100 protein-coding genes and 1 pseudogene (2 of these 101 cut by a window edge) are annotated in these 115,343 nt (G+C 33.3%); 53 read left to right on the forward strand and 48 right to left on the reverse strand.

Annotated elements, in window-relative coordinates; genetic code table 11:
* The 4 genes in view from OF897_RS00525 to OF897_RS00540 are tightly spaced (at most 38 nt apart) and all read right to left on the reverse strand, a layout consistent with a single transcriptional unit that may run on beyond the window.
* Positions 1–55: the beginning of an LptF/LptG family permease gene (locus OF897_RS00525; RefSeq protein ID WP_267263738.1), read on the reverse strand. Its footprint begins 1,058 nt before the window's first position; 55 of the gene's 1,113 nt are visible here — the first part of the coding sequence; it begins with the start codon at positions 53–55; the stop codon falls past the left edge of the window.
* A 16-nt stretch (positions 56–71) separates the two neighbouring features.
* The gene (tgt, locus tag OF897_RS00530) at positions 72–1,202 is read right to left on the reverse strand and encodes a tRNA guanosine(34) transglycosylase Tgt (RefSeq protein WP_267263739.1); all 1,131 of its coding nucleotides are present in this window, start codon (positions 1,200–1,202) and stop codon (positions 72–74) included.
* A gap of 38 nt (positions 1,203–1,240) precedes the next feature.
* A complete protein-coding gene (locus OF897_RS00535; protein ID WP_267263740.1) occupies positions 1,241–1,633 on the reverse strand; it encodes a DUF4296 domain-containing protein in 393 nt (130 codons plus the stop codon).
* Positions 1,630–2,346: a polyprenol monophosphomannose synthase gene (locus OF897_RS00540; RefSeq protein ID WP_267263741.1), complete on the reverse strand. Its 717-nt coding sequence runs from the start codon at positions 2,344–2,346 to the stop codon at positions 1,630–1,632. Before OF897_RS00540 ends, OF897_RS00535 begins: the two co-directional genes overlap by 4 nt.
* A 75-nt stretch (positions 2,347–2,421) precedes the next feature.
* Here OF897_RS00540 and OF897_RS00545 point away from each other — a divergent pair, with 75 nt between their 5' ends.
* The 4 genes from OF897_RS00545 to OF897_RS00560 all read left to right on the forward strand — a co-directional run bounded on the left by OF897_RS00545 (position 2,422) and on the right by OF897_RS00560 (position 6,376).
* Entirely contained in the window at positions 2,422–3,090 is a 669-nt protein-coding gene (locus tag OF897_RS00545; protein WP_267263742.1) for a DUF4271 domain-containing protein, read from the forward strand.
* Positions 3,091–3,102: 12 nt separating this feature from the next.
* Complete coding sequence (locus tag OF897_RS00550) at positions 3,103–3,843, forward strand: uroporphyrinogen-III synthase (RefSeq protein WP_267264210.1); 741 nt, start codon at positions 3,103–3,105, stop codon at positions 3,841–3,843.
* Between the two features lie 91 nt (positions 3,844–3,934).
* On the forward strand, positions 3,935–5,980 hold the full coding sequence (locus OF897_RS00555) for a S9 family peptidase (RefSeq protein WP_267263743.1): 2,046 nt from the start codon (positions 3,935–3,937) through the stop codon (positions 5,978–5,980).
* A 54-nt stretch (positions 5,981–6,034) separates the two neighbouring features.
* Positions 6,035–6,376, forward strand: coding sequence for a hypothetical protein (locus OF897_RS00560; RefSeq protein ID WP_267263744.1), 342 nt, complete (start codon positions 6,035–6,037; stop codon positions 6,374–6,376).
* A 108-nt stretch (positions 6,377–6,484) separates the two neighbouring features.
* Here OF897_RS00560 and OF897_RS00565 read toward each other — a convergent pair whose 3' ends face one another.
* Positions 6,485–6,988, reverse strand: a complete 504-nt coding sequence (locus tag OF897_RS00565; RefSeq protein ID WP_267263745.1) for an SRPBCC family protein — start codon at positions 6,986–6,988, stop codon at positions 6,485–6,487.
* Between the two features lie 181 nt (positions 6,989–7,169).
* Between OF897_RS00565 and OF897_RS00570 the strand changes: the two genes are divergently transcribed.
* The 10 genes from OF897_RS00570 to fabF all read left to right on the forward strand — a co-directional run bounded on the left by OF897_RS00570 (position 7,170) and on the right by fabF (position 17,445).
* Entirely contained in the window at positions 7,170–8,717 is a 1,548-nt protein-coding gene (locus tag OF897_RS00570) for a sensor histidine kinase (RefSeq protein WP_267263746.1), read from the forward strand.
* A 35-nt stretch (positions 8,718–8,752) separates the two neighbouring features.
* Positions 8,753–9,439, forward strand: coding sequence for a response regulator transcription factor (locus OF897_RS00575; RefSeq protein WP_074230805.1), 687 nt, complete (start codon positions 8,753–8,755; stop codon positions 9,437–9,439).
* A gap of 79 nt (positions 9,440–9,518) precedes the next feature.
* On the forward strand, positions 9,519–10,139 hold the full coding sequence (locus OF897_RS00580) for a hypothetical protein (protein ID WP_267263747.1): 621 nt from the start codon (positions 9,519–9,521) through the stop codon (positions 10,137–10,139).
* 22 nt (positions 10,140–10,161) lie between these two features.
* Positions 10,162–10,530 carry a hypothetical protein gene (locus tag OF897_RS00585; RefSeq protein ID WP_267263748.1) on the forward strand — a complete coding sequence of 123 codons (369 nt, stop codon included), beginning with the start codon at positions 10,162–10,164 and terminating at the stop codon, positions 10,528–10,530.
* A 105-nt stretch (positions 10,531–10,635) separates the two neighbouring features.
* Positions 10,636–13,317: a TonB-dependent receptor domain-containing protein gene (locus OF897_RS00590; protein ID WP_267263749.1), complete on the forward strand. Its 2,682-nt coding sequence runs from the start codon at positions 10,636–10,638 to the stop codon at positions 13,315–13,317.
* Between the two features lie 143 nt (positions 13,318–13,460).
* A complete protein-coding gene (locus OF897_RS00595) occupies positions 13,461–14,327 on the forward strand; it encodes a helix-turn-helix domain-containing protein (protein ID WP_267263750.1) in 867 nt (288 codons plus the stop codon).
* An 86-nt stretch (positions 14,328–14,413) separates the two neighbouring features.
* Positions 14,414–14,833, forward strand: a complete 420-nt coding sequence (locus OF897_RS00600; RefSeq protein ID WP_267263751.1) for an OsmC family protein — start codon at positions 14,414–14,416, stop codon at positions 14,831–14,833.
* Between the two features lie 261 nt (positions 14,834–15,094).
* Positions 15,095–15,700: a TetR/AcrR family transcriptional regulator gene (locus OF897_RS00605; RefSeq protein WP_267263752.1), complete on the forward strand. Its 606-nt coding sequence runs from the start codon at positions 15,095–15,097 to the stop codon at positions 15,698–15,700.
* 5 nt (positions 15,701–15,705) lie between these two features.
* The gene (locus tag OF897_RS00610) at positions 15,706–16,131 is read left to right on the forward strand and encodes a PaaI family thioesterase (protein ID WP_267263753.1); all 426 of its coding nucleotides are present in this window, start codon (positions 15,706–15,708) and stop codon (positions 16,129–16,131) included.
* Positions 16,132–16,203: 72 nt separating this feature from the next.
* A complete protein-coding gene (gene fabF, locus OF897_RS00615) occupies positions 16,204–17,445 on the forward strand; it encodes a beta-ketoacyl-ACP synthase II (RefSeq protein ID WP_267263754.1) in 1,242 nt (413 codons plus the stop codon).
* A gap of 82 nt (positions 17,446–17,527) precedes the next feature.
* Here fabF and OF897_RS00620 read toward each other — a convergent pair whose 3' ends face one another.
* Together OF897_RS00620 and msrB are read right to left on the reverse strand one after the other, a co-directional pair.
* A complete protein-coding gene (locus OF897_RS00620) occupies positions 17,528–18,289 on the reverse strand; it encodes a murein L,D-transpeptidase catalytic domain family protein (RefSeq protein ID WP_267263755.1) in 762 nt (253 codons plus the stop codon).
* Between the two features lie 111 nt (positions 18,290–18,400).
* Positions 18,401–18,744 (reverse strand): annotated as a pseudogene (gene msrB / locus OF897_RS00625) (peptide-methionine (R)-S-oxide reductase MsrB).
* A gap of 314 nt (positions 18,745–19,058) precedes the next feature.
* Between msrB and OF897_RS00630 the strand changes: the two are divergent.
* Positions 19,059–20,303 (forward strand): DUF445 domain-containing protein, encoded by a 1,245-nt coding sequence (locus tag OF897_RS00630; protein ID WP_267263756.1) that lies wholly within the window; start codon positions 19,059–19,061, stop codon positions 20,301–20,303.
* Between the two features lie 139 nt (positions 20,304–20,442).
* On the opposite strand, the gene OF897_RS00635 is transcribed toward OF897_RS00630, so the two are convergent.
* The 3 genes from OF897_RS00635 to OF897_RS00645 all read right to left on the reverse strand — a co-directional run bounded on the left by OF897_RS00635 (position 20,443) and on the right by OF897_RS00645 (position 22,650).
* Complete coding sequence (locus OF897_RS00635) at positions 20,443–21,480, reverse strand: quinone-dependent dihydroorotate dehydrogenase (protein WP_267263757.1); 1,038 nt, start codon at positions 21,478–21,480, stop codon at positions 20,443–20,445.
* 243 nt (positions 21,481–21,723) lie between these two features.
* Complete coding sequence (locus OF897_RS00640) at positions 21,724–22,419, reverse strand: pseudouridine synthase (RefSeq protein WP_267263758.1); 696 nt, start codon at positions 22,417–22,419, stop codon at positions 21,724–21,726.
* A gap of 36 nt (positions 22,420–22,455) precedes the next feature.
* Positions 22,456–22,650, reverse strand: a complete 195-nt coding sequence (locus OF897_RS00645) for a DUF4177 domain-containing protein (RefSeq protein ID WP_229983269.1) — start codon at positions 22,648–22,650, stop codon at positions 22,456–22,458.
* Positions 22,651–22,903: 253 nt separating this feature from the next.
* Here OF897_RS00645 and OF897_RS00650 point away from each other — a divergent pair, with 253 nt between their 5' ends.
* Together OF897_RS00650 and OF897_RS00655 are read left to right on the forward strand one after the other, a co-directional pair.
* On the forward strand, positions 22,904–24,799 hold the full coding sequence (locus OF897_RS00650) for a glycine--tRNA ligase (protein ID WP_267263759.1): 1,896 nt from the start codon (positions 22,904–22,906) through the stop codon (positions 24,797–24,799).
* A gap of 207 nt (positions 24,800–25,006) precedes the next feature.
* Complete coding sequence (locus tag OF897_RS00655) at positions 25,007–26,536, forward strand: hypothetical protein (RefSeq protein WP_267263760.1); 1,530 nt, start codon at positions 25,007–25,009, stop codon at positions 26,534–26,536.
* A gap of 85 nt (positions 26,537–26,621) precedes the next feature.
* Here OF897_RS00655 and OF897_RS00660 read toward each other — a convergent pair whose 3' ends face one another.
* Positions 26,622–27,920 carry a M48 family metalloprotease gene (locus OF897_RS00660; RefSeq protein WP_267263761.1) on the reverse strand — a complete coding sequence of 433 codons (1,299 nt, stop codon included), beginning with the start codon at positions 27,918–27,920 and terminating at the stop codon, positions 26,622–26,624.
* A 93-nt stretch (positions 27,921–28,013) separates the two neighbouring features.
* Between OF897_RS00660 and OF897_RS00665 the strand changes: the two genes are divergently transcribed.
* Together OF897_RS00665 and OF897_RS00670 are read left to right on the forward strand one after the other, a co-directional pair.
* Positions 28,014–29,147 carry a serine hydrolase domain-containing protein gene (locus OF897_RS00665; RefSeq protein WP_267263762.1) on the forward strand — a complete coding sequence of 378 codons (1,134 nt, stop codon included), beginning with the start codon at positions 28,014–28,016 and terminating at the stop codon, positions 29,145–29,147.
* A 181-nt stretch (positions 29,148–29,328) separates the two neighbouring features.
* Positions 29,329–29,943, forward strand: a complete 615-nt coding sequence (locus tag OF897_RS00670; protein ID WP_267263763.1) for a YdeI/OmpD-associated family protein — start codon at positions 29,329–29,331, stop codon at positions 29,941–29,943.
* 74 nt (positions 29,944–30,017) lie between these two features.
* Here the strand turns inward: OF897_RS00670 and OF897_RS00675 are convergent, their stop codons facing one another.
* Positions 30,018–31,295, reverse strand: coding sequence for a Y-family DNA polymerase (locus OF897_RS00675; RefSeq protein WP_267263764.1), 1,278 nt, complete (start codon positions 31,293–31,295; stop codon positions 30,018–30,020).
* Between the two features lie 265 nt (positions 31,296–31,560).
* Here OF897_RS00675 and OF897_RS00680 point away from each other — a divergent pair, with 265 nt between their 5' ends.
* From OF897_RS00680 to OF897_RS00735, 12 genes are all read left to right on the forward strand, one after another.
* Positions 31,561–32,061 (forward strand): M15 family metallopeptidase, encoded by a 501-nt coding sequence (locus tag OF897_RS00680; protein WP_267263765.1) that lies wholly within the window; start codon positions 31,561–31,563, stop codon positions 32,059–32,061.
* A gap of 85 nt (positions 32,062–32,146) precedes the next feature.
* Positions 32,147–33,184 (forward strand): patatin-like phospholipase family protein, encoded by a 1,038-nt coding sequence (locus OF897_RS00685; protein ID WP_267263766.1) that lies wholly within the window; start codon positions 32,147–32,149, stop codon positions 33,182–33,184.
* A gap of 421 nt (positions 33,185–33,605) precedes the next feature.
* The gene (locus tag OF897_RS00690; RefSeq protein WP_267263767.1) at positions 33,606–33,773 is read left to right on the forward strand and encodes a hypothetical protein; all 168 of its coding nucleotides are present in this window, start codon (positions 33,606–33,608) and stop codon (positions 33,771–33,773) included.
* 302 nt (positions 33,774–34,075) lie between these two features.
* Positions 34,076–37,198 carry a hypothetical protein gene (locus tag OF897_RS00695; protein WP_267263768.1) on the forward strand — a complete coding sequence of 1,041 codons (3,123 nt, stop codon included), beginning with the start codon at positions 34,076–34,078 and terminating at the stop codon, positions 37,196–37,198.
* Between the two features lie 191 nt (positions 37,199–37,389).
* Positions 37,390–41,523, forward strand: a complete 4,134-nt coding sequence (locus OF897_RS00700) for a hypothetical protein (RefSeq protein ID WP_267263769.1) — start codon at positions 37,390–37,392, stop codon at positions 41,521–41,523.
* A gap of 137 nt (positions 41,524–41,660) precedes the next feature.
* A complete protein-coding gene (locus tag OF897_RS00705; protein ID WP_267263770.1) occupies positions 41,661–44,450 on the forward strand; it encodes a hypothetical protein in 2,790 nt (929 codons plus the stop codon).
* A gap of 5 nt (positions 44,451–44,455) precedes the next feature.
* Positions 44,456–44,956, forward strand: coding sequence for a hypothetical protein (locus tag OF897_RS00710; RefSeq protein WP_267263771.1), 501 nt, complete (start codon positions 44,456–44,458; stop codon positions 44,954–44,956).
* A 639-nt stretch (positions 44,957–45,595) separates the two neighbouring features.
* Positions 45,596–46,516: a helix-turn-helix transcriptional regulator gene (locus tag OF897_RS00715; protein ID WP_267263772.1), complete on the forward strand. Its 921-nt coding sequence runs from the start codon at positions 45,596–45,598 to the stop codon at positions 46,514–46,516.
* Between the two features lie 127 nt (positions 46,517–46,643).
* Positions 46,644–47,189: an energy transducer TonB gene (locus OF897_RS00720; RefSeq protein WP_267263773.1), complete on the forward strand. Its 546-nt coding sequence runs from the start codon at positions 46,644–46,646 to the stop codon at positions 47,187–47,189.
* A 131-nt stretch (positions 47,190–47,320) separates the two neighbouring features.
* Positions 47,321–47,872, forward strand: coding sequence for a hypothetical protein (locus tag OF897_RS00725; RefSeq protein ID WP_267263774.1), 552 nt, complete (start codon positions 47,321–47,323; stop codon positions 47,870–47,872).
* A gap of 19 nt (positions 47,873–47,891) precedes the next feature.
* Positions 47,892–48,488, forward strand: a complete 597-nt coding sequence (locus tag OF897_RS00730; RefSeq protein ID WP_267263775.1) for a DUF3575 domain-containing protein — start codon at positions 47,892–47,894, stop codon at positions 48,486–48,488.
* Between the two features lie 56 nt (positions 48,489–48,544).
* Positions 48,545–48,976: a nucleoside deaminase gene (locus OF897_RS00735; protein ID WP_267263776.1), complete on the forward strand. Its 432-nt coding sequence runs from the start codon at positions 48,545–48,547 to the stop codon at positions 48,974–48,976.
* 69 nt (positions 48,977–49,045) lie between these two features.
* On the opposite strand, the gene OF897_RS00740 is transcribed toward OF897_RS00735, so the two are convergent.
* On the reverse strand, positions 49,046–49,804 hold the full coding sequence (locus OF897_RS00740; protein WP_267263777.1) for a type III pantothenate kinase: 759 nt from the start codon (positions 49,802–49,804) through the stop codon (positions 49,046–49,048).
* A gap of 162 nt (positions 49,805–49,966) precedes the next feature.
* On the opposite strand from OF897_RS00740, the gene OF897_RS00745 reads away from it, so the two are divergent.
* Both OF897_RS00745 and OF897_RS00750 read left to right on the forward strand, forming a co-directional pair.
* Positions 49,967–50,569, forward strand: coding sequence for a hypothetical protein (locus tag OF897_RS00745; protein ID WP_267263778.1), 603 nt, complete (start codon positions 49,967–49,969; stop codon positions 50,567–50,569).
* Positions 50,570–50,586: 17 nt separating this feature from the next.
* Positions 50,587–51,420 (forward strand): M23 family metallopeptidase, encoded by an 834-nt coding sequence (locus OF897_RS00750; protein WP_267263779.1) that lies wholly within the window; start codon positions 50,587–50,589, stop codon positions 51,418–51,420.
* 119 nt (positions 51,421–51,539) lie between these two features.
* Here the strand turns inward: OF897_RS00750 and prfA are convergent, their stop codons facing one another.
* Both prfA and OF897_RS00760 read right to left on the reverse strand, forming a co-directional pair.
* Positions 51,540–52,625, reverse strand: a complete 1,086-nt coding sequence (gene prfA / locus OF897_RS00755; RefSeq protein WP_267263780.1) for a peptide chain release factor 1 — start codon at positions 52,623–52,625, stop codon at positions 51,540–51,542.
* 100 nt (positions 52,626–52,725) lie between these two features.
* Positions 52,726–53,490 (reverse strand): hypothetical protein, encoded by a 765-nt coding sequence (locus OF897_RS00760; protein WP_267263781.1) that lies wholly within the window; start codon positions 53,488–53,490, stop codon positions 52,726–52,728.
* A 62-nt stretch (positions 53,491–53,552) separates the two neighbouring features.
* Between OF897_RS00760 and OF897_RS00765 the strand changes: the two genes are divergently transcribed.
* Positions 53,553–54,548 carry a hypothetical protein gene (locus OF897_RS00765; RefSeq protein WP_267263782.1) on the forward strand — a complete coding sequence of 332 codons (996 nt, stop codon included), beginning with the start codon at positions 53,553–53,555 and terminating at the stop codon, positions 54,546–54,548.
* A gap of 76 nt (positions 54,549–54,624) precedes the next feature.
* Here OF897_RS00765 and OF897_RS00770 read toward each other — a convergent pair whose 3' ends face one another.
* The 3 genes from OF897_RS00770 to OF897_RS00780 all read right to left on the reverse strand — a co-directional run bounded on the left by OF897_RS00770 (position 54,625) and on the right by OF897_RS00780 (position 58,995).
* Positions 54,625–56,706: a T9SS type A sorting domain-containing protein gene (locus OF897_RS00770; protein ID WP_267263783.1), complete on the reverse strand. Its 2,082-nt coding sequence runs from the start codon at positions 56,704–56,706 to the stop codon at positions 54,625–54,627.
* Positions 56,707–56,909: 203 nt separating this feature from the next.
* Positions 56,910–57,335, reverse strand: a complete 426-nt coding sequence (locus OF897_RS00775; RefSeq protein WP_267263784.1) for a T9SS type A sorting domain-containing protein — start codon at positions 57,333–57,335, stop codon at positions 56,910–56,912.
* The gene (locus tag OF897_RS00780; RefSeq protein ID WP_267263785.1) at positions 57,322–58,995 is read right to left on the reverse strand and encodes an NHL repeat-containing protein; all 1,674 of its coding nucleotides are present in this window, start codon (positions 58,993–58,995) and stop codon (positions 57,322–57,324) included. The genes OF897_RS00775 and OF897_RS00780 overlap by 14 nt, the downstream gene beginning before the upstream one ends.
* Before the next feature lie 126 nt (positions 58,996–59,121).
* Between OF897_RS00780 and OF897_RS00785 the strand changes: the two genes are divergently transcribed.
* Positions 59,122–60,012: a helix-turn-helix domain-containing protein gene (locus OF897_RS00785; protein WP_267263786.1), complete on the forward strand. Its 891-nt coding sequence runs from the start codon at positions 59,122–59,124 to the stop codon at positions 60,010–60,012.
* A gap of 99 nt (positions 60,013–60,111) precedes the next feature.
* Here the strand turns inward: OF897_RS00785 and OF897_RS00790 are convergent, their stop codons facing one another.
* The gene (locus OF897_RS00790) at positions 60,112–60,402 is read right to left on the reverse strand and encodes a hypothetical protein (protein ID WP_267263787.1); all 291 of its coding nucleotides are present in this window, start codon (positions 60,400–60,402) and stop codon (positions 60,112–60,114) included.
* A gap of 179 nt (positions 60,403–60,581) precedes the next feature.
* A complete protein-coding gene (locus OF897_RS00795) occupies positions 60,582–62,189 on the reverse strand; it encodes a fumarate hydratase (RefSeq protein ID WP_267263788.1) in 1,608 nt (535 codons plus the stop codon).
* 206 nt (positions 62,190–62,395) lie between these two features.
* On the opposite strand from OF897_RS00795, the gene fumC reads away from it, so the two are divergent.
* Complete coding sequence (gene fumC, locus OF897_RS00800) at positions 62,396–63,790, forward strand: class II fumarate hydratase (protein ID WP_267263789.1); 1,395 nt, start codon at positions 62,396–62,398, stop codon at positions 63,788–63,790.
* Positions 63,791–63,919: 129 nt separating this feature from the next.
* Here the strand turns inward: fumC and OF897_RS00805 are convergent, their stop codons facing one another.
* The 7 genes from OF897_RS00805 to OF897_RS00835 form a co-directional block, all read right to left on the reverse strand.
* The gene (locus tag OF897_RS00805) at positions 63,920–64,948 is read right to left on the reverse strand and encodes a S41 family peptidase (RefSeq protein WP_267263790.1); all 1,029 of its coding nucleotides are present in this window, start codon (positions 64,946–64,948) and stop codon (positions 63,920–63,922) included.
* A gap of 26 nt (positions 64,949–64,974) precedes the next feature.
* Positions 64,975–66,012, reverse strand: coding sequence for an outer membrane beta-barrel protein (locus tag OF897_RS00810; RefSeq protein WP_267263791.1), 1,038 nt, complete (start codon positions 66,010–66,012; stop codon positions 64,975–64,977).
* A gap of 28 nt (positions 66,013–66,040) precedes the next feature.
* Positions 66,041–66,655, reverse strand: a complete 615-nt coding sequence (locus tag OF897_RS00815; RefSeq protein ID WP_267263792.1) for a hypothetical protein — start codon at positions 66,653–66,655, stop codon at positions 66,041–66,043.
* The gene (locus tag OF897_RS00820) at positions 66,642–67,202 is read right to left on the reverse strand and encodes an RNA polymerase sigma factor (protein WP_267263793.1); all 561 of its coding nucleotides are present in this window, start codon (positions 67,200–67,202) and stop codon (positions 66,642–66,644) included. Before OF897_RS00820 ends, OF897_RS00815 begins: the two co-directional genes overlap by 14 nt.
* Before the next feature lie 224 nt (positions 67,203–67,426).
* Positions 67,427–68,173 (reverse strand): ABC transporter ATP-binding protein, encoded by a 747-nt coding sequence (locus OF897_RS00825; RefSeq protein WP_267263794.1) that lies wholly within the window; start codon positions 68,171–68,173, stop codon positions 67,427–67,429.
* A gap of 116 nt (positions 68,174–68,289) precedes the next feature.
* The gene (locus tag OF897_RS00830) at positions 68,290–69,753 is read right to left on the reverse strand and encodes a DUF5687 family protein (RefSeq protein WP_267263795.1); all 1,464 of its coding nucleotides are present in this window, start codon (positions 69,751–69,753) and stop codon (positions 68,290–68,292) included.
* Positions 69,754–69,862: 109 nt separating this feature from the next.
* Positions 69,863–70,366, reverse strand: a complete 504-nt coding sequence (locus tag OF897_RS00835; RefSeq protein ID WP_267263796.1) for a hypothetical protein — start codon at positions 70,364–70,366, stop codon at positions 69,863–69,865.
* Between the two features lie 253 nt (positions 70,367–70,619).
* Between OF897_RS00835 and OF897_RS00840 the strand changes: the two genes are divergently transcribed.
* Complete coding sequence (locus tag OF897_RS00840; RefSeq protein WP_267263797.1) at positions 70,620–71,006, forward strand: HU family DNA-binding protein; 387 nt, start codon at positions 70,620–70,622, stop codon at positions 71,004–71,006.
* A 261-nt stretch (positions 71,007–71,267) separates the two neighbouring features.
* On the opposite strand, the gene OF897_RS00845 is transcribed toward OF897_RS00840, so the two are convergent.
* The 3 genes from OF897_RS00845 to OF897_RS00855 are packed head-to-tail and all read right to left on the reverse strand — an operon-like array spanning position 71,268 to position 74,838.
* On the reverse strand, positions 71,268–72,701 hold the full coding sequence (locus OF897_RS00845) for a DUF6794 domain-containing protein (RefSeq protein WP_267263798.1): 1,434 nt from the start codon (positions 72,699–72,701) through the stop codon (positions 71,268–71,270).
* 41 nt (positions 72,702–72,742) lie between these two features.
* Positions 72,743–73,306: a DUF6705 family protein gene (locus OF897_RS00850; RefSeq protein WP_267263799.1), complete on the reverse strand. Its 564-nt coding sequence runs from the start codon at positions 73,304–73,306 to the stop codon at positions 72,743–72,745.
* A 17-nt stretch (positions 73,307–73,323) separates the two neighbouring features.
* Entirely contained in the window at positions 73,324–74,838 is a 1,515-nt protein-coding gene (locus OF897_RS00855) for a hypothetical protein (RefSeq protein WP_267263800.1), read from the reverse strand.
* Between the two features lie 149 nt (positions 74,839–74,987).
* Between OF897_RS00855 and OF897_RS00860 the strand changes: the two genes are divergently transcribed.
* Positions 74,988–75,377, forward strand: coding sequence for a helix-turn-helix domain-containing protein (locus tag OF897_RS00860; RefSeq protein WP_267263801.1), 390 nt, complete (start codon positions 74,988–74,990; stop codon positions 75,375–75,377).
* Between the two features lie 205 nt (positions 75,378–75,582).
* Here OF897_RS00860 and OF897_RS00865 read toward each other — a convergent pair whose 3' ends face one another.
* The 4 genes from OF897_RS00865 to OF897_RS00880 form a co-directional block, all read right to left on the reverse strand.
* Positions 75,583–77,424 carry a M1 family metallopeptidase gene (locus OF897_RS00865; protein ID WP_267263802.1) on the reverse strand — a complete coding sequence of 614 codons (1,842 nt, stop codon included), beginning with the start codon at positions 77,422–77,424 and terminating at the stop codon, positions 75,583–75,585.
* Positions 77,425–77,674: 250 nt separating this feature from the next.
* A complete protein-coding gene (locus OF897_RS00870) occupies positions 77,675–78,148 on the reverse strand; it encodes a DUF1572 domain-containing protein (protein WP_267263803.1) in 474 nt (157 codons plus the stop codon).
* Positions 78,149–78,362: 214 nt separating this feature from the next.
* Entirely contained in the window at positions 78,363–80,054 is a 1,692-nt protein-coding gene (locus OF897_RS00875; RefSeq protein ID WP_267263804.1) for a DUF6909 family protein, read from the reverse strand.
* 277 nt (positions 80,055–80,331) lie between these two features.
* Positions 80,332–82,836: a toxin-antitoxin system YwqK family antitoxin gene (locus OF897_RS00880; RefSeq protein WP_267263805.1), complete on the reverse strand. Its 2,505-nt coding sequence runs from the start codon at positions 82,834–82,836 to the stop codon at positions 80,332–80,334.
* A gap of 207 nt (positions 82,837–83,043) precedes the next feature.
* Here OF897_RS00880 and OF897_RS00885 point away from each other — a divergent pair, with 207 nt between their 5' ends.
* The 3 genes from OF897_RS00885 (at position 83,044) to OF897_RS00895 (ending at position 86,962) form a co-directional block, all read left to right on the forward strand.
* A complete protein-coding gene (locus OF897_RS00885) occupies positions 83,044–85,239 on the forward strand; it encodes a glutamine synthetase III family protein (protein ID WP_267263806.1) in 2,196 nt (731 codons plus the stop codon).
* Positions 85,240–85,742: 503 nt separating this feature from the next.
* A complete protein-coding gene (locus OF897_RS00890; protein WP_267263807.1) occupies positions 85,743–86,432 on the forward strand; it encodes a C40 family peptidase in 690 nt (229 codons plus the stop codon).
* Between the two features lie 173 nt (positions 86,433–86,605).
* Positions 86,606–86,962 (forward strand): hypothetical protein, encoded by a 357-nt coding sequence (locus tag OF897_RS00895; protein WP_267263808.1) that lies wholly within the window; start codon positions 86,606–86,608, stop codon positions 86,960–86,962.
* Positions 86,963–86,987: 25 nt separating this feature from the next.
* On the opposite strand, the gene OF897_RS00900 is transcribed toward OF897_RS00895, so the two are convergent.
* The 6 genes from OF897_RS00900 to OF897_RS00925 all read right to left on the reverse strand — a co-directional run bounded on the left by OF897_RS00900 (position 86,988) and on the right by OF897_RS00925 (position 93,374).
* Positions 86,988–87,569 carry a pentapeptide repeat-containing protein gene (locus OF897_RS00900; protein WP_267263809.1) on the reverse strand — a complete coding sequence of 194 codons (582 nt, stop codon included), beginning with the start codon at positions 87,567–87,569 and terminating at the stop codon, positions 86,988–86,990.
* Between the two features lie 129 nt (positions 87,570–87,698).
* The gene (rodA, locus tag OF897_RS00905; protein WP_267263810.1) at positions 87,699–88,946 is read right to left on the reverse strand and encodes a rod shape-determining protein RodA; all 1,248 of its coding nucleotides are present in this window, start codon (positions 88,944–88,946) and stop codon (positions 87,699–87,701) included.
* Positions 88,943–90,970, reverse strand: coding sequence for a peptidoglycan D,D-transpeptidase FtsI family protein (locus OF897_RS00910; RefSeq protein ID WP_267263811.1), 2,028 nt, complete (start codon positions 90,968–90,970; stop codon positions 88,943–88,945). The genes rodA and OF897_RS00910 overlap by 4 nt, the downstream gene beginning before the upstream one ends.
* A complete protein-coding gene (locus tag OF897_RS00915) occupies positions 90,967–91,473 on the reverse strand; it encodes a rod shape-determining protein MreD (protein ID WP_267263812.1) in 507 nt (168 codons plus the stop codon). The genes OF897_RS00910 and OF897_RS00915 overlap by 4 nt, the downstream gene beginning before the upstream one ends.
* Positions 91,466–92,320, reverse strand: coding sequence for a rod shape-determining protein MreC (mreC, locus tag OF897_RS00920; RefSeq protein ID WP_267263813.1), 855 nt, complete (start codon positions 92,318–92,320; stop codon positions 91,466–91,468). The genes OF897_RS00915 and mreC overlap by 8 nt, the downstream gene beginning before the upstream one ends.
* A gap of 28 nt (positions 92,321–92,348) precedes the next feature.
* Complete coding sequence (locus tag OF897_RS00925; protein ID WP_267263814.1) at positions 92,349–93,374, reverse strand: rod shape-determining protein; 1,026 nt, start codon at positions 93,372–93,374, stop codon at positions 92,349–92,351.
* Between the two features lie 238 nt (positions 93,375–93,612).
* On the opposite strand from OF897_RS00925, the gene hemA reads away from it, so the two are divergent.
* The 6 genes from hemA (at position 93,613) to hemE (ending at position 99,154) form a co-directional block, all read left to right on the forward strand.
* Positions 93,613–94,887 (forward strand): glutamyl-tRNA reductase, encoded by a 1,275-nt coding sequence (gene hemA, locus OF897_RS00930; RefSeq protein WP_267263815.1) that lies wholly within the window; start codon positions 93,613–93,615, stop codon positions 94,885–94,887.
* Entirely contained in the window at positions 94,874–95,782 is a 909-nt protein-coding gene (hemC, locus tag OF897_RS00935; protein WP_267263816.1) for a hydroxymethylbilane synthase, read from the forward strand. Before hemA ends, hemC begins: the two co-directional genes overlap by 14 nt.
* A gap of 210 nt (positions 95,783–95,992) precedes the next feature.
* Positions 95,993–96,574 carry a DUF1287 domain-containing protein gene (locus OF897_RS00940; protein WP_267263817.1) on the forward strand — a complete coding sequence of 194 codons (582 nt, stop codon included), beginning with the start codon at positions 95,993–95,995 and terminating at the stop codon, positions 96,572–96,574.
* A gap of 6 nt (positions 96,575–96,580) precedes the next feature.
* Positions 96,581–97,243, forward strand: a complete 663-nt coding sequence (locus tag OF897_RS00945; RefSeq protein ID WP_267263818.1) for a peptidoglycan recognition protein family protein — start codon at positions 96,581–96,583, stop codon at positions 97,241–97,243.
* Between the two features lie 148 nt (positions 97,244–97,391).
* Positions 97,392–98,078 carry a uroporphyrinogen-III synthase gene (locus OF897_RS00950; protein ID WP_267263819.1) on the forward strand — a complete coding sequence of 229 codons (687 nt, stop codon included), beginning with the start codon at positions 97,392–97,394 and terminating at the stop codon, positions 98,076–98,078.
* 38 nt (positions 98,079–98,116) lie between these two features.
* Positions 98,117–99,154 (forward strand): uroporphyrinogen decarboxylase, encoded by a 1,038-nt coding sequence (gene hemE / locus OF897_RS00955; protein ID WP_267263820.1) that lies wholly within the window; start codon positions 98,117–98,119, stop codon positions 99,152–99,154.
* Between the two features lie 88 nt (positions 99,155–99,242).
* On the opposite strand, the gene OF897_RS00960 is transcribed toward hemE, so the two are convergent.
* The 7 genes from OF897_RS00960 to OF897_RS00990 form a co-directional block, all read right to left on the reverse strand.
* Positions 99,243–99,875, reverse strand: coding sequence for an NAD(P)H-dependent oxidoreductase (locus tag OF897_RS00960; RefSeq protein ID WP_267263821.1), 633 nt, complete (start codon positions 99,873–99,875; stop codon positions 99,243–99,245).
* Between the two features lie 152 nt (positions 99,876–100,027).
* Complete coding sequence (locus tag OF897_RS00965) at positions 100,028–101,146, reverse strand: aspartyl protease family protein (RefSeq protein ID WP_267263822.1); 1,119 nt, start codon at positions 101,144–101,146, stop codon at positions 100,028–100,030.
* A gap of 43 nt (positions 101,147–101,189) precedes the next feature.
* Entirely contained in the window at positions 101,190–102,410 is a 1,221-nt protein-coding gene (locus OF897_RS00970) for a cysteine desulfurase (RefSeq protein ID WP_267263823.1), read from the reverse strand.
* A 161-nt stretch (positions 102,411–102,571) separates the two neighbouring features.
* Complete coding sequence (locus OF897_RS00975) at positions 102,572–103,210, reverse strand: 50S ribosomal protein L25/general stress protein Ctc (RefSeq protein WP_267263824.1); 639 nt, start codon at positions 103,208–103,210, stop codon at positions 102,572–102,574.
* A 56-nt stretch (positions 103,211–103,266) separates the two neighbouring features.
* Positions 103,267–104,205 (reverse strand): ribose-phosphate pyrophosphokinase, encoded by a 939-nt coding sequence (locus OF897_RS00980; protein ID WP_267263825.1) that lies wholly within the window; start codon positions 104,203–104,205, stop codon positions 103,267–103,269.
* Positions 104,206–104,288: 83 nt separating this feature from the next.
* Complete coding sequence (locus OF897_RS00985) at positions 104,289–105,725, reverse strand: SGNH/GDSL hydrolase family protein (RefSeq protein WP_267263826.1); 1,437 nt, start codon at positions 105,723–105,725, stop codon at positions 104,289–104,291.
* 9 nt (positions 105,726–105,734) lie between these two features.
* Positions 105,735–106,973 carry an OmpP1/FadL family transporter gene (locus OF897_RS00990; protein WP_267263827.1) on the reverse strand — a complete coding sequence of 413 codons (1,239 nt, stop codon included), beginning with the start codon at positions 106,971–106,973 and terminating at the stop codon, positions 105,735–105,737.
* Between the two features lie 276 nt (positions 106,974–107,249).
* Here OF897_RS00990 and OF897_RS00995 point away from each other — a divergent pair, with 276 nt between their 5' ends.
* The 5 genes from OF897_RS00995 to OF897_RS01015 all read left to right on the forward strand — a co-directional run bounded on the left by OF897_RS00995 (position 107,250) and on the right by OF897_RS01015 (position 114,500).
* Positions 107,250–108,701, forward strand: a complete 1,452-nt coding sequence (locus tag OF897_RS00995; RefSeq protein ID WP_267263828.1) for a PSP1 domain-containing protein — start codon at positions 107,250–107,252, stop codon at positions 108,699–108,701.
* Complete coding sequence (locus OF897_RS01000; protein ID WP_267263829.1) at positions 108,694–109,155, forward strand: gliding motility lipoprotein GldH; 462 nt, start codon at positions 108,694–108,696, stop codon at positions 109,153–109,155. Before OF897_RS00995 ends, OF897_RS01000 begins: the two co-directional genes overlap by 8 nt.
* A 6-nt stretch (positions 109,156–109,161) precedes the next feature.
* Positions 109,162–111,543 carry a penicillin-binding protein 1A gene (locus tag OF897_RS01005; RefSeq protein ID WP_267263830.1) on the forward strand — a complete coding sequence of 794 codons (2,382 nt, stop codon included), beginning with the start codon at positions 109,162–109,164 and terminating at the stop codon, positions 111,541–111,543.
* 76 nt (positions 111,544–111,619) lie between these two features.
* The gene (locus OF897_RS01010) at positions 111,620–113,161 is read left to right on the forward strand and encodes a protein adenylyltransferase SelO (RefSeq protein WP_267263831.1); all 1,542 of its coding nucleotides are present in this window, start codon (positions 111,620–111,622) and stop codon (positions 113,159–113,161) included.
* Positions 113,162–113,225: 64 nt separating this feature from the next.
* Positions 113,226–114,500, forward strand: coding sequence for a DUF6080 domain-containing protein (locus OF897_RS01015; protein WP_267263832.1), 1,275 nt, complete (start codon positions 113,226–113,228; stop codon positions 114,498–114,500).
* Positions 114,501–114,551: 51 nt separating this feature from the next.
* Here OF897_RS01015 and OF897_RS01020 read toward each other — a convergent pair whose 3' ends face one another.
* On the reverse strand, positions 114,552–115,088 hold the full coding sequence (locus OF897_RS01020) for an SPOR domain-containing protein (RefSeq protein WP_267263833.1): 537 nt from the start codon (positions 115,086–115,088) through the stop codon (positions 114,552–114,554).
* A 184-nt stretch (positions 115,089–115,272) separates the two neighbouring features.
* Here OF897_RS01020 and OF897_RS01025 point away from each other — a divergent pair, with 184 nt between their 5' ends.
* On the forward strand, positions 115,273–115,343 hold the beginning of the coding sequence (locus tag OF897_RS01025; protein ID WP_267263834.1) for a c-type cytochrome. It continues 1,288 nt past the right edge of the window; 71 of the gene's 1,359 nt are visible here — the first part of the coding sequence; its start codon is at positions 115,273–115,275; its stop codon lies beyond the right edge, outside the window.

Here is a 115,343-nt window from a genome sequence, read left to right on the forward strand (position 1 = left end):
AACTAAAAGTTCCAAGGTATTTTTTTACGATATATCCGTCTATTATTTTAAGCATTTTCTCTTAAATATTTTTAAAGTCTTTGTCTTAATACAGGAATTACAGAATCTTTCCACTGATAAAAATCTCCAGCTAAGATATGTTCTCTCGCCACCTTTACCAAATCTAAATAAAATGCAAGATTGTGAATTGATGCAATCTGTTTAGCTAAATATTCTTTAGACACAAACAAATGACGCACATACGCTTTTGAATATTCCTGATCTACAAAACTTGTCCCAAACTCGTCTAATGGAGAAAAATCTTTCTTCCATTTTTCGTTTTTCATATTAATTACGCCTTGCCAAGTGAAAAGCATTCCGTTTCTGGCATTTCTTGTAGGCATCACACAATCCATCATATCAATTCCCAAACCGATAGATTCTAAAATATTCCACGGAGTTCCCACTCCCATTAAATATCTTGGTTTGTCTTTAGGTAAAATATCAGTTACCTCATCGGTAATTCTGTACAGTTCATCTTCAGGCTCACCTACAGAAAGTCCGCCAATTGCATTCCCTTCTGCTCCGGCTTCAGCAATAACTTCTGCCGAAATTTTTCTTAGATCCGAATACGTTGAACCTTGAACAATAGGGAAAAATCTTTGTTTATAGCCGTATAATTCGGGATTTTGTTCATTCCAATCCATGCATCTTTTTAGCCAACGATGCGTCATGTCCATCGATTTTTTCACCTGATTGTAATGCGCAGGATAAGCTACACATTCGTCAAATGCCATAAAAATATCAGCTCCAATTTGCCTCTGAATTTCCATAGATTTTTCCGGAGTAAATAAATGAACACTTCCGTCGATATGAGATTTGAATTTCACACCTTCTTCAGACATTTTTCTTGTTCCTGAAAGCGAGAACACCTGAAAACCTCCTGAATCGGTAAGAATTGGAAGATCCCAATTCATAAATTTATGTAAACCTCCTGCAGCTTCCATCACTTCCATTCCTGGACGAAGATAAAGGTGATACGTATTTCCCAAAATAATCTGAGCTTTTATATCGTCTTTTATTTCTCTCTGATGAACGGTTTTTACACTTGCAACAGTTCCTACAGGCATAAAGATTGGCGTCTGAACAGTTCCGTGATCGGTGTTCAAAACTCCCGCTCTTGCTTTACCTTCTGAGGTTTTTTCTATATTAAAAAAATTCATTCTTATACATTTTAACTTCTCTAAAAAATTAAGAAATATTAGTTTTTCTCTCGTTTTTCTAATCTTTCTAATTTTGGCAATTCTTCAGGTTGCACTTGAGGAGTACCTTTTATTTTTTTTTCAGACTTTGGATCTTTTTCTATGATGATTTTTTGAGCATCATCAACAATCCCTGTCATCTTCTGTTTTACAATATAATATTTGTAGCTTGCCACAAAATCTTCAGTTTTTACATTGTGAGATTTTAGGATAAATCTTGTTCCGCTTTCTAAATTCGTGTTTGGATACGAAAATATTACCTGATCATTAATTGCCAAATCTGCAATAATTTCAGACATCTTGGTTTTATCGATAATATTGTTTGGCTTGTCGATATATTCATTGCACGAAAACATGCACAGTAAAACGAAAACGAAGATCAGTTTTTTCATAATCTGTTGATGATTGATTTCCATTTTAAATTTAAAACACCAAAAACCGCTTCATGAATAATTCCGCCGTTCATTTTACTTTCTCCCAAAATTCTGTTGGTAAAAATAATAGGAACTTCTACAATTTTAAAACCTTTTTTAAAAGCTCTGAATTTCATTTCAATCTGAAAACCATATCCTTTCAATTTTACATTATCTAAACCTATCTGTTCTAAAGTTTTTCTTGAAAAACAAACAAAACCAGCAGTGGTATCATGAATTGGAATCCCCAAAATAAATCTCACGTATTTTGAAGCAAAATAAGAAAGCAAAACTCTTCCCATTGGCCAATTTACAACGTTTACTCCTTTAGAATAACGCGAACCAACTGCCATATCTGCATTTTTGCAAGCTTCGAAAAGTTTCGGTAAATCTTTTGGATCATGAGAAAAATCGGCATCCATCTCAAAAATGTAGTCATAATTGTTTTGAAGTGCCCACTTAAAACCATGAATATACGCTTTCCCAAGACCATCTTTAATATGTCTTATGGAAAGATGTAAAGTATGAGGAAACTTTTTTTGAAGTTCTTTTACAATATCTGCAGTTTTGTCTGGCGAAGTATCGTCTACAACCAAGATATGAAAACCTTCTTCCAATGCAAAAACAGCGGAAATTATATTTTCTATATTTTCCTTTTCGTTATAGGTTGGAATGATGACAAGTTTTTTCATTTCAGTTTGCAAAGATAGTTTATTTAAGTTTTTTATTTTATACAAAATAATCTATAATTTTGCAAAAAATTTCCTTTGCCATTATTACAAACTTTCAAAAACGAAGTAAGAATACCCGAAAATAATGATTGGGTGGTTTTTATTCTTATCGGTTGTCTTTTTTTATACATTTTCATGATGAATATCGTGGAACGCGAAGCCAACCTTAAAGATTTTCTTCTTCAGAAATATTACGATGCGAGCAATAACCTTCCGAGTTGGATTATTACTTCGGTTGTAACCACTTTAAGTTTAAGTATTCTTGTTTCGCAATACGTCCCGATTTTACCAAAATATGTTGCCGATTTTCAACCTTTCGGATATCAACTGAATAAAATTGGCTATACTTTAATTATTATTTCACTATTTTATTTCATCAGAACAGCATTAGGATTTTTATTTTATCAATCCATTGGCGACGGAAAAAAATGGACTATTTTTTATTTCACCTCCACAAAATTCCACTTTATCTTTTCGATTTTGCTAATTATTTTGTGTGTAACCCATTACTATTTCCCGATAGACAGAAATAGCGCATTTATTTATTATTTGAGTTTTTTCTCTTTTGTATTCATTTTCAAGGTGTTTTTCTATTTGTTTCACAGAAACAACATCTTACCACAAAAATGGTATTATAAATTTTTGTATATTTGCACCCTCCAAATTGCACCGCTGTTGATGCTTTGGAAGTTATTATTTATTTAATAAAAGTACATGATGAGAATAAAGTCAATATTGGTTTCTCAACCAGCACCTAGTGAGTCTTCTCCATATTTGGAAATAGCGAAGAAGGAAAAAATAAAAATTGACTTCCGTCCCTTTATCCACGTCGAAGGAGTAGACAATAAAGAACTTAGAACACAGAAAATTGATCTTACGCAATATACAGGTATTATTTTTACCAGTAAAAATGCTATTGACCACTATTTCAGACTTGCCGAAGAAATGAGGTTTGCCGTTCCAGACACAATGAGATACATTTGTCAGTCTGAAGCGATTGCAAACTACCTTCAGAAGCATATTGTATATAGAAAAAGAAAAATCAGTTTTGGCGAAAAAAACTTTGCCGATCTTTTACCTCTTTTCAAAAAGTTCCCTTCTGAAAAATATTTATTGCCATCTTCAGACGTTTTAAGCCCAGATATTGTAAAAACAATGGAGTCTTCTAACGTAGTCTGGACAAGAGCAATCATGTACAGAACCGTTTGCAGTGATTTGACAGATATCAACATTGCAGATTACGATATGTTGATCTTCTTCAGCCCGCAAGGAATTAAATCTCTACAGCAAAATTTCCCAGATTTTAAACAGGAAGAAACAAAAATCGGAGTTTTCGGACCTACAACTTCAGCTGCAGCAGAAGAAGCTGGATTAAAAGTAGATCTAATGGCTCCCACAAAAGAAACACCTTCAATGACAATGGCATTGGAAAAATTCATTAAAGCTCTTCATAAATAGACTTTAATGATATCTATAAAATCAGCCGTCTTTCCGCAAAACAGGAAAGATGGTTTTTTTTTAATTAAATTTGAACAAGAATTAACATTAGATGGAAGCTCCAAAGGCAAAAAAAATAGAAAAAGTACTCGAAATTCACGGTGACAGAAGAACAGACCATTATTTTTGGATGAATGAGAGAGAAAATCCAGAGGTAATCAAATATCTTGAAGAAGAAAATGCTTATGCAGACGAAATCATGAAAGATACGGAGCAGTTTCAGGAAGAACTTTACGAGGAAATGAAAGCCCGATATAAAAAAGACGACGAGTCTTTGCCTTATTTTTTCAATGAATATTGGTACATCGTACGCTATGAAGAAGGAAAAGAATATCCGATTTTCTGCAGAAAATATAAAACGCTGGAAAATGGAGAAGAAATAATTCTGGATGTAAACATTCTTGCGGAAGGAGAAGAATTTTTTGAAGTGGCAAATGTTGCAGTGAGCCCGAATAATGAATTGGCTTCATTTTCTTCGGATAATGTTGGAAGAAGAATTTATACTTTAAATTTTAAAAATTTAAAAACAGGAGAAATTCATTCAGATAAAATAGAAAACACAACCGGAAAAGCAGTTTGGGCAAATGATAACGAGCATATTTTCTACATCAGAAAAGATGAAAGCTTAAGAGCTTACAAAGTTTACAGACACAAACTGGGAACCGACACTTCAGAAGATGTTTTAATGTTCCATGAAAAAGATGAAACTTTCGATGTGAATGTTTTCAAGACAAAGTCTATGGAATATATTTTCATGGCGAGTTCAAGTACAATTTCAGATGAACACCATTTTATTCCGGCAAATAATGTTTTTGCTGATTGGAAGGTGATTCAGCCAAGAATTGATGATCTGGAATATTCTGTGGAACATTATGAAGATGAGTTCTACATCATTACCAACGCAGACGATGCAACCAATTTTAAGATTGTAAAAGCAAAAATCGAAAATTGCGGAATGGAAAACTGGGTAGACGTAATTCCACACCGTGAAGCAGTTTTATTGGAAGGTTTTGAAATTTTCAGGAATTATCTGATTCTTGAAGAAAGAGAAGAAGGTTTGCTTCAAATAAAAATCATCGACGAAAAAAATCACGAATCGTATTATTTACCTTTTTCAGATCCTACTTATACCGCTTATATCGGAACCAATTTAGAATTTGACACTGAGGTTTTGCGTTACGGTTACACTTCTTTAACTCAGCCAAACTCTACTTATGAATACAATTTAAAGGATAAAACCACCAAACTTTTAAAGCAACAGGAAGTTTTAGGAGGAAAATTTAATCCTGAAAATTATATTTCTGAAAGAATTTGGGCAGACTCAAGAGACGGAGAAGTAAAAATTCCAATTTCCCTGGTTTATCATAAAGACACAAAGAAAACAGTAGAAACTCCTGTTCTTTTATATGGTTATGGAAGTTACGGACATACCGTTGATGCGAGTTTTTCTAATGTGAGATTGTCAATTTTAGATCGCGGATTTATTTATGCAATTGCTCATATTCGTGGTGGAGAATATTTAGGAAGAGAATGGTATGAAGACGGAAAAATGCTATTTAAGAAAAATACTTTCTTCGATTTTATTGATGCCGGAAAATATTTAGTAAAAGAAAATTATACTTCTTCAAAACATTTGTACGCAATGGGCGGAAGCGCAGGTGGATTGTTGGTTGGAGCCGTAATGAACTATGAACCGGCTTTATTCAACGGAGTTGTAGCACAAGTTCCTTTTGTGGATGTAGTTTCCACAATGTTGGATGAAACGATTCCTTTAACAACCGGGGAATATGACGAATGGGGAAATCCGAATGACGAAGAATATTATCATTACATGAAAGAATATTCGCCTTACGACAATGTTGAAGCAAAAAATTATCCGCATTTATTAATTACAACAGGCTTCCACGATTCTCAGGTGCAATATTGGGAACCCGCAAAATGGACTGCAAAATTGAGAGAGCTAAAAACGGATAGCAATATTTTAATTTTCAAAACAGATATGAGTTCCGGACACGGTGGAGCAAGCGGAAGATTTGAATCTTTAAAGGAAGACGCTCTAGAATATGCGTTTTTGATGAAACTTGAAAATAAAATTTAATTAAAATCAACGTAAAACTTTGATTTAACCACAATAAAAACAAATTCTTAAAATATGACAGAAGCAGAATTATGGGCTAAGGTTGAAGAATTTTTTGAAACCAATTTCGACACAGAAAAACATCCGCAAATAGACACTATTTTATTTTTAATTGGTGTACAGGAACTCGGAAGCGGACAACAAAAATATACGAAAGATGATAAACTGAATATTCTTCACATCGCAGTTTGTAGATTGTTGGAACCTTTCGGATATTTTAAATTCACTCATTATGACGATGACGGGTATCCTCATTTTGATGAGATGGAAAAACTTCCTGAATTAAAACCAAACGAGCAACAGCTTTTAATGAAAAAAGCGATTATTCAGTATTTTCAGGATGAGGAATTAATTTGAAAATTCCTCAATTATAAAAAATGGAGAGTAATTTTACTTTCCATTTTTGTTTTTAAGCATTGTCGCTTCGAGTAGATTTTAAAAAATTATATCGAGAAGTTTTTAAATCTAATTTAAACTTTTCAAATTATCCAAAATCTCTTCCAGCTGATTTAAACCCATTTTAAAACCTTCTTCAAAACCCATTTCTAACTGTTTTTTCATATCATCTTCAGATTGAAAATGCATATTCACAGAAACTTTCGTTCCTTCTTCCACACCGGTAAAACCAATCAGCCATTGAGTTTGTGGAAAATTTTTATCAACATTTCCGTTTTCGTCGCAAAATGCATCAATTCCGTCAAAACTTCTATGCTCATTAATTTCTCCATACTTTACCATTGAAAATATTTTTTCTCCTTCAGGTCCGTTCATCGAATACAACCAAACTCCTCCTTCTTCAAAATTTAAATTTTCAGTCTCGCATTTCCAAGGTTTTGGCGCCCACCATAAATCGAGCAGTTCGGGTTTTGTAAAATATTCCCACACTTTTAATACTTCGGCATTGTAAATTTTCATTACGTAAATACTTTTAGAATCAAAATCCTGATTAAAAATAATTTCTGAGTTCATAATACGATTAGTTTTAGTTAGTAAATATCACAAGTTTCATTAAGAAATCTGTTCTGAATTTATAATAAAATGTTAAAAAGCTTCGTTTTAAGAAAAAATACACAATATTTTGGCGCATTTTTTGTTCACTAAGTCTTAAAATGTTTAATTTTAACACTCACAATTTTAATTACCATATGCAATGAATAACAAATTCATCCCGATAATCTCGGTTTTCATGACAATTTCACTTATTGTATTTGTCACGCTGCAGTTTTATTGGCTTAAAGGTTATTATGTAGCTTTGGAACAGGAATTCTCCAACAAAGTCTATTCCGCTTTAGAAAATACTTCAAAAAACATTGCTGAACTTGAAGTTGAAAAACTTTTCAATGAAAACTATCCAAATTTTCGAGATGATGTAAAAGCAAATAAAGACAAACCATCTCTTACAACGATTCAGCAGACTCAAGATTCTGGAACTCAAAAATCGATTGTTTACTATCGAAATCTCACGGAAACTATAAAGTTGCCAATTTCCAGACAAGGTGATTCTCTCAGACTTACTACGATGTACACCGATGATGCTGCTTATAAAGTAAAAAAAGATACAACTAAACGAGAAATACTTACTTCGGAGCTGAATCAAGATATTAGAAATGGGGATTATAGTTTAAAAGAATTTGTTGAAGTCTACGGGAATAATTTACCTATTAATAAAAGAGTTGATCCTACAGTTTTAGATTCTGTAATTACAAAAGAATTAAGAATGAAAGGCATTACCTCTGATTTTGGCTATGGTATTTCAGATAAAAATAACAAACTGACCAATATCGTCAATAAAGTTTTTAAAGAGAAAAAGGATACTAATTCTTATTCTTACCCATTATTTACGGATAATAAAGATCGAACTTTATATACTTTGGCGTTGGTTTTTCCTAAAAAAGAATATTCTTTGGCGATGAACAATTGGCCGATGCTTTTGGGAACTTTCCTTTCATTATTGACGATTTTGGGAATCTATATCATTTCCATTAATTATATGATGAGGCAGAAAAAACTCGCAGAAGTAAAAACTGATTTCATCAACAATATGTCACACGAATTTAAAACGCCTTTGGCAACAATTTCAGTAGCGACAGATTCATTGGCAAATGATAAAATTGCAACCAATCCTGATAAGGTTAAATATTATTCAAACCTCATCAAACAGGAAAACCTGAGGATGAAAAAGCAGGTTGAAAACGTTCTGAACATGTCTAAATTAGAGCGAAACGAGGTTGAATTATTCTTGAAAGAAACAAACGTAAGAGAATTAATAAAGAGAACAACAGAATCATTCAACTTGATTGTTCAGCAGCGAAACGGAACATTGATTCAAGAATTTAAAGCAGATAAGTATAATTTTAAAATTGATGAATTTCATATTTCAAATATGTTGGTGAACCTTTTGGATAATGCCAATAAATATTCTCCTGAAGCACCTGAAATAAGTATAAAAACCCATAACGAAGGAAACTGGTACGTTTTGGAAATTGCAGATAAAGGAATGGGAATGGAAACTCACAATAAAACCAAAATTTTCGAGAAATTTTTCCGCGAAGAAACCGGAAATATTCACAATGTAAAAGGGCAAGGTTTGGGACTTTCTTACGTTAAAAAAATCGTAGAACTTCATAAAGGACAAATCATTGTAGATTCTGAAAAAGATCAGGGAAGTAAATTCATCATTAAACTTCCGATGGCATAGAAATAATTTTTAAACAAATAATAAAATATAAACATATGAGCAACAGAATATTATTAGTAGAAGACGACCAGAGTTTCGGCGCAGTACTAAAAGATTATCTTACCATAAACAACTTTGAGGTTACACTTGCTGTAGATGGAGAACAGGGATTGAAAGAATTTACAGAAAGCGAATTCGATATCTGTATCTTCGATGTAATGATGCCAAAAAAAGACGGATTTTCTTTAGCAGAAGACGTAAAAAAAATCGACAAAAACACACCAATCATTTTCTTGACAGCAAGAAATATGAGAGAAGACATTCTAAAAGGTTACCAATTGGGAGCAGATGATTATATCACAAAACCATTTGATACGGAATTACTTCTATACAAAATAAAGGCAATTCTTCAGAGAAGTTCTACGTTGGAAAACGAAGAGCAGGAGCAATTCAAAATCAGCAATATTTTCTTTGACTCTATGTTGAGACAATTGAGAGTTGGCGATAATGAATACAAGCTTTCTCCAAAAGAAAATGAGCTTTTAAAATTACTTTGTCTTCACAGAAACGACTTTATGCCGAGAGATTTAGCATTAAGAAAAATCTGGAAAAAAGAAAACTACTTTACGGCAAGAAGTATGGACGTATATATTGCTAAACTTCGTAAACTTTTGAAAGACGACGAAGGTTTAGAAATCATCAATGTTCACGGAGAAGGTTTCAGACTGTTGGTTAAGAACTAAACGAACGTTAAAATAAATTTAAATTAGCAAAACAATCCAAAATGTTTTGCTAATTTTGTTTTTTATGAAGAAATTTATTATGAAAAATTTACTTTTTGGTCTTTTAGCAACTTCTCTAGTTGCTGTTTCATGTAAAAAAGACGAAAAACCAACATATTTAAAAGACGACGCCGGAACTCAACCGAACGTTGCAATGAATACTCCAAAACCGTCATTGATAGATCAGGCGGGAATTAAAACTTCAAATGTTCAAAACGGTTCCACGATGGTTACTGCTCCCGGAATGAATCCCCCACATGGACAACCCGGTCATAAATGTGAAATTCCTGTCGGACAACCGTTAAATGGCTCTGCTCCTGCAGCACAGCCAGCAACTCAAAATATTCAGGTTAACGGAAATAATACGGTTCAAATCGATCCAAGCGCAATGAATAAAGGGAACGCAACTCCAGTAAAAACGGCTCCCGGAATGAATCCTCCACACGGAGAACCAGGTCACAGATGTGACATTGCTGTAGGTCAACCTTTAAGCAGCAAACCTGGAGCTCCTCCTTCAACTCAAAATATGCCTGTACAAGCTCCGCAACCAGTTCCTGTTTCTCAACCTGCAGTTGCCAATACTGGTCCGAAACCAAAACTTAATCCTGCTCATGGAGAACCATGGCATGACTGTGCAAAACAAGTTGGTGCTGCACTTTAAATATTTTTCATAAATTTGCACTGTGAAACCAATACAGCTTTTATTAATTATCTTTTGCTTAGGAATTTTTCTGATTCCTAAAGATAATTTCTACGCTCAGGTTTCACAGGAAAACTGCTGTAAAACAGAATCGAAAACAAAATCTTGTTGCGATAAAAATCAAAACAACCATCACGATTCTAAAAACAGCAAACAAGACCACAAATCCTGTACTGATGACTGCTGCTCTAGCTGTGCAGTATGTTTTAGTTTTATTGAAAACAATTTCGCAAAAAACACTTTTTGGGAGTTTTCCACTTTTAAAACTTTTTCTAAAATTCAGGTACAATATTCTAATCCTTACATTTCAAACGGTTTAAAAGAGATTTGGCAACCGCCAAAATTAGGTTAATTAAAAAATGTAACGATGTAACTGTTTACCAATCTATCAATGGGTTGTTACTTTATTACATTGTTCAAGTGTTACATTAATTCAATTAATCTAAATTTTAAACAAATGAAATTATATATTACCAAGTTAATTCTTGGAGCATTATTCTTATTATCAACATTTATATCAGCACAAAATCTTTCTAAAAACCAGTTTCAGGTAAAAGGAAACTGCGAGATGTGCAAAGAAAGAATTGAAACTACAGCTATAAAAGCAGGAGCGAAATCAGCAAGATATTCCATCGATTCTCAAACACTAACTTTAGAAACTGCAGGAAACATTTCTCCCGAAAACATCCTAAAAAAAGTTGCTGAAGCCGGTCATGATAATGAAAAATTCAAAGCATCTACCGAAACTTACGAAAAGCTTCCAGGATGTTGTCATTACGAAAGAGATTTACAACCAACAATTACAACTGAAAAACATGATAATCATTCAAAAAACGAGAATGAATTTTATGTAAAAGGAAACTGTGGTTCTTGTAAAGCACGTATTGAAAAAGCTGCGAAAGATTCCGGAGCAGATTTCGCAGAATGGGATACAGAAAAACAAACAGTGACTTTAAAATTTGATCCTGTAAAAACTTCAGCAGATAAAATTTTAAAGAAAATTGCAGATGTTGGTCACGACAACGAAAAATTCAAATCAACCAATGCAGTCTACAAAAATCTCCCCGACTGTTGTTTGTATGACAGAGAAATTCCGTTTGGAGAAGCGAATCCGAAAGTTCATTTTGAAGAAGGAGCAAAACATGACGACGATAAAGATGCAGAAGATCACTCACAACACAGAAATTCAGAAAAAAACATTGAGCAAGTCAATATTTTAGGCTCAAAAGCGGCGACTTCAATCAATAAAAAAGAAGCTGGATTGGTTTTTAATATTGATAAAAAAGAATTACTAAAAGCAGCTTGTTGTAATCTATCTGAAAGTTTCGAAACAAATGCAACAGTTGATGTTTCTTTCAGCAATGCAGTTACGGGAACCAAACAGCTTAAAATGCTTGGTTTAGACCAAAAATATACAAGTTTAACAAGAGAACTTTTACCCGAAATCAGAGGTTTGGCTTCTGCGTATGGTTTGAATTTTATTCCCGGAAGATGGATTGAAAGTATTCAGCTAACAAAAGGTGGAAGTACGGTAACAAACGGCTACGAAAGTATTACCGGACAAATCAATACTGAATTTCTGAAAAATGCGGAAAAACCGGAAACATCTTTAAATCTTTTCGCCGATTTTAATGGAAGAGCTGAAGCCAATATTACAAGTGTTTCACCAATCAACGAAAAGTGGTCTCAAACATTTCTACTTCACGGAAACGGAACTTTTGGCGACACAGACATGAACGATGACAGTTTTCTTGACCGTCCGAAAGGAACTCAGTTAAACGCAGCTTACTTATTGAATTTTAACGATTTAGAAAAGTCAGGTTTTGGTTCACATTTCGGAATTAACTTTATTAAAGACGAAAGAACGGCAGGACAAATCGGTTTCGACAAGAAAATTTCTCAGGACAAACAACCACTTTACGGGGTGGGAATCGATATTTCAAGATTTCAGGTTTGGAATAAAACAGGTTATGTTTTTGCTGGAAAACCATATCAGAGTTTAGGTTGGATGAATCAATATACTTTTCATCAACAGGATAGTTTTTTTGGATTGAGAAATTATTCGGGGAAGCAACAAACGTACTATTCAAATTTGGTTTTCGAAAGTATTTTGGGAAATACCAATCATAAATACAAAGCCGGAGCGAGTTTTATGTATGACGGTTATGACGAAACTTATTTAACCAACAATTTTAAGAGAAATGAAATTGTTCCCGGAGTTTTTGCTGAATATACTTTAACGGGTTTGAAATATACTTTGGTTGCAGGAGCAAGAGCCGATTTTCATAATTTGGCAGGAACTCAATTTACTCCAAGACTGAATTTTAAATATGATTTTACACCACAAACAATTTTGAGACTTTCTGCGGGAAGAGGTTTCAGAACTGCGAATGTTTTTGCGGAAAGTCAGCAATATTTTGCCTCGAACAGAAATATTCAGATTTTGCAAAATGGCGGAGATATTTATGGCTTAAAACCAGAAATTGCCTGGAATTACGGAGCTAGTTTGCAACAGGAATTCAAACTTTTCGGAAGAAAATCTACAATTATGGCAGATTTTTTCAGAACTGATTTCCAGGATCAGGTTTTAGTAGATTTGGATCGTTCACCTCAACAGTTAACTTTCTATAATTTAGATGGAAAATCTTTTGCAAACTCTTTCCAGACCCAGTTTGACTTTACGCCTTTCAAAAATTTTGATGTGAGATTGGCTTACAAATATTATGATGTTCAGGCTGATTATTTGGATGGAAGAAGAGAAGTTCCGTTTATGGCGAAACACAGAGGTTTTGTGAATTTGGCTTACTCAACCAACAAAAATAATAATGGTGGATTTTGGAGTTTTGATACGACAATGAATGTGGTTGGGAAACAAAGACTTCCAAACAACTCAACAAATCCTGCAGAATTTCAGTTGCCGATGTATTCTGAATCTTATGCAGTTTTGAATGCACAGATTTCAAGAAATTTTAATAAAAAACTGAGAGCTTATTTAGGCGGAGAAAATTTAACTTCTTACTATCAGAAAAATGCAATTATGGATTTTAGAAATCCTTTTGGGAATTATTTTGATGGTGGAATGGTATATGCTCCGATTATGAAGGCTAATTTCTATGTCGGCTTGGATGTAACATTCTAAGGTTGAGACTAAGATTTAGGTTAAGTTTGATTTTTTTATAATTTTTGAATTATACCCTTTTCAAATTAAAAATTAAGCATGGTTTCAATAATTTAATATGATGAAATCATGCTTTTTTGTATCTTTAAATTCAAAGTAAATGAATGTCACAACCGCTTATTTTCGAAGACAATTATAAGAAACTGGGTTTAGAAAACTTTTCAGAAAACAATCTGGAGACAATTAACGGAAATAAATTCCGCTATGACATCAAGGTGTTTTTCATACCGGCTGGTTATGAACTTTCTGTAGATTTCAATCATTTTAAAACAACAAAACCCACTTTATTCTTTCTGACAAATCAGCATTTAAAAATTGAGAAAGGAAAAGAAGAAGGTATTCTCCTGTATTATAACCGTGATTTTTACTGCATTCAGATTCATGACAAAGAAGTTGCGTGTGACGGATTGCTTTTCCATAATGTTTTTGAAATTCCTTTTGTAGAACTTGATGAAAATGAAAATTCTATCATTAAAAACTTATATCAAAGTATAGAGGATGAGCTCGAATTTAAAGATTCTTCCGCCGAAGAAATGATTAGAACCTATGTAAAACAAATCATCATTCGAGCAACCAGAAAATGGAAAAAACAAAATCTTGATAATGATGTAATAAAAATTCCGAGCAGTGAATTGGATATTTTCAGAGATTTCAGCAGACATTTGGAAATTCATTTCAGAGAAAAACACAATGTTTCTGATTACGCAGATTTTCTTCATCTCGCTCCGAAAACTTTAACCCATAAATTCAAACATTTAAATCTTGAATCTCCGAATCAGTTTATTATCAACAGAATTTTATTGGAAGCCAAAAGACTTTTATTTTATACAGATAAGCCCGTAAAAGAAATTGCCTATGATTTGGGTTATGAAGATCCGGCTTACTTCAACAGACTTTTTACAAATAAAATTGGAAGCACACCTGCAAATTTCAAGAAAACTTATATTTCGGGAAAAAAGTACAATATTTAAGTCTCTTTATCTATTTATTTGGAATAATATCTGATATATCTTTGTCTCATCAAAATAACAATAATAACAACAAAAATCAAAACATTATGAAACGTAACGCAACAGCCGTTTGGAACGGAACAGTAAAAGAAGGAAAAGGTCACATCACTACTCAAAGTACAACATTGAATCAAACTCAATATTCTTTCAGCAGCCGTTTTGAAGAAGGAGTAGGAACAAATCCTGAAGAATTATTAGCAGCAGCTCATGCAGGATGTTTTACAATGAAACTAAGCGCAGAATTGACTCAAGCTGGTTTTACACCGGAAGAACTGACTACAAAATCTGTAATCACTTTAGACCCAAGTGTAGGAAAAATTACAAAATCTGAATTGACTTTAACTGCAAAAATTCCAGGAATTTCAGAAGAGGATTTTCAAAAGTATGCTAAAATCGCAGAAGAAGGTTGTCCTGTAAGTGCAGCTTTCAACTTTGAGATTACTTTGAATGCTACTTTGGCTAACTAGTAAATAATTTAAACCATTAAGATTTAATTTAAGAAGTTAAGAATATTAAGTTCTTTTGCCGTAAATAAATTTTAATGAACCAATTTTCATCAATAGGAACGGGCTTAAGCCCGTTTTTCTGTATAAAAAATCGATTGGCTTTAGCCAAAACTTTTCAAAATGAATTGTTTTAAACTCAATTGATTCTGTACATCAATTAAATTTCAAAATAAATATACCGATTGGTATATTTTATATATCTTTGTGTCAGAATTTGATAAAATGTCAAAAGCAGAAAAGACAAAACAATTTATTATCGAGAAAACAGCGACTTTGTTTAATACCAAAGGTTACATTTCTACATCTTTATCTGACATTACCGAAGCTACAGGTTTAACGAAAGGAAGCATCTACGCAAACTTTGAAAATAAAGATCAGCTTGCTCTTGAAGTGTACAAATACAACTCTGGTTTATTGGGAAAAAGTATGTCTAAATCGCTTGGAGATGAATTTCCGACCACAATAGACAAATTAAATGCTTTTGTGAATTTTTACCGTAAAAACTGGCAATTGGTTTTCGAAACTGGAGGTTGTCCTTTGATGAATGCGTCAACCGAAGCCGACGACAAATTTCCCACTTTAAAAAAACAAGTGACAGAATCTTTTAAAGGGTGGATAAAAAATATCACGGAAGTGATTGTTCAAGGACAGAAAAAAGGTGAAATTTATAAAGACTTAAATCCCAATGAATTCGGATCATTATTCATCATGCTCGTCGAAGGTGGTATTTTGCTTTCGAAAACTACCGGCGATGAAAAATACCTCAACCTTGCTTTAGACAGAATACTATTAATTATTGATAAAGAATTAAAACAAAATATCTCATAATTATTATGGATAAATTACAAATACTTAAAACTTTTATCGGAAAAGAATTCACCAAATCACCTTCTCCTTTTATGAAATGGCTAAATCCAGTTGTAATTTCCGCAGAAGAAGGTCAGATTGAATTTCAATATACTGTAAGAGAAGAGTGGCTGAATCCGATGGGAAATCTTCATGGCGGAGTTACGGCAGCAATTATTGATGACGTTATTGGTGCAACAATGTTTTCTTTAAACGAAAAAACCTTCATAGTAACCGTAAATAATAGCATCGATTATTTTTCAACTGCAAAAGAAAATGATAATATTGTAGCCGAAACGAAAATTATCAAAAGAGGAAAGCAATTTGTGAATGCACAGTGCGAAATCTGGAACGCAGATAAAACAAGACTCATTGCAAGAGGAACCTCAAATTTATTTAAAATTAATAACTAGTATGAATCATTGCTTGCAAAATTTTATAATAACTTTTTGTAATTCAATGATAAATAAATTCAACATTTATATATGAAAAGAGTTGTCATTACAGGATTGGGCGCAGTAACGCCTTTGGGAAACAATGTCGAAGAATTCTGGCAAAACAGCATCAATGGAGTGAGCGGAGCCAACAAAATCACTCATTTTAATACCGAAAAATTTAAATTGAATTTCGCCTGTGAAGTTAAAAACTTTGATCCTAAAGTTTATCTAAATCACAATGAAATAAAGAGAAGCGATTTGTTTTCTCAATATGCAATGTATTCATCTGCAGAAGCTTTACAAGATTCAGGATTGGAGCTTGATAAGATGGATCCTTTTGATACAGGTGTAATTTGGGGAACCGGACAAGGCGGAATGTGGACTTTCGAAAGTGAAGTAATGAATTTTGCAGCAAACGACGAAAATCCAAGATTTAATCCGTTTTTCGTTCCTAAATTTATTGCAAACATGGCTTCAGGAATGATTTCAATGAAGTTTGGGCTTCAGGGAATTAATTACACAACGATTTCTGCTTGTGCAACGGGAAATACCGCTTTGATGGATGCTTTTAATTATATTCGTTTAGGAAAAGCAAAAGTGATTGTTAGCGGTGGTTCAGAAGCTGCAATTACTCCGGCTTCTGTTGGAGGATTTTCTGTAATGAAAGCAATGTCTACAAGAAACGATGATTTTGCAACGGCAAGTCGACCTTATGATGCAGATCGAGATGGTTTTGTAATGGGAGAAGGAGCCGGAGCTTTGGTTTTGGAAGAATACGAACATGCAAAAGCAAGAGGTGCAAAAATCTACGCAGAACTAGCAGGAGCAGCAATGACAGCAGATGCTTATCACATGACTGCACCTCATCCCGATGGAGTTGGAGCTATAAAAGCAATGCAATTGGCATTAAATGAAGCTGGAGCAAATGTAGAGGATATTGATTATATAAATCCGCACGCAACATCTACTCCACTTGGAGATTTGGTCGAATTAAAAGGAATCGGCAAGTTATTTAAAGGAAGTAAAAATTTGGATTTGAGTGCTACAAAATCAATGACAGGTCATTTATTAGGAGCAGCCGGAGCAGCAGAAGCAATTCTTTCTATTAAAGCTATTGAAAAAGGAATTATTCCACCAACGATTAACCTTCACAATATTGACGAAAACATTCCGAAAGATGTGAATATTATTTTTGGAGAAGCAAAAGAGAAAAACATCAATTTTGCTTTAAGTAATGCATTTGGTTTTGGAGGGCACAATGCGACTTTGGTGTTTAAGAAGTTTTCTTAAATTTTACACTTACGCAGATATTTCAGATAACGCAGATTTTTAATTAAATAAAAAAGCAGTCAAAATATTGACTGCTTTTGTTTTATGCTTCTCTCAACCATTCCGATGATGAAAGATAGTTCTGATCGGGATAGTAAATAAAGAGACAGTTTTTTCCTTTTATTGTATTGATGATGGGTTCTGTCAAGTTTCTTGGAATTGCAGGACAGCCCCAACTTCTTCCGATTCTTTTGTGAGCTGCAGCAAATTCTTCACTTACATAATCTGCTCCATGCATTACGACAGCTCGCTTATATGCTGCATCGTTGAAGCCTTTATCCATACCCAAAAGTTTTAAAGAATATCCGTTATCACCATTGTAAGTAGATTCTGTTATGTAAAAACCCATACTGCTTTGAAGTGAACTTTCGGTATTAGAAAAATTTGTAGCAAATTCTTCACCTGTATTTTTTCCGTGAGCAACCAAAGAATTGAAAAGTACTTTTTTCTCATTCATATCGATTACCCAAAGTCTTTTTGTGTTGGATGACATTGAGAAATCACAGACCGTTAATAAATGTGCGCTTTCGTCTAATTTCCCAGCTTTTTTAAGATTAGCAAAACCTAAAATTGCCTTAGAAAAAACATCAAAGTTTAGCTTGTTATCACTTTCAAATAATATAGAATTGTAAAGTTCTTCTGAGGAACTCATTTCATTTGTGCTTTTTTCAGATTTAATTTCAACTGCAGTTTCTATTTTTTTTGTGTTTAATATTTCGCTTGCTACTCCAACCTTTTCAGGAGAAAGATAAAACGAAGTTGTTACCATGTACACAATGCCTAATAAGCTATAAAATCCTTTCATTAAATATTATGTTAAATTAAAATTGCGGGTACAAATTTATAAAATCATAATTATCAATCAGTTAAATCTAAAAAAGTTTAACGCAATTTAAGAAACTTTAACTCACCCATTTTACTTTTCAGAATCTGGTACAAACTCCAAACTTATAGAATTCATGCAGTATCGAGTGCCTGTTGGAGCCGGTCCGTCATTAAAAACATGACCCAAATGAGAATCACAACGCTTGCAAACAACTTCAATTCTTTCCATTCCGTGAGAAGAATCCCGGTTATATCCTACTCCATTTTTATCGGCTTCAAAAAAACTTGGCCAGCCACAACTGCTCGTAAATTTTGATTAGAACGGAAAAGATGATTTCCACAAACCGCACAGTAATATTCTCCTAATTCATCAAACTCATTGTAAGTTCCGGTAAAAGGTCTTTCTGTAGCCGCTTCTCTCGCAATTGCATACAAATCGGGAGATAGAATTTTGAACCATTCATCATTGGAAATATTAAGTTTTGCAGTATCGGTTCTTGAGTAATATGGATTGTTTTTTGCTTCGTTTTGCATAAGATTATTTTAAATTAACATTTTAATTTAGTCACAAAATATTTAAATACAATAGATTAGCAAGTTAAATTTTCAATATATAAAAGAGTATACTAGTTTTTGAAAACCTTTGATTTTCTTCTTATATATATTTTAGATCTAACTTAAAATTTCAAATACATCTTTGTGACTTTTGTGGTAAAAGAATTACAACCAAATTTAGTAAATTTGAGAATATGAATGACGAAAACAAACGAAAACAGCTCAGAAAATATAAAACGTTCGCTACAGGACTTTTTGTTTTAATGGCTTTAGTTTTTATTATAACTACAATTTTACAGAAAACTCACGATTCTCATTGGATTGGTTATGTCCGCGCATTTTCCGAAGCGGCAATGGTCGGAGCTTTGGCAGATTGGTTTGCTGTGACTGCACTTTTCCGTCATCCACTTGGTTTACCAATTCCACATACAAATCTGATTGAAAACAGTAAGCAAAAACTGGGTGATAATCTGGGGAATTTTGTTGTGTCTAATTTTCTTTCGCCTGAAAATATTCGTCCCTACATTCAAAAACTAAAAATCTCTGGTTTTGTCGGAGAATGGCTTGGAAAGGATAAGAATCAAGAGGCTTTAATTAAAAATCTCTCAGACATTATTTTAGATATTTTAAATAAACTTGATGATTCTGAAGTCAGTCTATTTATCAGCAAAAAAGTATCGGAAATGACAGACAATATTAAGTTGAATGCCATTCTCGGAAACGGAATTATCTATCTTTTAGACAAAAACGACCATCAGAAAATTATTACCAATCTTTCAAAACAGATCAAAGATTATATTGTTGAAAATGATGACATGATTCAGGAAAGGGTAAAAAAAGGCAGCTATACTTTTATTCCGTCGTTCGTTGATAATAAAATTGCCGACAAAATCTCAAACGGACTTGCCGATTTTTTTAAAGAAGTGGAAGAAAATCCAAATCATGAAATTCGGGATTTAATTACGAGGAAAATCTATGAATTTTCAAATGATTTAAAAGAAGATCCGAAATGGAATGATGAATTTAAAACCATAAAAAATGATCTTTTAAAGAACGATAAATTAGCAGAATATTCAACCGACATCTGGACTTCTATTAAAAAAACATTGATGGAAGAACTTCAAAATGATGATTCTACTTTAAAAAATTATCTTTCGAAAAACCTGAGTGAATTTTCTCAAAATTTAAAAACCGATGAAAATCTTCAGAATAAAATCGACAATTGGGTGAGAGTTACGGCTTACAAATATATTTTACGAAATACACATCAAGCTTCGACTTTAATCAGCTCAACCGTTGGAAATTGGCAGGGAAAAGAATTAAGTCAAAAACTGGAGCTGGAAGTAGGAAAAGATTTACAATTCATACGCGTTAACGGAACTTTGGTTGGAGGTTTGGTCGGATTGATTATTTATACGATATCTCATTTTTTCCTTTAAAAACTAAAATATATCACGCAGATTCAGCAAATTTTGAAGATAAAGTTCTTAATAAATCTGCTTTATCCGTTATATCTGCGAGATAACAAAAAAGCAAAACCTCATCGATTTTGCTTTCATACTTTTTTAATATTTTAATTTATCTAGAAATTCTACTCGCTCTCGTCAAAATTTCCTGATTAATATCGTTAATCAATTGTGGTCCTTCGTAGATAAATCCTGTATACAACTGAACCAAAGTTGCTCCAGCATCCAGTTTTTCAATTGCGTCTTTAGCAGAATGAATTCCACCAACTCCAATAATTGGGAACGCTCTGTTACTTTTATCGGAAAGATATTTAATCATTTTTGTACTTCTTTCACGAATTGGTTTCCCACTTAAACCACCGTTTCCGATTTGTTCTAAAACTTCTGGAGACGTTTTTAAACCTTCTCTATTGACAGATGTATTTGAAACTACAATTCCGTCAATTTTTGTATCTGCAATAAGTTCAATAATTTCGTCTAATTGCTGGTTGTTTAAATCCGGAGCAATTTTTAAAAGTATTGGTTTTTGAGTGGGCTTTTTCTGATTGATTTCTTTAACTGCTGTAATTAATTCTCTCAAGTATTCTACATCTTCCAGTTTTGCATGGCTTCCTACATTCGGGCAACTCACATTCAGTACAAAATAATCTACATAAGGATGAAGCCCTTCGAAACAATCTAAGTAATCCTGAGTGTAATTTTCAGGCGTTGTGTTGGTGTTTTTTCCGATGTTTCCGCCGATGATGATTTTTCCTTTGTTGCCTTTCAGCTTTTGTATTGCTTCTTCAAGACCATCGTTATTGAAACCCATTCTGTTGATGATTCCGCCGTCTTCGAGCAAACGGAAAAGTCTTTTCTTAGGATTTCCGGCTTGAGCTTTTGGCGTCACGGTTCCAATTTCTACAAATCCGAAACCTAAATCGCCTAATTCGTTGAACAAAACCGCATTCTTATCAAAACCTGCAGCCAAACCAACCGGATTTTTGAATTTTAATCCGAAAACTTCTCTTTCAAGACGTTTATCTACTATTGGTTTTGGAAGAAATAATTTTGTGAGAAACCCAAAATTTTTAAGCATTGAAAAAGTAAAATGGTGTACTTCTTCAGGATCAAATTTGAAAAGAATCGGACGAATGAGCGATTTATACATTGAAAAAAAGTTTTACAAAAATAATCATTTTAAAATTAACGGATTATTGATGTGGGATAGTTTATTTAAATGAAGATTATTTATTTGAAATTAATTTTAAAAACACAAATTTCACAAATGTTTTTCGCAAACAGACACAAAGTTTGTCATTCTGGAGGAATCTAAACCTCAAAACATTTCAATGAAGTCTCTTTAATAATTCGCCGAGATCCTTTCAGGATGACAAACTGAGCGTGTAATTTTTTAAGAATACGCACTTAAATCGAGTTTCAAAATATCCCCTACTCTTTTGAAATCTTGGTCAATGGTTGCATTTAAGGTGATTTTTTCATTGGAAAGAGGATGATTAAAAATCAATTGATGCGCATGAAGCGTCATTTTGTTGATACCAAATGTTTGAAGCCATAACTTATTTTGTTTATTGCAACCATGCTTGCGACAGCCCAAAATCGGATGCAAAATATGTTTAAAATGCTTTCTCAACTGATGAAATCTTCCCGTTTCAGGAATTGCTTCTACTAAACAATATCTCGAAGTTTGATGCTTTAAAAATGGCAAATCTATTTCCGAAGCTTGTAAACGACGATAATAAGTTACAGCATTTTGCTTTACTTCATTTTCATTCACTAAGTCGTAATCGATGGTTTCTTCTTCTTTCGCCCAGCCACGGAGAATGGCGATGTATTTCTTCTCAACCTTTTTCTCTTCAAACTGAGTGCTCATGAGTCGCAAAGTGTCTTTATCTAAAGTAAACAACAAAACGCCCGAAGTTTTTCGGTCAAGTCGATGTACCGGATACACTTTTTGTCCAATCTGATTTCTCAATTCCTGAATTGCATATGTATCTGCTTCTCCAGAATAGAAAGATTTATGAACCAATAATCCGCTAGGTTTATTGATGGCAATAAGATGTTCGTCACGATAAAGAATTTCTAACATGAGGCAAAAGTAGGAAAACTATACTACAAGACCGAACTATTGTTCGCGCTTAAAAGTGTAGTGAAAGATATAGGTTCCCATGTATTCTCTGCTTTCCACACTTACCAATTCCCAACCTTCATTACCATATTGGTTTAATGTTTTATCTATTTCATTCGGATCATATTCTACAGTCCAAAAACTTACTTTAGGCTTTACCACAATCGTTTTATATTCAAATCTTTTCTTCATAACACATATTTTATTTACAATATATAATAAATTTTAAACATATTCTTTCCTTTATGTCTGACTTAATTTTTTAAACGCACTTCCGTCAATAGCCCTGATTGCAGCGACATCCTTTTGTGATGAGGAACGAAGAGCAAAAGATATAGCGGAAAGCAGGTTCCCGGCTCCTAAAAATCTGCAACGCAAAAACTTCCATCATCTCCCTTCCTACTTCCTGCTTTTTCACTATTTTTGCATTCAAGACGAAAAATTTATGGCAAAGCAAGAAGATGTTTTCAAGAAAGTGATTTCTCACGCTAAGGAATATGGGTTTATTTTCCCTTCGAGTGAGATTTATGATGGTTTATCTGCAGTGTATGACTACGGACAAAACGGTGCAGAACTGAAAAATAATATCAAACAATATTGGTGGAAAGCGATGGTACAGCTGAACGAAAATATTGTGGGTATTGATTCGGCGATTCTGATGCACCCAACTACTTGGAAAGCTTCTGGCCACGTTGATGCTTTTAATGATCCTTTGATTGATAATAAAGATTCTAAAAAACGTTTCAGAGCAGACGTTTTGGTAGAAGATTACTGTGCGAAAATTGAAGATAAGGTAAGAAAAGACTTTTTGAAAAAGAAAAGTTATTTTGAAAACTTTAACGAATTTAATGTTTTTTGTAATAAAACGTATGCTTTATATCGTGGATATTTAAATATAGATGAATTTAGAAGATATAGAGATTTTATCAAAGATTTAAAAGAAAGTTTAGCAAACTACGATATAAATAATTTAATTGGCTTTAATCATATAGTTGTTGATGACAATTATGAAATAGTTGATTTAGCAAATAAATCGCAATATTTAATTTCAGATTTTAAATCTTTCTTAGATTTTAAAAAGAGTATTTATTATCTAAATTACAATGATATCAGAATATTAACTCTAGATAATTATTCTGACACAAAAAAAAGAGTTGAAGATATATTTGAAAAATATGATAGGAACCTACTCATAGAAAATTTAAATTTCTTGTTAGCTAACGAACGATTGGTTGAAAAGATTTATGATTGCTCAAAAATTCTTTCAAGATTAGCAAAATCATTAGAAAATGAAGACCTTGCCGATGTAAAAGCTTTAATTGAAGAGTTGGAAATCGCTGATCCTGATACAGGTTCAAAAAACTGGACGGAAGTAAGGCAATTCAACTTAATGTTTGGAACTAAATTGGGTGCTTCTGCAGATTCTGCGATGGATCTTTATTTAAGACCGGAAACCGCTCAGGGTATTTTCGTGAATTTCTTAAATGTTCAGAAAACTTCACGCCACAGACTTCCTTTTGGTATTGCTCAAATCGGAAAAGCTTTTAGAAATGAGATTGTTGCAAGACAGTTTATTTTCAGAATGCGTGAATTCGAGCAGATGGAAATGCAGTTTTTCGTTGCTCCGGGAACAGAATTGGAATTCTACGAACAATGGAAGCAAAAACGTCTGAACTGGCATTTGGCTTTAGGTTTAGGAAATGACAATTACAGATTCCACGATCACGAAAAATTAGCACATTATGCTAATGCTGCGGCGGATATTGAATTTAATTTCCCGTTTGGTTTCAAGGAACTAGAAGGTATTCACTCGAGAACAGATTTCGATTTGAAAGCACATGAGAAATTTTCTGGCAGAAAATTACAGTTTTTCGATCCTGAAAGAAATGAAAACTATGTTCCTTACGTGGTGGAAACTTCTGTTGGTTTAGATAGATTATTCCTTTCTTTATTCTCTCATTGTTTAAGAGACGAAGTGCTGGAAGATGGTTCAGAAAGAACAGTTTTATCTTTACCTCCAGCTTTAGCACCAATTAAAGCGGCGATTTTACCATTGATGAAGAAAGACGGTTTAGCCGAATATGCAGAAAAAATATTTGATGATTTAAAATACGATTTCAACCTATTCTACGAAGAAAAAGATGCCATCGGAAAACGTTACAGAAGACAGGATGCGATTGGAACACCTTACTGTATTACAATCGACCACGATTCGTTAACGGAGCACACCGTAACGATAAGAGACAGAGACACAATGCAGCAGGAAAGAGTTCCGGTTTCTGAGTTGAGAAGAATTATTGATGAGAAAACAAACTTCAGAAATTTACTTTCTAAAATATAGATTGAAAGCCTTGAGAGATCAGGGCTTTTTTATTGGTTTTAATTTTAGTAAATTTTGGATAAAGCCAATTGCAAACAACTTATCATAAATCGGACTAAAGCCTCCTCCTATTGATAAATCATTAATAATAATTTGACATAAAAATATTTTCATCAACCTATCTGAAATATCCTTGAATTCATTACTTTTGGATTTCAAATAATAACTATGAAGAAAATTTCTCTATTGATGTTTGGATTGATCCAGACATTTGCTTTTTCCCAAACTCAGGATTTGGCTTCGCTTGCTTCAGGAACTAATGTAGGAATGAATGCACTTTTCGATACTAAAGACAACCTTTATGGCTACGTTTCCATCTATTCTTATGGTAAAACGGACAAAAAAACTCAAAAATTCGAATATGTTCTTTTAGATAAAAACCTAAACCCTGTTTCTAACAAGGAGTTTGAAGCCGGACTTTTAGTTTCCAATTATTACGGTTATGTAGATTTTAAAGGACAAATTATTCTGCAACCTTCCGATTTTAATTACTTACAGGCTTTTGCAAAAGATGCCGCTGCGCCGGTTTCTATGGTGATTGACCCTAAAACCAATACGGTAAATCCTAAAGTGTATTACGATTATCAGGAAAACGGAACGTTTGTAGAAATCACACAACCCAAAAGTTTTAAGAGCGAAAGAAAAGAAAACCGCGCCGAGAAAAAAGATAAGGGTTACAATTACGTTTCTTCGGTAGGAGAAATTAAAGAAGGTGGTTTTATTGCTGTTGAATACAATGATTACGGAAAGTATGTCAACAAAAATAGTCTGATAAAATTTGACCAAAACAAAAAAGAAATCTGGAGATATCGCTACAATACCGACGGAAGCAAAAAAGTGTTTTCCGATCTCACTATTTTAGACAAAGATGAAAACCGTATTTACGGAATTTTAAGAAAGGTAGATGATGACGACAAAACCTTTTCTCTTTTGGTTATCGACATGAAAACCGGAAAAGAATTGTCGAACAAACCAATTACAGGACTTTCGCCAGATACGATCTACAACATCGACAACCTTTACGCCAGTGGAAGAAGAATTGATAATGATAAAACTTTTGATGATAAAATTGTGCTTTTAGGACGAAATTATGTTCCGAAAAGCGATAAAGGTTTCGCAAGATTCCTACTTGATAAAAACAATTACAACGTAGATCTGAAAGCTTTAAACTACAAGCCGGATTTGTCTAATCACATCCCAAAACTAAGCGCAGACGGCGGTGTGGAAAACGGATATTTCCTGCAGACAAAAGATGCCTATTTCTTAAATGACGGAAGTGTGGGAATTCTTGCAGAAAAATTTAAACCTGAAGGACAATACAATGCACCAAAAACTACAGATTTAGTTTACATCAATACCGATAAAGATTTTAAAGTAAAAGATGTTCAGATTTTTGAGAAAGAAAAAACAAAATGGTCAAACAACGATTATTTGTTTTCACAATATCTGAATGACGGGAAAGATGTGGTTTTCTTTTACCGTGATTACCAAAAAGATCAGGCAACCAAAGAAAAAAAATGGAATTTGTTCATCAACACCATTGTCAACGGAAAATTCAAGCAGGAAGTTATTCCTATTTCAGAGAAAGATAATTATACCGTAACTCCTTATGTTGCGAAAGAAGGCTATATTTTGCTTCGTGAATTTAATGAAAAAGAGAAGTTTAATAAAGTTCGTTTGGAACGATTGAATTATTAATAACAACAAGAATTTCGATCATAAAAAAACCTAACAGATTTGGAAGTTTGTTAGGTTTTTATTTTTTTAGAAATTAAAACAAATTCTACGATTCTTTTTCATAATAATCCGCAATATTTTTTATTTCGTCTAAGCTTAAATTCCACATAAAATTCAAGAATTGCTGATAACTTTCACTTTGGTTTTTTGGATCAACCCGATCTAAATATCTGTTTAAATTATAGTTTTTCCTCGCCTCATAAATTTTAGAAAAACATTTTCCCAGCCAGCTTTTATAATATTTTTCTTCTTCGCCATCCTGCAAAAACTGCAGACTTGCATAAATTCCAACTCCATAATCTTCAGAGTAATAAAAATTCGGCAACGTTTCCATTCTTGCAATTTTCTCAAGAACAGCGTAAGATTCGGAGGCTTTTTCGTCTTTCACTTCATTTTTAAGTTCAGGAAAAAGCTTTTTAAGATGATTTATTCTCAATGTAACTTCAGGATGAGATTTCAGTGAATCTTTATTCAGTTTATCATTAAAATGATTGTAATTATACAGAGAAAAATCTTCCTGTTTCAGCCATTTATCGTTAAATTCCTGTTTGGGAAGATTGAAAAATTTCTTGTACGTTTCCACTTTTAAAGTTCTCGGTGAAATCGTGTCGAAATCTTCAAGCCTTTTCAGCGTATTGATGAATTCTTCTTTCTTAAAATCACTGTTTTTAAAAACGGCATAACCCAAAGAATCTGCCTGCATTTCTTGTTTTCGATTTTCTGTACCTTTTTTGTAAACCCTGTTTTTGAGAACATCAAAAGCTCTTTGATTCCGGTTTTCTTTGGTTGATTTAATATTCTGAACCACCAATTTATCGAGCTGATCTTGGTTGATTAATTTTAAAAAAGTTTTCAAAGTATGTTCTGTAATTTTATGTCCCAATTCGTGGGAAATCACAGCAGCCAACTGATCGTCGTTATTCAACCAATTAAAAAGTCCCATATTAATCACAAAAGTTCCGTCTGCAAAACAATAAGCATTCGGTGTATTGTCTTTCGCAATCAGAATCTTTAAATTTTGTGGAATCTGAGGATTATTTTTTCTTAATCTTTCCAAAAGATTTTTCACTTTAGCATCAAAAACAGAATTAAAAACAAAGCCTTTATTTTTGACCTGTTTTTCAAAATCTTTTCCAACTTCTTTGTAGATTTTAGACAATTCGTTTCCCGTTTTCCCGGAATATTTTGCTTTGAGATCTTTAATTAAAAGTTCATTATTTAAAGAGTAATTTTTAATAAAATCTTTCCTTTGAGCATAATCTGCCGTATCGATTGTTTTATAGGTTTGTCCAAAACAAATCACTGAAAAAGAGAACAGTAAAAAAAAGAAGTATTTTTTCATCATAATCATCAATAATCACAAAAATAATTCATTTGGGAATACATTTATTACTTTATTTTAATAATTATTTTAAATTTGTTTAAGACCAGATTGCTTATGATTATTTTTATTTACATATTCACATTTTTAGTTGCTGTAGCGGTAATTTTTTATTTCTTGGGATACGATTATCTATTCAACGGTATTTCAAAAACCTATTTACGTGGAAAAATGAGCGCCAATATTGATGACGGAAAATTCTTTCGCAGCAATATTATTCACACCTCGAAACCGGTTCTTTGGGACGAACATCCTGACTACAACAAAAAAGATTTGCCTAAAAACATCGTTGATGATTTAGTTCATTCTAATACAGCATCATTTCTTGTTATAAAAGACGGAAAATTATTACACGAACAATATTGGAATGGTTATAATAAACTTTCGAAGACTAATTCTTTCTCAATGGCAAAAGCTGTGACCGTAATGCTTTTAGGAAAAGCTTTAGAAGAAGGAAAAATTAAAAATATCGATGATAATTTCTCTGAATTGTATGAGGAATTTAAAAACAAACCTTTCGGAAGAGATTTAAATTTAAAAAATCTGGCTCAAATGGAATCGGGTCTGGATTGGGATGAAAATTATAAAAATCCTTTTCTTCCAAACGCAAAAGCATATTACGGAAGAAGTCTGGTGAAAGCTACTTTCTCGAGAAGGTTTAAAGAAAAACCAGGCGAAAGATTTGAATATCAAAGCGGATCAACTCAGCTTTTGGGATTTGCGGTTAAAAAAGCAATCAACCAATCTTTATCGAGTTATTTATCTGAAAAATTCTGGATTCCGATGGGAATGGAACAAAACGCAGAATGGAGCGTCGACGAAAGCAGAATGGAAAAAACCTACTGCTGCATTCATTCCAATTCAAGAGATTTTGCAAAACTTGGACAGTTGTTTTTAGACGATGGAAAAGTGAATGGCGAACAAGTTTTAAATTCCGAATTTATCGAACAAATGAGAACTCCAACCGAAAAATCTGAAGAAATTTACGGAATGGGACTTTGGATTAATCATGACAACCCCATCAAACATTATTATTTCTTAGGTTTACAGGGACAGTATATTATTATGATTCCTGAATACAAAATGGTCATCGTAAGAACCGGAAGTTATAATGATTTACCGAAAACAGACAGAGGAAGACCAGATCAGGTGAAATTTCTGGTTAACGAAACTGCGAAGTTGTTTGCTTAAAGGTTAAGGCTAAGATTGAGGTTGAAAATACTTTTGAACCATTAAGGTTTTTAAAATTTTAAGTTTGATTAAGGAAATATCTAAAGATATTAATTAAGCATATCGCTAAATTCAGATTTATCTGAACCTTAAAAAAAGCTAAAAGATCTTAATGTTTCAAATTCTTTTTTAAATAGATATTATGGAAAAATACAATCCTTTGGTGGATGAATACATTGAGAAATCTCCGGATTTTTATAAACCTATTTTAAATCAGATTCGGGAAATCGTTCATGAATGTTATTCCGACATGGAGGAAGCCATTAAATGGAAATTTCCGACGTTTATGTACAAAGGAAAAATTCTTTGCTCAATGGTTTCATTTAAGGCATATTGCAGCGTGGGATTTTGGTTACACGACTCCATGAAAACCCTCAAAAATCTTGAAACTGATGTTGAAAAAACCAATATGTTCAGTTTAGGAAAGATTACCAAAATGGAAGATTTACCTTCAAAACCTCAGCTTAAAAAAATGATTCTCGAGGCTATGGAACTGACCGATATGGGAGTTACCTTGAAAAAAGCTGCGCCTTCTAAAACCGAAATCGAAATTCCTGAATATTTTCAAAATGTTTTAAATCAAAATAAAAAAGCGTTAGACATTTTTCAAAAATCTTCTCCTTCATTTAGAAAAGAGTATGTCAATTGGATTGTTGATGCAAAAACTGACGCAACAAAAAATAAAAGAATTGAGCAGGCTATAGAATGGATTTCTGAAAGCAAAGGAAGAAACTGGAAATACGAGAAAAAGAAATAATTTTACGGGAAATTGGATACGAAAGCTGGATGTTTAAAAGTTTGAAAGTATTTTTTTAACTCTAAACTAAATTCTTAGTGGAATCTGAAATTTGCTTCAGTAAGTGTATTATTTTTTAGAAAAGCTTCGTATTCTGGAGATAGTTGCGCTCTTCCCCAAGTATTTTGTCCGCTCATGCTTCCGAGACGCACTTTATCTTTTCCGTATTTTTTATTCATTGCATCCATCGCTCTCATCACCGGCAAATGTTGATTTTGAGTATCTTCTTCAAACAGATTAATCAATCTTTGATCTTCAGGAACAAAATCATTGACGATAACTCCGGCTTTTTTGTAATGAAAACCCTCTTCAAAAATTTCTTCGAATAGTTCATGCACTACTCTTCCGAGAATAATTGAAGAATTGGTTGGATTTGGCAAAATTCGAGTTTTTGCATTTCTATATTCCGGTAAATCTTTTCTAAAACGGTTGGTCTGAACAAAAACCGTCACCATTTTACAGCAGGTATTTTGTTTCCTTAATCTTTCAGAGCAGTACATTCCAAAAGTTTCCACACGTTCACGAACCTCCTCTCTTTTCGTCAACATTTGCATGAAACTTCTCGTTACCGCAATAGATTTTTTTGGCGAAGGCGTATCTAATTCCAACTGACGGATTCCTTTTAATTCATTAATCATTCTTACACCATGAATTCCCATAACTTTGCGAACCCACATTTCAGGTTTTTGAAGTAAATCCCAGGCTTTGTAAACACCGTTGTCATGCATTTTGATGGCAAGTCGTCTTCCGATTCCCCAAACATCGCCGATATTGAGCCATTTTAAGGCTTTTTCAATTTTTTCCGGAGTGTCTAAAGCAAAAACACCATTAAATCTTTCGGGATCTTTTTTTACAATTCTATTGGCGATCTTACATAGTGTTTTCGTTGGCGCAATTCCTATACTTACAGGAATCTTGGCTTCAGATTTAACTTCTTCTTTGAGTTTTATACAATAATTAAAAATATCAACATATTTAAAACTCGTAAGATCCAGAAAAAGCTCATCGATGCTGTAAACTTCATAGTCTTTTTCTCCTACATAAGATTTCGAAATATGGATAACCTGCTGGCTTTTGAAATTATACAATTCAAATTTTGCAGAAAAACTTTTTACATTATGCTTTTTAAATAATTCTTTATACTTAAAAGCAGGAGCTGCCATTGGAATTCCTAAATCTTTCGCTTCTTTACTTCGGGACACAACACATCCATCGTTGTTGGAAAGTACAACAACAGGCTTGTTTTCAAGTCCCGGATCGAGCGTTCTCTCACACGAAACAAAGAAATTATTGCAATCTACTAAAGCGTACATGATGTTAAAAATGGCTGTTTGAAAGTACAAATCTATAACTTTTAAAATAGAAATTATATTAAATTAAAATTTTAACATCGAATTCATTTCAATGATAATCAATAACTTAAATCAATTAAAATACGTCAAGTTTTGTCGCAATAATGTATTAATCAGTCTTTGCAGTAAGTTTTATTTTTTATTTAAAATGATGTTTTTCTATTCTCAACACGTCACGTTTTGGCGTATCGCAGACCTACATTTGCTTTACAAAGAAATTACAATTATGGATAAAGTAACCTTACAAAGAATTGAAAAACTACACCCTCTCGTGAGAGAAGAAGTGAAACAGATTATAAAAGAATGTGACAAAGCATTAACCGGAAAAGCTAAAATTAGAATTACTCAAGGATTGCGAAGTTTTGAGGAACAGGAAAAATTGTACGCTATAGGAAGAATTACTTCAGGTAAAAAAGTGACAAATGCAAAAGCCGGACAAAGCATTCACAATTATGGTTTAGCGGTCGATATGTGTTTAATCATCAACGGAAAAGTGGCAAGTTGGGACACAGCAAAAGATTGGGATAATGATAAAGTTGCCGATTGGTACGAATGTGTAAAAATTTTCGCTAAACATGGTTGGGATTGGGGCGGAAACTGGAAATTATTTAAAGACCTTCCCCACTTTGAAAAGAAGAATTTTCCAAGTAAGAAAGGTTTAGTAAAAACAACTTGGAGAGTACTTTCTAAGTTGAAAATGGATAAGGATGGATATGTAGTTTTTTAAAAATAATTTAACACAATTAATAAAACACGTCAAGTTCTGTCGCCTCTCATTTCTATCTTTACTATAACAAAATAACAGTAGAAAAATGAAAAAAATCACCCTACTTTCCTTAGACGGAGGCGGAATAAGAGGTATTATTACCTGTATTATTTTACGCTACATAGAAGAGCAGCTGCAGATTCACGATAAGCCGAGCGCAAAGCTTGGAGATTATTTTGATCTGGTTGCAGGAAGCAGCACGGGAGCATTGATTGCAGCGATTATTTTGTGTCCCGATGAACATAGAAAAGCAAAATATTCTATTCAAAAAGGTTTGGAATTGTATTCTGAAAGAGGTGGCGACATATTCCAAGTTTCTTTTTGGGAAAAATTAGTGAATCCTTTCGGATTGCTGAATGAAAAAATCTCTCAGGAAGCTTTAGAAAAAAACCTCAATGATTTTTTTGGAAATTTAGAACTAAAAGAATTGATAAAACCATGTTTAATAACAAGTTATGATATAGAAAACCGAAGAGCAAAATTATTTAATTCATGGAAAGCCAATTTGAGCACAGATAATTTTTATGTAAAAGACGTTTGCAGAGCGACTTCAGCAGCTCCAACTTATTTTACTCCGGTTCAGATTAAATCGATGTATGGACAAATTTTCAGCTTAATTGATGGTGGAATGTTTGCCAATAATCCGGCGCTTTGCGCTTATGCGGAAGCCAGAAAAATTCCTTTTGCGGAAGTTTTGAAAAATCATCAAAAAGCCAATCATCCAACTGTAAACGATATGATTATTGTTTCCATCGGAACCGGAATTGAATCTAAAAGTTATTCATTCAAAAAAATGGAAAAAGCCGGAAAAATAGGTTGGGTAACGCCGATTATCGACATTCTGATGTCTGCTAATGCAGAAACAGTGGATTATCAACTTTGTCAGATGTTTCAGACTTTGGGTCAGAGAAATCAAAAAAATTACTACCGAATCAATCCGTCTTTGAAAAACGCTTCTCCAGCAATGGATAATGTGAGAAGATCTAATATTGAAAATCTGATTCAGGCAGGATTGAGTTATATTGATGATAACAGAGAAACTTTAAATCAAATTGTACAGAAATTAATTAGAAATAAAATATAAGCTTATTAACTTATAAATTATCAATATAAGCTAATTTGATTATACTTATATAAATTAAAAATTGTCTAAAAAACACGTCGAGTTTTGTCGCTTATGAGCATTAATTTTGTAATATAAATAACAAAGCAAAAACACAAAATTTTAAAAAAAATTAAATCAATATAAATTTTATTACGACAAGTTTTGTCGCTTTCTAAAACTATCTTTGAAAAGAAGAAAAACAAATAAGAAAACACAAATATTCTGAAAATTAAAAATTATTACATGTCGAATTTTTACGTTCTCTACTCTACTTTTGTAGTATAAATAAAGACACAAAAACAATCATTAAATCTTTTTAAAGCCTTTGAATTCAACATTCTTGTATGATGAACAGCCAAAAATATGTTCATTAAATACATTAACCTTTAAAACACAAAACATGGAAACACCAAATCACAATTCAGATATAGTTTTTAAAGAAGATATCTACACAATCAGTTGGAGCGATATCGAAAATACAGAAATTGATTACGAAAATTATTTAAGCGACATCGAAAATTTCTTAAGAGAAGATTTTGAAAATGATATTCTGGAAGATGATTATTAAAATTAAAAAAAATAAATTTCAAGGCGTCAAGTTCTGTCGATTCTCAATGGCAGATTTGAAGTATCATTAAAGCACAAAAACAATCAATTATTCTTTTTGAAAGCCTTTGAATTCAGCCTATAAAAAGTCTGAACAGCCAAAATTATGTTTAAAAATTAAATTAAAAATATGATCATTAAAAATAAAGGTGGATATCCTTCGCCGGAAACCACCTTAAAAAATAAGGCTAAAACATGAAGCAATTCTACTAAAAAGAAACTTCAAAATTTTAATCTTAAAAACCTTAACAAAAATGATAAAATATGGAAGAAAACGAAGAACTTGATTCTGATTTTAACACAGATAACATCCCTATTTCCGATGGTTTTTGGAATTATATGGAAAATTACTGGCATCACAATCGTGAATTTCCCGAAAGTACAGAAGCCTCTCTTAATAAAAAAGCTGATCTCATTGATGGTAAAGTTCCATCGTCACAGCTTCCCAGTTACGTGGATGATGTTTTGGAATTTGATTCATTTGAGAATTTGCCCAATCCGGGAGAAAAAGGAAAAATTTATCTAATTACAAATAATAATTCTCAGTTCAGATGGAGTGGCTCGGAATATATTCAGCTTAATTCTGGTGAGAATGTGATGACTACTAATACACAACAAGGTGTAAGTGAAACCAAAAGATTCTTAACAAAAGGTGGAAATGGCTATTTGAATAACTCTTTATTTGCTTATGCAAATGATGGTTCTTATCCCGCTATATCTTTCCATAGAGAGGGTGATAATCCATTTCAAATATTGGCACAAAATGATACTTTTTATTTTACTAGTGGAACTGGTTCAGATAGGGCTAAAATAGAAGCCAGCTCTTTTATAAAGTCTGGTGGAACTGGAAATAATTTGTTAAAAGATGATGGTAATACAATTGCTCTATACTCATTGGGAACTACTCATTATCACAAAGAATTATATAATGGAGATTATAATGACAATGTAGATGCTCATACTTTATTAGAAGATTATAAATTCAAATTTGTACATAGAATCTCAGCAGGTTCACCAAATTTATTTCCAGCACCAGACAATGCTAATTCTATAATTGCATTATCTACTCATCCAGGAGGTTATGGAAATCTGTTAGGTGTTAATGATAATGGGGAATGGTTTACAAAACAAAAAGTTGCGGGTAGTTATTCAACAAATTGGGAACAGTTTGCATATAGAAGTTGGGTTAATACACAAATAACAAATACTGTTGGTGCTTATTTACCATTGACAGGTGGTACAATTGAGGGTCAGATAAAAATTAACAGAACAAACCCAAATGTGGCACAATTACACTTAGCTGAAAATGGTCAGAATAAGTGGATAGTTGAATCAGGTAATAATGGTGTTTTTCAAATTGCAGAATATGGTATTGCTGAAAGGTTTAAAATAGCACCGAATGCAGCAGCACCAACGTTCAACAATGAAATAATGTGGCACGCAGGTATTTTTAATCCTAATGATAAAGTAAACAAATCAGGTGATACCATGACTGGTGGACTTAATGTTCCAACTGTGAATTTATCAGCTGGTGCATTAGTTTCATCTAATTTGACAGGTAGCCAAATACTTGCGGGAGTAAGTAACACTTTATATATCGGTAATTCAGGAGGTTTACAAAATATATATTTTGAAACTGGAGCAACTGATTTAAGACATTATAGAACAGATTTAGGTTATGGCGTTATATGGGATGCTCATAATTTATCTAACCCAGCTACAACTACTCAATTAGATAGTAAGGTGAGTAAGTCAGGTGATACCATGACAGGTATGCTTAATTTTACTAATAACGCTGGTGGAATTAGTGGTGTGATTGCTGATAATGATTATTGGCGAGTTTATGGAAGTAATACAGGTTCAAACCAAGGTTATTTGGAAATTGCAACTGGTGATGATGGTGATGAACCAATTCATGTACGTCAGTATGTTGGTGAATTTCAAAATCTTTTAAGAACCGCAACACTTCTTGATGCAAATGGTAATACTGAGTTTCCAAATACAACAAGAACTAAGAAACTCATTGCAAACTACCCAACATCAACATTAGGTCAAAACTTAGGTTCAGGAGGAATTGGGAATACACTAGAGTTGAGAAACTATGATGCTTATGGAACTAACTTTTGGTCTAATGATGGTGGTTCAGGTTTTATACAACAACAAAGATTCGATGGTAACCCAGCTGCTTATGCATTATTTCTTCAACCTTTGGGCGGTCAATTATTCTACGGTAATAATGAAGTAGCTACTGTAAATCAATTACCTAATATGGGTAATTATGTAAACAAATCAGGTGATACCATGGCAGGTGGACTTGTTGTTAATAGTCCTGATTCTAATGGTTCAGGTAGTTTAGGTAATTTACCATTAAATGTTAAATTATTTTTAGCTAATGGAAATGGTATTCAAGCGAATTATGGTACCGTTTTTTGGACAGAAGGAACTGGAGGTGGTTATATTCAGCAACAAAGAGCTGATGGTCAACAAACTGCCTATCCACTAAATTTACAACCATATGGTGGTGGATTATTTTATGGTAATAATGAAGTAGCTACGGTAAATCAATTACCTAATATGAATAATTATATTCCTACTTCACACCATGTTTATAGCATTAGTTCGAATGATATTAACAATTGGAATCAAGCTTACACTTGGGGAAATCATGCTAATGCCGGATATTCTAGTTCTGCTTGGGTTTACGAAAATTTTTTCAATTCCAATCCTCTAAGTATTTTAGGTATTAATCACGATGCAAATAATCTTAATAAATCAGGATTTTATTCTGTAGGATATGAAACAAAAAACACAGGTGATTACACATCATCACAAGATGGCATAAGAGCGTTACTTCATTTTGAAACAGAGAATATCTATTCAGCATCTCAGATTCAAACCGAAAGATATAACGGAAATATCTTATCTAGGACAAGAACAGATGGAGGATGGTCTGGCTGGATTAGACATTGGGGAAATAATGATTTTACACAAAACAATATTGACAATTGGAATTATTTGGTTAATAATGCAGCCACTCAATCTTGGATACAATCCCAAAACTACATCACTCAAGATTTTGTTGAAGAAAAACTTAATGAGCTTTCAGGAGAAATTACAAATCCTGATTATCCAATCTACATCAGAAACAAATTTTCAACTATTATTATCACTGAAGACTATCATGGTGAACCTTTGCAATTGGAGGGCGAATTAATTCCGGAAAGCTACATAAGTATCATCAACCTGAGTAAAAGCATTGTTGATTTAAACAGATTTGAGCCAACAATCGATAGAATCTCAGAACAGGAAACTACAGAATATTACATAAACAAAGAGCAAAGGTTAATTAAAAAAGGATCTTACAGAAGCGCTCAGATTTTAATCTAAAACTCACATCCTTTCTCATCTTAGGTCAATTTTTGTCACATCGACAGAATAACATTATATCTATAAAACAATTAAGAAGATGAGTAGAAATCTTATTGATTGATACAACTTAAAAACAACCAAATCCGAAAAAATTCTTATCAAAAGAACATTCGTGAAATTTTAATCTTAAAAACCAAAACAAATTTAAAATGTCAACAAATTTAAACAACAACAATTCTTCGCAAACACTTTTTAGGTTTGCAGCTATGAGAAACCCGGAATTATCAGATCCAAAAAATAAAAATCAGAGATTCGTCTTCAGAAGCCCACAAGCAAAAAACACAAGTAAGATTGATCCATTGGTAAATTCTACTACAAGCTTACAATCTATATTCAAAAACCCTTCAGCAATTAATGGTTTTACTGTACATTCTGAAGATTCATTAAAAACTCTTTATCCTGATTTTTATGATTTTGCAATCTGGGTTGCGAGAAATAAATCAACCGCTACTAAAGAAGAGTTTGATAAACAAATTGAACTGTGCAAAACCCATGGCTCTTTAGCCGTTACTGAAGTTCTTTGGGATAACCTTACTTATCAGGTAGTAACTCAAAAAGATTTTTACGCAAAAGAACTGATCATGCAGTATCTTCATTTAGCTCACATTCTTGAAAATTATGATACTTCAGAAGAATCATATCAGGATATGATTAAAGCTAAAGTAGTTTTACCGAAAGAACTATTTAAAGTTTCACAATCAAATGCTCTTCAAACTGGTATCTCAACAACTCAGAGAACGGTCTATAATGACCAAGCAATGAAGTTTGCAGAAGCTACGATTAGTCTGAAAGAAAATCAGGATCTTGTAAATACTTTATCTAAATTAGAAAAGACATACAAGAAACAATACGATGAGGCGTACAAATCGGCTTACACTGCATACGAAAGGGAAACAAAACCAGCTATTCAAGCTGTTCGAAGAGAAGCTGCTGAAGCCGACCGAAAAAAACAGATTCTAGAAAACAGAATCAATTATCTTACTCAATTAAGTGTTGCAGATCCTGAAAAATTCTATGCAAATGCAGAGTTAGATATGGAGCTACACCGTATCAAAGATGAAATTATGCACATCACTGTTGCAGAAGCAGAAATTCCTGATTTTGAATTTAGTTTTAATACTCCGGAAATTGATGCTGCAAAATTAGGCAGAACAATGAGTATTCAGGATCAAAATGCATTAAATAAGCTATTTGGAACCTCTTCAGTCACAGAAGCTTTAGCAGGAATCACCACTTTTGATGAATTAAGCCAAGCTATTGTTACAAATAATCAGGCTCTACAGCAGACTGTACTTACCAATACAGTTGTCAATCAGCAGATTTCTACAACTGTTGGAGGTGTAGTTATTCCTGTAAATAATAATACTCAAAATTCGAATGGCTGGATTCCGTACAGTGTAAGAACTTATAACTATGGGAATAATGCATGGTTTATCATGCTGACTATGAATAATTATACGCACAATATTGTTTCTGGATCCTATAAAGTTACCATCAATGGAACAGACATTAGCTCTACCAATATCATCTCAAATGTAAATGGTGTACATTCATTATTTTATAATGGAACTAATATTCCTGCCTCTCAAACATCCAATTCGAATGGATTTGTTTTACAAGGTGAAGTTCTTTTAGATGATGGGAAAACATATTCATTAAGCGTTACTTTAACCAAAGACCCATACGAATTAGACAGAGTACTTAAACAGAATATCTTTAAAGGTAGTGCTGCTTTTATCCCTGTTCGAGAACCTGTAGAACCACAAACACCAGAAAACCCAACTAATCCTGGAAATCCTCAAACTCCTGCGACTCCTGGAACCCCAGTTGAAACCGGTGCTTTTATCCCTTCCGGCTTTGGAATGAAAAACATTGGTGTTGCAGATTATCTTAAAGTAGAGCAAAGCACTTATTGTTATGTAGAAGGTGACGTTGCTCACATCGAAAACATTATGGCGCGTGAATACAAAGAACGTTCTACCAGAAGATTAAAAAGAAGTGAATCTCAAACTACAAAGTCTACAGAATCTGAAAAAGAAAAACTTACAGATACAACAACTACCGAAAGGCACGAAATGCAGAACGAGATTTCCAAAATTATGCAGGAGTCTAAAGATTTTGCAGCACAAGCGGGAGTTAACGCAAGCTGGGGATTACCTGGTGGAGGAACAATTGGAATGAATGCAAACGCAAGCTATGCCACTCATAATTCTAAAGAGGAAAGTACACGACAGGCCGTCACAGAAGCAAAAGATATTACAACTAGAGCTTTAGACAGAATCGTAACGAAAGTAAAAGAAGAACGTATTGATAAAGTTTTAGAAGAATACGAAGAAAATAACAAGCATGGTTTCGATAATACAAAAGGCAGCAGTCATGTTGTAGGAGTTTACAGATGGGTAGACAAAGTGGTAAAAAACCAAATCTACAATTACGGTAAACGTATGATGTTTGAATTTATGATTCCTGAGCCCGCAAAATTACATTCTTTAGGAGTAAAAATGATTGATGCTTCTACACAAATTGTAAAACCAATTGATCCAAGGGAATCATCAGTACATCAAATGAAAGATTTCATATCATTAAGCTCCGATACCACAATGAAATACTGGTTAAGTAGGTTTAATGTGGAAATAGATGAATTCCCAATTGCGACGTTCAATATTAACAAATCTTTCCATGAAAAAGACCCTTCACATACTGGCAAAGATGATGATAAAGTACAGGTTACCAATGGTTCCGGAGAAGTAGAAATTCCAGAAGGCTATATGGTTGATCAGGTAAATTATATCTTTAATACGTATCCACATGGTTTCCATGGTTCTCATCAAGCATTCATGACTATTGCCGGAAGACCTTTGCCTTGGATTACATCTATTCATGAAACACAAAAACACGGAATATTATCTGGTTTAAATGTTAAGAACAAATTAGCTTTCTCATTTGCTACAGGCGAAAGTCCAATTATGGAAGGAAGTTTAGATGTCAGATGTAATTTAACCCCAGAAGCAAAAAATGCTTGGTTGCAAAAAACCTTCAACAAAATCATCGAAGCCTACGAAATCGAATTAGAAAAATACAACCAAGCTTTAGCAGAAGCAAAAGCTTTGGGTGTACAGATTAAAGGTTCAAATCCTGGTTTCTACAGAAAAATTGAGAATACAATTTTAAGAAAAAACTGTATTTCTTACATGATTGATCAGAATACAAATACCGCACTTACTTTTGGTAAAGGAAAATATCACAACAATGGTTATACTTCCGGAAATGAAACGTTCTTAAATACCGATATTAAAGTTGATTCTTCTTTAGATCAGTATGCTGCATTTGTTAAATTTATGGAGCAAGCTTTCGAATGGGATATTATGAGCTACTATTTCTATCCTTTTTATTGGGGAGACAGAGAAAAATGGTCAAATATGTATCAGTTCGATGATAACGATCCGACATTCAGAGCCTTTATGCAGTCTGGTATGGCGAGAGTGATTGTTACCGTAAGACCTGGTTTTGAAGAAGCAGTAAGACATTTCCTTGCAACCGGACAAATCTGGAACGGTGGTGAAGTTCCTGTAATCGACGATCCATTATTCTTATCAATTGTAGACGAAATGCGTGCTGCAGTTGGTAAAAAACAAGGTGAGCCGTGGAGAGAGAAAATCCCGACTTCGCTTACCATTCTTCAGGCAGATTCTATTGGCTTGAGAGTAGAAAAAGCATTGCCATGTAATTGTGAACCGGGAGTGAAGTTTGACGATCAGTTAGGAGAAATGTGCGCAAGCAATTTTGCACTGAACAACAATCAGATTGGGCAGTCTTCAGATAAATGGATGGAGATTAGTTTTAATGAAATGGATGATACTTCATTTACGACAATTCAGGATTTTAAGGATGCGGGAGTTTATCCTAAAACATTTGAATGCTTGGGTAATTCATTTGAAATAGGTGATGAATTGACAGGATCTGATTCTTCAATAAAGCTTTACAAGCGTATTGCAGAAGAAGTTTCACAAATTGAAGGTGTAGAAGCGTATCCTACCGGAGAAAACGGAATTACATTTAAAGTAAACGCAAGACTTATCAAAAACTTTGAGTTTAGGGAAGTGAGTGTAGATCATACAAAAAAAATCCTTGCTTTTGTTTTCACTACAGATGCAGAAACTTATCTAAAAATTGACAACCCTGAGCTTGCGATAGGATTATCAAGAATCTTAGATAAAGATGGTCAGCCACTTACTACAGATGAGTATACTAATCAGGCTCCGCTTTCTAAATTTTTAGTGTAATCTTTTAAATTTTTCAAATCATTAATCGGGTAAAAACCGAGATTATAAGGCAGCACTCTTTTGTGCTGCCTTATAATCCTCATGAAATTTTTGAAAGTAAAAAATAGTGAATTGTTTAACAACTAAAAACGAAGAAAATGGGAAATTTTGATAACGAATTCGGAGATTTATCTGAATACAAAGTACTTTCTTTTGAAGAAGTAAGCAAAGGATTTACGGGAAATAAAAATCCTTTTGAAAATGTAAGCAAAGCTCGGTCTTTTGAAGAAACTTCATATGATAAAAAGTTTGGGGAAGGCGGGAGCAATGACAAATGTGCAATAACCAAAGGTGATTTTTATGTAGAGAATATGAATTTGGGGATGTTATTAGACCATATTAGTAATCGTACGAATGAAAAATTCTTTTTCTATTATCAAAACTATGCACTAGCCAACATATCAAAATTTGTTGGAGGAGAAGGTCCAAAATATATTACTTATTATCCACCAAAATCCTTTGAATATACAAAAGGAAATGAAAGGAAATCAGCAATACTAACGGTCGAGCTAAACGAAAGAGCCTGCTTCATTAGTTTAAAAGACTATGGAAGTATATTTCACCTTAACCCTGAAAAAGAAGAAATGTATTTCAAACTAAATTTTGTTTATACGGATTATTTAGATAAAAGAGATTTCAATGATGCGACAGATAAATATGAATTGGAAAAAATGTACAATGCAATTGTTATTACTACATCTGATGCAAATGGATATGTAGCTTTATCCGAAAAACTAAATTTGAGAAATGATGCAAAGAACGAAGTTATTACACTTTTCACGGAAAAAGTGAAACAAACTCAAGATCCTGCAGCACTGAAGTTTTTATACGAGAATATGCCTGATTTTGTAATTGAAAATTTACTTTCTAAGCTTGATGGAAAGTTTAATAATGAAATTATCCTTACGAAAGATAAAAAAACAGGAAAAATAAGAGTAATAGGTGCATCCCAAAAGTTGATTTGGGAACATTTAGAAAAATTGGTAAATTATGATGCTCAAGGAGCTTTTAGCTGGGCAAAAGATTCTAGTGGTGCGCTAATCAATTTATTAAAAGTTTTCCGAAACAGCCAGTTTCTTTTCGAAAGTTTTAAGAATAACCAAGCTATGGTAAAGCGTATTTTTAACAATATGAATAAAACTTCGATAATAAATGGTAAAGAAATGAGCAATAAAGCGGTATTTGCAAATTTCATTACTGCTCTTTGTGTTGACAACGCTTTTGATGGACTTAGAATTTTAGATAAAGAATTTATCATAGGAAATGATTATGCAGTCTCTTCCGGTAGTGTTTTTCAAAGTGAAAAAGATAATGAATTTTTCTTACAGCAATTAAAAAAGAAAGTAGAAACAATAAAGACTTACGCACATGAAGCTTCAAACGAATATACAAGAGTAAGCCTTGAAGAAACAGAAGACGGTAATTTATATCATCCTATGGATATTGTACATATCAAGTATGCAGACATTAAAGAAGCTCCTTTTCCTTTTGTATCTGCTATTACCATTAAGGCTTTTGCAGAAGCTAGAGATGAGCAACTAAGAGCGGATGCCATAAGAATAGGATTTGATGTATTGGCTATTGTTTTGGGTGTGGTATTTTTTCCGGCAGGAGGAGCTGTAGGAATAGCCGCAGAATCTATTGGAATTGGTCTTGCTTTGGCAGACATTGGCATTACGGCTAGTAGAGAAGATATTTTGTTGGAACCTGGAGGGAAAGACTTTTTAGCATACTGGGACAAAGTCTATTTGGTAGGAGGTTTGGTTTTGGCACCTATTGCAATGGTGGAACAAGTTTTTGCAAAAAGTGTATTTTGTTATCTGGAAGCACTGAAAAGCGGAAGCCCTTTGTTGCAAGCTTATGAAAAAAGTTTGGCTAAAATACTACTGGAAAGAGAAATTCTTACCTTTACTGGCAACACACTGAAACCCAATACAGAAACAACCCTGAAGATTTTAGCTTATAACAGTAATAAAATCCCTAAAGCCACAGCTTTTGCTTTCAGCCAAACCGAAAGAAATCTATTTCCAATATATAAAGCAGGAGCTGTAATAGTAGAGATAGGAGAACAAGAATATGCTTTAGTATATAAAGGCGAAAAGCTTATACAAGGAAAATCTAATGACAAAAAAGTTTTAGAATTTTACAAAAATCTAAAAAAGAAAATTTCTAAAAACTCCAAAAAATTAGAGGAGGCTCTTGAAGAAACATCCCAAAACATAAAATATGAAAATGGTAGAATGGGATATGTGGAGGGATTGTATGATAGTATTGATGTTAATTATAAGCCAAATGGTTTTAATATTACTGATACTCCAATGTATGATTACGGAAGAGGATATGAAACTTATATATATCGTGGGGATTCTGAAGGCTATTTTAGAAGACATTTTATAAATAAAACTAAAACTTTTATTTTTGATCATGGTTTTTTACAAGATTTACCAAAATGGGTAGAAGATGTAAAGATTCCATTAGTACAAGGGAAAGGGATACCCACTCAAGCTTATTTTACCTTACGACAGATGAAATTATTGAACATTGCCGAAGGTGAGATACAAATGGTAAAAATGTCTCAAATACAAAATTTAGAAACAATAGGATATATTCATCAGGTAACTGGAGGAAAAATTATTCGTAATTTTGATTCGGTTGATATTTTGGCGGCGCCAAGTAATGAATACATGAAAACGGTAATGACACAAGCTGGCTACGAAACTATAAGCGGTAGAATTACAGGAAAAGGACAATATTTTTCTGTAAAACAACTAAAATCAAGAAATTGGGATATCCCAGATGAATTCATGAAAAAATATAATTTATCTGAAAGTAGTATGCTGTATATTAATTTCAATATTGAAGTAAAAGTTAAATATATTAAAAAATAAAACTTATGGTAAAGATAAAATTATTAGAAATAAAAGATAGAGAAGTTTTAGCATTAAAAAAGTGTTATCCTGAATTTGTAAAAGCGCTTAACAATGTATTAGGATATACTGTAGAAACAGTGTTTGAACTTGATGATTCCTTTGAGGGATATTATTTAACACCTGTTGGAGGAGCAGCTTTCATAGCAGAAAAGTATAAAACCTATATTACAGAAAAATCATTTTTATTAGGTGCTTACAATGCTGATATACCCAATTATATTGAAAGGTTTAAACCAGCAGGATTAACCAATTGGCAACTCTTTATAAAAGCAAGTACTGCTGTAATAGGAAAAACTGAAGTGATTGAAAAAGTATATTCACTTGAAGAAGGAGATAATATTCTGTATGAAGACTTGGGATATGATGATTATGTTCCTATACCTTTTGATAACACTTATGAGACTGCTGCTAAAGCTATTTTAAGCTATTTAGAAGTTTACGATAAATGGCTGAAAAATAAATAGTAAACTAAACCAAAGCCTGTGTAATAGCAGGCTTTGGTGTTATTTATGAATTTCAATATTGAAGTAAAAGTTAAATATGTAAAATAAGAATAATGATACAAATAAAGTTATTAGAAATATTGGATAAAAAAGAAGCATGAGCGTTAGATTGCTATCCTGAATTAAGGCACTAAACTCAGTATTAGGATATACTGTAGAGACAGTCAATGAGCCTGATGAATCTTTTGAAGGGTATTATTTAGTGCCAATCCTCCCACTGCCGCATGATTGTATCGTGTGGCTTTTCTTTTAAGTTCACTTCTCTCAGTATGTATTATTTTTATCTTTATAAAAAACATAAAGATTAGCAGAAATTACAAATTCCACAATCCGAAGATTTATATTTCATAAAGCTTTGCGTTCGTAGACTGGCTTGATGTTTTATCAGAAATGAATATAAAAAATGTCCTGCCATTTTGACATAAACATAAAATTTAAATTTTGTTCCAAATGAAAAAAGCATACAGCGATCATATAGCGATAGCTTCATGACAAAATCACAAATTAAAAACATTTTAGCCTAAAATTTATCTATAAAAATTAAAACACGACACCGTTTGTCGTAATAAGCACCTATATTTGTTTTAGAAAAATACCCGAATGAAAAAAGATTTTTACCTTACAAGATATGCCCTTATCATCAAGAAATTAGAAAGTGCTCCTGCAACCTATTCTCAAATGGAAGATTATCTTTTGAACTCCTTTGAATTTCAGGATGCAGATATTAAAAGCTACTCTATCCGTACTTTACAGAGAGATATTCGTGAGATTTCAAATCTTTTTAATCTTTCCATTCACAACAAGAAGAAAGGCGATAATCGTTATTACATCGAAAGCCGTCCTATGATGGAAGTCGATGAATACAACCAAAAGTTATTGGAATCCTTTCAGGTAAGCAACGCTTTAAACAATCATCCCGATTTTGCCAATTATATCTTTTTTGAAAGCAGAAAACCAAGCGGAGCCGAAAATTTTTATGACCTATTCTTCGCAATCCGTAACAAAAGAATTGTTTTGTTTGAGCATTATAATTTTAAAAATAAACTGATGACTTCACGAAAAGTTCATCCTTTAGCTTTAAAAGAATCTAAAGACCGATGGTATCTTATTGCAATTGACACCAAAGATAAAGCGTTGAAATCTTTCGGTTTAGACCGAATCAATTATCTTGATATAACGCCTCAGAAATTCAAAGAAAAGTATAAATATAATTTCAGAGAACATTTTAAAAACGCTTTTGGAGTAATGAATCTTACCGAGCAAAATCCTCAGAAGATTGTTTTAAAATGCAGCCGTCATCAAGGTGAATACATCAGAAGTTTCCCTTTGCACTTGTCACAAAAAGAGAATAAAGAAACTCCGGAAGATATCTATTTTGAATTTTTCCTCCATCCTACTTACGATTTTATGCAGGAAATTTTATCGTATGGAAAAGAAGTACAAGTCTTAGAACCGATGAATTTAGTTGAAGACATTAAGAAACATTTACAGGAATCTCTTAACAACTATTTTACAGAATAGAACGAAAAAACATTGTTTCCATCTTTTTGATTATATTTACATAAACAATTATTTTTTGAGGGCTTTATATTTATTTTTTGTACTTCTTTCAACATTTTGTTTTTCTCAACAAAAAGAGGAATTCAAGATGGTAAAAAGCTATTATAATCAGCATAGAACGATGTTGAATACGGAGTTTAAAAAGAAGTTTGATGCCGAGAAAAATCCTGTATACAAATCTGCAGTGAAGAATGACTTTCTTTTCTTTATGAAAAAGATGGATAGTATTGAAAACGTTGCTTTAATTGCCGCTTTACTGAAAGTTAAAAATTTAGAAGATGTAAAGAAACTAAATTCTAAAATCACGGTTTCACAAAAGCAAGAATTTACCAATCCTATTGAGAAAGTTGCTGATTATCCCGGCGAAATTAATGCATTAAGAAAAGAAGTTGCTCAACTTTTTTACGGTGAAGGCGTTTATTCTGAAGCCGGAAATGTAAAAACAAATGTCGCTTTTATCGTCGAAAAAGACGGAACCATAAGTGATGTAAAAGCTGAAGGTGATAATTTCACTTTCAACAGACAAGCCGAAATTGCTTTATACTCAATCTCCGAAAAATTCTCTCCCGCTTACAACAACGGAACTCCTGTAAGATACAGATTCAAATTACCTTTAGCTCTTAATTTCGAGTAAAAATATTTTTTCACACTGTATAGTTTTATTATTTATATTTGGCAAAAACTGAATTAAGCTATTATTCATTTGTTTTATTCAAAAATAAAGCAATGATAATAGTAAATTTTTAAAAATAAAACGATATCCCTATGAAAAAAATCTTGTTAGGATTATCCCTAATTCTTGGAACATTTGCTTCTCAAGCACAAGAAATTACAGAAAAACAGAGAAAAAATGACATTCTTGCTGATCCCATTTTATTAATCGCAGTTCCATTAGCGAACGTTTCTTATGAAAGATTAATTTCGCAAAACAAAGGTATCGGTATCAACGCTATGATCAATTTAGATCGTGATAGCGACAGATTTACTCAGTTCTCAGCATTTTACAGAATGTATTTTGGTAAAAAATATGCGTCAGGATTTTTCCTTGAGGGTTTCATACCCGTTACCACTGAGACCAATGATATTTATTCTTACAATTATGATGATGTAAATGGATATTTTTACACATCTTCAGTAAGACGAAGTAATTTTACTACTGTAGGTATCGGTTTCGGAGTAGGAGGAAAATGGGTAATGAAAAACAATCTTGTTATTGAAGCAAGTGGTGGTATTGCAAGAAGATTTGGTGACAGAGATAAACATTATTTTGAAGAAGTTACTGGGAAATTAATGGGTGGAATTGGTTACCGCTTCTAAAATTTTTGAGAAATATTTTATGAGAAATCTATTTTTGAATAAGATAGAAATATTTATAAATTTTGGACTGAAAAGAAATCTGATAGGATTACTATGTTTTATTATTGGAGCAAATACCATTCAAGCTCAAGAAATAGAAAAAGTTAGAAAAAATGATATTCTTGCAGATCCTATTCTCTTAATTGCCATTCCTTTAGCTAATATTTCTTACGAACGATTAATTTCACAAAACAAAGGTATTGGAGTAAATGCAATGATTAAGCTCAATAATGAGGATAAAGATTTCAAACAGTTTTCGCCCTACTTCAGATATTATATGGGAAAGAAATATGCTTCAGGATTTTTTTTTGAGGGCTTTATTCCTGTAACGATTCAGAATGATGTTAATTATATTTATGAAGACTATTCAGATTTTGGCTATCAAAATATTTCTAAAAAAAATAAAAGTTTTACAACCGTAGGAATAGGTTTTGGAGTTGGAGGAAAATGGGTAATAAGCAACAAGCTTGTGATAGAAGCAAGCGGTGGTATTGCAAGAAGATTTGGTGATTTATACAGATATGACATTGGTCGGGTTATCGGAAAAATCATGGCGGGCATAGGTTATCGATTGTAAATTTTCTTAAAAATATTTTAATGAAAAGCTTAGTTTTGCACTAAGCTTTTATTTTTATGTTTACTGACGAATATTTTATGAAAATGGCTCTGCAGGAAGCCGAAATTGCCTTTGAAAAAGATGAGGTTCCGATTGGCTGTGTTGTGGTTTCAAATAACCGAGTGATTGCAAGAGCTCACAATCTTACCGAAACTTTAAACGATGTTACCGCCCATGCCGAAATGCAGGCAATTACTTCTGCTGCTAATTTTTTAGGCGGAAAATATTTAATCAATTGTACTTTGTACGTGACTTTAGAACCTTGCGTAATGTGTTCGGGAGCACTTTATTGGGCACAGATTTCAAAAGTTGTCATCGGAGCAAGAGATGAACAGCGTGGATTTATTAATAAGAATCTCTCCTTACATCCCAAAACAGAAATCGTTTCAGGAATTATGGAAAATGAATGTTCTTTGATTGTAAAAGAGTTTTTTAAAGCTAAGAGATAGATTGAGATTAAGGTTGAGGTTGAGAATAAAATATTTCTTAAAACTTAAAAACCTTAGCCTCAACCTCAATTATAAATCTTTACCAAGAAAATACAGTCCTTTCAACGTATGAAGTCGGTCTGCGATATGTATTTTTTCAGTTAAAGGTTTGTAAACGTGGGAAACTCCGCCGGTTGCGATGACAAAACAATCGTCATTCACCTCATCGTTAATGCGATCGATGAAACCTTCTACCATTCCGAGGAAGCCGTAAACCATTCCGCTTTGCATACAGGTAATCGTATCTAAACCCAATACCGATTTTGGCTTTACCAATTCAATTTCAGGAAGTTGAGCAGTCTGACTGATAAGAGAGTTTAAAGAAGTTACAATTCCCGGAGCGATAATTACGCCTAAACATTCACCATTTTCGGCAACACAACTTGCAGTAAGCGCAGTACCAAAATCAAGAACAATTTTTTTTCTTCCAGGGTACATATTATGTGCAGCAACTAAATTTGCATAAATATCTGTTCCCATTTGCTTCGATTTTGCTACGACTTCCGAAGGAGTTGTTCTGTCAACCATCACAGGAGTAATTCCATGAATTTTTCTTATTGCAGAAGTTATTTCTCTTGTTAATTGTGGTACTACAGAACCTACAATTATTTTTTTAATATCTTGAGGATCAATTTTATAGGTTTGATACAAAATCAACATCTGACCATGCAGTTCATCTGCAGTACGGTAAGGTTTTGTATTGATAATCCACGAAATATCACAATTGTCATCATCAAAAAGACCAAATCTGATATTGCTGTTTCCAACATTGATTACGATAGAATTCATTGACATATTTTTCGGTCGGAAACCCATCAAAGTCTTTTAAACACAAATGAATATCCAATTAATTTTTCAAAGGTAAAAATAATACTTTTCTTTAAAAAAATCCTTTCAATATTAATGAAAATGGTTTATACTTGTAATAGATTTATTTTAAATCAAACCAATATGAAAAAATTTCTTGTGCTTATTCTTATCATTCAGTCTTTATCTGTATTTGGGCAGAAAATATTTAAAGATGAAAACGATAACATTATTCCAGAAGAAGTCTACAACAATCGAAAACTAATTCAGGGAGAATTCAAAGCATGTAATGATTCTTTACAAATATGTAAAATTATCATTAACAGATCTGAGCAAGGAAATATAGAAACGGACAAGTTATTGAAAGATCTGGAAAACCTTTTAGATTATAAAATAGATAAAAATCAACCTACGATAATTACATTCCATCCTGGAAAAGACAGATGTAATTCTACAGGAACAGCAACCGCAACAAGTCAGTATTTATGGCACAAGGAAAAAGAAAATCTTTCGGATAAAATAAAAAAATCAAATTATCTATACATCTATAAAGACAAAACAAATATAAAAACGATTAAAAAATTGAAATGGTTTAAAGACCCTAAAAACATTATAGAAAATACATTTTTTCAATATCATTATCCTTGCAGTAGCTATGTAATTATTTATAACAATAAATATAGGAGCTACTTTGGAGAGTTTTCTCAGAATCAAGTTTATAATGATTTGAAAGAAATTATTAAATAAGAAATAAAACTTTTAAGATGAAAAAAAATTTAATCTTCCTATTAATAATTCAGTTTACGTTCTTATTCTCTCAGAAAAACATAAAAATGTATCCTGAAAGAAAAGGAGATACACTTATCTATTATGTCGACAATCAGGAAATTTATCCCGTTTCTTTAGTTTTTAGCGGTCAACCTGAAATTGAAAATCTGAAAAAACCTGAACTTTTTAAAACAACACAGGTTATTCCGGCAAAATCGGTCAAACAAAAAGTAACATATTTTGTGGTAAACGATAAAAAGAAAGGTTGGGGTATAAAGAAAATGCCAAGCTATCTTATATATGTAGGAGATATTATCATTAAAAATTATGATAATAATTACGAATATGAGCTTCCATTCCAGAAAGGAAAATCTTTTAATATTTATCAGGGATACAATGGAACTTTTTCTCATCAGAACGAATATTCTCTCGATTTCACTATGCCTGAAGGAACCGAAATTGTTGCAGCAAGAGAAGGTTTAATCATTGATGTATTACAGAGTAACAACAAAAATTGTCCTACAAAAGATTGTGCTCCATTTGGAAATTATGTAACTATTTTACATTCTGATGGAACTCTTGCACAATATTTTCATTTAAAACAAAACGGAGCGAAAGTAACAATCGGAGACAATGTTACAAAAGGACAACTAATTGCTTTAAGTGGAAATACAGGTTGGAGTAATGGTCCGCATCTGCATTTCGTTGCTTACATTCCAAGTGCAACTGCTGAAAAATATAGAATTACAATAAAAACACTTTTCAAAACCGGTAACGGAAGCACATCTGAATATTTAAGCGAAAAGAAAACGTATTCTAAGGATTATTAAATTAAAAATGTCTTTTCTCAAAACAAATATTTTTTTAACAAAATACACTTTACTTTTGAGATTGTAATAAAAAAAGCTTCCGATTTCTCAGAAGCTTTTGTATTTAATGGAAAAAAGATTTAATAATTATCTTCTTCTCCTTTCATTTTTTCAGCATTTTCGGCCATGATTACGGCATCAATCATATCAGAAATATCACCATTCATGTATGCATCAAGATTGTACATTGATTTGTTGATTCTGTGATCGGTAACTCTACCTTGTGGATAGTTGTACGTTTTAATCTTTGCAGAACGGTCACCCGTAGAAACCATCGACTTTCTTTGTGCAGCAACATCTCCAACCGCTTTTTGAACTTCAATATCGTATAATTTGGTTCTCAACATTTCCATTGCCAATTCTCTGTTTGCCAACTGCGAACGAGCCTGCTGACAAACAACCACCATTCCTGAAGGTTTGTGCGTTAACTGTACTTTCGTTTCAACCTTGTTTACGTTTTGTCCACCTGCTCCTCCTGAACGTGAAGTCTGCATTTCGATATCTGCAGGATTTAATTCAAAATCGATTTCTTCAGCTTCCGGCAAAACGGCAACAGTGATAGCAGAAGTATGTACACGACCTTGAGATTCTGTTTCCGGAACACGTTGAACACGGTGAACACCAGATTCAAATTTCATGATTCCATAAACACCATCTCCTTCAATTCTCAGAATTAATTCTTTATATCCTTTAGATGCTTCACTAGAATCTGTGATTTCGTGTTTCCAGCCTTTGGTTTTAAAAAACATTGCATACGCTCTATAAACATCTTCCACGAAAATTGCAGCTTCATCACCACCTGTTCCGGCACGAAGTTCTACAATTACGTTTTTATCATCAGCAGGATCTTTTGGAATCAAAAGTACTTTCAATTCTTCCTCCAAACCTGGAAGTTTTTGCTGAGCTTCTACTTTTTCTTCTTTAGCCATATCAACAAGGTCTCTGTCTGAACCATCTGCAATGATTTCTTCAGATTCTGCGATATTGTCTAAAGCGCCTTTATATTGGTTGTAAACGTGTACAATTTTTCCTAAATCGCTGTATTCTTTGTTTAAAGAAGAATATCTTTTCTGGTCTGAAATGACATCAGGCTGAATAATAAGATCGGCAACCTCATTATATCTCTGTTTTATCGCTTCTAATTTTGGAATTAATGATTTAGACATATTAAAAATTTAGTTGGCAAAGATACGGAATTGACAACGAAGAACAAAAGTGATTTTCATACTCTTAAACTTCTGATTTGCTTATGACCCCAAATATAATTTATTTATCAAATTCCATTTGTTTACTGCTCTTTTCTCTGTCTTCCTTTACATCTTCTTTACTTGCTTCTACATCTTTTATATTTCTTACAACAAAGTATTGCGGGCTCATCAAAGCATATAATTTGAATAATGTAGCCGGAATTACCTTTGTTTTATATGTAAGATTTCCAGATATGGTTGCAGCTGATGAAGATGTTGTCTGTACTGTTTCGGGGAAATCTTCATTCAAGCCAAAATCCCAATCTTTTTCGATAAACTTAGCTTTCTTATAATATTTCATAAAATTCCCTTGTCCAGCGAGTCTATTATCCATATCAAGCGCTTTTTTCAGACTTGCATCAGAGACTTCTTCCAGAGAATCTGTTTTAGAATAATAAATCATGCTATCTATAACTACAAAATGGTGTCCTGCTGTAAAATCTATATTTGTATTATATGTTGACGAAAATTTGGTATCAGATCCGTAAGGCTGGCTCATTACTACAAAATCGTCATCATTAAGATTTAAAATTCCTCCTTTTTTTGATATTGTTTGGTTAAATTCTTTTCCGTTATTAAGTTTAAATGTATGATTCCCTTCCGTTATTGTAATTGAAGTGCTTGTAGAATCTTCTGACAGTTTAAATTTAAATTCATTATCTACCAATAAAATTCCTTTTTGCGTTTCAGGGTCATAGCTTACATCGATTGTTACCGAAGCTTTGTGGCAGGAAATCATTGTGAAGATTACAATTAATAATTGAAGGATAGTTTTGAGTTTCATAGATTATTTTTTTTATAAACATAACTAAAATTTTTATATTGCGCCACTAATAACATTAAACCATGAGTATCGTTTTCGGACACAACAACTTCGTCATTAAAAGATTATTTCCAAAAGAACTGGGATTAGAAAATAATCCTGAAATGAAGAATGCAGAGATACAGCTTATTCAGAAATATGCGCATCTTTATTTTATTCCGGTTTTCCCAATTGGGCAGGAATGGGTTTTAAGACGAGACGGAAAATCTTATCATCTTATCAATAATTTGCAGCAGCAGCTTCTTTATAAATATCCTTCGAGAGTTCATGTTGGAGCTTTTGCTCTTCCTATTATTTTGATTCTGGGATTGTTAGGTTACACTGGTTATGAAAAAATTTCTCAATATCAATCAGAAAGAAGATATGCTGCAGAAATGGAAAGAAACGGAATTTTATTAACCAAACAGCTTGATTCTATAGACAATAAAAACAGCGTGATTTTTTCTTTTGAAGGTGATAGTTACACCGATGAAAATTATTCTGTTTTAAAAAGACAAGGAGACAAATTTTTATTACAAAAGATAAGTGGAGAAGGAGAAATGACCACCCCTAATTTTATAGATTATCATTTGGCTTCAAAAGACGAAGAAAACACTAATGACAGCATTTGGATAACTAAACAAGAAATTATAAAAAGTATTCCATCAAAAGAACCTTTTTCAAAAAAGCAAATAAGTGCATTGGGAAAATCATTAATTTTATCAAACATTTATATTATTAAAGATGCTTATTTTAAAGAAGATACTCCTGATGAAGCAAAAAGCTCGTTATACAATGAGTTTGTAAATTATGGGAAAAATGCAGTGATTGACAGTCTCGTTCCTTCCAATAAATCTGAAGACTGGAAACTTTCTAAAACAAAAACAGTAAATTTTAAAGAACGATTCGCCATAAAAACAGAAAGCAGAAACTCTGCAACGCTATACTACCATACTGTTCCTGATAATATCCAACACACATTAAAAGTAAATAATCACAAAATCGAAAATAAAGGAGACCAATCTTCATATAATTATTAAAACAAAACCTCATGCAAAATACATGAGGTTTTGGGTATAAAAAATTAATAATATGAATCAATTATTATGAAATGGTTTAATTCTTAATCACTTTTTTAGAGATTTTTTGTCCGTCTTTCAATAGAAGTTCCACAATATAAACTCCTTTTTGAAGCGACTGTATATTGATTCGATTGTTTGAAAACTGAACATCCATTCTCTGACCTAGGATATTGGTAACGTTTACTTTATCAATCGTAGCATCTGTTTTAATATTTAAAATTCCATTGGTCGGATTTGGATAAATTCCTAAAGTTACTTTTTTAATATCCGAAGTTCCTAAACCGGTCGTTGTTTCTTTAATACATCTTACAGATTGACCTTGAGCTCTCGGACCTCCAGAGTTTGGATTTGCCAAAGATGTAGAATTATATAAATATTTCCCTCCTGTATTTGCAACATCACCACTCCAGTAATACCCTCTTTCGCCAACATAAGTGAAGCCACCAGAACTTTGACTTCTATATCCTGCTGCAGGTAATTTTAATTTGCTGGTATAAGCATTTGCTGCACTAGACATTCCTTCTGCACCTACTGCAGCAATCCAATCAGCCTGAGAAGGAAGTTTCCAACCCGTACCAATTGCTTTACAAGGATCAACACTTACTGTTGAAGTTATTGCTGAGGTATTTGCACCGTTCCAAAGATCACTTAGTGCATTTGTTGACCACCAAGCCGGACTATTTCCTAAAATAAAAGAAGTAATTCCAGCCAAACCAGTAGGATTATTTGTTGAAGGAACTGTTGTCGTTGCCGAATTTCTGTTTTGGTGCCCATCATCCCATCTTCCCCACTGGAAAAGGTCTCCGTAAGAATCTGCATCTGCCATTGAAGTTGCAACTTGTGAACTTCCTAAGTTTTGCTGAAGCCAAACTTTTCCATCCGCTCCTCTCACTGTAGTATAAGTTACTTGCTGACCTTTATAAGTGAAAGTTACACAACTTGTGTCTCCAGGATTTGTTCCAGGATCCGCATTGCTACAAGCAGGAGTTGTATTTGGTAATTGAATTTTCTTCACCTTAACTCCACTCTGAGAATAAGTAAGAACTAAAGTATTATTAAATGCATCATACTGTAAATCATTATAAGTAGCCGTTCCATCAGAAACAAAGTCACCTCCGAAAGTTTCCCAGGTATTTGTTGTTGAATTATATTCGTAAACGGTATTTTTCCCACTGTTTACAGACCATCCATTTGCTACAGTATATATTTTTCCAGAAGGCGTAACTGCAATAGAGACATTATACAAATCATTAGAAATTCCAAAATTGGCATTTCCAACCTGAACCCAGTTTGTACCATCGAATTTTTTTACATTTAATTTTCTATTGTTGTCCGAAGTCGATGAATAAACCACATACAAAGTATTATCAGCACCGATTGCAATATCTGAAGTCGCATTAGTACCTTCTGTAAAAGCATTTCCCACAGAAGCACCACCAACTAAAGTCCATGGATCAGTTGCTGAAGCTGTTAAATTATTTTCATAAACTTTTACACCTGATGAAATATGGCAAACGTACACTTTACCGTTCGTTCCCGTCACCATTTCCGCATGAGTAGGATTTCCTCCTGCAATATTTGAAGGTCCCACCTGTTCCCAAACGTTGTTTACCAACCTTTTTACAGTTCCTAAACCAACAGATGCATAAACAAAAGGAACGTTATTGGGTGCAACTGCCGAAGCCTGATAATTTGTAGTATCAGTAAATGGAAGCGAAAGTAAACTCCAAGATGTACCATTAAATTTTCTAACTTCCATTCCTGAATTTGGATATCCCCATTGATTTGTGTAATACAAATTTCCAGTTGCATCTAGTGAAAGCGAGTTGTAAGTTGCTGTAGCTGTTGTAATTCCTGCAGTTCCGCCAACATAAGACCAAGAAGTTCCGTTAAATTTTTGTACTGAACCTTTTTGAACAGAAACATCATAATATGAAACGTAATAATTTCCCTGTGCATCGATTGCAAGATTATTAAAACTGCTTGCTCCTGCAGAAATACTTCCCGCAGAACCTACATCAACCCACTGTTGTGCATTGAGTGAACTTGCTACTATAGAAAGGATGCCTATTCCGGCTCCGATTTTTTTTGCTGTTGTTTGTAAATTTTTAAACATAAATAAGTTATTTTTATTTATTCTAAATTATTTTAAAATTTTCCGCAAAATTAATCTTGAAAACAAAGAATAGGTTATCATTTCCAACCTTTCGATTATCATATCAAACATGATGCTTATCATTGATTTGATTATAAAAGCATTAGACGACCATTTCAAAAAAGAAACAGCCGTCTAAAAATAAATCAAATGTTAAATGAACGTTAGTTTTTAATAACTTTTTTCGAGATTTTTTGTCCGTTTTTCATAACCACCTCTACAATATACACTCCTTTTGGTAATCCTTGTAAATTAATCTGATTATTTGAGTACTGAACTTTTAATCTTTGACCTACAATATTGGTAACATTTACGTTTTCAATTGGTGAGTCAGTTTTGATATTTAAAATACCATTTGTTGGGTTTGGATAAACTCCAACAGTTACTTTTTTAATATCAGCCGTTCCTAAACCTGTAGTTACTTGTTTGATACATCTTACAGACATTCCAGCGTCTCTACTCGCACTGTTTGATAAAGCAGAATATTGACTTACATATAAATGTTGTCCAGAACCTGTGTAAGGTGAAGATGATGAAGACCAAAGATAAAGTCGAGTTCCAGGAGAGAAAATTCCACTATAATCTTTCATTTCCTGCAGGAATAAGTTTTAAGTTACTCGAAAGCGCAGAATTAAATTCAGTAATATTCTCAGCAGTTACCGCTGCATCAACTTCAGTCACAGTTGGAAGTCTCCAATCTGAACCAATTGCTTTGCATGGATCTACTCCATTCGTAGCCGTTGCTGAAGAAGAATTTGCAGCAGACCATTTATCAGAAGTTATTCCTCCAGACCAAAAGTTTGATGATGAATTATATGCTGCAGAATAGAATGTTGCATTCCCACCATTCAAACCTGCTGGATTGTTCGGAGAAGGAGCGGTTCCTGATAAAGCAGAACTTCTCAATTGATGACCGTCATCCCATCTTCCCCATTGGAATAAGTCTCCATAAGCATCAGAATCCGTAAGAGATGTTGCCACTTTTGTACTTCCAAGATTTTGTTGAAGCCAGATTTTACCATCCGTTCCTCTTACCGTAGCATAAGTTACAGATTGCCCTCTATAATTAAATGTTACACAACCAGTATCTCCTGGATTATTCCCCGGGTCAGTATTATTACAAGCAGGTGTAGTTAAAGGTGTAAGAGAAATTCTTTTAACTTTTGTAAAATCCTGAGAATATGCTAAAACAAGATAGTTATTAGTATTATCAATAATTAAATCATTATAAGTCGCTTCTCCATCAGAAATAAAATCACCTCCGAAAGTTGACCATGTATTAGTCGTGGTATCCAATTGGTAAGCTGTATTTTTTAAGAAATTATCATTTTCCCAACGACTTGCCACAACATAAGGTTTTCCGGAAGAAGTTACTGCAATTGAAACGTGTTGGACACCTCCTGCAGAAAAATAGGCATTACCCATTTGTTCCCAAGTTGTACCATTGAATTTCTTTACATTTACTTTTCTTGAGTTTGCAGAATTAGAAACATAGGCAACATAAAGATTATTATTAGCATCAATTGCAATATCAGAAGTATATTGTTCTCCGGAAGACGCTGCATCTACAATCGCTCCACCAACTAATGTCCAAGCATTTGAAGTTGTTGCTGTAGTAGTATTTTCGTACACTCTTAATCCACTTGCTACATTCGCCGTATAAACTTTATTATTGGTTCCAATGACCATTTCTGCAAAAGCCGCTCCGTTTGAAAATCCCGCATCTCCAACTTGTTCCCAAACTCCATTTACCAATCTTTTCACAATTCCAGAACTTTGCGTGCTGTAAGTAAACAAAATTCCTGATGGATCAACAGCTGAAGCGTGATAATTAATTGTTGAGGTTGTTGGACTTGCCAATTGAGTCCAAGAAGTTCCATTAAACTGGCGAACTTCTAAACCTGTTCCTTGGTTGGTATAGTAAAGATTTGTTCCAGTGGAATTGATTGACAATGAATTATAAGTTGCAAAACTTGTCGTAATTCCTGCACTTCCTCCTACATAAGACCATGAAGTCCCGTTAAATTTCTGAACTGAACCTTTTTGAACAGAAACATCGTAGTACGACAAGTAATAATTTCCCGCATTGTCAACAACTAAATTATTAAAGCTACTTCCACCTGCCGAAACATTCGCAGAAGAACCCACATTTTGCCATTGTTGAGCATTTACAAAATTACTGGCTGCAATCGATAACGCAATTGCGCCTAAACCGATTTTGACCATTGAAATGTATAAATTTTTAGACATAATAGATATTATTTTTATTTATTCTAAATTTAATTTAATTTTGTGCAAAATTAGCGCGCATCTCAAATCCCTACTTATCATTTTCAAACTTTTACTTATCGGATGCAGCTTTTTTATTCAAATACTATGGAATTAAAAACACGTCGTACAATGAAACAGGCGAAAAGAGGCTTACTATTTCAATCTGAAGACATTAAGGTGGTTTTTCATGAAGATGCAGCGACTGAAAAATATTTAAAATCAAACTTTATTGAAGGACAATCGAGCTTTAATCTGCTTTTTTTACTGAGCCCGAATATCAATCTGCAAGCTTCTGATTGTGGTACTAATTTTCAGTTTAAAAAAAATCAATACATTCTTCATTATTCCTCCGCAGAAAATCATGCAGAATTATGGACGGAAAATCAGGAAGTTTTAAAGTATCTTCAAATTCAGGTTAATTATCAGTATGTTTTTAATTTGATTGATCCAAAATCGAATCTTGAAAGCGCAGAAATTCTTGAAAACATGAAGAATAATAATTTCATCTTTCTTCATAAACAGACTCCGCCCAATATGACAGTGGAAATGCATATGATTTTAAAGGAAATTTCCGGATATTCTAAAAAAGGAATGATGCAGCGATTATTTATTGAAGCTAAAATAATCAAACTTTTAATTCTGATTTTTGAGCAGTTTAATGAGAAAGATATTGTAGAAGATTTATCTAAAACTCCTGAAACCATCAAGAAATTTTTAGATGAAAACTATCATAAAAATTTGAAAGTTGAAGAAATTTCCAGAATAATAGGAATCAATCAAAATAAATTGAGGAAAGAGTTTAAAGAACATTATCAGACAACAATTGTTGATTATGTCTCAGAACTCAGAATGTTGAAAGCAAAAAAAATGATTATCAACAAACAATTTATGATTAAAGAAATTGCCATTGAATGCGGTTATGAATATGTGCAGAATTTCACGAGAGCTTTCAAGAAAAAATTTGGCGTTTCTCCTGAAAAATTGAGATTAGGATAAAAAGAAAAACCACTAAAATTACTTTTAGTGGTTTTATATATGTTGTTTTGCTTTGATATTACTTCCTCGGAATTCATGTGAGAAAGCAATGACAATCACTTAATGATGTCCTTTATCGTGACCATGACTTTCGTGGATGAAAGGACCATGACCTTTTGGAGCGCTGTAAATAACCTCAACTCCTTCTTGCTCTGTTAGAAGCTTACTTCTGATTTGCTCAGGATCGAAAGGTTTTACCTTTCCAAAATATTCTTTCAAACCTTCTGTTAACCACATTGGAATTACCAACCCGAAAAACATCAAGATACACCAGAACCCTACAAGGAACATACAGATAAAATAGATTGTCCAAAGGAACTGATAAAACGGCCAAAATCCAGATAAGATCATTTTCTTAATATTTTAAGCAAAAATAGGACTTTTTTCTTTTTCACACAAAAGACAAAAGCTGATTTTTACTATTTATTTTAATTTTAAACTATTAATTTAGATATTAGAAGCTAGATTTTAGAAATTAGATTGACAATTGTAACGCTAAAATTCTAAAATTTCCTCATAGAATCTCCATTTTAATGTGCAAGATTTGCAAAGAAATCATTTCCTTTATCATCTGTAATGATAAATGCCGGGAAGTCTTTCACCTCAATTTTTCTTACCGCTTCCATTCCTAATTCTGGGAAATCTACAACCTCAACAGAAAGAATATTATCTTTCGCTAAAATTGCAGCAGGACCTCCGATTGAACCGATATAGAAACCTCCGTATTTATTACAAGCGTTCGTCACATCAGCTGTTCTGTTTCCTTTTGCCAACATCACCATACTTCCGCCATGGCTTTGGAATTCGTCAACATAAACGTCCATTCTTCCCGCTGTCGTTGGTCCGAAACTTCCCGAAGCCATTCCTTCCGGAGTTTTTGCAGGACCCGCATAATAAATCGGATGATTTTTGAAATATTCAGGCATTGGTTGACCTGCATCTAATAATTCTTTGATTTTTGCGTGAGCGATATCTCTGGCAACAATTAAAGTTCCGTTTAATTTTAATCTCGTTTTGATTGGATATTTTGAAAGTTCAGCCAAAATTTCTGGCATCGGCTGATTCAAATTAATTTCAACCGCTTCTTCCAAATGTGGTGGCGTTGCAGGTAAAAATCTTTTCGGATCTTGTTCCAATTGTTCTAAGAAAATACCTTTTTTGGTAATTTTTCCTTTGATATTTCTATCTGCTGAACAAGAAACACCCATTCCAACCGGACAAGAAGCCGCATGACGAGGAAGTCTGATTACTCGAACATCATGAGTTAAATATTTTCCTCCAAACTGAGCCCCAATCGCACTTTCTTGGCAAATTTTCTGAACTTTTGCTTCCCATTCCAAATCTCTGAAAGCTTGTCCAGCTTCATTTCCCTCAGTCGGAAGATTGTCATAATATTTTGCTGATGCTTTTTTCACTGCTGCCAAATTCGCTTCCGCAGAAGTTCCTCCAATCACCAAAGCCAAGTGATAAGGTGGACAAGCCGCAGTTCCCAAATCTGAAATTCGTTCTTTCACAAATGCCTCAAGAGATTTTTCGTTCAGTAAAGATTTCGTTTTTTGATAAAGGAAAGTTTTGTTTGCAGAACCTCCTCCTTTCGTTAAAAATAAAAATTCGTAATAATTTCCTTTTTTAGCATAAATATCAATCTGTGCCGGAAGATTTGAACCTGAGTTTTTCTCATCAAACATCGTCAAAGGCACAACCTGAGAATATCTTAAATTTCTTTTTTGATAGGTATTAAAAATTCCTTTGCTTAAATATTCACCGTCTTCAACGCCTGTGTAAACATTTTCTCCTTTTTTACCCATCACAATCGCCGTTCCTGTATCCTGACAAGAAGGTAAAGCTCCTTCTACAGCGACCGCAGCATTTTGCAATAAATTATAAGCAACGAATCTATCATTATCAGTAGCTTCAGGATCGTCAATGATTCTTCTTAAACTTTCTAAATGAGAAGAACGAAGCATGAAAGAAACATCTGCCATAGCTTCTTCCGCAAGAAGTTCAAGACCTTTTGGATCAATGGTTAAAATTTCTCTTTCGCCATGTTGCTCAACTTTCACATAATCTGAAGTCAGTTTCTTATACACCGTATCATCTTTCAAAATTGGATACGGATCTTGATATTTAAAATCCATTTACTTTCTATTTTTCGGTGCAAAAATACGGCTTACAAGAAAAAACATGAGCAAAATCAGCGACTCAAATACGTATTTATAATGATTATAAATTGCGAGGTCTTTGAGCAATGTTTAACTTTATCAATTGAGACTAAGGTTAAAATTAAGACTTAAAACAAGTTTAAACTCAACCTCATTCTAAACCTTAATAAAACAATTTCACAATGAATTACAGAATAGAAAAAGACACCATGGGTGAAGTGCAGGTTCCTGCTGATAAATTTTGGGGCGCACAGACAGAACGTTCAAGAAACAATTTCAAGATCGGTCCTGAAGGTTCTATGCCTCATGAAATTATTGAAGCTTTTGCATATTTAAAAAAAGCTGCTGCCTTTACCAATACAGATTTAGGAGTTCTTCCTGCTGAAAAGAGAGATATGATCGCAAAAGTCTGCGACGAAATCTTAGAAGGAAAATTAAACGATCAATTTCCGTTGGTGATATGGCAAACCGGTTCCGGAACACAATCGAACATGAATGTGAATGAAGTCATTGCAAACCGTTCTCATGTTAACGCTGGCGGAACTTTAGGTGACAAAACTGAAGTTCACCCGAATGATGATGTGAATAAATCTCAATCTTCCAATGATACTTATCCGACAGCAATGCACATTGCAGCTTATAAAAAAGTGGTTGAAGTAACCATTCCCGCGGTTGAGAAACTAAAAAATACGTTGAACGAAAAAGCAGTTTCTTTTAAAGACATTGTGAAAATCGGGAGAACGCATTTGATGGACGCAACACCTTTGACTTTAGGACAAGAATTTTCAGGATATGTTGCTCAGTTAAATTATGGAATTAAAGCCTTAAAAAACACTTTACCACACCTTTCTGAACTTGCTTTGGGAGGAACTGCGGTTGGAACAGGCTTAAATACACCTCAAGGTTACGACGTGAAAGTAGCTGAATACATTGCAAAATTCACAAATCTACCTTTTGTAACTGCCGAAAATAAATTCGAAGCTTTGGCTGCTCATGATGCTATCGTAGAATCTCACGGAGCTTTAAAACAATTGGCAGTTTCTTTATACAAAATTGCTCAGGATATCAGATTGATGGCTTCTGGTCCTCGTTCGGGAATTGGAGAAATTCACATTCCGGAAAATGAGCCGGGATCTTCAATTATGCCAGGAAAAGTAAATCCTACACAAAACGAAGCGATGACAATGGTTTGCGCTCAGGTTTTAGGAAACGACACCACAATTTCTTTTGCGGGAACACAAGGAAATTATGAACTGAATGTTTTTAAACCTGTAATGGCTTATAATTTCTTACAATCTGCTCAGCTGATTGCTGATGCATGTATTTCATTTAATGATCATTGTGCAGTTGGAATCGAGCCAAATAATGAAAGAATTAAAGAATTGGTTGATAAATCTTTGATGTTAGTAACAGCTTTAAACACTCATATTGGCTACGAAAATGCAGCAAAAATTGCAAAAACCGCTCATAAAAACGGAACGACTTTAAAAGAAGAAGCGATCAATCTTGGATTTGTAACTTCTGAACAGTTTGACGAGTGGGTGAAACCTGAAGATATGGTTGGAAGTTTGAAATAATTTTCAAAATACATAAAACAAGACACTCCGTAGAAAATTCTGCGGAGTGTCTTGTTTGTTAATGTGAATGTTGATTTTTATTACTCAATTCTTGTGCCAAATTGAAGTATCTTTTAGTTTGTCATAAAATTATTTTTTAGTGAAAAATAGTATTGCTTCCTGAATATTTTTATCCTGTAACAAATCATCAAAATTATCTTGCTTTGAAATAGCAATATCTGGTATAATCTGCTCATAATAAATACCATTTCTATCACAATCGTAGCCAATACTTAAAGGCATTCTTGCGTCGAAAGGTAGAGTTACAACCATATTAGAAGTTGTTTTTCCTAAAGTTTTTTCTCCTATAAAAATAGTGTTTGACCTTCCTTTAAATGCTAAAGCTGTCACCTCACCCGAACTTGCCGTTAATCCACCTATAAGAACTGCAACTTTAGATTTATCCATTAATTGTCCACTTGGTTTTATGTAAGAAGGTTTCTTTTCTCCCTGATCGTAAACTCCTTTATTCAATTTAGTAGAACTAATCCTTTTTTTATCTCCATCAAGAGTTCCCCAAACCACATTATCTCCCAGCAAATCATATAAAGCTAACAACATTGGCGCTGAATTCCCACCCGTATTAAAGCGAAGATCTACAATCCAACCTTCTAATTTATTATTCGTTTTCAATTCGGCTATTTTGTCATATAAAGGCTGAGCAATTTTATTAACATTTTCAGGACTAAAATCATCAAAGGAAATATTTGGTATTAAAATATAACCATACTTTTCATTTAAAACTTTTGTTTCAAACTGTGGCTTGGTAGCAAACTTTGTCATCCATTGCTTACTAAAATTCTCCCACGAAATTTCTACTGAAGAACCGTAATTTTTCCCTTGATAAGTCACTTTAGAATGATCTGCCCCAATTTTCTCAAATAAAACCTTCGCTTCTCTTAAAGAACTTTTAAAATCTTTTGCAGAGTTCAGATTTTCAAACGTTTCAGCCTTTAATTTCTTCCAATCAAAATCTTTTTTATGCAAATAGGCTACTTCTAAAGATTTAAAAATTTTATCATAAAATACTTTTGTACTGTCCTGTGACGTCTTTATTTTTTGTGCGTTGATATTGATGGCGAGACAAAAAACACCTATTAGTCCTAAAAGTTTTTTCATAACTTTCAATTGAGTCATCCTCTAAATTACCATCCCAAAGCAACTCCGAAAACCAAAGCTTTATCATTTTGGAAATAAGAATCTTTAAAGAAATTGCTGAAATCTTTTTTGACAAATAGCGAGATATTGTCATAAGAAAGCGTAACCTGTGCTCCATAAACAAAAGGATTTACCTGATAATTCGAACGATCTCTGAAGCCCTGACTGTCTCCTTTTACAATATTATTTGTTGCCATTTTAATTCCACCATAAACATTGGCTCCAACTCTAAATCCGTCTGAATAAGGTCTGTACTGAACATCCATCCCTGCACTTTTCAACTTAGAAAAATTATACTGAAAACCAAGTGGAATCATTACATAACCCGTTCTCAACTTTGCTTTATCAAGACTTCCTTCATATTTTGTAAGGAAAACATCTCCGTTTTGTTTTGCGAAAATCATGTTGTTATCAGGGCGAACTGTTCTCCAAGAGAAACCTACACCGGAAATCAATCCCCATGGACTGGTTCTGCCGAACTGATAATTAAATTTTAAACCAAATTCAAAATTATTGGCGTAACCTAAGTTTTTATCTAAATCATTATCGGGTTTATCATTCGTTAAGGTCATAATACCGTAAGAAATATATCCGTCAAAGCTTTTTTTAGGTCTAAACTTTTTCAACAGCTTTTCTTTTAATTCTTCGTTTGAAGTTACGTCAGAATTCAAAAGAGAATATCTTACCTGTTTTTGAATCACCTGGTCTAAATCAAATCCCAAAGCTTCAATCTTCTCATCTATTTTCTGAGAATAAGTATCTGCAATATGAGCTTTTTGCTTGTCAAATTCTGCTTTATCCAGGTTCTTTTCCTGAAGAAACTTCAATTCGGTTTCCATTTGCTTCTTTTCTTCCTGAATGATTCCATTGATTTTCGCAGCATATTCTTCTACTTTTTCCTTTACAATTGGACTTACCGTAGTATCTTCTTTTGACTGCAGGTTTAAACTTAGCCCTTTTCTTTGTGCATTCATTGAGGTTGCAACAAGGCACAATATTCCTGTGATGATAAATTTCTTAATCATGATATATATTTTTTTAGTTTAAATTGAATTATTTAGTATTCAGATCGATGGTCGCAACATTGCTTCCGTCCTTAGATTTATCGATGACATCTTTATGCTCTACCGAGAAAAGCAGCGTTGAAGGATCAACATATCTTCTTTTCTTCTGAACCTTTACAGAATCTGATTTTGCCATGATTTTCGCAGGCTGATTCTGAATGATAATCTGAGAAGCGATTTCAGAAGGATTTTCTTTAATTAACGGAAGTTCGTTTTTATGAGGAACTTCTTTTTCAGTTTGTAATTCAGAAGGCAAATCTTTAGTTTGAGTAAATCTTTCCTGCTCATCTTTAACAATAATGTTCTGAGAATTTGTTCTCTCCGGCTGTTTTATTGTATTTTCCTCTTTCAAAGAAGGTGTTTTCTCAGTTTCAGCCATCTGTGGTTTTGGTTCAGAATCATTATTTAAAAATAGAACTGCTCCCAAACCAAATATTAAAACAAAACAAGCAGCCAATAACACCCAGTTAATATTTGATTTTTTTGAACGAGTATTTTCGGTTTGAGCCTGAATTTCTGCCCATAAATCTCTTGAAGGAGTAATTTCTCTTTCGTCGATTTGTCTTTTTATCTGGAATTCAAAATTATCTTTAGACGTGTTCATTTTTCAGTTTTTTTTGTTGTTGAAAGTAAATCTTTCTCAATTTTTCTTTTGCTCTGAAGAGTTGTGTTTTGCTTACTGCCAAAGAAATATTCAGTGTATCTGCAATTTCCTGATGCGAATATTCTTCAATCACATAAAGGTTGAAAACCATTCTGTACGCATCCGGAAGCTGATCGAGAAGTTCCTGTGCATTAAAATCAAAATCTATGACCTCTTCCTTTAAATCTTCCAGAACAGAAGCATGAACGTCGTCGAGATAAAAAACCGTTTTGCGACTTTTAATAAAATTGAGGCATTCGTTTACTACAATTTTTCTCGCCCAACCTTCAAAATTTCCTTCACCACGAAAGCTTTCTATATGTTTAAAAATCTTACAAAATGCTTTAATCACGCAATCTTCCGCCTGATACAAATCGCTGACATAACTTTTTGCCACACTCAGGAATTTTTTTACACTTTGATCATAAAAGATTTTCTGCGCAGCCGAATCCTGCCTTTTGAGGCGGCTCAGCAAATCTTCTTTTTTATTATTAAACAAAAGCTTCATGGTTTATTCTGTTTGACTTCGTCGAATCTTCGATTTCTATAGTAAAGACAGTAAAAGTTTAAAATGGTTACAAAAAATTTTTCTTTTTTATTAAAATTAATATAACCTACTGAAAATGAATATTATATTTTTGAAAAATTATTTAATTTGTTTACTATTATAAAAAACATCGGGCAATACCCGATGCTGTAATATATTGCTACTTCCTGGCTCTTTTTAAAATTTTAGATTGATGAGGTTTCTTGAGAAACAATTTCCTGTTTTCCTGAGTTTACCTGATCTTCGAAATACTTTTCAAGCTGACGTAATGTTTCAGGCGTCGTTTGAATATCCTGAACAACAACACCTTTGTTAACCACCACAATTCTGTTGCACACTTCTGTTGTATGCGAAAGATCATGACTTGAGATTAAAAACGTCACTCCATTCTCTTTAGCGAACTCTCGAATCATATTTTTCAGTTTGATCTGCGTGGAAGGATCAAGGTTTGCAAAAGGTTCATCCAGAATAATAATTTCCGGTTTTCCGATTAATGCACCGATAATTCCGACTTTTTTCTGATTCCCTTTTGAAAGGTCACGAACGTATTTTCCTGCATTGATGATCTCACCATTAAACAAATCATAAAACTGCTTTAAAAATTCATCGACCGAAGCTTTATTCTGACCTCTCAATTCGCCGATGAAGTAGAAATATTCTTCAGGAGTCAAATATCCAATCAAAAAGGTTTCGTCAATGAATGCTGAAACTTTGTTTTTCCAGGCCTCAGATTCGTTTACTTTAATTCCTTCAACGCTTACAAAACCTGTTGTCGGCTGAATTAAATCAAGCATTAAACTGAATAGGGTCGTTTTTCCAGCTCCGTTGTTTCCAACCAATCCGAAAGTTTCGCCTTTTGTTATTTCTAAATTTTCTATATTAAGAACGGTTGCTGTACCGTATGTTTTCTTTAAATTTTGTATTGTTATCATGTTGTTCAATGTTAGGTGTTTGATGTTGGGTAATAAATGCCTGAACTTTAATGTTTCAATTAATTTTCAACCTTTTCACTTGATTCTTTTTACTTTTTACTTGGCTCTTTAAAAAATTACGCCTTCTTAAAAGCTTCAAGCGTACTGTATTTCTCCGTTTTATATTTTTTGATAATAATATCTAAGATTTTTTCACGGAAGATAAATCCGATAATACCTAAAATTCCAATAGAAATGACGGCTGCAGAAATTCCGAAGAAATAATTCACAGCATAAAAAACAGCCATTGGTAAAAGCATTTTAGGAACCATTAAAATAAACGCTTTGAAAGTAACTGTATTTTTTTGTCCGACTCTTTTTTCTTTTGAATTAAGGTCAATGAAATTCTTATTATAAGCTCCCGACAAGAGTGTCAGCTGAGAATTCACACCAATATTGTAAATTCCTGCTGCAAAAAAAGCGAAATAAATATTCCATCCGAAATAGGCATAAAACAAGGCAAGAACTATAGAAATTGCCGTAGCAATATTCATGAGCCACCATTTTGCTTTAAGATATTCTTTGTAAGGAACATTCTGGGTCATCATTAACGGATAATATGCACTGTCGAAAGCAGGAACTCTTTGCCCGAAAGCAAACTGAAAACCTCCCGTTACAAAAAGACCCATTAACATCATCCAAGCTGGCCCTCTATAAATATCATTAGCAAACATCATTAAACCGTAGAACAGAAACATAAAACTTCCAATAAGAACGCCTTTTGTGACTTTATTACGTTTCAACATTTTAATGTCATTGTTAATGAATGTTCCGATTGCACCATATTTATTTAGGAAATCAATGTTTTCTGTTTTCCCGATTTCTTTTTTGGCTTCAAGACCTTCATCCAGATAAAAGCTTTTTCGGATATAATTGAAAGTAATTTTCCAAAGTGCTGCAAATAACAGAACGGGAACTAGTGCAAAATAAGGTTTGCCATAGAAGCTGTAAAATATACTTTCAGAGTAAGACAAAACAGGAACAATTTCGTAATAATTCAATGCTGCAAAACAAGCAATAAGAATCCCCACACCGATGGCAATATTTTCTTTATCATTGAATAAAAGATTGAGGAAATTATTCAGATAAAACAGAGATGAAACTCCAATAAACCATGTGAAAATTCCAAGAAAACCGTAACCATTAAATGCTAAGATTCCGCAAAATGTTATGATAAATATAGAATTAAACCAACTCAGCGGGGTAAGGAAAGTTTTAATTAAAGTATAATTGACAACAACTTTCTTAGGAATATTAAGCGTAAGAAAAGGCTTAATATTCTGCGTCGGAATCTGCTGAATCATGTATTTGAAAACCAAATCAACCAACCAGCCGATAATCATAAAACGTGAAATAATCTTCAGCGGATCCTGCGCCATTTCCTCCTGCACATAAAAATAGGCAATGAAAGACATCATTGCGAGCCATAAAATGAAGAAACAAATCCCGATGATTCTGAAAATCTTCATCGCAAGATTGATACCCACCGAAGATCCTCTAAAAAAACTTTTCCACTCCAGCTTCAAAAATCGTTTAAACATAGTCTACTTTTTAATCATTAGTAAAGATAATGTTTAAAATGTTACATAATTTGTCACTGAATATGGGAATAATCGAGACTTCCTATATTTTTTTGATTTATGTGAAAGGTTATTCCAAAATTTCCTTTGTGAAAACCCCATCATGGAATCTCACCGTAAAACCGGAATTTTCTTCGTTTTTTTCTTTTACGCTTAAAACATTTCCATTTAAATCAACTGAAGGACTTCGGCTGAGTACACCTAAGTTTTCAAGCTCAAAAGTTTTGGTGTTGATTACGACTAACTGATCACGATGTTTATCTGCATACATTACGATTAAAAAATTCTCACAGAACTCGATGAATCTGCAACCTCCATAAGAAAACCCCATCGAATTCACAGGAACTTTCCATTCGAGAATAAAGTTGCTGTTGATTTTCAATTTTAGGACATCAAAGCCTACATCATTATCTTCATACCAAGCAAACATGCCGTTTTGAAAAGCAATATTGTACTCGGAAACAACGTGTTCTGCGCCAAAAATATTCTTCCAAACAATTTCATCATCTTTAAGTTCTCCTTCTTTAAAATCTATTTCTTCGTAGATTAATTTTAATAGCTCTTTTTTATCCATGATTATTATATTAAAGATTTAAAACTTTTTTAATTTCATTTTAAAAAGCAAGGTATTCATTTTCCAGATATACAATTACTCTAATCCCATAAAATCTTTAAGCGTTAATGAAATAAAATTGTACCTGAAAATTAGCAGCACCTCTAAAAAAATACACTTATCACAATATTACACCACAAAAAATGAAAATAATTCACATTATATCATTTTAAATAGTATATTTGATATTATCAACAATTTAAAACACAATGATATGCCAGTACAGTATTCACTAAGTGAAAAGGGTAATCCTTCAGATCAATCAGCTCCAAAAAAATTCTACGCAACTGCAAAATCCACAGGTGAAGTTACTTTCAGAAGCCTTAGCAAGGAGATTGCCGGAGCCTCTACTACGGTAAGTGACACCGATGTTTTAGCAGTTTTAAATGATTTAAGCAAAGCTCTTGCAAAGCATCTTTCGGAAGGAAGAATTGTGAGGTTCGGCGATTTTGGTTCTTTCAGTATGCGACTGAGCAGTGAAGGTGCAGAAAGTGCTGAGAAGTTTAATTCGTCTATGATTAAAGCACCCAAAATAACTTTTCGTCCGGGTATAGATCTTAAGGAAATGCTTGCTATTACGAAGTTTGAAAAAGCTAAGTAAGGAAAAATAAATTCCTCGCCAGTAATTTTAAACTCCTTACTGAGCAATTTAAAATTACTGGCGAGCATTTATCAGAATGCAGGCGAGGACTTTGGTAACTCCCCGCCTGCATTTTTTAAAAGCTCCCTTGGATTTGTGTAAATCCAAGGGAGCTTTTGGTATAATCGTCTAAAGGATTATGGAATAGCACTATAGCAAACTAAAAACACGCAGAAAATTCTGCGGGTTTTTAATAGTTTGAAAGTAGAAAATATTTTATTTTTATTTGACGGGGTTTTGTCTTTCCCAATCTTTCCAAGAGTTTTTATCTCCTGTTAGCCATTTCATATATGTAGAAATAATAATTCCGGAAATTATTTCTCTTCCGTATTCTCTATTTCCTATATCTCCTCTATCGTTAAAATATTTAAGTAATCTTGATCCTCCATTTATTCCCCATTTATTTCTGATCCACATTCCAAGTCCACCCATATGTCCATTAAAATCAAAAGTATCTTTAGCGTTTTTCAAATCTTTTTTTATCTCAAAATTTAAGATTTTATCCAATTCGATCATACAGTCATGCAAGTTTTTAGGAATATAAATACCATCTATTTTATCTAATTTTAATCTTTTATTAAATTCTTGCTTTTTTCGTTGCTGTTCTTTAATGGTTTCTTGTTCCGCAATTTTATCATCAAAATCTCTATATCCTCCCCAAAAATATTCGAAATAATACTTTTCTGATTCTTTAGGAATAAAATCTGCCTTAAAGACTGTATTTTTAATGTATTCTCCAATTTGTTTTTTAATAAATATATTGTCACAATCAAATTTTTCAATTTCAAATTTTCCATTGTGATCTAAGTATCCTGATAACTCAATCTTATGTAAACTGTAACTATTTCGTTCATTTAGAGGAATATACTTTAAATTTGAAAATTTACTTATTGTTGCTGATAATTTTTCATCATTGGTTTGATTTTGAAAATCATTAATACTTTTATATGCTCCCTGAAAACTTCTAACATAGCTTTCCTTTCTCTCATAGTCTTTTATTTGAGGATATAAAGAATCAAAATCAAGTTTTGTTTTTATTATTTCATTGCTACCCAAATCAAATAATGTGATTTTTTTTCTTGCATCAATTACATGAATTGTATCGTTTTTATTATAAATAAAATTTTTTCTGAGATACCTTTCTTTTTCATCAGTACCTCTTTTATATACTGTTAAGCTGTAATTACTTCTTTTACCATCATATATTAATAAACGATTGTCATAAAATAAATCACATTTCTCTTGATTTCTATTACAGTTAATAAATTCTTCCACATCGTATTCTTTTATTAATTTGCCATCCACATAATAAACTATACTTTTATCATTATTTATTGGAAATCTATTTAAATAAATAATTTTCCTGCCGTCTTTACTTAATGCTACAAATTGAAAATGACCTATTGCTTCAGACACATTAAATGATCTATTAATTGTATATAATATCGAGTCTTCAGATTGTTGCTTTTGTTCATTGTAAACCCTCTTCACACCGGTAGATTTTCCTCTAAAACCATAACTATTCCCTTCGTAAGATGTAGATTTTAATCTATATTCACCATCGTATGACGTTGTTATAGAAACTACTTGTGATTTCAAAAACAGTAATAACAAATTAATAAATAGGAAGATTGATTTTAATACTATTGATTTCATATTTATGATATTAATAAAACCACCAAAGCGGTGGCTTTATCTTATTGTTTTGTTAAAATAATATTCTTTGGCAATGGCTGTGGAAAAGGATTAGCATTGTAATATGGACAGTCTGGGGTTATAATATCCGTCCAATCAGAAAATGTAAATTTCATTTCAGTTTTTGTATAATTTGTGAAACTTATCATAATAATTCCAATCATATCACAAATATCGGAATCAAAATATTTTAAAGAATATTTTGTACTTAATGATGAAAATATTTTCCCGCCTTCTATTTTAGCATTATCATCAGAAACAGTGGTATTATCAAATAATACTTGTCCATTGGAATTTGTCACTTTAAATTTACCAATTAATACATCCATATGATATGGATTATTTTCTAAATGTGTGAATTGTCGTGTAATCTTTTTTAATGTTAGAGAAAATGTTTTACCGTTCCAAACTCCTTTCCAAGTACCTTCATATTGAGGTAGCTCATTGTCTAAATCTTTAACATAAGAATTTGATGGAATTTGATCATAAGTCCGTAAAGGTAAAATTTGTGCATTACAAGAAAATATTGTTACAAATAAAACAAAAATTAAAAATGTATTTTTCATAAGTTTTAGTTTTTAAATTATAAAGGACATGGCGTCTTAGTTCCATTTGTGTTAAGTTTAGAAGCTTTACCTGTATTTTTTTCTACATAATAAACTTCTAAACCAACCGTTTTCACACTTTCTTTCAAAAAGCGTGGAAACAATTTCTCAACATCGTTTTGATTAAAGCTTCCATCTTCCTTTTGAATCTTTTGAAATTCTGTTAGATACCAACTTTTCCAATTATCAATTTGAGATGTACCTATAGTAAAATTTCCTGTCCCGGAATATTGCAACATGTAATTCCCTTCAGAAGTGACAACCATACTATATGCATCTCCAACACTTCCGTGCAAATAGGCATTTGCCACACAGCTTGTAAGAAACGTAGCTACATCAGCCGGAGAGAAAATCTTAACAGTTGCTTCAGTAGCAGTATCATTAGTATGTGAGTGTATAAATCCGAAGTATTGGTTACCTGGTGGTAATACGACGTTATGTGTTCCAGGGGCATTATCCATAAATTCATAATGAGTTTCAGTTGCGCCCGCTGTAGTAGGATAACCTGCAGCATATCCTATTTCATGATCATAAGCAAAAACTTTCGGCTTATCTATAGAATCTACTTTTGCTTTAAAATTTGCATCTGAAAACCTAGCTTTTATTTTAGCACACGGGTTGTTTCTTGTTGGCAAATTCGGATCTGTCGGCATTCCAACAACACAGCCATTCGGGTCTACAATTCCCACTTGTGTAGGATCTGTAGGTGCTTGTATACATTGTACAGGGGTATTATTATCCGGACAATCTGGGCATTCACCTCCGCCTCCTCCGCCTCCATTAATAGGAGTTGGTGTAGGCATAATCGTAGCAGGTTCTTCTCCAAAGCAATCATACAGAACAATGCTTCCCCAATAAGCGGCCCCAAATTCACCAGCATAAGCACATGGTTCTCCCGGTTCATGAAGATTATCTTTACATTTCACAGGATAGGAATAGTAATGCGGAATACAAAGCTGTTTTTGGCTGAGTGAAGAAAGATTGACACCAGCCAATTCTGTTATCTGCTCTTTATTTTTATAATTTACATATTCTCTGTTGGCAATTTTGGCTTTATCTGCTTCTGTAAGATTCAAAACAATATGAAATACTTTGTAGCTCCCATCCGGATTTGGAGTTAAAAGAAGATTTTCTACAGGTGCATTGATAGGAGCATTGTCTCGAATAATGCTAAAAGTATATGTGTGAAAATCGGGACCGTTTTCCATATAGATTACTTCATCAGTATCAATGGTAATTCCGTTTCCTACATTTACAAGTTTTCCCTGAATATTTAGCTCTTGTTTCTCTACTTCTTTTTCCGCTTTTTGCAGTTCGAGTAAAAGTTTGGCTTTGTGCTTCGCATCATTTAAAGAAATCCTCTTCGAAGTAAGCTGAAATTTTGAGCTGTTGTTGTACGTTTCCTGTTCCTGGAAATGGTCTGTCCTACAGGAGTAGATAGTAATTGTCACCAAAAGAATCAGGCAGAGCCTGAGAAATAAATTTTTCTTCATAGATCATTTGTTTTTAATGGGTTAAAAATATAAAAAATTTGTAACTCCACAAATATGTGATAAATAATTTAAACTGCAATGCCCTATTTTTGATGCACGATTCTTTTAGAAAAAAAAATTATATTTGCTCTACTCAAAAAAGGTTATCCATGAATACAAGCATAGGCAAAAGAATAAGATCATACAGAGAAGAAAGAGGTTTTTCTCAGGAAGAGCTTGCAGAAAAACTGCATATCTCACGCTCTACTTATCAACGCATCGAAAACGGCGAAACCAATTCATGGATTAATCATATTGAAAACATCTGTACTTCACTTGATGTAGAACTGGATGATATTCTAAAACCGGAAGAAGGTTATACGCAAATAAATAAGGAAAACACATCGAATGAAAACTCAAGTAATAATATGATTCAAAATCAAACCAATAACTACAATGGTTCTGATAAACTTACAGAAAGTCTTCTGGATCAAATTACTTTTCTTAAAGAAGAAAACCAAAGGCTGAGAAAAGAAATAGAACAGCTAAAGAATATATAAACACAATGCCCGAAGATACTCTTTGGGCATTGTGTTTATATTGACTGAATACAATTGACACTTCTGTCATTCTGACGAATGAAGAATCTCACGTATGGCTTAGATTCTTCATTTCACTGCGTTACATTCAGAATGACAAAGTCATAATAAATAAGAAGCAGGATTAGTATAAAATTGTATATAATTACTTTATTTAAATTAAAAGCTATTTCACTTCAATAAAATTATCTTCAGGATTCACATCAGCCAATCTTTCGCTGAAATCTATTCCTAAAGCATTTATTTGAGATTTATTATAAGGAATGGTAAACGTGTATTCTTTCTGCGCCCACGGCCAGTATTTTAAAGTGGTAAATTCCCCGAAAGCATCTTTGGTTTTCCAGTTATGCGTCATATTTAACGGAATCTGATAATTCACTATTTTTTTATCTGCAGTAATCACAGAGAAATCAATCGGCATCGGAACTTGACCGTTGTTGATCAAAGTTATCGTTGTTGATTTTTCGCCGTACTGAACATCTTTGATTCCGTAATCGATGGTTTTAGTCGTATTGATCCAATAATGATGAAACCATTTCAAATCCATCCCTGAAACTTTCTGTGCGATATGTAAGAAATCCCTGTCTGTAGGATGTTTCATGCTCCATTCTCTGAAATATTCAGTCATGATTTTAGACAAATTTTCTTCTCCAACAATGTAACCCAACTGCACCAAGTATAATTCTCCTTTCACATAACTTGCGTAAGAATATGCCGTTCCGTTATCATGATGATCGCCTAACCAAACTGCAGGCTCTTCAATTCCTTTTTTGATAAACTTTCTGTACGCATCTACTTTTTCAACGAAAGCATTCGGTCTGTTATCTTTTGGTGGAAACAACTGATGCATCACGTAACTTTCAGCATAACTTGTAAAACCTTCATCCATCCACGGTCTTGTCGGTTCGTTGGTTGCCAACATTTGCTGATACCAAGAGTGCGAACCTTCGTGAGCCATTAATCCCATTAAATCTTCAATATTTTTTGCTTCTCCCAAAATCATGGTACACATTCCGTATTCCATTCCGCCATCTCCACCTTGAATGAAAGCATAAGAAGGATAAGCATATTTCCCAAATTTAGAATTCATAATCTGGAAATATTTTGTTGCATAAGGTTTTGCTTCACCCCAAGCTTTTGTTTTATCATTTTTCTGATACACAAAATATAGTTTCGGACCTTGAGGAACATCAAAACTTTCTACCGAATAATCTCGGTCTGCAGCCCAAGCAAAATCGAGCATGTTTTTAGCTTTCCATTTCCAGATTGCTTTATTTTGGTCGGTTTTAATCTGCGCTGAAGCATCATATCCTTTTACTTCTTTTGGATTTAAAAGTGTCCCTCCTGCTCCGACAACATAATCTTTATTGATTTTAATCGTAACATCAAAGTCTGCAAACGGCGCATGAAATTCTCTTCCCACGTAATCGAAAGTCGCCCATCCGTCATAATCGTATTCTGCAATTTTAGGATACCATTGCGTCATCGTCATATCAACACCTTCACGGTTATTTCTTCCTGCTCTTCTGATTTGCTGAGGAATTACAGCATCCCATTCCATTGTGAAAGTTGTTTTTGAACGCGCTTTAATCGGTTTATCTAAATATACTTTCATTACGGTTTCCTGAATTTCAAACTTTAGGTTTTTTCCGTTTTGTTTAATCCAGTGAATATTTTGCGCACCTTCTTCGTTTTTTGGAATAGAAGCCAATCTTGAAATTCCGTCTTTCTGTAATCTTGAATCGCCGTTTTTTCCCTGACTTGCTACTCTTTGATCCATCATAGAATTAGGTTTAAATGCATTCCAGTATAGATGAAAGTATACAACATTAAGTTCGTCGGGCGAATTATTTTTATATTTTAAGGTTTGAGTTCCCTGATAAGTAAATTCTTCTGCATTGACGTCGATATCCATTTTATATTGTGCAGCCTGCTGATAATAGGCTTTTTGTTGAGCCTGAAACTGAGAAATAACAAACACACAAAGGATGATTAACGATTTTTTCATTGATAAATTTTATTTGTATAAAGGTAGGTAATTTTTGAAAAAGCCTCAAATACGGAATGTTGATGAGGTTTTTCCGTTGAGATTTAGATACAGATTTTATGTTCTGGTTAAATAAGATCCCCACAGATTTCACTGATTTTCACAGATGATTGTGTATAAGAACATGTGCAATCTTGAGAGTATTTAAACACAAATTTCACAACAATAAACACTACTAATTTGTATCATTCGTGAAAAATATTGGTGCTTATTAGTGTTTAAACAAAATCAATTTTTTAATCAAAGTAATCTGACCTAAATGATAATAACAATGCTCAATCATTCCGTCGATATTCCTGAGATAAGTATCATATTTTTCATCAACAAAAACTTCCCTCAATTTAGAATCGGACATCTGTTCCAATAATGTTGCGAATTTTCCAGAATCGTTCCAAAGTTTATTTAAAAGCTCTTCCCATTGTTGTTGAGATTCTATTAATGGAAGATCAAAGCTGAACTGATCTTTAATTTTCAAATCACCGCCTTCAAAAACATCGACCAAGCCTGCAATATAATAATCAATATGAAAAGTAAGCATTGCAATTGTATTTAAAGAATCAATTTTTGTTGTTGCCTGTTTCCAAGTGACGTCTGAAAGCTGATCTTTAAAATTGGTATTGGCAATCCATTTTCCATCCAATACAACTTCACGGAATCTTTTGGCTAATTGTGAGGGTGTGCTCATTATTTTGTTTTTTTTAAAGATAACTATTTTTTGAGTTTCGCACGGATTGCACGGATTTTCACAGATTTTTTTTAAGACCAAAAAAATAATTATTGCCACAAATTCACGAATGAAACTGTTGTAAGTAACCTTGACAAGGTTGATAGTCATTCAAAAAAAATCCTTCAAGTTTTTTGAAACCTTGAAGGATTATGTATCAAACTATAATTGAAAATTATTTTTTAGAAGAAATTTCTTTCTTGCCGCTTTGAAAAATCTTTTCCAGAATTCTTAAAGTGATCAAGTACGTTGGTTTTACACCTGTCAGTCCTAATCCGCCTGAAGAAAGCGTAGCTCCCGTTTCCAAAGGATTATCTGAAGCATAATAGGCATAACTCACGAAAAGATCCGGTGCAATATGATGTCTGATTTTTGATGCCACCTGAATTGCTTTTTGGTAATGCGCTCCTTCCATTTCAAGTCCGATTGCTTTCCATGAAGTGTTCATAAAATATTGTAGAATATCTCTGTTCTGAAGCGATGTTCCTAAAACAGTAATCATCGGTCCTTCAAAAGCTTTTAATTCATCATCATGAAAATCTTCTAATTTCAAAGCATTTTCAAACGGATAATTATCTGCTGTTCCTTCAAAAATATGAGAAGTCGGAATCATAATGTCACCTTTTCCACCTGATAAAATCCCTGCTTTCCCCATAATGGAAACAGATTTTACTTTCATCATGTAAACCTCTCCTTTTTGCTCGAAAGGTCTCAGCAATTCATCCATTACTTCAAAAGCCTGTTCGCCAAAAGCATAATCAAAAACCATGATGACATCGTCTCCGTCATATTTCAAGTGACCAAAAGGAGTGTTTTTAAGATTGGTTTTGCTTAAATCGATAATCTGAACGTCAATATTACTTCCGCTCTTGTCATTGATGTAAATTAAACCTTCTTCCAAAGCGTATTTTGAAACTTTGTCGCGAAGATCTTTCTTATCGGAAATCTCGCCGTAAAGCTTGTAATCAACTTCCTTAGTGTCTTTTTTCTTTAAAGCATCATTGCTGTACAACATGTTTTTCACCGAATGCATATTCGCAGAAATAATGTGCAACGGACGCATGTGAAGATCATTTTCAAATAAAACTTCTTTTACTTTATGAGCCCATTTTTCACCGAAATAATGGTGACCAACTCTTTCTTTCAAAATAGCACTGAAGTAAATTTCGCGTTCACGGCTTTGTTTAGCATCTTCAAGGCTTACTTTTCCTAAATGATAGATGATTTTGAATAATCTGTCCGGATTTTCATCATCCCCGAAAGTATTATAAGCGTTTAAGGTCTCATCAAAAGTTCTTCCTATTAAAGAAGAAAGGTGAATCAATGCCACTTCTTTTTCTCTTCTGCTGAATTTTTTCTCGCCTTTTACCACTTCTTCGATAATCTTGAAAGCTCTGGTTGGCTTCCAGTTTTCATCTTGAATAAATGCGAGATTACGAATTTTATCGGCTTCAATAAATAAAAAGGTAAGGTGGGTAAGAATATCATAGATTTCCGAACGTCCCAAAAGAACTTCAATATTCATCTGATGTTCGTCGATACGGTAACAGTTTCTTCTTCTTTTTTTAGGAACGATCGGCTCGAAGCTCCCTTTATCAAAACCTTCGTCTGATGTAAGATGAATGAAAGCACATTCTTCTATTCCTTCCGGAAGTCTGTCTAAAACATACATCAAACCATCAAGCTCCAACTTGCTTGGAACGCTCATGGTACCGTAAATCTCGGGATTGATCGTCTTCAACAAACTTCTAATGCTTTCTCCGGAAACTCCGCTTGGCTTGAAAAAACCTCTATAAAACAGGTGTCTCATAGAAATGTATAGTCTTTCAATTGCCTCGGTAGTTTCTCTTGCTCTAGAATTTGTCATATATTAAAATTTTTATAAAAAGTCTGCTAAGTTACAAAAAATAATTTTAATGTTTTAATTTATTTAAAATCAGAATATTGAGTTTTAAACTAAATTTTTAAATAATCTAAAATTAATATTTATGACCAAATTTTGAAAGAGAATTAGAATAAGTTTTATTCATATTGTTCAAAATTCTTTTTTAACATTTAGGCTTTAAGATTAAATACTGCATAATGATTTAGAAATCAATAAATTGATTTTTGATTAAGATAATCATGTGATTTTTTTAACTTATTTAATCTAACATTTCCAGTTTATTTATTTCATCTTTTATTTTACTGAAACTAACTTTTTCTACAGTTTTTATCAACTTTCCATTTATATACAATTGTAAAGTGTAGGTGTTATTTTGAGTTGGAGTAATCACAATCCCATCTGTTGGTTTACCTTCAGAATCAGATTGAACACCAGCAATATTACGGTTCTCGCCTGTATCATCCAGGAATGTATTGTTGAAAATCTTTTCTGACAATTCATTAAAGTTTTCTTCAATATTTACTGACTCGTTTACAGTCATATAAACTTTATAAAATAACTCATTTCCTTCGCTTGACTCGGTGTATTCATCAAATGTATTCATCATTTTGGAAATTACTTTTCCGTTTTCTTCATAATAAAGAACAACCCGTTCTTTGTATTTTCCTTCTAAATAACTTCTCTTTGTATTATCAAGCATTTTACCGTCGATAGAAAGCTGTTTATTGAATGTATTTTTGGTTTGTTCGATTGTGATCTCAGCTTTTCTTTTTGACTGCATATCACTGATTTCAATAGTATTATTTTTCAGCTCAAAATGAAGTCTGTTAAAATAATGCATAGCAAACAGATCCCAATCGAAACTTTTCAAGACTCCATTTTTCCAATATCTTGAGATAAATTGTTTCTCATTAAGCTTGTATTCTACACCATCGAAAATTTTTTCGCCCTTATAAGTAGATTTAATATCATATTTCTGGTGTTTGTAATTATCCATATTTTTCAGATAATCATTTGAATATTGAAATTTTCGAATTCCATTTTCAAAATAATCAACCTGCTTAAACTCTCGACTGTCTTCTGTTTCAAAATACCCCGAAAAAGGCTTTCCGTTTTTTAAAACTCCTTCGTAAAATTCTTGCGGTTTTTCTGAAATCGTGAACGAATAATCTTTAATTTTCGATAGAATTCCGTTTTCATAAAATTTTTGCTTCTGAATTCTATCCTTATTATAACGGTCTTCAAAAAAAGTTTCTTCCGCAATTTTCCCATTTTTGTAAACTGTTATTTTTTCTCTTCCAATCAAAGTTCCATTATGCGGCTGGTCGTTTTTATATTCTAAAGTTCCTGTCACTTTACCTTCATCATAAAAAGTTGTTAACCCATCCAACTTTCCATCTTTAGCAGTATAAGTTTTTTCTAAATTCTCCAATCTATAACCAAGCACTTTCTGCAAACCGTTTTTCTTGAAGTTTTCAACATTGATCAATTCGTAATCTTCCGAACTGTCTTGTATTTTTTCAATAAAAGTTCCATTAAAAGCTTTTCCGTTTTTATAAATTCCTTTGGCAACGATTTGCTTTTCTTCATTCACAGCAATTGATTCGCCTTCTTTTAAGCCATTCACATAATTTAAATTCACAACAAGCGCAGCTACATTTTCATCAAAATTCCCTTGGAAAGGTTCATTTTTTTTATAAATTCTTTTGCTTTTTAGTTTTCCATCTTCGGTATAAACGATTTCTTCTCCATCTTTCCAACCTTCTTTATATAAAATTTCTGTTGCTATTTTTCCGTTTGGAAAATATGACAAATTCTTCCCTGATCTTAATTTACCAACATATTTTATAATGGTTTTAACTTCCGTTGCAAAATTATTTTGGAGATAATACTCATAATCCAATCCATTTGTAATATCACTTCCGTAATCGTAAAAGTTGGCTTCATTTAAAGATTGAATTAATTTTCCCGACTTGTCGTAATTTTTCTGTTCGATAGATTTAAAATAACCTCTATCAATGGCAAAAACTGTTTCCTGAGCGAGTTGTTTAGAGTTTACCCAAAATATTTTTTCAGTAACTGTTTTTCTGTTTTTTATTTTTTTTGAAACATTTTCTTCATCCATCGGCTCCAAAAGCTCAACGGTTTGGGGAGCAGCTTCAGTTGTTTTTAACGGAGCCGGAGGCGGTGGTGGAACTTCAACACCCTCTTCATTATGGTGACTTCCGGTTTCAGACATAGAAATTTCTTCAACCTTTTCATTATAATCATAGTCTTCATTGTTTTTCACTATTTCAAAACTTCCGCTTTCGGGTTTACCTTTTGCGTAAATTCCTTTCATTAAAACAACTCCGTCTGTATTATAAATTATAGCTTCACCATCTTTTACCCCATTTTTGTACTGAACTTTCTTTCTAACTTTTCCATTTGGATGATAATATAATAAGGTTAGATTTTTTGTATCATTTTTATATTGACGAAAATTATTGTCATTTCCATTCTCATCATACCAAATCACATCACCAACATAAGCGTTTTCGTTTCTTTTTAAAACATAGCCTTCAAATTGTGGAGTACCATTAATATAAAAATCCTGAAGCAAAACCAATTCACCAACTTCTTTCATCGGCATTTGTCTATAATATAAAGCATTGGGTTTTGTTGTGACTTTCCAATCTTTATCATAATAAATGAATTCCGATTTTTGAGAAAGTACCATTTGGAAAAATAAAAAGGCTGTGACGAATATTATTCTTTTAATCATGTGAATGGGTTTATTCAAAAATAAGAATTCTTAAGCATTATTTCAATTTATATAATTTCAAACTTTTTTAAAACCAACCCCACCCAAAGACGAGGGTGTTTTTAATTTTAAAATAAAATTATTTATTAATTCTTATAAAATTTATAGGGGTATTTTATTTTCAATTCATTTTTTTTGTAAATTTGCCCCGTAAAAATCAAACTCAATATGTCGACTTTAAGATTCAAAGCGTTAGAAACTTTACCATTTAAGGACTTTAGAAAAGATAATTCTATTGAAGTTCCTGTAAAATTGTCAGAATTATTCTGTCAAAATGTTTTCTCTGAGGAAACAATGAGAGAATATTTAACAAAAGAAGCATTCCAATCTATTTTGGATGCGATGAAAAAAGGAACTAAAATCCAAAGACACATCGCAGATCAGGTAGCTGTAGCAATGAAAGACTGGGCGATGAGCAAAGGTGTAACACACTACACGCACTGGTTCCAGCCTTTAACAGGTACAACTGCAGAAAAACACGATTCTTTCTTCACTCCAATTGAAGGTGGTAGAGCAATCGAAAGATTCAGCGGAAATTTATTGATTCAGCAAGAGCCAGATGCATCTTCTTTCCCGAATGGTGGAATCAGAAACACTTTCGAAGCGAGAGGTTATACAGCTTGGGATCCTACATCTCCTGCTTTCATTATGGGAACAACTTTATGTATTCCTTCAATCTTTATCTCTTATACAGGAGAAACTTTAGATTACAAAGCGCCTTTATTGAGAGCTTTGAATGCTGTAGACGAAGCTGCAACCAATGTAATGCAGTATTTTGACAAAAACGTAACAAAAGTAACTCCTACTTTAGGTTGGGAGCAAGAATATTTCTTGGTTGATTCAGCTTTGTATCAATCACGTCCGGATTTAGTTTTAACCGGTAAAACTTTATTAGGACATTCTCCTGCAAAAGGACAACAATTAGATGATCACTATTTCGGTTCAATTCCTACAAGAGTAATGAATTTCATGAAAGAGTTGGAGGTTGAATGTATGAAATTGGGTATTCCTGTAACAACAAGACACAATGAAGTTGCACCAAACCAATTCGAGCTGGCTCCGATGTTTGAAGAAGTAAACGTTGCGGTAGACCACAACTCTTTGTTGATGGATGTTATGGCAAGAATTGCTCACAGACACCATTTCCACATTTTATTCCACGAAAAACCATTCGCAGGAGTAAATGGAAGCGGAAAGCACAACAACTGGTCTTTAGCAACCGATACAGGTGAAAACCTTTTAAGCCCGGGAAAAAATCCTAAGAAAAACTTACAGTTCTTAACGTTCTTCGTGAATACAATTAAAGCAGTTCACGAATATGCGGATCTTTTAAGAGCAAGTATTGCTTCTGCAAGTAACGACCACAGATTAGGTGCAAACGAAGCTCCACCGGCAATTATTTCTGTATTTATCGGAAGCCAGTTGTTCAGAGTTTTGGAAGAGCTTGAAAAAGTTACGGAAGGAAAACTTTCACCAGACGAAAAAACAGATTTAAAGCTAAATGTAGTTGGAAAAATTCCTGAAATTTTGTTGGATAACACTGACAGAAACAGAACTTCTCCTTTCGCATTTACAGGAAATAAATTCGAGATCAGAGCGGTAGGTTCTTCTGCAAACTGCGCAGAATCTATGACGGTAATGAATACAATTGCTGCAAAACAATTAAACGATTTCAAAAAAGAGGTTGATTCATTAATTGAAACTGGTCTTAAAAAGGACGAAGCAATTTTCAATGTTTTAAGAGAATACATCAAGCAGTGTAAAAACATTATGTTTGAAGGTGACGGATATTCTGACGACTGGGCAAAAGAAGCTGAAAAAAGAGGTCTTAACAACTGGAAAACTACTCCTGAAGCTTTGAAGCAGGAAATGAACCAAAAGTTTGTTGATTTATACGAAGAAATGGGAATTTTCAACCACAGAGAAGTGGAGGCGAGAAACGAAATTAAATTAGAAAAATATTCTACTGTAATTGATATTGAAGCAAGAGTTTTGAGCGACATCGCAAGAAATCACATCATTCCTTCAGCTCTAAAATATCAAAACAGATTAATTGAAAACGTGAAAGGTCTTAAAGAAATCTTCGGAGATAAAGAATTTAAAACTTTAGCTAAAGAGCAAATGAGTTTGATTACGAATATTTCTGCGAACGTTTCTAAAATAAAATTAGGCGTTGAAGATTTGATTACTGCAAGAGAAACAGCAAAAGCTGTAACTGACAGTCAGACGCAAGCAGAAGATTATTGTACGAAAGTAATTCCATTGTTTGACGGAATCAGAGAAGCTTCTGATGATCTTGAAATGATGGTAGATGATGAGCTTTGGCCAATGACTAAGTATAGAGAAATGTTATTTACAAGATAACATCTGTAAAGTTCCATATTAGTGAAGCTCCTCGATTTATCGGGGAGTTTTTTTATTTTTAAAATTAAGATCCGGGAATTTTTATTTTTGAAAAATAAAGTTCACAAATAAAATTCAAGAGTATTAAATAACATTGAACTTAAATTGTCTTAACGAAATATATTACTTGGAAACAACAGAGCTAAAAGCGCTATTTAGCTTTTAATCTCCATTTTATTTAACAATATTTAAGCTTACTATAATTCTTAAAAAAAAATCTATATTTCTTTTAATAGCAAGCATCTATAATAATTATGTTAAAAAGTCTTAATGAAAAAAAAATGATATGATAGAAAATAGACGCCTCACAGCAATTATTTCTTTAACATATCAAAAGAGGATGTTAAAATGTGTTAAAACAATAACATGACAATAATCATATTGAGGTCGTCTTGGCAGATATCTCTACTTTTGTAAGGCTTTAGAGAAAAATATACCTTTTTAACACGGACAATAAAAAATATATGAAGAAAAGAGTTTTGTTTTATTTAGTTGCTTTCGTTTCTACAATATCACTTCAATCATGCGTAACAAATTACGTCGTTTCAAAACCGGCAACTTATAATAAAGAGTACAAAACAGATGCCAAACTTGCTGCTTTAGACACTCAGTTAGAGAAAGATAAGAAAACATTGATCAATTCTTTCATCTCTGAAAAAGCAGTTGCGCTATCTAACGCTAAGAATTCTATAAAAAATTCTGAAATCGCAAAAGCGATCAAACATAACAAGACAATCGACAATATCTTAATAGAAGCTTCTACTTATATCGGAACTCCTTACAGATATGGAGGAACTACCAGAAACGGGATCGATTGTTCAGCATTTGTATTATCAGTTTTCGGTGCAGCAGCAGGACTTACATTACCAAGAGTTGCAGCTTCTCAATCTCAAGAAGGAGAAACAATCGATAAAGAAAATCTTCAGAAAGGTGATCTAATCTTCTTTTCTCACGGTAGAAGAATTTCTCACGTAGGAATTGTGGAAGATGTAACAGAAGAAGGTGAAGTGAAATTTATTCATGCCGCTACATCAAAGGGAGTTATGATTTCTTCACTGAATGATTCTTATTGGGGACCTAAATACAGATTCGCAAAAAGAGTAATCAACGAAAACGGTGAGAACTACAATAATTTAGCAACTACTAATTTTTAGTCTTAAATAATTGATTTATATATAAAGCCATCAGATTTGATGGCTTTAATTTTTTTATAAGTAAAAGGTATAAAGCCTAAATTAACAGTAATTTCATCAATACAATCAGTATTCAGATAGATGTAGTATTTTTAGCGGGAACTTCATCATCCTTCATTTTAAATAGAAATATCATGAACGTTGCTTTGTTAAATAAATATAATTTAAAGTTTTTAAAAAATTTTGATGCACATAATAGGATTACGCTCGGTGCTTCAGGTGGAGGTATTTCAGAAATGCTGGATGATTGTTTTGATACCAACACAATAGATGAGTTTTTACAAAAAATAGACTTATATGCAAATGGCGGACTTGATCCTGAAGGAGACAACATGCTACACACTGAAATATATACAGCATATATAGATAATCAAAGTGCAGATATATATTTGAATATTGGTGATTCAAAGCTTTTACAGACAATTCCACTAATTGATTTAAAAAATATTTTAATAATGTGGAAGGAATTCTTGATCCAAAATGGACACTAATTAAAAATGATATGTTTATTTTTAATTAGCTGTTTTTATCGATTTCTATATCAAGTTGACGTAAGAGTCCATGAATTTCAGAAAGTGAGAATTTGGTCTTCTTTAGCTTGTTTGAAGTGGGATTAATCGTATAGTTGAAAGAAGTTCTTAAATCTGCTTTTTCTAAATTGGTTCTGTCGAAAATTGCTCCGCTTAAATCACAGTTTGAGATCACAGAATTTGAAATATCAGATTCAGAAAAATCAACTTCAATTAATTTAGAATTTTTGAAAACCGTTTTTCTGATGGTTGATTTATAGAAAACAGAATTGTTCAATGCACAACCTTCAAATTTAAAAGACATTCCGAATTCGTTGCAATCATTGAAAGCCATTCCGAACATTTTACAATCTTTAAACATAACATCTCTGAAAGCTGTTCCAACCAGCTTTGTCATGCTTAAATTACATTCGATGAACTCACAGTCAGTAAATTTAATTTCGGAAAGATTTACATATTCAAAATTGCAATTTCTGAAAGTACAATTTTCGTATTCGCCAACTTCTAAGGATTGTTGAGTGAAATCTATATTTTCAAAATTTTCGTCAATGAAGTAGGCTTCTCTCATAAATGTATTTTTGATTTTGGAAATTGAAATTAGATGTAATCTCTCGCTGATTTTGCAGATCGAACAGATTTAAATAAGACGATTTTAAGAATGATTGTAACTTCCATCATCTAGCTTCCCTCTCAAGCTCTAAACCAAACTGTTTTTATCTGCGTAATTAAGTTTAAAGAAAATAAAAGTCATGATTGAAAAGGCAAGTAATGAACTTCCACCATAACTGAAGTACGGCAACGGAATACCAACCGTTGGAAAAAGCCCCATAACCATGCCTAAATTGATAGAAAAGTGCATTAAAAGGATTGAGGCAAAACTATATCCAAAAACCCTGTTAAACACGGATTTCTGCTTTTCTGCGAGATAATAGATTCGTCCGATGTAAATCATATAAGATAAGACCAGAACAGCACTTCCTACAAAGCCCCATTCTTCACCAACGGTACAGAAAATATAATCGGTTTCCTGCTCCGGAACGAATTTTCCTTGAGTAACAGAACCTTCACGGAATCCTTTTCCAAACATTCCACCTGAACCGATTGCTGTTTTTGAATACAATAAGTTATAACCCGAAGTATCACGAAACTCTCTTTCTCCTTTGTACAAAACCTCAACACGTTCTTGTTGGTGCTTTGGAAGTTTTTCAAAAATAACAGGTGAGATGAATGACAATGCTGCCAAAAGAAGCACAATTCCTACCCCAGGTAAAAGAGTATAAATATTCTTGCGAAGAAAAGCAGCATTAAATGCAAACCAAATCCCTCCTATTACAATGATAAATAATGTAAAATACCATAAGCTCCACTGCAAAGGATCATTCAGATAATTGGCAATTAAGAAAACAGCTCCAAAAAGGCCTCCAATCAAAAATAGTTTTCCTGATAATCCTTCTCGATATAAAGCAATAAAAAACGCAGTAAATACGAGCAATGAACCAACATCTGGAATTGCTAAAACTACAGCGGCTGGAATTGCTATAATTCCAAAAACTGTAATTAATGATTTCCTATTTTTAAGATTAAATTCTGATCCCGAGACATAGTTTGCCAACATCAGCGAAACACCAATTTTAGAAAACTCTACCGGCTGCATCGTAATTCCTCCAAACTTATACCAGTTTTTTTGTCCTAAAATTTCAGTTCCAAAAGGAAAAAGTCCTAACAAAAGCAAGATTCCACCAATATAAATGATACTCGACATGTTTTCAAAAAACTTACTTCTGCTGACAAAAATAATTAAACCAACAAAAAGAGAAATTCCGAAAAAAATCAGTTGTTTTTCACCTAGATCTTTATTAACACTATAAATATTAGCAATTGCGAACGTACACAAGAGAAAATACAGACCAAGCCCCAATTTATCTATTCCTTCTGTCCACTTCATGGTTTCTTAGGTTTTTTGGTTTCTGTATTAATTTGTTTTTGCAGCGCTTCTTTCTTTTTCTTAATTAAATTAAGACTATCCTGAATTCTTTTAAGTTTAAGCGAATCCGGTTTTGGTTCTTTATAAAGTCCTTTTCTTTTTAAATCGGCAATCCACTGTCTTTTATATTCAGGCATAAAACTCGACGTAATCATTTTTTTATAAAGATGTTCACGTTTCAAGTCTCCGGTAATATATTTTTCAGCAATTACTGTACAAGCCGGACCTGCCCAAGTTGCACCAAACCCGGCATGTTCCATTACAGCAACCACTACAATTTTAGGATTTTCAGCGGGAGCAATGAGTACAAAAATAGAGTTATCTTTTCCTTGTGGAACCTGAGCCGTTCCTGTTTTTGCTAATTGGGTAAAATCTTTAGACATTAAACCTCTCGCCGTTCCTCTTAAAACTACGGCTTCCATTCCTTTTAAGACTGGCTCAAAATGCTTAGGATCAACTAAGGTTTTATGTTTTACTTTAAATCGAGGATCGGGATTAGGCTTTCCATCAATCGCTTTTACGATATGAGGAGTGTAATACCAACCTCTATTCGCAATGACGCCAACATAATTTGCCAACTGAAGCGGAGTCACCATTACGTCACCTTGTCCCATTCCGTTATAGATGGCTCCGGTTGACATTTCGTCCCAATTTTTATAATCCAGTTTGGTAGAACCGTTGGCCTTTATAATTGCTTTAAATCTTCTTTCGTAAAAATCCCCTGAAGGAATTCTTCCTTTTGCACCAACAGCAAAATCATTATTTAAAAATTCACCAACCCCAAAACTGCTCATGATTTTTTTCCATTCATCAACACCTTTTGAAGGATTTCCCGGATATTTTTTAATGATAGCAATAAATGCATACGTAAAGAAACAGTTACTCGAAACCTGAATCGAAGGAATTAATGGATCTGCACCACCGTGACCTTTAATTCTTTTACCTTTATAAAAGAAACCTCCTCCACAAGGGAAAATAGTTTTCTCATCCATCACTCCCATTTGCATTGCAGCAAGTGCAGTCAATAGTTTGAAAGTTGAGCCTGGAGGATAACCAGCCTGTAAAGAGCGGTCGAAGGTTGGCTTATTTTCGTAAATAGTATCTTTTGAAAGAGCGTAAAGATTTTTAGATTTGTGAGGTCCGGTAAAAAGATTCGGGTCAATATCGGGTCCGGTTGCTGCAACCAAAACTTCCCCGTTATTCGGGTCTAAAGCGACAACTGCACCATGTTTATTCACCAGCATTTCTTCAGCCATTCTTTGAAGATCATAGTCAATAGTCAGCGTAATGTCTTTTCCGGTAATCACATCTCGATCTAAAGAACCATTTTTGTAAGGACCAACATTTCTAAGCTTAATATCTTTTTGAATGTATTTTATTCCTTTTACGCCCCGAAGTTCTTTTTCGTAAGCTTTCTCAATCCCTGTTTTTCCGATAAGGTCACCCGGAAGATAATACACAGAATCTTTTTTAATTTCTCTGTCGTTTACTTCACTCGTGTAACCTAAAAGATTTCCGGAAGTGGAAACTTCATACTGTCTTTGTGGACGCTGAACAATATTAAAAGCAGGGTATTTAAATATAATTTCCTGAACTCTCGCAATGTCTTCTCTGCTTAAATCTTTCAGAAAAGTCATTGGAGTTAGTTTAGAATAATATTTTTCGGTCTTAATTGTATTAATTTTTTTAATAAAATCTCTTTTCTCAATTTTCATTAAATTACAGAAAGCCAGCGTGTCAAAATCAGGTTTCATTAAAGCCTGAGTGAAAGAAATTTCATAAGCAGGCTGATTTCCTACCATAATTTTTCCGTTTCTGTCGAAAATAACTCCACGTTGCGGAATTACATATTCGGTTTTGATGGAAGTATTCGCCGCGTTCAGTGCATAACGGTCTGTAAACAACTGCAAATAAGAAAGTCTTGCTACAAAAATAAGAGCAATAACGATGAGAACAGTTAAGATTTTTATATGGCGTGCGTTCAAACTTTCTGTTTGATTTTAAAGATTAATGCGTAAACGATGATAAATATAAAGGAAATTCCACTAGTTACCAACACATTAAATAAGATTTCAAAAATTCTGCTGAATTTGAAAAACTCAATATACTGCACCAAAAGCTGATGCAAAAAGATACTTGAAAACAGAAACAGTAAAAACTGCGTCCATTGTAAAGACTGAAATGAAAAGAAATCTGTAGACGTATCTGTAGACGTACGGAAAATCAACGTACGGAAATAAGCAATTACTGTAGTTGCCAAAGCATTGATTCCCCATGTACCAAGGAAACCGTCAACGGAAAGACCAATTAAAAAACTTAACGCTAAAAATTGAAATTTATTTCTGAAAAAAGGATAAAACATCACAAAAACCGGATACAAAACCGGAGTGAATTTACCGAACAGCGTAATCCTGTTCAATACAAAAATCTGCAATGCAACCAGAAAAGCCATGATTAAAAAATCTGTAAATAGGGTTCTGCTAATCATTTTCCTTTTTTATTACAGCTTGCAATGTATCCTGAATTTTTTGAACCTCAGCTTTTTTAAGATTCTTAACAACGAAAACTTTATTTAAAGCTCCCATTTTTTCACTCAATTCAACTGAAATATCCCAAAATCCTGTTTTATTATCGACGGTGTAACCCGCAATTTTACCAATCATTACACCTTTAGGAAAAATCGCTGATTTCCCATCGGTTTCTATCGTATCACCAATTTTCAGGGAAACATACTTTGGAACGTCTGCCAGATGCATGACACGAGAGTTATCTCCTTTCCAGGTTAAAGTCCCGAAATATCCTGAGTTTTTTAGCGCAGCATTAATTCTGATTTTATTAACACTTAAAACCGATTGTACTAAAGCGTAACTGTCGGTAGAATTAATAACAATTCCGGCAATTCCTTTTGGAGCCATTACGCCCATTTGAGGATAAACTCCATCTCTTGTTCCACGGTTAATCGTGAAATAATTGTTTCGTCTGTTGATACTGTTGAAAACAATTTCTCCATCCACGAAAGTATAGATTTGTCCGCCTCCCAAAGTATCGTGTACTTTTCTGAATTGAGGATTTTTAGCGCCTTGTTTTCCATAAAGCTCTACCATCAAAGATTTGTTTTGAGCAACAAGATCTTCGTTGACTTGCTTTAACTTTAAATAAGAAACACCTTCATCAATCCCCCCAGAAACCCACGAATTGAAAGCCGCAGTTTGCCCCGCAAGCCAAGATTGCTGCATTGCATTTTTGGAGAATATCAAAATGAGAGCAATGATTTGCAGGAAGATAAAGAAAACAAGAAGCGAATTCTTTGAAAATAATCTCAGCAAAAATCCCATTCAGATATAAAGTCGTAAAAAGTTAAAATTATTTAATTAAGAAATTGAATTTATCCATATTCTTAAGTGCGATACCTGTACCACGAACAACAGCTCTCAAAGGATCTTCAGCAACAAAAACCGGAAGACCAGTCTTTTTATGAAGTCTGTCTGCCAAACCTCTCAACAAAGCACCTCCACCCGCAAGATAAATACCTGTTTTGTAAATATCTGCTGACAATTCCGGTGGTGTAAGAGAAAGCGTTTCCATTACAGCATCTTCAATTCTGATGATAGATTTATCCAAAGCACGAGCAATTTCTTTGTAGCCAACCATAATTTCTTTTGGTTTACCAGTAATAAGATCTCTACCCTGTACCGGAATATCGTCAATATCTACATCTAAATCTTCCACTGCAGAACCCACTTCAATTTTCACTCTTTCAGCAGTTCTTTCTCCGATATATAAATTATGGTGAGTCCTTAAAAAATATGCAATATCATTTGTAAATACATCACCTGCAATTTTCACAGATTTATCACAAACAATACCTCCTAAAGCAACAACAGCAATTTCGGTAGTACCACCACCTATATCGATAATCATGTTACCTTCGGGTTTTTGAACATCAATACCAACTCCTATTGCAGCTGCCATTGGCTCATAAATCAATCGCACATCTTTAGCATTTACTTTCTGAGCAGAATCTCTTACCGCTCTTTTTTCAACCTCAGTAATTCCTGACGGAATACAGATAACGATTCTTAAAGCTGGTTGAATAAATCTTCCTTTGATCCCCGGAATTTTTTTGATAAATTCTTTAATCATGTGCTCAGAAGCATGAAAATCTGCAATTACACCATCTTTCAACGGACGAATTGTTTTAATATCCTCATGCGTTTTACCCTGCATATGTTTTGCCTGTTCTCCTACCGCAATTGGCTTACCTGTAGAGCGTTCAATTGCTACAATTGATGGCTGGTCTATAACAATTTTATTATTATGGATGATAAGCGTGTTGGCAGTTCCAAGGTCTATCGCAATATCTTGCGTAAACATATCGAATAAACTCATAATTTTCTCCTTGATTTAAGTTTACAAAGATATAAATTTCACACTAGTAAAAAATAATAACTTTCATCTAATTTGGTTAAATTTTTATTAAAATTTATAAAGTACACAACCCTAACTGTTTTTATTTTTACCCATTCTAATCTAAGTCTAAAATTCATTTTCATAGCTTTTTACGATAATTATCATACATACAATTGCAAATCCTTTGAGTAAAAATTTTGTAAATTTGCGACTGCTTATGATACAGTATTCCAATATACATCAAACATCAAATTTTGCCGTCTTATCGATCAGTTACGAGAAGGCAGATGTAGAAACGAGAGGTAAATTTGCGTTTTTTGATGAAAATATTAAAAACTTTGTCACCCGAATTCATGAAGAAAATTTAGGGGATGCTTTTGTGGTTTCCACTTGTAACAGAACGGAAATTTATACCACAACTTCAAATTACCTTTTTGTAGCCGAAGAATATTGTAAAACAATTGGTGTGCAGCTTACTGATTTTTTGAAGTTTGCCAATATTGCAACTAAAGAAGAAGCTTTAAATCATTTATTCAGAGTTGCAGCAGGTTTGGAAAGTCAGATTATCGGCGATTTTGAAATCATTGGGCAAATAAAAAAAGCATATGCCCGTTTTAAGAAAGAAAGGCAAAATTCAAATCCTTATTTAGAAAGATCGATAAATTCTGCCATTCAGATTTCCAAAAGGATAAAAAATGAGACTGGGATTTCAAATGGAGCAGCTTCCGTTTCTTATGCGGCAGTTCATTATATTTTAAATAATCAAAAAAGACTTACTGAAAAGAATATTCTTCTTTTAGGTGTTGGAGAAATAGGACAAAATACGGTTGAAAATTTGGTAAAACACGTTTATCAGCCTCAAATAAAAATTGCCAACCGTACTCAGGAGACGGCAGCGAAGATTTCAGAGAAATACAATATCCCGAATATCGATTATGCTGATTTTGATAAAGAATTAGATAATACAGATATTTTAATTGTTGCAACCGGGGCGAAAATGCCAATCATCAAAAAATCTCATTTAAAAAAAGGAAAAGAGATTTTAATTATTGACCTCTCAATTCCAAACAATGTTGATAAAAACGTTTCGGAACTTGAGAATGTAACTTTGGTGGATGTTGATGATCTTTCAAAACAGATTCAGGCAACCATTCAGCAGAGAGAAAAGGAAATTCCGAAAGCCGAAGTTATTATTAAAGAAATGACCAAAGATTTTCTTGAATGGGAGAAAAAAAGAAAATTGGCGCCAAATATTCATCACTTCAAAGCTGTTCTGAAAAATATGGAGCGCAACGAAATGCACAATTTCTACCGAAAAAATAAGTACATCAATATCAACGACATGGAGCTTTCTGAAAAGATGATCCAGAAAATCACCAACCGTTTTGCAAAATATATTATCGATAACCCTCTCAAAGCCGAAGAAATTAGTAAATTAATGCACGAAATTTTAGTTGAACAACCCAATAACGAATTCAATGAAAAGCATTAGAATAGGAACCCGAAATTCAGCACTTGCACTTTGGCAGGCAAGAGAAATTGCAAGACATTTGCAGAATCTTAATTATCTTACCGAGATTGTCCCGATTATTTCTTCAGGCGATAAAAACCTTAATCAACCCTTATATTCATTAGGAATTACAGGAGTTTTCACAAGAGATTTAGACGTTGCTTTGCTGAATGATGAAATAGATATCGCCGTACATTCTTTAAAAGATGTTCCAACAAAACTTCCTGAAAACATAGAAATCATTGCTTACCTTGAAAGAGATCATCCGCAAGATGTTTTGATTAAAAGAAAATCTGCAATTGATAAAGAATTTCATGAACTTAAACTGGCAACAAGCAGTTTAAGAAGGCGTGCTTTCTGGTTAAAACATTATCCGGAAACTGAATTTTTCGACATCAGAGGAAACATTCAAACCAGACTTCAGAAATTGGAAGAACAAGAGTTTGATGCCACAATTTTGTCTCTTGCCGGAATCAAAAGAATGAAAATGGATATCGATTACGAATTTATTCCGTTTATGATTCCTGCGCCTTCTCAAGGTGTCGTTGCCGTTGCAGGGCATTCAGATAAAAAAGAAATTAACGATATTCTGAAACAGATTTCTCACAAGGAAACTCAGATTTGTGTAGAAATGGAAAGAAATTTCCTGAGTACACTTGAAGGAGGTTGTACAGCACCAATTGGAGCTTATGCTGAAAAATTTGATAATCAAATCAGATTCAAAGCAGCACTTTGTTCATTAGATGGGAAAAATTATATTGCTGCAGACGAAAATTTCGAATATAACGAAGACGAAAATTTTGGTGAAAAATTTGCCAATCTTGTTTTGGAAAATGGAGGCAAAGAATTGATGACTGAAATTAAAAATCAAATTTAACAATTTGAAACTTAACTTTATTTTTTTGAATCATTAAGATTTCTTAAGTATTAAGTTTTAGTTAAGGGAATTTCTAAAGAAATTTTTCAGCAAACTGCTTAGTTGAGATTTATCTGAATCTTAACATTTCTTTATGTTTAAAGTGTCGGTATGTTTAAAATTAATTTTTGAACTTTACAGAAATGTTTTTCAATTCTAAAGTTTAAGCCGATGAAAAAGTGTTTTTCAATATTTATTTTTCTGTTTTTTGTTTTTACAACGAATGCTCAAAATCAATTTGCGCAAAAATTATCTGATGCTGCGTTGAGTTTAACGAAAGATAAAGTGACTTATGACCCAGCATACATATCTATAAAATATCCTAATGGCGATGTAGCGGCAGATAAAGGAGTTTGTACTGACGTCATCATCAGAGCGTACAGAAAACTGGGAATCGATTTACAGAAAGAAGTACATGAAGATATGAAGAAGAATTTTTCTAAATATCCTAAAAAATTTGGTTTGAAAAGACCAGATACCAATATCGATCACAGAAGAGTTCCCAATCTCCAAGTTTTCTTCGCTAAATTCGGAAAATCAAAACCAACAGATACAAATCCTACCTCTTATATTCCCGGAGATATTGTGACTTGGCTTCTTCCAGGAAATTTAACGCATATAGGAATTGTTGTCAACAAAAAATCTGCAGACGGAAAAAGATATTTAATTGTTCATAATATCGGAGCCGGACAAGTTATCGAAGACTGTTTGTTTAAATTTGACATTACGGGACATTATCAATATTCAAAATAATTTAGAATGAAAAAGATAATTTTCGCTCTTTTTTTATTGATTTTAAATTTCAGTTCTGCACAAAATTCAGGTTTAAAAATTATTGAAAAACCTATCAATTACTCGGCAGAAAGAGTGGCTTTAAGTTTAGAATATCTGAAAGATCATCATGGCTTAAACCAAAAAACTCCCACGATTGTTCCGAAAATGATTGTTCTGCATTACACTGCAGGCGGAACGGTTGAAAGTAATTTTAAATATTTCAACAAAACCCATCTTGAAAGCGCAAGAAATACATTAAAAAAACAAAGTACTTTAAATGTTTCTTCACAATTCATCATCGACCGAGACGGAACTATATATCAATTAATGGAACCAACACAATTTGCAAGACACACGATTGGCTTAAATTATTGTGCTATCGGTGTTGAAAATATAGGAAGTAAAAAACAACCGCTCACCGAAAAGCAAATCGAAGCTAATGCTGAATTGGTAAGATATTTAACTAAAAAATACAAAATTGAATATCTCATCGGACATTCCGAATACGGAGTTTTCAGAAATTCAAAATTGTGGAAAGAATCTGACCCTAAATATTTCACAGGAAAAGAAGACCCTGGAAAAGATTTTATGACTAAAGTAAGATCAAAAGTTGCTGATTTAAAATTAAAGGATAAACCAGCTAATTAGTTTCATAAAAGCGATAAAAAGATTCAATATTTATTTTATAAATAATGAAGTTAACGACCACTTTGTCATTCCGTAGGAATCTCAGCAAAGCATTTAACATAAAATATTTAGATTCCTACGGAATGACAAATAAACTGCTAAAAAAATAATGAATATTTTATTTACCAAAAATCTAGACCAAAAATACATCTCCGAGAAACTTGGAAATGATATTTCGGTTGAAACCATTGAGGTAATAAAAACAAAATCGCTTACTGTAAAAAGTTTTGATTTAAAAAATAAATCATTAATCTTCACAAGTTCAAACGGCGTGAAATCTTTTTTTGAAAACGGTTTCAAGCCAAATGAAGATTTCACAGCCAAAAACTATAATAAAATCTATTGCGTTGGCGAAAAAACCAAAAGAGAACTTCGCAAAAACGGGTTTGGAACTTTCAAGGTTCTAAAAAACGCAGAAACGCTCTCTCAGTTCATTATTGAAAACTGCGTTCACGAAAAATTCATTCATTTTTGTGGAAATTTGGCGATAGATGTTTTAGACAATGAACTTCCGCTTCAAAATATTCAGTACAAAAAAGTTACTGTTTATGAGACAGAAGAACTGAATCCTATGATACATGAAAAATATCATGCAATTGTTTTTTTCAGCCCGAGCGGAGTTCGTAGTTTTGCGAAAAATAATTCTTTGGAAAATGTCATCCTTTTTTCTATTGGAGAAACTACTTCTAAAGAATTAAAAAAACATACAAAATCTGAGATTTTCACAAGCAAAGAAAATACTCTTATAAATTTATTGTCGGTAATCAGAAACAAGTTTAAGGATGATTTAGCCTAAAACAATTAACTGAAAACCAACAACAATCAATTAATATTATGATTAAAAACGATCTCTATTTAAAAGCACTTCGAGGTGAAACCGTAGAAAGACCACCGGTTTGGATGATGAGACAGGCAGGAAGATATTTACCCGAGTTTATCGCACTTCGTGATAAATACGATTTTTTCACAAGATGTCAGACTCCGGAATTGGCATCGGAAATTACCGTTCAGCCTATCAGAAGATTTCCTTTAGATGCGGCAATTTTATTTTCAGACATTTTGGTGGTTCCTCAAGCGATGGGAATCGATTTCAAAATGAAAGAATCTGTCGGACCTTGGCTGGACGAGCCAATTAGAACTGCAGAACAAGTTGATAATATTGCCGTTCCGGATGTAAATGAGACTTTAGGCTACGTTTTCGACGCAATAGAAATGACTTTAGACAAGTTGGATAACGAAATTCCATTGATTGGATTCGCAGGTTCACCTTGGACGATCTTATGTTACTGTATTGAAGGAAGAGGTTCTAAAGACTTTAATATTGCTAAATCTTTCTGTTTTCTACAAACCGAAGCAGCACATAAATTATTACAGAAAATCACAGATACAACCATTGCCTATCTGAAAAGAAAAGTTGAGAAAGGTGTTTCTGCTGTTCAGGTTTTCGATTCTTGGGGCGGAATGCTTTCTCCGGCAGATTATCAGGAATTTTCTTGGCAATATATCAATCAGATTGTTGAAGCTTTAAGCCCGTTGACCCATGTTGTAGTTTTCGGAAAAGGATGTTGGTTTGCTTTGGAAGAAATGACAATGGCTCCGGTTTCAGCTTTGGGAGTTGACTGGACAATTAAGCCCGAATTTGCAAGAACTTTGACGAATCATACCATGACGCTTCAGGGGAATTTTGATCCTGCAAGATTACATTCCACACCGGAAACCATCAAGAAAATGGTTAACGAAATGATTAACCGCTTCGGAAAAGACAGATACATTGCCAATTTAGGACACGGAATTTTACCAAATATCCCTGTGGAAAATGCGGAAGCGTTTATTAGAGCAGTAGTTGATTGGAAACCGAGTACTCAATTTTAACTCTCGCAGATTTTTTAAATCTAAAAACAAAATCCCTTTCAAATATAACTTTGAAAGGGATTTTTCTATGAAGAAAAAAAATTAGCTGTTAATTCAGTTCTGTGATGAAATCTTCTTTTGATTTTCTCACTTTGGTAAGGTTTACCAACCAATCGTTTTCAGAATTTCTGTATCCGATTGGCAAAAGAAGAACACTTCTTAAACCTTTATCTTTTAAATTTAAAATTTTATCAACTTCTTCAGGCGAAAAACCTTCCATTGGCGTAGAATCTACCCCTTCGAAAGCCGCTGCAATAATTGCCGCACTAAAAGAAATATATGCTTGTTTCGCTGCGTGAGTAAAGTTTTCTTCAGCCGGTCTCGGAGGATACATTGCTAAAATTTGTTGTCTGTAATTTTCCCAACCTTCGTTTTTAAAACCTCTTATTTCGTTCGTCAAATCAAACATTTTGTTGATTCTTTCTTCAGTATAATTATCCCATGCTGCAAAAACTAAAATATGTGAACAATCTGTAATTTGTGGCTGGTTCCAAGCATGAGGTTTTATTTGCTCCTTAATTTCCTGATTGCTGATTACAATTACTTCAAAAGGCTGCAAACCGCTTGACGTAGGAGCTAATCTTGCAGCTTCTAATATTTTATCTATTTTTTCCTGAGGCACTTTTTGCCCATTCATTGCTTTTGTTGCAAATCTCCAGTTTAATTTTTCTAATAATTCCATGAATTGAATAAATTTTACATGACAAAATTAGATCAAACAATGATTATAACCGCAATAAAAAGATAATTTGAACAATTGTTAAAATCTATAATGTAATAAAACACATTACAGAAACAACTAATTGATGATTAGGATAAATTATGAACTAAAATTTAATTCAAATATTGTAAAATATTTTTCTTTTCGAGTCTGAATTCTTTTCCTGATTCGTTTTGAATGATAATAATTTGATTGTTATCCATTATAGTTTTAATCTCACAGAAGCTTTTAAGACTGATTTTTGAAGCATCCATATTATTAACTTTGATAATCTTATCACCCACATTTAATTCTGATAATTGAGGAATTTTGAGTTTGTTTACAATGACCAAATGGTTTTCAACGGGAGCAAAAGAAATTCCGAAGCTATTGTATTCAGGAGTTTTTTCTGTTTTATTTAAAATGATTTTCTTAGAAATAAAATCTAAATCGACGATATAATTTTCCATAAATCTTGTTCCAACCAAATTTCGGGAATCATTACTATTATCAACAATCTGCTTGCCTAAAACAGTATTATTAACCTCAACTTCCATCACATCAAATTGTCTTTCACCTTTACTGACACTACTCAACGATTGCGACAGAAGCCCTTCAAAAGTCAGAAAATTATTGTCTTTTACTAAATTATATGAATTTGAATCTAAGGTAAAACCATTCCCAGCACCAGTATCGAAAAGGAAATTGAAATTTTGATTTCTTATTTTAAAACTAGCTTCAGGAGAATGTGTAAAATTTGCTTCGGTAAAAGGTATAGAAATTCCCTCAATTGAATTTTTAATTGATTGATCTGAAATAACAATAGTTTTAGTTTTGAAATCGAGTCGCCAAACTTTGTTAGCCATCATATTTGCCCCAAAAATCCCGCTTATTTTCTTACAGGCACGAGATTCCATCCAGCTTATATCCGCGAATGAGAAATTTATATTTTTAAATTTAATATCTGCGACTTTTAACTCGTTGGTTGAGAAAAGATCCATTGTAGATTTTGAATTATTAGCATCTGTAGCTTCAAAAATGACGTTGCTTTTCTTTTCATCCAACGAGCCTTTTAGTTCAGAAGAAATTATCGTTAAAGCACCGGTATCAAAAATAAAATTGTGCTTCTTATTTTTAATATCAACATTGATGATTATTTTCCCGTCGATATACTCAAAAGGAATCGTCGTTGCACTAAAAAATAACGGAAACAGCAATAAAGCAAAAGCGTAAAAAATTTTATATCTCATCATTATAAAAAATGAAGACTGCTTCATAGAAACAGTCTGTTAATTATTAGGAAAGCATTTTCTGTGCTTTTTTCACACCTTCAACCAGTAAATCAATCTCATTAAATGTATTGTAAACCGCAAAACTTGCACGAACAGTTCCTGCAATATTAAAGAAATCCATAATCGGTTGGGTACAGTGATGTCCGGTTCTTACCGCAATGCCCATTTTATCGAGAATCATCCCGACATCTGAAGAAATACCTACTCCCTCTAAATTAAATGAAACAACGCCCGTTCTGTAAGCTTTTTCACCATAGACTTTTAATCCTCCGATTTCTAATAATTGTTTTTGGGCATATTCAAGCAAAGCATTTTCATGATTCTGAATGTTTTGTTGTCCAATTTCATTAATAAAATCTGCAGCGGCTCCTAGAGCGATATTTCCGCCTACATTTGGTGTTCCGGCTTCATATTTAAAAGGTAAACCTGCGTAAGTGGTTCCATCAAACGAACAAACGGCAATCATTTCTCCACCGCCATGGAAAGGGGGCAAATCTTCAAGAATCTCTTGTTTTCCGTACAAAATTCCGGTTCCCATTGGAGCGTACATTTTATGTCCGGAAAAGACAAAGAAATCGCAATCTAATTTCTGAACATCAATTGTAAAATGCGGAGCAGATTGTGCACCGTCGATTACAATATAAGCATCTGAATTGGCTCTTGTTTTAGCAATAATTTCTTCAACAGGATTTACAATTCCCAAAGCATTGGAAACCTGATTTACAGAAACTACTTTTGTTTTTTCGCTTAAAAACTGGTCTAGATAATCTAACTGAAGAATCCCATTTTCATCAATTGGAATCACTCTCAACTTTGCTCCGGTTCTTTCACACAGCAATTGCCACGGAACGATATTAGAATGATGCTCCAAATAAGAAATGATAATCTCGTCATCCTTTTTTAATTTCGATGTTAAAATATAAGAGATGAGGTTTAAACCTTCTGTCGTTCCTTTGGTAAAGATAACTTCAAAATCATGCTTAGCATTAATGAATTTTTGGATTTTTCTTCTTGAAAGTTCCATTTCTTCGGTTGCTAACTGGCTTAAAGTATGGATTCCACGATGTACATTAGCATTTAGTTCTTTGTAATATTTTTCCCAAACTTCTAAAACTGAATTCGGTTTCTGAGATGTAGCCGCATTATCTAAGTAAACCAATGGCTTACCGTTCACTTCCTGATTTAATATAGAAAACTGACTTCTGATTTCCTGAATGTCAAACATTTATTAAAATTTTAATTAAAAATTCTTTATTTAGAACCCATCAAATTTACGGCTTTTTTCTGAAAACGTTTGATGCTTACAACCATAATAGATTTAATCTAAAAACAAAAAAAAACCTGCCAAAAAATTGACAGGTTAATGTATTTCGAGTAAGAAAATTCTTATTCTGCTGCTGCTTCAGTTGCAGGAGCTTCTCCTTCAGTTGCAACTTCTTCATCTTCATCATCATCTTGAGCTGCCGCACCACCTTTCGCTGCATTTCTAGACATTTTAACAGCTACAACAACTGCATTGTCTGGGTGCATGAAAGTGTAACCTTCAGCTTTGATAGTTCCTACATAAAGTTTGTTACCAATTTTAAGAGAAGTAATATCAACAACTACCTCATCTGGCAAGTTTGCAGGAATAGCTTTTACCTTTAACTTTCTGAAAGTTTGACGTAAAACACCACCAGCTACAACACCTTTAGAACGACCAGTAATTCTTACAGGAACCTCCATAACAACTGGCTTATCGTCAGCTAATCTGTAGAAGTCTGCGTGAATAATTTTGTCTGTAATTGGGTGGAACTGAATATCTTGAAGAACTGCAGGAATTACCTGTCCGTCAACTTCAATAGATACCGTGTGTGCTTCAGGAGTATATACCAAACCTTTGAACGCTTTCTCTAAAGCAGAGAAGTTCAATGGCTCACCACCTCCGTAAACAACACAAGGAACTAATTCAGCATCACGTAAAGCTTTTGTCGACTTTTTGCCCACGCTTTCTCTTTTTGTACCTTGAATTGTAATAGATTTCATTATAAATAATTTAAAAAAAATTGTTTCGTTTTAATTTGCAAATAATTAATTATCAATTAGATAACGAATTTACTGCTGATTGACTGATGCTCGTGCACCATCTTCATAACATCTGCGAATAATGGGGCGCAAGATAGCACTTTTATTTTAGATGACAAATTAGTTTTTACAGGAATTGAGTCAGTTACAATAACTTCCAGCAACTGAGATTTCTCAATATTCTCGTAAGCCTTTCCAGAAAGCACTCCGTGAGTAGCCATTGCTCTTACAGATTTTGCACCTTTTTCCATTAAAATATCTGCAGCTTTGCAAAGTGTTCCTGCAGTATCGATCATGTCGTCTATAAGAATAACGTTCTTACCTTCCACATCACCAATAAGGAACATTTCTTCCACAACATTTGCCTTTTTTCTTTCTTTATAAGCAATTACTACGTCTGCACCGATGTGTCCTGCATAATTTTTTGCTCTTTTTGCACCTCCCATATCCGGAGAAGCAATAGTAAGATTATCAAGATTCATATTTCTGATGTAATCTACAAAAATTGTAGACGCATACAGGTGATCAACAGGAATTTCGAAGAATCCCTGAATCTGATCTGCGTGAAGATCCATCGTCATAATTCTTGTTGCTCCTGCTGCAGTTAAAAGATTTGCCACCAGTTTTGCTCCGATTGGTGCTCTTGGCTTATCTTTTCTGTCCTGTCTTGCCAATCCGAAATACGGAAGTACTACGGTAATACTCTTCGCTGAAGCTCTCTTCGAAGCATCAATCATCAGAAGAAGTTCTAAAAGATTGTCTGCCGGTGGAAATGTAGAAGCAATAAGGAATACACGTCCTCCTCTTACAGATTCATCTAGCACGGGTTCAAATTCACCGTCACTAAACTCCTGAATGATGATTTTCCCTAATTCTTTCCCATAGTGATGGGCAATTTTTTCCGCTAGCTCCTTACTAGTTCTTGTCGAAAATAGATAACTTTGTTGCTCGGCCATTTTTACTTTTTAGATTTTGCAAATTTAAAAAAAAACCACAAGAATCAATCCTGTGGTTTCTAAGTTTTTATACTTTCTGGATATTAAGGGAATGTTACCCCTGAATATTTATTGACATCAACCTGTGGTAAAGTCGATCTGTATTTTTTATTAATCGACTTGATAAATTCGTTTGCAACGATAGCATAACCTCTACCAGTAAGGTGAACCCCATCTAAAGAGAATGATCCTCCGGTAACGAAAGTTGCGGTATATTTAACTCCATTCCAAGAAATTCCTGATTTAGAATTAAGCTCTATCATTTTTTCATTCATATCAACAAATGCTAAACCTTTAGAATCTGCCAAACTTCTGATTGTTGTATTATAAGCTGCTGTTGCAGTTAATACTTTAGCAGCTTCAGCTTCAGTTAATACTAATTTATCTTCCAAAGGAACAGAAGTACCACCTCCAGCTTGAGGAGTTAACACTGTACTTGCAGTTAATAAAATATAATCTTTTGATGTTGTTTGTCTGTATTTTGGTAAACCAGGAACAGCTGACAAATCTTTATCTGCAATAACAGCTCCATTTGCTACAGCTCCCGCAACAAATTTGATTAACCTTTTCTGATACTCAGCATCGTTGATTGCTCCTGCTGTTTTTGCCTGAGCAAGACCCGCATTGTAAGCAGCATAAGCTGTGTTCAGCTGAGAAACTTGTGTATCCGTAAGATTCGTAAGAGGCATTGCCGGAACTCTAGTGAAAAACGGCACATTAGTAACATTAGGAATATTTGCCACAATCCCCTTTCTTGTAGTTCCTGTAGGAAAAACTGTATTTACTAATGTTGTATAAGTATTAGTAAAACCTACACCAACTGCACCATCAACCGGAGTAATAGGATTTGAGCCATCTCCTCCTGAAGTTGCATATCCTAAAACATCGTTATTCCCAATCCATAAAGATACAAAAGTAGGATTTTGAGCTAATGCATCACCAACAACAGATGCCGTTGCAGACGAAGCAAACCTTACGAAATAAGGATTTGCAAGCCCAAATGGAAGACCTGCAGAATTTCCATATCCGGCTGCTAATAAATGTGAAACTTTTGCTCCGGGAACCCCCATATTTTGATAAGGTCTTCCTGCTACAACATTATCTAAAGCTGCTGCAGGACTATTTGGAACAGGGCTCAAAGCTCCGTTAACCATTTTTAGTTCAAGTTTTCCAGGAAAACCAGTTATTCCGATAAATCCGCCAACATTGTTTGGCATTAATGGCTGCTTAAATTCTCCTCCTCCAGCAAGTCTCATTTGTTGAGCAATCATGCTTGGAAAAGATTCGTTTTGTCCGCCAGAATAAAGAGCGCCATCTCTGTAACCTGAAGTAAGAGAATTTCCTAAAGAAATAAATTTCGAGAAATCTGCCTCACCTTTCGTTACAACGATATCTTCTACGTCAGTATCAAAATCTGTATTACAACTTACTGTGAAAAGCAGTGCAGAAATAGCGATTGTAGATATTATTATTTTTTTCATAATTTAAAATTAAAAAGCATTATAAGATAAACCTAGACCAAAATAGAATGCTTTAGCCTTTGCCTGACCGTAAAAACCTAAGGTTTTATTATTTACATCTCTGCTCTGTGGCATTACATAACCTCCTGCAACATCAACTCCGAATTTATTAAGTTTAAATCCTAAACCTCCTGTTAATACAAAAGAATCGAAAGATGGTGTTTCTGGGATGAAATTATCATCTGAATAAGGAGATTCGTCGTAATAAGCACCTAAACGACCGAAAATCATATTAGAAAATGCATATTGAGTTCCTAATCTTACTGTTTTTGAGTTTCTAAAGTTTTTTGGAGAAACTAAAATTGTAGGGTCTGTTTGGTTTCCGATTGGAGCATTAGCAAAATCTAAAGTTAGCTTGCTGTATCTTTCCCAACCGTGATAATTAAAATCTGCAGAAATTAACCATTTCGGGGTTACTTTATACGTCATACCAATTGTATATTCTGACACCAATGGTAAAGTTGCCGTGAAACCATCTTGTCCGGCTGCATTTAAACCTAAAAGTGTATTTACTGTATTTTGTGCAGGAACCGTAAATGTCGCTGTTCCCTTTTTAGCTTTCATATCAACTGGTGAACGGTAAGCAATACTTACATCAAATTTCGGATCAGGTCTGAAATAAAAACCAAAACCGTAACCATGACCACTTGCTTTTTCATCATTAATATTAACTGTTCCTCCAAATTGTGTAACAGCTTTATCCCAATTCACTTTTCCTCTTGCATAAATATAGCTTACTCCAAATGACATCCAATCTGCCATTTTATATGAAACCATTGGTTGGAAATAGAAACTTTTCAATTCAAGTTTTTGTACCATTTCTCTACCTTCCCAATCATAAGGATACTGAATTGTACTTCCAAAAGGTGTAGAAAAACTGAAACCGACAGACAATTTATCCATTGGCTTATACGTTATTGCAGCATAAATAGGCGTGCCCATTGGGTTGTCTGTTTCTGTACTATTTAAAGTATTTAAATTCTGAAAAGTAACTTTATTACTTGCTCCAAAACCTCCTGCAACAATACTTAGTTTAGAAGGAATGAATGACATTCCTGCCGGATTAAAGAACGCAACACTCGCATCTTCAGCATGAGCACTGGTGTGCGCCATTGCCAATTGTTTTACCCCTTGCAAAGAAACTCTAAAGCCTCCTGCGTAAGACAAAACTCCAGCCAATAAAGCGGTTGATACTAATATTTTTTTCATAGACTATTATTATATAACCCAAATATAAAATTATTTTAGATACACCTGTTAATAAATCTTAAAATTTTAAACTAACAAGCAAAAGAAAACTATGTTTAAAATAACATTTAAGATAAAAACCAAAATAACACACTCAAAAGCAGCTAATTAAATTAAAAACTTTCACACAACATAAAGCATGTTTAATATTAAACATTTTGAAAAATTAATATTTACTACATTTGGAATTGTATAAAGATAAAAATCAATAAATTTGCAAATTAAATATATTATAATATGAGTTGTGGATGCAAAACATCCGGCGATTCTGCACATTCTTGCGGAACTAAATCTGCGAATGGCTGTGAAAGTGTAAATACCTGCGGTAATAGTTATAAATTAAGTGTTTTCGATTGGCTGTCTAACGTACAAAACCCGGCTCAAACCAGGTGTGATTTTGTAGAAGTTAGATTTAAAAATGACAGAAAATTATTTTATAAAAATGTAAATAATATTCCTTTACATATAGGTAGCGTTGTAACAGTAGAATCTAGTCCGGGACATGATGTGGGCGTAGTAAGTCTCACCGGTGAATTAGTGAAAATTCAGATGAAGAAAAAAAGAGCTTCAGAAGAAAATCCACTTAAAATATATAGGCTAGCCAACCAAAAAGACATTGAAGTTTGGCAAGAAGCCCGAAAAAAAGAGGAAAATGTAAAAATTGAAGCCCGAAAAATTTCACACAGAATAGGTCTTGAAATGAAGATCACCGATGTGGAATATCAAGGTGATTCTTCTAAAGTCACTTTTTATTACACTGCCGACAATCGTATTGATTTTAGGATGCTGATAAAAGAATTTGCTGGAGCTTTCCGTACAAAAATCGACATGAAACAAATTGGTTTCAGACAGGAAGCTGCAAAAATTGGCGGAATTGGATCTTGTGGAAGAGAACTTTGTTGTTCAACTTGGTTAACCGACTTTAGATCTGTAAATACAAATGTTGCAAGATATCAGCAATTAAGCATTAATCCTCAAAAATTGGCAGGACAGTGCGGAAAATTGAAATGTTGTCTTAATTACGAATTAGACAGCTATCTTGACGCATTAAGCCACTTCCCTTCTTCTTCAACCATGATTGATACCGAAAAAGGAAGAGCTTTCTGTATAAAAATTGATGTTTTCAAAAAGAAAATGTGGTTTGCATACGTAGACAGCTCGATGGCTTGGTACGATTTCGATGTTGATTTGGTTAAAAAAATGATCTCACAAAATAAAAGAGGTGAAAAAACGTTACCTCTCGAAGATTTGAAACAGCCTGAACTTTCTGTGAAGACTGTAGATTTGATTCAGGAAAACAGCGTAGATCGTTTTGAAAAGAAAAACAGAGGTTTCAACAAAAACAGAAATCAAGGTCAGAATCAAAATCAAAACAGACCAAACAACAATCAAAATCAAGGACCTAGAAAACCTAGACCTGAAAATAGTAGCGAAAGACCTGAGAGAAACGATAAAGGTGAAAGACCGGAAAGACAGGAACGTCAACCACGACCTGAAAAATCTGTAAAGCCTAATCAAAATAATACTCAAAGACAACCAAAACCGCAACAGCAAAAGCCACAATCGGAGAAACCGCAATTGGAAAATGCCGAAGCTGTAAATAACAACGCTGAGCAAAAACCTCAGAATCAACAACCGAAAAAGAAGTTTAAAAAGAAATTTCCTCCAAAAAAAGATAACGATGCATAAAATTTCAGGGCTTTTTCTCCTTATTTTTTTGGCGAGCTGTAATGCTTCCGGAGAAGACGTTATCATGAATAGCGTTGATAATAAATGGAATAAGAAGACAGAACAAAAATTTAATCTTGAAATTTCGGATCCGCAAAATCCTAAAAATCTTATATTTGTTGTAAGAAACAACAATGAGTACCCTTACAGCAATATAAGATTCATTGTAAATCTTACCAACCAGAAAACCAAAGCCAAGCAAATTGATACGCTGAACTATATTTTAGCAAAACCAAACGGAGAATGGCTTGGAACAGGATTTGGAGAAACGAAAGAAACTTTTTTTCAGTATAAACTGAATTATAAATTTCCGGATAAAGGCAATTATGAACTTTCTATTGCACAGGCGATGAGAAACGACAATCTTCCCGGAATTGAAGACTTAGGTATAAAAGTAGAAACGGCTAAACCGTAATTATACATGGAAGAAAACAAACAAAATACAGGAAATAAGGGAAAGACTTTCCCACTTCCTCCTAAAAAAAATGCTAAAAATTCCGCATGGAAAAGATGGGTAAAATTCATTTGGATTGGGTTCATTGCAGTAGTTTTAGGTATTTCAGGACTCTTCTTTGCAGTTTCCCAAGGTTTTCTTGGTGAAATGCCCGATGTGAAAGAGCTTGAAAATCCGGATATTTATGTGGCGTCACAGATTTATTCTTCAGATGGAGTTCTTTTAGGCAAATTTGAAAAAGAAAAAACTCAACCCGTTACTTATAAGGACTTACCTCCTCACCTGATTTACGCACTTCAGGCAAAAGAAGACGAGCGTTTCAAAGAGCATTCAGGAATTGATTTAAAATCAATTTTAAGAGCAATAAGATATGGTGGTGACCGAGGTGGAGGTTCTACAATTACACAACAGTTGGCAAAACTTTTATTTACAAAAGAGCCTTCGAAAAATCCTGTAAAAAGAGCAATTCAAAAGCTTAAAGAATGGGTAGTTGCTGTAAGTTTAGAGAAGAGATATACCAAAGAAGAAATTATCACACTTTATTTCAACAAGTTTGATTTTACTTACAATGCAAATGGAATTGAAATGGCGTCTAAAATTTATTTTAATAAATCTACGTCACAACTAACGCTTCCCGAAGCGGCAGTATTTGTATCAATGCTTGAAGCTCCTATTGCGAATAACCCATTAAGAAATCCTGACAGAGCAAAAAGAAGAAGAGATGTTGTATTATCTCAAATGCTTGAAACAGGTTATGTAGATCAAGCAACTTATGACAAGGCGGTTGCGACTCCTATTAGTACAGATTACCGTCCTATAAAAAATATTACCGATGATTATTCTGCATATTATAAATTCTATTTAAAGAAAGAAATTGACAGTTATTTAGTTGATTACGAAAAAGAAACAGGTAAAAAATTAAACCTATTTAAAGATGGTTTAAAAATATATGTTACTTTAGATTCTAAGATGCAGAAATATGCTGAAGAATCGATAAAAGAACACTTAACTGATCTTCAGAAAAGATTCGATGCAGAGCAAAGAGGTAGAAAAAATAGACCTTTCTATTATCTTAATGATCAGCAAGCAAACAAAGTAATGATGCAGGCCGTAAAAAGGACCGGTCGTTATAAACAATTGAGTAATGCCGGAGTTTCTGAAGATTCTATCATGATGGAATTCAAAAAACCTGTTAAAATGTCTCGTTTTACTTGGGCGGGTGAAGAAGAAGTAGAGATGAGTCCTTGGGATTCTATCAGATATCACAAACAAATTGCACAGGCAGGTTTAATGTCAATGGTTCCAGGAACAGGAGAGATTAAAGCTTGGGTTGGAGGAATCGATTGGCAGCATTTCCAGTACGATCATATCAAACAAGGAAAAAGACAGGTTGGTTCAACATTCAAACCCTTCGTTTACGCAACAGCAATTATGAAATTAGGTTTAACACCTTGTTCAACAATTTCAAATGCAAGTTTCAACAAAGGATCTTATCACGTTCCGGGAAGAGGAGGAATGTTAACGTTAAAAGACGCTTTAGCACACTCTCAAAACCCTGTAGCACTAAGATTAGCTGAAATGACAGGAACTCAAAGTGTTATCCAGACTGCGAGAGATCTAGGAGTTACAGAAGAAATTTCCACAAGTTTACCAATGGCTTTAGGAGCTTCAGATATTACGATTTACGAAATGGTTGGAGCTTACAGCACATTTGCTAACTATGGAAATTACAATAAACCAGAAATGATTTGGAGAATTGAAGATGTAAACGGAAGAGTAATAAAAGAAGTAATTTCTGAACCTAAAGAAGTAATGAATCCTAACTATGCTTATACCATGATTGAGCTTATGAAAGGCGTTGCACAATACGGAACTGCATCTGGAGAATTAGGCAGAAAAGGAATTCCAAAAACTGTAGAAATTGCAGGTAAAACAGGAACAACTCAGAATAACTCAGACGGTTGGTTTATGGGGATTACTCCAAAACTTGCAACCGGAGCTTGGGTTGGATGGGAAGACAGAGCAACTCACTTCTTAGGAACCGGTGAAGGTCAAGGTGCAAAAATGGCACTGCCAATTTGGGCAATCTTTATGAAAAAAGTTTGGGCTGATAAAAGCTTAAAAATCTCTCCTGATGATAAATTTGTAAAACCTCTCGAATGGAAAGACGGCTGTAGCAATCTTCAAGGACTTGGTGGTGGATATGGTGATGATGGTGGACTTCAAACTATTGATGACTTAAAAAATCCACGTCCTGCAGATAACGGATCGAAAAACAATTCAGGTAAAAAAGAAGAAAATGTAAATGAACATCTGAACACAAGTGAAGATATTGACTTTAACAAATAAATTTCTTTATAACTATTATAAGACCTTTCAATTATTGGAAGGTCTTTTTTTGTGATCAGTTTAATATCTTTGAACCATGAATATTGATAAGATTACCCAACCTTTCACAGAAATTTTTCCGGGAGATTTTTCAGGAAATACAATTCAGCGAAACACACCGAAAGTTTTATTTTCAACCGTTGAACCTGTTGGTTTTGAAAATCCGGAAACCATTATTTTTAATGAAAAACTTTCAGAAGAAATCGGCTTGGGAAAATTAGATGAAAAAGATTTTCAATTTTTAGCAGCAACCAATTTACCCGAAAACATAAAGACTTACGCCACCGCTTATGCAGGACACCAGTTTGGAAACTGGGCAGGTCAACTCGGAGACGGGAGAGCAATTCTTGCTGGTGAAATTACAAATGAAGCTGGAAAAAAAAATGAAATCCAATGGAAAGGAGCTGGAGCAACACCTTATTCTCGTCATGCGGATGGAAGAGCTGTCCTGAGATCGTCAGTACGTGAATATTTGATGAGCGAAGCAATGTTTCATCTTGGAGTTCCTACAACCAGAGCTTTAAGTCTGAGCTTTACCGGAGAAAATGTAGTTCGCGATATGATGTACAGCGGAAATCCTCAAGAAGAAAAAGGTGCAGTCGTGGTAAGAACTGCAGAAAGTTTTCTTCGTTTTGGTCATTTTGAATTAATTTCTGCTCAAAAAGAAATCAATACATTGATTGACTTGGTTGATTTCACAATTGAAAATTATTTTAAAAATATTCAATCTGAAGGCGAACAGAAATACAAAGACTTTTTCAGTGAAGTTTGTATAAGAACTGCAGATTTGATGGTTGAATGGTTCAGAGTTGGTTTTGTACACGGTGTAATGAATACCGACAATATGTCGATTTTAGGTTTAACAATCGATTACGGACCTTATTCTATGATGGATGAATATGATTTAAATTTCACTCCAAATACAACAGATTTGCCGGGAAGAAGATATGCTTTCGGAAAACAAGGACAAATTTCACAATGGAACCTTTGGCAATTGGCAAACTCACTTTATCCTTTAGTTAAGGATGAAAAGTTTTTGGAAGAAACATTAAATCGTTATGGAAATTACTTTTGGGAAGCTCATGACAAAATGTTATGCAAAAAATTTGGTTTTGATGAACTGAAAAAGAGTGACGAAGAATTTTTTACCAATTGGCAAGGTTTAATGCAGGAACTTGAATTTGATTACACCCTATTTTTTAATCAATTGGAGAAAATTAATAATAATTCAAATCTTGAAAACCTCTTTTCAAAAGTTTCTTATGGAAATTTAGATGAAGTAAAACTTCAAAAACTTCAACATTTTATTAAAATATATCAATTAAGATTAACAGAAAATACAATTTCAAAAGAAGAATCTCTAGATTTAATGAGGAAAAATAATCCAAAATTCATCCTTAGAAACTACCTTCTTTTTGAATGTATCGAAGAATTAAACATAGGAAAAACAGAAATGCTTGGAAAATTGATTAAAGCTTTGAAAAATCCTTACGAAGAAATTTTCCCTGAATTTTCTGCAAAAAGACCTTCAGGTTATGATGATGTTTCGGGATGCTCGATGTTATCTTGTAGTTCTTAAATATAATTCAAAACCCATCTTTTCAGGTGGGTTTTTTATTTTACTTTTGCAAAAATTATAATCTGTGTCTTTCAAATCTAAATTTTTAAACTTTTTCAGAATAGTTTTTCCTTCTTCCTTCGCAGAATTGGGAATTTTCATCTTCTTTCTTATTGCATACGGAGCTTTGGGAAGTTATTTTGCCCAACATTATCGCATTATTTTTGATGCAAGAATTCCTTGGGACGGATATTTCAGTTTTGACAACAAAGCCATCGTTATGACCGGCGGAAGTTTCGAAAGACACCCTCTTTCCTATTATTTTTTCAATTGGATTCGAGAATTGGCATTTTATATTTCAGATGGAAAAACAGGAAGTAATTTCAGGTTGACATTAGCCTGGCTAAGTAATATTACCATCAGTTTAAGTTTAGTTCAGGTTTATAAATATTTAAAAAATATTGTTCAACTTCCGATTGGTTTAAATCTTTTGATTATTGCTTTTTTTAGTGTTTTTTCGACCAATATTTTACTTTCTTTCACTCCTGAAACCTATACTTACACTCTATTTTTATTGGTTTTATTCAATTATTACACTGCTGTTAAATTTAAAAAAGATAAAAAAATTGCAGGCTCTGCTCTAGTTTTGGCGGGAGTTACAATTGGCGGATTAACGGTAACCAACATTGTAAAAGTTTTTATTCCCATTATTTTTGAAAAAGGACTTTTTAAAAGTTGGAAAAAGTTCGGAAATGCAACACTCAGAGTTTTGCTGACTTGTGCTTCTTTTACGGCACTTTATCTTTACAGAATTGACTTCAAATACACCAATATTCTTTCAAAATCGGGAGAACAATATGAAAAGTTTTCTAATGTAAAATCTACTCCGACCTGGGACATGATTTACTCGTATTTTTTCGGTGGAAGTATTCTTTTTCCGAGCTTTTTTATTCGTGAAAAACATAATATGAAAGGTTTTTATTACAAAGCTCTTTTCATGGATGTTTACACTTCAGTGATTCCTTACATTTTTATTGGGCTACTTTTAATACTGATTTTATGGAGTTATTTTAAAAATTTCAAGAATAAATTAGTTCAGATTTTAATGCTTTCACTTTTGGTAGACGTTTTAATTCATTGCGTTTTCAGATTCGGACTTCACACTTCATACATTTACGGTGGCCATTTTGTTTTTGTTTTTCCGCTTTTGTTGGGATGGTTGTTTTTTTCATACCGAGATTCACCAAAAATGATGTCATTTTTCACATCAGTTCTTGGAGTTCTGATGGTTTATTTACTGTTCAACAATTACATGAGAATGTGGGATTTTTTTGATTTCGTTAATCAATTTTACAGATAAAAAAAGACTGAGAAAAATATTCTCAGCCTTTAATTTTATAATACTTAAATCTTATTTTGCTTCTGCACAAAAAACTCTGTACTGAATCGGAGTTGCAGATTTAAAGTACTCTTTTACTCTAGCTAAATCACTTGCAGCACTCTGTTTCGAGAAATAACTTCCTGCTAAAATCTTATAATTTGGTCTCAATGAAGCATCGGTTTCAACTTTAAGATTTGGAAATCTTTTTCTGAAATATGCTTTTACTTCATTTGCCTCTTCGTTACTTTTTACGGTTGTGATTTGAATTTTAAAACCTAAAATTCTTGGATTTTTTCTACAAATTTCAGCATTCGTCAATTCTCTGCTTGGAACATAAATTTTTGTTGGTTTTGAAGGTGCATCATCATCAAATCCGGTAGAAACTTTGGTTGTAGTTGTTTTTAAACATCGGTCTTCAATAGACGCTAAAGCATCATTTACACGAGAATCCATTGTAATGACCAACTCTGTTCCGGATAAGGTATCTCTCTTTACAATTTGCTGTGCATCAAGAGTATAAAATCCCATAAGAGCCAATACTGAAAATATTTTGATCAAATTTTTCATTTAAACTTGTTTCCGCAAAGTTATGATAATTTAAAAAATACAGCAAACACAGTTATTTAGAATAGTTACAAATTAAACCTATATGACATTTTACCTTTTGTTAAAGCCGTTAAATTCTTCTTAAAAATATTATTTTTGCGGGATTGATTACACATTCAATATTTACTAACATAAGATAATTTAAATGATTAGTTGGAGAAAGCATTATAAAAAAGGGCTGATTGCGATAGGTTTATTGCTATCAACAAGTGCTTC

This window comes from Chryseobacterium formosum (assembly GCF_026460885.1).
Classification (GTDB): Bacteria; Bacteroidota; Bacteroidia; order Flavobacteriales; family Weeksellaceae; genus Chryseobacterium; species Chryseobacterium formosus.

Coding starts and splice junctions, on each gene's coding strand:
- OF897_RS00570 (WP_267263746.1), top strand. CDS start 7,170: ATGAATAACAAATTCATCCCGATAATCTCGGTTTTCATGACAATTTCA.
- OF897_RS00620 (WP_267263755.1), bottom strand. CDS start 18,289: ATGAAAGGATTTTATAGCTTATTAGGCATTGTGTACATGGTAACAACT.
- OF897_RS00730 (WP_267263775.1), top strand. CDS start 47,892: ATGAGAAATCTATTTTTGAATAAGATAGAAATATTTATAAATTTTGGA.
- OF897_RS00635 (WP_267263757.1), bottom strand. CDS start 21,480: ATGTATAAATCGCTCATTCGTCCGATTCTTTTCAAATTTGATCCTGAA.
- OF897_RS00795 (WP_267263788.1), bottom strand. CDS start 62,189: ATGGATTTTAAATATCAAGATCCGTATCCAATTTTGAAAGATGATACG.
- mreC (WP_267263813.1), bottom strand. CDS start 92,320: ATGGGATTTTTGCTGAGATTATTTTCAAAGAATTCGCTTCTTGTTTTC.
- OF897_RS00705 (WP_267263770.1), top strand. CDS start 41,661: ATGGGAAATTTTGATAACGAATTCGGAGATTTATCTGAATACAAAGTA.
- OF897_RS00995 (WP_267263828.1), top strand. CDS start 107,250: ATGAGTTGTGGATGCAAAACATCCGGCGATTCTGCACATTCTTGCGGA.
- OF897_RS00665 (WP_267263762.1), top strand. CDS start 28,014: ATGATTATTTTTATTTACATATTCACATTTTTAGTTGCTGTAGCGGTA.
- OF897_RS00685 (WP_267263766.1), top strand. CDS start 32,147: ATGAAAAAAATCACCCTACTTTCCTTAGACGGAGGCGGAATAAGAGGT.
- OF897_RS00600 (WP_267263751.1), top strand. CDS start 14,414: ATGAAACGTAACGCAACAGCCGTTTGGAACGGAACAGTAAAAGAAGGA.
- rodA (WP_267263810.1), bottom strand. CDS start 88,946: ATGAAGTGGACAGAAGGAATAGATAAATTGGGGCTTGGTCTGTATTTT.
- OF897_RS01020 (WP_267263833.1), bottom strand. CDS start 115,088: ATGAAAAATTTGATCAAAATATTTTCAGTATTGGCTCTTATGGGATTT.
- OF897_RS00655 (WP_267263760.1), top strand. CDS start 25,007: ATGAAGAAAATTTCTCTATTGATGTTTGGATTGATCCAGACATTTGCT.
- OF897_RS00880 (WP_267263805.1), bottom strand. CDS start 82,836: ATGATTAAAAGAATAATATTCGTCACAGCCTTTTTATTTTTCCAAATG.
- OF897_RS00895 (WP_267263808.1), top strand. CDS start 86,606: ATGAACGTTGCTTTGTTAAATAAATATAATTTAAAGTTTTTAAAAAAT.
- OF897_RS00820 (WP_267263793.1), bottom strand. CDS start 67,202: ATGAAGCTTTTGTTTAATAATAAAAAAGAAGATTTGCTGAGCCGCCTC.
- OF897_RS00885 (WP_267263806.1), top strand. CDS start 83,044: ATGTCGACTTTAAGATTCAAAGCGTTAGAAACTTTACCATTTAAGGAC.
- prfA (WP_267263780.1), bottom strand. CDS start 52,625: ATGTCTAAATCATTAATTCCAAAATTAGAAGCGATAAAACAGAGATAT.
- OF897_RS00850 (WP_267263799.1), bottom strand. CDS start 73,306: ATGAAAAATACATTTTTAATTTTTGTTTTATTTGTAACAATATTTTCT.
- OF897_RS00985 (WP_267263826.1), bottom strand. CDS start 105,725: ATGAAAAAAATAATAATATCTACAATCGCTATTTCTGCACTGCTTTTC.
- OF897_RS00840 (WP_267263797.1), top strand. CDS start 70,620: ATGCCAGTACAGTATTCACTAAGTGAAAAGGGTAATCCTTCAGATCAA.
- OF897_RS00810 (WP_267263791.1), bottom strand. CDS start 66,012: ATGATTAAGAAATTTATCATCACAGGAATATTGTGCCTTGTTGCAACC.
- OF897_RS00965 (WP_267263822.1), bottom strand. CDS start 101,146: ATGATGAGATATAAAATTTTTTACGCTTTTGCTTTATTGCTGTTTCCG.
- OF897_RS00855 (WP_267263800.1), bottom strand. CDS start 74,838: ATGAAGAAAAATTTATTTCTCAGGCTCTGCCTGATTCTTTTGGTGACA.
- OF897_RS00560 (WP_267263744.1), top strand. CDS start 6,035: ATGACAGAAGCAGAATTATGGGCTAAGGTTGAAGAATTTTTTGAAACC.
- OF897_RS00970 (WP_267263823.1), bottom strand. CDS start 102,410: ATGTTTGACATTCAGGAAATCAGAAGTCAGTTTTCTATATTAAATCAG.
- fabF (WP_267263754.1), top strand. CDS start 16,204: ATGAAAAGAGTTGTCATTACAGGATTGGGCGCAGTAACGCCTTTGGGA.
- hemE (WP_267263820.1), top strand. CDS start 98,117: ATGATTAAAAACGATCTCTATTTAAAAGCACTTCGAGGTGAAACCGTA.
- OF897_RS00700 (WP_267263769.1), top strand. CDS start 37,390: ATGTCAACAAATTTAAACAACAACAATTCTTCGCAAACACTTTTTAGG.
- OF897_RS01005 (WP_267263830.1), top strand. CDS start 109,162: ATGGAAGAAAACAAACAAAATACAGGAAATAAGGGAAAGACTTTCCCA.
- OF897_RS00950 (WP_267263819.1), top strand. CDS start 97,392: ATGAATATTTTATTTACCAAAAATCTAGACCAAAAATACATCTCCGAG.
- hemA (WP_267263815.1), top strand. CDS start 93,613: ATGATACAGTATTCCAATATACATCAAACATCAAATTTTGCCGTCTTA.
- OF897_RS00640 (WP_267263758.1), bottom strand. CDS start 22,419: ATGTTAGAAATTCTTTATCGTGACGAACATCTTATTGCCATCAATAAA.
- OF897_RS00670 (WP_267263763.1), top strand. CDS start 29,329: ATGGAAAAATACAATCCTTTGGTGGATGAATACATTGAGAAATCTCCG.
- OF897_RS00745 (WP_267263778.1), top strand. CDS start 49,967: ATGAAAAAATTTCTTGTGCTTATTCTTATCATTCAGTCTTTATCTGTA.
- OF897_RS00580 (WP_267263747.1), top strand. CDS start 9,519: ATGAAAAATTTACTTTTTGGTCTTTTAGCAACTTCTCTAGTTGCTGTT.
- OF897_RS00835 (WP_267263796.1), bottom strand. CDS start 70,366: ATGGATAAAAAAGAGCTATTAAAATTAATCTACGAAGAAATAGATTTT.
- OF897_RS00765 (WP_267263782.1), top strand. CDS start 53,553: ATGAGTATCGTTTTCGGACACAACAACTTCGTCATTAAAAGATTATTT.
- OF897_RS00975 (WP_267263824.1), bottom strand. CDS start 103,210: ATGAAATCTATTACAATTCAAGGTACAAAAAGAGAAAGCGTGGGCAAA.
- OF897_RS00540 (WP_267263741.1), bottom strand. CDS start 2,346: ATGAAAAAACTTGTCATCATTCCAACCTATAACGAAAAGGAAAATATA.
- OF897_RS00630 (WP_267263756.1), top strand. CDS start 19,059: ATGAATGACGAAAACAAACGAAAACAGCTCAGAAAATATAAAACGTTC.
- OF897_RS00830 (WP_267263795.1), bottom strand. CDS start 69,753: ATGTTTAAACGATTTTTGAAGCTGGAGTGGAAAAGTTTTTTTAGAGGA.
- OF897_RS00535 (WP_267263740.1), bottom strand. CDS start 1,633: ATGAAAAAACTGATCTTCGTTTTCGTTTTACTGTGCATGTTTTCGTGC.
- OF897_RS00750 (WP_267263779.1), top strand. CDS start 50,587: ATGAAAAAAAATTTAATCTTCCTATTAATAATTCAGTTTACGTTCTTA.
- OF897_RS00770 (WP_267263783.1), bottom strand. CDS start 56,706: ATGTTTAAAAATTTACAAACAACAGCAAAAAAAATCGGAGCCGGAATA.
- OF897_RS00590 (WP_267263749.1), top strand. CDS start 10,636: ATGAAATTATATATTACCAAGTTAATTCTTGGAGCATTATTCTTATTA.
- OF897_RS00900 (WP_267263809.1), bottom strand. CDS start 87,569: ATGAGAGAAGCCTACTTCATTGACGAAAATTTTGAAAATATAGATTTC.
- OF897_RS00790 (WP_267263787.1), bottom strand. CDS start 60,402: ATGATCTTATCTGGATTTTGGCCGTTTTATCAGTTCCTTTGGACAATC.
- OF897_RS00680 (WP_267263765.1), top strand. CDS start 31,561: ATGGATAAAGTAACCTTACAAAGAATTGAAAAACTACACCCTCTCGTG.
- OF897_RS00860 (WP_267263801.1), top strand. CDS start 74,988: ATGAATACAAGCATAGGCAAAAGAATAAGATCATACAGAGAAGAAAGA.
- OF897_RS00735 (WP_267263776.1), top strand. CDS start 48,545: ATGTTTACTGACGAATATTTTATGAAAATGGCTCTGCAGGAAGCCGAA.
- OF897_RS00660 (WP_267263761.1), bottom strand. CDS start 27,920: ATGATGAAAAAATACTTCTTTTTTTTACTGTTCTCTTTTTCAGTGATT.
- OF897_RS00760 (WP_267263781.1), bottom strand. CDS start 53,490: ATGAAACTCAAAACTATCCTTCAATTATTAATTGTAATCTTCACAATG.
- OF897_RS00575 (WP_074230805.1), top strand. CDS start 8,753: ATGAGCAACAGAATATTATTAGTAGAAGACGACCAGAGTTTCGGCGCA.
- OF897_RS00610 (WP_267263753.1), top strand. CDS start 15,706: ATGGATAAATTACAAATACTTAAAACTTTTATCGGAAAAGAATTCACC.
- OF897_RS00650 (WP_267263759.1), top strand. CDS start 22,904: ATGGCAAAGCAAGAAGATGTTTTCAAGAAAGTGATTTCTCACGCTAAG.
- OF897_RS00815 (WP_267263792.1), bottom strand. CDS start 66,655: ATGAACACGTCTAAAGATAATTTTGAATTCCAGATAAAAAGACAAATC.
- OF897_RS00990 (WP_267263827.1), bottom strand. CDS start 106,973: ATGAAAAAAATATTAGTATCAACCGCTTTATTGGCTGGAGTTTTGTCT.
- OF897_RS00710 (WP_267263771.1), top strand. CDS start 44,456: ATGGTAAAGATAAAATTATTAGAAATAAAAGATAGAGAAGTTTTAGCA.
- OF897_RS00775 (WP_267263784.1), bottom strand. CDS start 57,335: ATGAAAGATTATAGTGGAATTTTCTCTCCTGGAACTCGACTTTATCTT.
- OF897_RS00925 (WP_267263814.1), bottom strand. CDS start 93,374: ATGAGTTTATTCGATATGTTTACGCAAGATATTGCGATAGACCTTGGA.
- OF897_RS00695 (WP_267263768.1), top strand. CDS start 34,076: ATGGAAGAAAACGAAGAACTTGATTCTGATTTTAACACAGATAACATC.
- OF897_RS00725 (WP_267263774.1), top strand. CDS start 47,321: ATGAAAAAAATCTTGTTAGGATTATCCCTAATTCTTGGAACATTTGCT.
- OF897_RS00675 (WP_267263764.1), bottom strand. CDS start 31,295: ATGTACGCTTTAGTAGATTGCAATAATTTCTTTGTTTCGTGTGAGAGA.
- OF897_RS01000 (WP_267263829.1), top strand. CDS start 108,694: ATGCATAAAATTTCAGGGCTTTTTCTCCTTATTTTTTTGGCGAGCTGT.
- fumC (WP_267263789.1), top strand. CDS start 62,396: ATGAATTACAGAATAGAAAAAGACACCATGGGTGAAGTGCAGGTTCCT.
- OF897_RS00915 (WP_267263812.1), bottom strand. CDS start 91,473: ATGATTAGCAGAACCCTATTTACAGATTTTTTAATCATGGCTTTTCTG.
- OF897_RS00870 (WP_267263803.1), bottom strand. CDS start 78,148: ATGAGCACACCCTCACAATTAGCCAAAAGATTCCGTGAAGTTGTATTG.
- OF897_RS00595 (WP_267263750.1), top strand. CDS start 13,461: ATGTCACAACCGCTTATTTTCGAAGACAATTATAAGAAACTGGGTTTA.
- OF897_RS00960 (WP_267263821.1), bottom strand. CDS start 99,875: ATGGAATTATTAGAAAAATTAAACTGGAGATTTGCAACAAAAGCAATG.
- hemC (WP_267263816.1), top strand. CDS start 94,874: ATGAAAAGCATTAGAATAGGAACCCGAAATTCAGCACTTGCACTTTGG.
- OF897_RS00605 (WP_267263752.1), top strand. CDS start 15,095: ATGTCAAAAGCAGAAAAGACAAAACAATTTATTATCGAGAAAACAGCG.
- OF897_RS00785 (WP_267263786.1), top strand. CDS start 59,122: ATGGAATTAAAAACACGTCGTACAATGAAACAGGCGAAAAGAGGCTTA.
- OF897_RS00780 (WP_267263785.1), bottom strand. CDS start 58,995: ATGTCTAAAAATTTATACATTTCAATGGTCAAAATCGGTTTAGGCGCA.
- OF897_RS00865 (WP_267263802.1), bottom strand. CDS start 77,424: ATGAAAAAATCGTTAATCATCCTTTGTGTGTTTGTTATTTCTCAGTTT.
- OF897_RS00805 (WP_267263790.1), bottom strand. CDS start 64,948: ATGAAAAAACTTTTAGGACTAATAGGTGTTTTTTGTCTCGCCATCAAT.
- OF897_RS00565 (WP_267263745.1), bottom strand. CDS start 6,988: ATGAACTCAGAAATTATTTTTAATCAGGATTTTGATTCTAAAAGTATT.
- OF897_RS01010 (WP_267263831.1), top strand. CDS start 111,620: ATGAATATTGATAAGATTACCCAACCTTTCACAGAAATTTTTCCGGGA.
- OF897_RS00980 (WP_267263825.1), bottom strand. CDS start 104,205: ATGGCCGAGCAACAAAGTTATCTATTTTCGACAAGAACTAGTAAGGAG.
- OF897_RS00715 (WP_267263772.1), top strand. CDS start 45,596: ATGAAAAAAGATTTTTACCTTACAAGATATGCCCTTATCATCAAGAAA.
- OF897_RS00845 (WP_267263798.1), bottom strand. CDS start 72,701: ATGAAATCAATAGTATTAAAATCAATCTTCCTATTTATTAATTTGTTA.
- OF897_RS00645 (WP_229983269.1), bottom strand. CDS start 22,650: ATGAAGAAAAGATTTGAATATAAAACGATTGTGGTAAAGCCTAAAGTA.
- tgt (WP_267263739.1), bottom strand. CDS start 1,202: ATGAATTTTTTTAATATAGAAAAAACCTCAGAAGGTAAAGCAAGAGCG.
- OF897_RS00890 (WP_267263807.1), top strand. CDS start 85,743: ATGAAGAAAAGAGTTTTGTTTTATTTAGTTGCTTTCGTTTCTACAATA.
- OF897_RS00720 (WP_267263773.1), top strand. CDS start 46,644: ATGGTAAAAAGCTATTATAATCAGCATAGAACGATGTTGAATACGGAG.
- OF897_RS00555 (WP_267263743.1), top strand. CDS start 3,935: ATGGAAGCTCCAAAGGCAAAAAAAATAGAAAAAGTACTCGAAATTCAC.
- OF897_RS00875 (WP_267263804.1), bottom strand. CDS start 80,054: ATGACAAATTCTAGAGCAAGAGAAACTACCGAGGCAATTGAAAGACTA.
- OF897_RS00940 (WP_267263817.1), top strand. CDS start 95,993: ATGAAAAAGTGTTTTTCAATATTTATTTTTCTGTTTTTTGTTTTTACA.
- OF897_RS00690 (WP_267263767.1), top strand. CDS start 33,606: ATGGAAACACCAAATCACAATTCAGATATAGTTTTTAAAGAAGATATC.
- OF897_RS00740 (WP_267263777.1), bottom strand. CDS start 49,804: ATGAATTCTATCGTAATCAATGTTGGAAACAGCAATATCAGATTTGGT.
- OF897_RS00550 (WP_267264210.1), top strand. CDS start 3,103: ATGAGAATAAAGTCAATATTGGTTTCTCAACCAGCACCTAGTGAGTCT.
- OF897_RS00825 (WP_267263794.1), bottom strand. CDS start 68,173: ATGATAACAATACAAAATTTAAAGAAAACATACGGTACAGCAACCGTT.
- OF897_RS00945 (WP_267263818.1), top strand. CDS start 96,581: ATGAAAAAGATAATTTTCGCTCTTTTTTTATTGATTTTAAATTTCAGT.